This is a genomic window from Nonomuraea bangladeshensis, from assembly GCF_039529455.1.
Taxonomy (GTDB): domain Bacteria; phylum Actinomycetota; class Actinomycetes; order Streptosporangiales; family Streptosporangiaceae; genus Nonomuraea; species Nonomuraea bangladeshensis.
On sequence record NZ_BAAAMV010000005.1, the window covers coordinates 218964 to 328196 of the forward strand.

Sequence of the window (109233 nt, forward strand, 5' to 3'; positions counted from 1 at the left end):
CCCGGTCCCGGTAGTGGGCGAGCTCGGGGAAGTCCGTGCTGACCACCGGCAGGCCCAAGGCCAGGTACTCCTTCAGCTTGATCGGGTTGGCGTGCCTGATCCACGCGTTGTCCTGCCACGGCATGATCGCCACGTCGAAGCCGGACGCGTACGCCGGGATGCGCTCGTAGGGCACGAAGCCGAACCAGCGCACGTTGGGATGGGCGGTCAGCCGCTCCATCGGCGCGGTGGCGTCGCCGATGAGCACGAGCGAGGCCTGCGGCAGCTCGGCCGCCAGGCGTTCGAGCAGCCCGACGTCCACGACGAACTCGTCCAGAGCGCCGAAGAACCCCACGCGCGGCCCCGGCACGGCGGCGAGGTCGGGAGGCGGCTCCGCGACCCGGGTGAAGTGGTCGGCGTCCACGCCGTGGTCGAGGAAGCACGCCCGCTCGCCCGTCAGCTCGCGCTCCTCGGTCATCAGCGTGCGGCTCGCGTAGAGGACCCGGTCGGCGCGGGCCAGCAGCTCGTTCTCCATCGCCCCGATGACGGCGGCGTCCGCCTCGGGGAAGGCCGAGTGCCGGTCGGAGCGGTTGTAGAGCAGCGCGTGCCGGGGCATCGGGCGCACCACGTCCCAGGCCGTGGGGATGGTGACCACCATCACGGGGCGGTGCAGGCCGAGCGCCAGGCACACCGCCCGCACCTGGGCGCGTACGAGCAGGGCGTTGACCCGGCGCAGGACCGGCGAGCCGTAGAACGGCAGCGGCAGCGGCGACATCACGTGGAAGCCGGGGAACGGCTGCCGCAGGAACTTCGCCACGCTGCGCAGCTTGCGCAGGACGCGGCGGGTGACGTGGGTGGTGGTGCCCGGCGCGGGCATGCGCATGCCGATGCTGTTGACCACCAGCACCTTGCGCCGGCCGGCGAGGGCGCGCATGAGCTGGAAGTCGGAGTGCGCCCGGTTGTGGTACCACCAGTCCTGGGCGGCGAAGCAGACGTACCCGGGCGGGTCGGCGGTCCTCGGCGGGTCGGCCGCGTCCGGCTGCTCGGTCGCGCCCGGCTGCTCTGGCCAGCGCGGCAGGCGGACGAGGGCGCGCAGGGCCGCCCGGTGCTTGGCGCCGCCCGCACCGTGCCGGGTGAGCGCCCGGATCGCCTCGTTGAGCAGCACCGCGCCGCGCATGGCGAGGGCGCGGGCCCGGCCGTGCCGCTCGCGGTGCAGCCGGACCCGGTTGGCGGTGGCGAGCGCCCAGAGACTGCTGGAGGTGCCCTGCTCGCCGCCCAGGTGCACGGCGTGCGCCCGCGGCTCGTAGCGGACGGCGAAGCCGTGCTCGCCGGCCCGCAGCATGTACTCGGTCTCCTCGGAGTAGAGGAAGTAGCGCTCCTCCAGCGGCCCGAGCGCGTCCAGGCAGGCGCGGGAGACGAGCCAGGCCGCGCCGGTCGCCCAGTCGGCGGTGCCCGGCCGCTCGTACGCGCCCGCCGCCACGACCAGCTCCCCGAGCGCCGGGACCCGGCCGGCCCGGTGGCCGCCGAGCAGCGCCTCGCCGAGCGCGCGCAGCACGGTGGGTCTCCTGCGCAGCGAGAAGTGGACCGTCCCGTCCTCGGCGGTGAGCCGGGGCACCGCGATCCCGGTGCCGGGCACGGTCAGTGCCTCGCGCAGCGCGGTGATCGCGCCGGGGGCGAGGCGGATGTCCGGGTTGAGCACGAGCACGTCGCAGCCGGACGCGGCGGCGATCCCCGCGTTCACGCCGCCGGCGAAGCCCGCGTTCCGGCCGGTCGGGACCACCTCGACGGCGGGCAGGGCGGCGCGGGCCGCCGCGACCGTGCCGTCGGCCGAGTCGTTGTCCACGACCAGCACCCGGGCGTCTCCCGCGCCGGCGTCCTGGAGCGAGCGCAGGCAGTCGCCGACGACGCGCTCGCTGAAGTACGTGACGATGACGATCGCCAGCATGCTCACCTTCCCAGGAGACGGAGACGGGCGCGGAGCGCGCCGGTCAGCAGGCGCACGGCGAAGGGGGCGTCGTGGAGCAGGTAGCGCCGGAGCAGGCGGCGCGGTTCGAGCGCGAGCCGGTGCAGCCACTCGCCGCCCGCGCGCTGCAGGGCCTCGGGGGCGCGGCTGAACTGGCCGGCGGCCATCGCGATGCCCGCGCCGCAGCCCAGGAACCAGGCGGCGGGCAGCTCGGGCCGCAGCTCCGTGATCAGCCGCTCCTGCTTGGGGAAGCCGAGTCCGACGAGCACGAGGCCGGGCCCGGCCTCCCTGACGCGCTCGACGACCGCGCTCCGGGCGGCGGGGTCGGCGTCGAACCCGTACGGCGGCGAGTGCGTGCCCGCGATCCGCAGCGCCGGGTAACGTTCCAACAGGGCCCGCGCGGCGGCCTCCGGCACTCCTTCGTCGCCGCCGAGCAGGTAGACGGGCCGGCCGTCGCGGGCGGCTCGCCCGGCGAGTGTGTGCACGAGCGAGGCGCCGGTCACCCGCTCAGGGATCCGGGTGCCGGCCAGCCGGCCCGCCCACACGACCGGCATGCCGTCGGCGACGACCAGCTCCGCGCGGGCGACGAGGGCGGCGAGCGCCGGGTCGCGGGTGGCGGCGCGGACGATGTCCACGTTCGCGGTGACGATCGCGCCGCCCCGGCCTGCGGCCCACTCGCGGGAGACGTGGTCGGCCACTCCGGTCTCGGTGACGGCCATGACGTGCACGGCTCCCACGCGCACGCGCGCGGGAGGACCGGCCGTGGTGAAGGGGTCCGTGAAGGGGTCTGCCGGAATGTCCTCGCTCCTTCGCCCTGGCCCAGCCCAGCCCAGCCCGACCTTTCGCCCGAATCATCGGCATTACGGAGAAATCCGTTACGTGTGGGTCTGGCAGTAAGTGTGGGCCCGCCAGCAGGATGAGGGGCATGAGAGTGGAGCGCGGCGCCCTCGACGGCGTCCTTCTCTTCGTCCCGACGCCGCACCACGACGACCGGGGGTTCTTCACCCGGACGTTCGACGCGGAGATCGCCGGGAAACACGGTCTCGACCCCGCCGCCTTCATCCAGGACAGCCAGTCGCGCTCGCGGCTCGGCACGGTCCGCGCCCTGCACGGGCGGGTGGGGCGCGGCGAGGCCAAGCTCGTCAGGTGCGCCCGCGGCGCGATCCACGACGTGCTGGTGGACGCCCGGCCCGGCTCACCGACGTACGGCAGGAGCATGAGCGTGCGCCTCGACGACGAGGACTTCGCCTGCCTGTACGTGCCGCGCGGCTTCCTGCACGGCTTCCAGGCGCTCACCGAGCAGGCCGACGTCTGCTACCGCATCGACAGGGAGCACGACCCGGCCGAGGACGTCTCGGTCCGCTACGACGACCCGGACCTGGCCGTCGCCTGGCCGCTGCCGGTGACCGCGATCAGCGCGCGGGACCTGGCGGCGGGGTCGTGGCGGGAGGCGCAGGCGCGGCTGCTCGGCTGAGCCGGGCCTCGCGGGCGAGCGCGCCGGCCGAGCCGACCAGCAGGAACGACAGCCCGGTGATCACCGCGTACGAGCGCAGGTCGAAGGTCGCGGCCCCGATGAGCGGCACCACCAGGCAGGCGGCCAGCGTCAGCCCGAGGTCGCGGTCGGCGGGGTCGGTGAGCAGCCGGCGGGCGCGCAGCGCCGACCAGATCCCGGCCAGGAAGAGCCCGGCGAAGGCCAGCACGCCGATGATCCCGGTCTCGACCGTGGTGAGGATGTACTGGTTGTCGAAGACCAGGTACTTGGGGGCGTACCAGGTGCCGAGGCCGCGGCCCAGCCACGGGTGGCGGGAGATCTCGGTGGCCGCGGCGGCGTAGTCCATGGTCCGCCAGCGCAGGCTGGAGTCGGTGGACAGGCCCGTGAACAGGTCCAGGATCGCGCCGAGCACCCCCGGCACGACCACCTTGACCGCGCCCAGGAAGACCACCATCGCCCCGAGCGCGAGCAGCCGCCGCCGGCGCGGCCAGCCGACCAGCAGCACCGCCGCCGCCCCCGCCACGCCGACGAAGGCCGAGCGCGACACCGAGAACACCATCCCGGCCGCGATCAGCCCCGCGCACAGCCACCAGCGCAGGTGCGGCTGGCGGCGTTCGAGCGCCTGGAAGGCGAAGTGCAGCGCGATCGGCAGGATCATCGCGCACACGACCGCGAACTCGATCGGATGCCCGGTGGTCGCCGCCACCCTGCTCAGCCCGTTGCGCTCCACGACGAACAGCTCCTCCTGCGTGAAGCGCAGGCCGGGCAGCACCATGTACGGGGTCGGGTCGAACCTCAGCAGGAACTGCGCCGCGCCGATCACGCCGAGCACCGCGCCCATAACCGCGACGGATTTCAGGACCAGGTCGAGCCGGGCCCGGCCGCGTACGCCGTCCACGACGAGCAGCACGATCCCGATCATCGCGAACGCGCTCACCAGCATGTGGTCGGCGAGGTCGAGCTCGTCCCTCGGCAGGTTGCCGGCGGCGGCGTAGGCGTAGGTGGCGATCAGCGAGGAGGCGTAGACGAACACCGCGCTGCGGACGAGGGTGCGGCCCTTGGCCGCGCCGAGCGTGGTGGTGAGCTGCGCGCAGAACCACCACACCAGCGCGAACAGCCCCACGGCCTCGGCCGGCGTGATGGCGAACGAGAGCCCGCGGAACACCAGCCGGGCCGGGACGATCATCAGGATGACCACGAAGACGACGCCCAGCGTGGCCCCGTCGGCCGGGTGCGGCCGGGGCAGCCCTGCCACGGGCTCCGTCCTGGTGAGGGCGATCGCCTTCACGGGCGCAGCGCCAGCGGCTCGGCGCGCTCTGCCGGCTCGACGGGACCCGGCCCGGCCCGCCTGCGGCGTCGCGCCGCGGCGAGGCTCTCCATCGCGTAGCCGGCGGTCAGCGCGGCGAACAGGCCGAGCGCCAGCACCGCCACGGCCGTGCGGCTCTTGCCGCCGCGCTGCTCCTGCGGCTCGGTGGGCGGCACCATCGGCGTGAGCTGGATGTAGGTGCTCACGGGCGCGCCCAGCACGGCCTGGCGGGCGGCGAGCTCGCTCCGCGCCTGCTCGACCAGCCGGGAGACCAGCGTGTGCGCGGTCTCGGCGGACGGCGACCTGGCGTTGATGATCACGAACGGTCCGCTGGCCAGCAGCTCGGGGTTGGGGCTGCCGTTGTGGACGACGTACGTGGTCTCGCCGCCGGGCGGCGCCCCCAGCCGGGCGGCGGTCTCCGGGGCGCTCAGCGCCTGGAGCAGGATCGAGGCCGCGACGTTGAGCGAGCCGTTGTAGTTGAGCAGCGGGTTCGTACGGGGGTTCGGGTAGGCGGGATCGTTTGGAACGCTCCCGCCGGTCACGGGGATGGTGAGCACGAGGACCGCGCCCGACTGATAGATGGTCGGGACGGTGCGGTAGACGGCGAACGAGCCGCCGAGGGCCAGCAGCAACGCCGGTACGGTGACGTACCAGCGCCGGAACACGACCAGGACCGTCCCCCAGAAGTCCAAGGCGTTTTCCCTCCTGAACCGGATGAAACCCTCGATACGGACATCGGCGTCGGGCGTATCCGGTGTTACTGGAAAATCCGTAACGAGATCACCTTATTTCACGATGTCACACCCGGGGCATTTCACGCCATTTCCGTAGGGTGGGGAGCATCGATGCCGATTTCCGACTTCACCTTCAAACGTGACAATCTCCTTCCGCTGGCGGACAGCCTGCGGGAGTCGTTCCTCAAGGCCAGTCCCTTCCGGCACGTGGTGATCGACGACTTCCTGCCTCCCGAGGCGCTGGAGCCGGTGCTCGCCGAGTTCCCCGAGCCGCGCGACGTCGAGTGGCAGCGCTTCGACAACGCCCGCGAGATCAAGCTCGCCCTCGCCGACACCGAGAAGATGGGGCCGGCCACCCGGCACCTGCTGTCGGAGTTCAACGGGCAGGTGTTCGTCGACTTCCTCGAACGGCTCACCGGCATCGAGCACCTGGTGTCCGACCCGCACTACGACGGCGGCGGCCTGCACCAGATCAGGCCGGGCGGTTACCTGAAGGTGCACGTCGACTTCAACCGGCACCGCAGGCTCAACCTCGACCGCCGGCTCAACGGCCTGCTCTACCTCAACAAGGACTGGGAGGAGTCCTACGGCGGGCACCTGCAGCTCTGGAACAAGGACATGACCCGCTGCGAGCACAAAATCCTGCCGGTGTTCAACCGTTTCGTGGTCTTCGCCACCACCGACGACGCCAACCACGGCCATCCCGAGCCGCTGACCTGCCCGGAGGACCGGGCCCGGCGCTCGATGGCGCTCTACTACTACACGAACGGGCGGCCGGAGGACGAGACGCTGGACGAGCACGACACCCAGTTCAAGCAGCGGCCGGGCGAGGAGTGGAAGAGCAGCTTCCGCCAGGTTGCCAGGCGGTGGGTGCCGCCCGCGCTGGCCGACCTGGTCGGGCCGCGCAAGTAGGGCTCAGCGGTCGCCGCCGCCGCCGCTGATGACGTCGATGGGACCGGTCTCGGCGTCATCGACGGCCGGGTCGTGCGGGGTCCGGCCGTTCAGGCTGCCGGTCTTCTGGAAGGTCCCGTTCTCCTTGTTCTCCCCGTTCTCCCTGTTCTCCTGAGCAGGGGGTTCGGGGGCGAGGCGGGCGGGCAGGCGCAGTTTCCCGCGCACGGCCGCGTAGGCCGCGCCGAAGCCCGCCACCAGGCCGAGCAGCGCGCCGCCGACCGCCCCTTGGAGCTTGGGCGCGAGATCCGCGTCGGGCCCGAGCCGCACCACGTCGTCGAGCTGGACGAACGTGACGGGGTGCGCCTTGAGCTCGTTCTGCCGGTCCTCCAGCTCCTCGCGGAGCCGTTCCTGTGCCGCCGCCAGCACCTTCGTCACCTCGGCCCTGGAGGCGGCCTCGACCTCGACGTAGACGAACGGGCCGGTGGTGCCGACGCCGAGCAGGGTCGGGTTCGTGCGCCCGTCGTCGATGGTGAGCTCGACCGGGCCGTCCTCGGGGGCGCCGACGGACCTGAAGACGTCGGGCGAGTTCATGGCCAGGATGAGGATGCTGGCGGTGGTCCTGAGGTCGTCGGAGAACTGCAGCAGCGGGTTGGTCTGGGCCAGCGGCTTGGTCCGGTCGATCGAGCCGCCGCCCGACGGGGTCACCAGGACCATGGAGGCGCTGGCGACGTACCGCTCGGGCAGGACGAGATATCCCGTGACGGCCAGCGCCGCGGTGAGGACGGCCACCGGTACGGCGACGAACTTGTTGCGGGCAAGACCCAGAATGGCCGTCCAAAATTCCATATATCCCCAGCCCGATTTGCAGCGCAACGGGACGTCGTTCATCCCCCCAGAAATACCGTTCCAATCAGGACATCGCGCCTTTCGACTTGCTTGTTACGTAAGCCGGGCAGATCGCGATATATCCGAGTGGGCATGGACGGGGGCGGGACGCGGCTCGGCGGGCTGGACGGGATTCGCGGCCTCGCCGCGCTCTTCGTGGTCCTGCACCACTGCTGGCTGCTGTCCTTCCCCGGCTTCCCCGCCGACACCGGGCCCGGCTGGGCGGGCTGGCTGCTCTACGGCCACTTCGCCGTCGTCGTCTTCATCGCCCTGTCGGGCTTCTCGCTCGCGGTCTCCCCCGCCCGCTCCGGCTGGCGGCTCGGCGGCCTGCGCCGCTTCGCCCGCCGCCGTGCCTGGCGCATCCTGCCGCCGTACTGGGCGGCGCTGCTGTTCAGCCTGGCGGTCGCCTGGCTGCTGGTGCCGCAGCCCGGCCAGCCCGTCCCGACCGCGAAGACGGTCGTCGTGTACGGGCTGCTGCTCCAGGACGTGATCGGCTCGCCCAGCCCCAACGGCGCCCTCTGGTCGATCGCCGTCGAGGCGCAGCTCTACTTCGTCTTCCCGCTCCTGCTGCTCCTGGTGCGGCGGCTCGGCGCGTGGGCGATGGCGGGCGTGGTCGCCGTCGTGGTGGTGGCGGTGGGGGTGCTGGCCGCGTACGTGCCGGCTGTGGGGCTGCTCATGCGGCTGACCCCGCAGTTCGCGGTGCTGTTCGCGGCGGGCGTGCTGGCGGCCGGCGTGCTCCGGGCGCGGACCCGGCTCCCGCTGCACTGGGCGGCGGCCGGGGCGGCGCTCCCTGTGCTCGTCCTCATCGTGGTCCAGGGCTCGGAGTGGACGGTCGCCAGGTTCTTCTGGGTGGACCTCGCGCTCGCGCCCGCCGCCGGGCTGCTGCTCGCCGCGGTCGCCCTGGGGCGGCCCCGGCCCCTGGTGCGCCTGCTCGACACGCGGCCGGTGCGCACGCTCGGCTCCTTCTCCTACAGCCTCTATCTGGTCCACGCGCCGATCGTGGTCGCCGTGAACCACTTCCTCGTGGCCCCGCTGCTGGAGCCGGGCACGGGCCGGCTGCTCGCGCTGCTGGCGGTGGCCGCGCCGGCGTCGGTGCTGTTCGCGTGGGGCTTCGCCGCGGCGTTCGAGCTGCCGTTCCAGCGCTACCGCAGCGCGGCCGCGTTGCGCGCCCGATTCACGGGGAGGACGCGCACGCCCGCTACCGGCCCGCCCCCAGCAGCCGGGTCGTCGCCATGAGCTTGCGGCCCCTGCGCACGGCCGTCACCCCGTGCCTGCGCAGGTACATCCCGGCCACCAGCGCCCGCCCCCTCCGCCGCTGCGCGGGCGTCAGCCCGACCTCGCCGAGGGCCCGCAACAGCTCCCTGCACTGCAGCAGCAGGGCCACGCGGACCTGCCAGGCGGGCACCCCGAGCTTGCGCGCGATGTCGCCCTGCTGCTGGACCTCCCACTCCCGCCCGGCCAGGATCTCGGGCACGTGGCCCCACGGCCCGGCGAGGGCCATGCGGGCCGCGTAGATCTCGTCCTCGCGCAGCATGGCCCGGCCCCGGTCCACCCGCATGATCCGGTCGCGGCGCATGAGGGCGTAGAGGGGGTCCATGACGAGAGGGTCCTCGTTGAGCACGCGCAGGCACTCGGCGAAGCGGTCCACCGGGTCGTCGGCGAGGTAGCCGGTGCCGGTGTAGGGGGCGGTCCTGGTCGAGCCGTCCGGGCACGCGTACGCCTGCTGCGTGGTGACCAGCAGCAGGCGCTCGTCGGCGGCGAAGACCTCCAGGCAGCGGGAGACGTACGTGGGGGCCAGCCAGTTGTCGTCGCCCGCCCACCGGTAGAACTCGCCCCGCGCCCGCCTGATGGCGTCGGCGAAGTTGGGGAACTGCCCGATGTTCTCCGGCTGCCGGTGGTAGACCACGCGGGGGTCGCTCGCGGCCCAGTCGCGGCAGATCTCCTCGGTGCGGTCGGTCGAGGCGTTGTCGCAGACGACCAGCTCAAGGTTCTGGTGGTCCTGGGCGAGCACCGAGCGGATCGTCCCCTCGATGCGGGCGGCCCCGTTGTAGACGGGGAGCCCCACGGAGACCAGCGAGTCGGCGAAGGACATTCAAGCGCTCCTAGTGACGAGTTTCCTCAGCGCGGCGCCCGGCACCACGACCAGCACGAAGACCAGCAGCCCCGCTCCGCCCGCCACGCCGAGCTGCACGAGCGCGTGCCCGCCCCGGGTGACGCCCTCCAGCACGGCCATGACCGTCCCCGCCGCGACCGCACCCAGGGCCGGGCGCACCAGGCCGGGCAGCACGGGCGCGAGCCGCACCCCCACGCGGTGCAGGACGAACACCGCCATCGGCACCGCGACCAGCACCGCGACCAGGGCGTGCGAGACGGCCGCGCCCCGGATCCCGCCGAGGTGCGCCCCGGCGAGCAGGGCCGGCAGCAGGACGACCGCCCAGCCGAGGTTGAGCCAGACGGTGGTCCTGGTCGCGCCGAGCCCGGTCAGGATGTCCACCGCCAGGTACGAGATGAGCATCCGCACCACCATCAGGACCGCCAGCCAGCGCAGCACCCCGGCCGAGAAGTCCCACCGCTCGCCGTACAGGAACGTGATGAGCGGATGCGCGAGGAAGGCCATCACCAGCGCGGGCGGCAGCACGAACGCCACCATCACCGGCACCGACCTGCGCACCCCCTCCGACAGCGCCGCCGGGTCCTCCGACAGACGGGAGAAGCTGGGCAGCGACACGTAGCGGAGCGCGGTGCCGATGATCCCCGGCACCCAGCTCGACACGTTGAATGCCAGCAGGTAGTAGCCGAGCTGCTCGGCCCCGAGCACGTTGCCGACGATGACGTAGTCGGCGTTCATGAGCAGGGCCTCCAGCCCGAACCCGATCGCCGAAGGGATGCCGATCCGCAGCAGCTTGCCGGCGGTCGCGCGGTCCCAGCCGACCCTGATCGGCAGCCAGCCCCAGAAGAAGATGAGCACGCCGGTGACCAGCGAGGCGGTGACCTGGCCCCAGGCGAAGGCGTACGCGCCCGCGCCGGCGAAGGCCAGGCTGACCGCCACCGCCGCGTTCGCCACGAAGCCGATCATGATGGCGAGCGTGAGCCGGTCCTGCTGGAAGCGCACCAGGAGGGTGGCGCTGCGCACGGCGGTGAACGCCTCGATGAGGACGACCGCGGTGAGCAGGCGCACCACGCCGGTGGCCTCCTCGTTGCCGGACAGCCGCGCGAAGACCGGCGCGAACAGCCAGAACCCGCCGTAGGCCAGGGTGGTGACGGCGAAGTTGAGCACGCTGGCGGTGGGCGCGATGTCCTCCACGCGCCCCCGCCAGTGGATGATCGCCGCCTGGATGCCGATGTCCTTGACGTGCATGACGATCTGCGTCGCCGCCAGCGCCACCGCGTAGACGCCGAAGTCGTCGGCGGCGAGCAGCCGGGCCAGCACCAGCCCCATGGCGAAGGAGCCGGCCCGGGTCACCAGGCTGCCGAGTACGGTCCAGCGCAGCCCGCGGCCCGCCCGGACGCCTACCTCCTCGACACGTTCCGTCTCCTCCATGCGTTCCTTTCCTGTGCGGTCACACCCGTTCGAGCCAGATCTCCCGCCAGAACGGCACGAACTCGCGCGGGCAGTTGAGGCTGTGCAGGCCCTGGCAGACCACGTTCTCCAGCGTCACGCAGGGCGTCTTCATGGCGAGCAGCTCGCCGGTGCGCTCGTCGACGCAGCGCTCCACCACCGTCTGGACGCGGGTGACGGTGCCGCAGTAGCGGGCCATCTCCTCCTCGAAGCCGAGGCCGCGGTTCTCCATGCGCTCGTTGAGCGTGGCCATGATCTCGTCCTTGGACCGGACGCGGACCAGCTCGCCGGGCTTCAGGTCGAGCGTCGCCGTCGGCGTCCGGCCGCGCAGGGCGGGCTTGAGGAAGCCCCAGCGGCGTCCTTCCTTCAGCCGCAGCCGCGGGGGCAGCACCCGCGTGCTGACCGCCTGGATCCGGTTGAAGCCGCCGATCAGCAGGGCGTGCAGGGTGCGGAGCAGGCCGGCATTGCCGGTGCGCACGTCGGCGACGTACTGGCCCATGCTGCGCACCGGCAGGCAGGCAGGCGCGGCCCGCAGCAGCTCGGTGGCCTGGCAGGAGTAGTGGTCGGGCCGGTCCGGCTTGCGGGTGCCCACCTCCAGCAGGGGCAGCAGGCGCGGGTCCGCGGCGTTCCGCGCGGGCGTCTCGCCGACCCGTCTGATCCAGGCGTCCTTCCAGTACATCGAGCAGTTCGTCTGGCAGCCGCCGTGGGCCGAGCCGTCGCAGCGCGCCCCGGTCAGGTGCACGGCCCGCTCCATCCGGCGCAGCCCGGTCCTGGTCTGGGTGTCGCACAGCTTGTGCGCGACCTTGTGCACGGTGAGGCGCCTACCGCAGTAGGCCGCCATCTCCGGCATGAAAGGCAGGCCGTCGAGCTCGCCGCGCTCGTCCAGGGTGGCGCGGATCTCGGCCTCGCTCCGCACTTCCACCACGTCACCGACCTTGAGGTCCATCAGGCCTTCTCCTTCAGCAATCCGGCGTCCAGCAGTGAGTCGGCCGCCGCCTTCACGGCGGCGAACGGCAGTCCGGAACGATCGGCGATGTCGAGCAGGCCATGCTCCCCGTCTGACAGGTTCAACACCCATAACATCGCCATCTGGGCCTGTTTCGTGTCACTCCGGCCGCCCAGAGATCCGTAGAGCCCGCGGCGGCCGAGCTGCGGCTCGCCGTACGGGCTGAGGTTGACGTACGTGCGCTCGTGCTCCAGCACCTCGACGACCCGCGTGAGGGCGTCGAGGGTGTCCTCCATGGCCTGCGGAGTCACGAAATCCGGGTTGTCCCCCGAGGTGTGATATTCCGGGTATCCCGCGTACGGCGTCCTGGTCAGGCTGCCGAACGGCAGGTCGAAGCCCGGCGAGCAGAACTGGCGCTCGTCGTAGCCGTACGGGGAGAACTCCAGCACCTCGTGCGGCCGACCGCGCAGCACGTGCGTGACCGCCCGGTCGATGAGCGCGTCGCCCCGCCGGCTCCGCTTGTACGTCAGCGCCCCCGGATCCCCCGCGCAGGCCAGCGTCAGCCCGGCCGCCACGCGGTGCAGGCGCGACCGGTTGCGCGCCAGCCAGGTGATCGCCCCGATCGTGCCGGGCGCGAACAGGAACCGGTAGGTGTAGCGGGGCTCGCGCAGCCGCAGCGCGAGCGCCACGGCCACCGCGATGCCCGCCAGGTTGTCGTTGGCGAGCGACGGGTGGCACACGTGGCAGGAGATCATCACCTCCTCGGGGAGCCGGCCGGGGACGACGTACTCGCCGTAGGTCAGCGCCCCGGGCGCGAGGGTCGAGTCGATGCGCACCTCGAAGGGGCCGTCCTCGTCGCGCAACCGGTCGAGGGCGTCCTGGCTGAGGCAGAAGCCCCACGTCTCGGCGTAGTAGCTGGTCCGGTACGGCACCAGCCCCGGCTGCTCGGGCAGCGTGTGCAGCCGCGGGCGCAGCTCGGCCAGCGAGTACGTCCCCGACACCGGCACGCTGTAGCCCACGACGTGCAGGTTCGACTCCCGGAAGTCGATCACTCGCCGCCCGGAGGCGTCCTTGACGTAGGCGTCGCGGATGTTCCACTCCTTCGGCACCGTCCAGTCCAGGACCTCGCTCCCGGTCGGCATCTCCCGGACGGCCAGCGGCAGGCGCTCGCCGATGATCGCCAGGGTGCTCCTGACGCCGTCGCCCGTGATGCTGCGGCACAGGGGGTAGAGCCGGCGGACGAGCTCGTGCATCTCCTCGCCGGTCACGGCCGGAGCCCGGCGTCGATCGTGCCCGCCGCGCGCCGGTCCGACAGCCGGGCCAGCCGGGTGTAGCGCCGCTCGAAGTCGTGCTTGGTGAGCCCGTACGTCCGGTACGCCGTCACCAGCTCCTCCGCCCCGGCCTTGACCGACCAGCCGGCCTCGTAGCCGGGCAGCGCCCGCCGGATGCGCGAGAAGTCCACCCGGTAGGAGCGCGGGTCGCCGCCGCTCTCGCCGGTGATCGTCAGCTCCGCGCCCGGCACCGCCGCCGCCACCTCGTCGGCGATCTGCCTGACGGTCACGTTGTTGGCCTCGGTGCCCACGTTGAACGCGCGGGCGTGCACGGCCTCGCGCGGCGCCTCGATCGCCCGCAGGAACGCCTCGGCGATGTCGCGGGCGTGCACCAGGGGCCGCCACGGCGTGCCGTCGGAAAGCACCCGCACCTCACCGGTCAGCACCGCGTGCCCGGCCAGGTTGTTGAGCACGATGTCGGCCCGCAGCCGGGGCGAGAACCCGAACGCGGTGGCGTTGCGCATGAACACCGGCGAGAAGTCGTCGTCGGCCAGCTCCGCGAGGTCGTCCTCCACCCGGACCTTCGACTCGGCGTACGGCGTCACCGGCCGCAGCGGCGCGTCCTCGTCCACCAGCGCGTCCCCGCCCGAGGCGCCGTAGACCGAGCAGGTGGAGGCGTAGACGAACCTGCGCACCCCCGCCTCGCGCGCCAGCCGGGCCAGCCGGACCGAGGCGTGGTGGTTGATGTCGTAGGTCAGGTCGGGCGCGAGCGAGCCGAGCGGGTCGTTCGACAGCGCCGCCAGGTGCGCGACGGCGTCGATGCCGGTCAGCGCCTCGGCGGGGACGTCCCGCAGGTCCACGGCGTGTCCCGGGGGGTCGGCGGGAGCCGGCCCGAGCAGGCAGTCGGCGAACAGGCCGGAGTCGAGGCCGATCACCTCGTGCCCCGCCTCGGCCAGCACCGGGGCCAGCACGCTGCCCAGGTAGCCCTGGTGGCCGGTCAACAGAATCCGCAAGATCAGCCTCCGGAGGCCAGGTCGATGACGATCTTGTTGGTGTGGAACGCCTCGGCGTACCTGGCGCCGCACTCGACGCCGCGGACGCGGGCCAGGCCGAGGAAGGTCTCCCGGTCGTACCAGGGGCGGTGCCGCTGGGAGGGGTAGTGCTGCTGGAGCAGCCGCACTTTCGCCTCGGCCGTCTCCGGGTCGAGCGGCTGGTAGACGGAGGGGCGGCCGAGGTCGCCGTCCCACTTCACGATCTCGTAGCCGAGCGCGAGGCAGCCCCGCCAGACGGTCGGCACGAGCTCGGCGAGGCCGCGGTGGTCCTGGTGGGCGTCGCCCCGCCAGGGGGCGAGGATCAGGCCGGGCGCGGTGCGGGCGCGCAGGTCCTCCAGGGCGTTCTTGGCCTCGTCCCAGTGGGCGGGCAGCCGGCCGTCGGGCAGCTTGAGCACCGTGACGGCGAGGTCGGCCCCCGGGCAGAACGCCGCCAGCGCGGCCCGCTCCTCGTCCTCCCGCCCGGTGCCGCCGCCGGACAGCACCAGCGCGTCCACCCGCAACCCGGGGCGGCCGGCGCAGAGCGTGAGCAGGGTGCCGCCCGCGCCGATCGCGAGGTCGTCGCAGTGCGCGCCGAGCGCCACGACCGCGTCGAGCCCGGCCGGGCGCAGGCCCGTCATCTCTCCCACAGCGCCCACGGGCGTTCGCCCCTCGCCCAGGCGCTGTCCAGCTCCAGGCGCTGGTTCACGGTGTCGCTCGGCCGCCAGTAGCCCCGGTGCGGGTACGCGATCAGCCGCCCCCGCTTGGCCAGCTCGGCGCAGGCGTCCGCGACCAGGTCGCCGTCGCGTGGAAGGTGCTCGAAGACCTCCTGGCGCAGCACGAAGAAGCCGCCGTTGACCCAGAGCGGCAGCTCGGCCACCGGCGTGATGGCCCCGACCTGCCCGCTCTCGCCGACGTCCACGACGTGGAAGGTGTTGGTGGGCGGCACGACCATCATCGACGCCCCGGCGTCGGCGGCGGCGAAGCGGGCGATGATGTCCGGCAGCGGGGCGTCGGTGAGCACGTCCGCGTAGTTGGCGAGGAACATCTCGTCGTCGCCCAGGAACGGGCGCACCCGGCGCAGCCGCTCGCCGATGGTGGCGTCGAGACCGGTGTCGATCAGCGAGATCCGCCAGTCGGAGATGTCGGTCGACAGCAGCTCGACCCGCCCGTCCCGCAGCACGAAGTCGTTCGAGCCGGTCTCCTGATAAGTCAGGAAGAAGTCCTTGATGTGCTGGGCCCCATGGCCGAGGCACAGGATGAACTCCTTGTGCCCGAAGTGCGCGTAGTAGCGCATCACGTGCCAGACGAGCGGGCGCGGGCCGACGAGCTGCATCGGCTTCGGCATGGTGCCCCCGGGTAAGTCGCTGCGCATGCGGGTGCCGCGCCCGCCGCAGAACAGCACGACCTTCATCCCACGACCTCCAGGCTCGGGATGGGGAAGACCAGCCGGCCGCCCCACTCGCGGACGTACGAGAGCTGCTCGACCAGCTCCTCGCGCAGGTTCCACGGCAGCACCAGCACGTAGTCCGGCCGGTCGGCGGCGATGCGCTCCGGCGGGTGGACCGGGATGCGCGAGCCGGGCGTGAACCTGCCGTGCTTGTACGGGTTGCGGTCCACCGTGTACGCCAGCAGGTCCGGCCGGACCCCGCAGTAGTTGAGCAGCGTGTTGCCCTTGCCCGGAGCGCCGTAGCCGACCACCGTCTTCCCCGCGTCGGCGGCGTCGATGAGGAAGCGCAGCAGGTCGCGCCGGACCTTGGCCACGCGGGCGGCGAAGTCGGCGTACCCGGACAGCTCGTGCAGCCCGGCCGCCTTCTCCCTGGCGAGCACGTCCACCACCCGCTGCGACACGGGCGCCTCCTCGGGCTGCGCCCACAGCCTGATCGAGCCGCCGTGCGTCGGCAGCAGCTCCACGTCCACCAGGTGCAGCCCGCCGCTCGCCAGGGCACGCTGGGCGGAGGCGACCGTGTAGTACTGGAAGTGCTCGTGGTAGATCGTGTCGAACTGGTTGAGCTCCACCAGCGTCAGCAGGTGCTGCACCTCGATCGAGACCCGGCCGCCGTCGGCCACCAGCGCCCGCAGCCCCTCCGTGAAGCCGGCCACGTCGGGGACGTGCGCGTAGACGTTGTTGGCCACCACCAGGTCGGCCGGCCCGTGCCCGGCCCGCACCTGCCGCCCGGTCTCGGGGGTGAGGAAGCCGGTGAGCGTCGGCACGCCCTTCTCCGTGGCGGCCCGGCCGACGTTGGCCGACGGCTCGATGCCGAGGCAGCGCACGCCCCGCTCGACCACGTGCTGGAGCAGGTAGCCGTCGTTGCTGGCCACCTCCACCACGAAGTCGCCCGGCTGGAGCCCGGCACCCTCGACGAAGCGGCGCGCGTGCTCCACCCAGGAGGTCGAGTAGGAGGAGAAGTAGGCGTACTCGGTGAACGTCTCCTCCGGCGTGATCAGCGGCGGGAGCTGGGCCAGCCAGCAGCTCGTGCAGACCCGCAGGTGCAGCGGGTACGTCGGCTCCGGCGCGGCGAGCCGGTCGGCGGTGAGGAACAGCTCGCACGGCGGGGTCGCGCCGAGGTCCACCACCCCCGCGAGCTCGTCCGCGCCGCACAGACGGCAGGTCGTCACCTCGGTCGTCATCTGAAGATCCCTCCCAGGGCTCGTGCGCCGGAGCGGTGGTCTGGCATGCTGCGTTCGTGGATCAGCTCTCGATCGAAGGCTCGTGGCTCTTCACCCCTCGCGTGCACGCCGACCCGCGCGGCGCCTTCCTGGAGGCGTTCAAGGCCGCGGAGCTGCCGCACCCGCTCGGCGTGGCCCAGGTCAACTGCTCCGTCTCGCGCGCCGGCGTGCTGCGCGGGGTGCACTTCGCGGACGTGCCGCCGGGCCAGGCCAAATACGTCACCTGCGTGTCCGGCGCCGTCCTCGACGTGGTCGTGGACCTGCGCGCCGGCTCCCCCACCTTCGGCCGCTGGGAGTCGGCGGTGCTGGACGACGAGACGCGCCGGGCGATGCTCGTCGCCGAAGGGCTGGGGCACGCGTTCATGGCGCTCAGCGAGCAGGCCACGGTCGTCTACCTGTGCTCGGCGACCTACAACCCGGCCGGGGAGCACGGGGTCAACCCGCTCGACCCGGACCTCGGCATCGAGTGGCCGGCGGGGCTGGAGCCGGTGCTGTCGGAGCAGGACGCCGCGGCGCCGTCCCTCGCCGAGGCGCTGGCGGCCGGGCTGCTCCCCGACTACGGCGCCTGCCGGGAGTTCTACGCCACGTTGCACTGACGGCTCCCCACCAGCACCGGCCAGGCGGCGTGCAGCGCCTCGCGCCAGTGGCGGATCGGCTCGCCCCTGCGGCAGGCGAGCACGCTGTTGGCCGGGCGGCGGGCGGGCCTCGGGAAGTCGGCGGTCGGCACCGGGCGCACCCGCTCGGGGTCCGCGCCGAGCAGCGCGAAGATCTCTCTGGCGAAGCCGTGCCAGCTCGTCTCGCCCGCGCTGGTCGCGTGGTAGACGCCGGGCGGCATGTCCGCGCGGGCCAGCCGGACGAGGCTCACCGCCAGGTCGGCGGCCCACGTCGGCTGGCCGCGCTGGTCGTCCACGACGTCCACGCAGGGCCGCTCCCCGGCCAGGCGGATCATCGTGCGGACGAAGTTGGTGCCGCGCGCGCCGTAGAGCCAGGCGGTGCGGACGACGTACTGGCCGTGGTCCAGGGCGGCGCGCTCGCCCGCCAGCTTCGTGCGGCCGTAGGCGTTGAGCGGGCCCGTCGGGTCGTCCTCCCCGTAGGGCCCCGCCGCCGCCCCGTCGAAGACGTAGTCGGTCGACACCTGCAGCAGCCGCGCGCCGGCTCCCTCGCACGCCTCGGCCAGCCAGCGCACCGCGTGGCCGTTGACCGCCAGCGCCTCGGCCTCGTGGGTCTCGGCGTCGTCCACGGCGGTCCAGCCCGCGCAGTTGATCACGGCGCCGGGCCGGTAGGCGGCCACGAACTCGCGCACCGCGCGCCGGTCGCGCACGTCCAGCTCGGCGCGGCCGAGCGCGAGCACCGGTTCGCCGGTGCTGGTCAGCCGGTCGAGGACGTCGGCGGCCAGCATGCCGCCCGCACCCGTGATCAGCCATCTCATCGGTCCCACCAGTCCCGGTGCTCGGCGTACCAGCGGACGGTGTCCTTGAGCCCCTGCTCGAACGGGACCTCGGGACGGTAGCCGAGCGCCCGCAGCTTGCGGTCGTCCAGCGAGTACCTGCGGTCGTGGCCCTTGCGGTCGGCCACCTGCTCGACCAGGTTCCAGCCACGGCCGCACGCCTCCAGCAGGCGGCCGGTCAGCTCCCTGTTGGTCAGCTCGGCCGTGCCCGCGATGTGGTAGACCTCGCCGGGCGCGCCCTTCTCGGCCACCAGGCGGATGCCGGCGCAGTGGTCGCTCACGTGGATCCAGTCCCGTACGTTGCCGCCGTCGCCGTAGAGCGGCACCTTCTCGCCGCGCAGCAGCCGCGTCACGAACAGCGGGATGATCTTCTCCGGGTACTGGCGGGGGCCGTAGTTGTTGCCGCAGCGGGTGATCGAGACGTCCATCCCGTACGTGACCGCGTACGCGTGCGCGACGAGGTCGCCGGCCGCCTTCGAGGCCGCGTACGGCGAGCGCGGCCGGACCGGCGCCGACTCGTCCCACGAGCCGACGTCGATGGAGCCGTAGACCTCGTCGGTGGACACCTGCACCACCTTCGGCACCCCGGCCTCCAGGCACGCCTGGAGCAGCGTCTGGGTGCCGAGCGCGTTGGTGCGCATGAACTCGGCCGCGCCCGCGATCGAGCGGTCCACGTGGGACTCGGCGGCGAAGTTGACCACCAGGTCGTGGCCGGGCACGACCCGCGCGAGCAGGCCGGCGTCGCAGATGTCGCCGTGGACGAACTCGTGCCTGACGCCCTCGAGATTGGCCCGGTCGCCGGCGTAGGTGAGCTTGTCGAGGACGGTGACGTCCATGGCGTGGAGGCTTCGGGCGAAGTGCGAGCCGATGAACCCCGCACCCCCCGTCACCAGGACTCTGGTCATGTGGAGATCTGTACCTTGCTGTGATCGCCGAGCACCAGACGGTGAGCTCGGGGCGTGTTGGGCGCGGGGGTGACCTCGGCGTCGTGGCCGATGAGCGAGAACTCCACGCGGCCCACCCCCGAGATCGAGGCGCGGGGCATGACGATGGAGTAGGCGATCTCGGCGTCGGCGAGCACGCAGTCGGCCCCGAGCGAGGTGGAGGGGCCGACGTAGCTGTCGCGGACGCGGGCGCGCTCGCCGATGATCGCCGGGCCGACCACGCGGGAGCGCTCGACCGTCGCGCCGCGCTCGACGACGACCCGGCCGACCAGCTCGCTGGCCGCGTCCACATAGCCGTCCACGCGCGGCTCGACCGACTCCAGGACCAGCCGGTTGACCTCCAGCATGTCGGTGACGTTGCCGGTGTCCTTCCAGTAGCCGGAGATCACCGAGGAGTCCACCCGCAGCCCGGCCTCGATGAGCCACTGGATGGCGTCGGTGATCTCCAGCTCGCCCCGCCAGGACGGCTTCAGCTCGGCCACGGCCGCGTGCACCGCCGGGCTGAACAGGTAGACGCCCACCAGCGCGAGGTCGCTCTTCGGCCGCTCGGGTTTCTCCTCCAGCCCGATCACCCGGCCAGCGGCGTCCAGCTCGGCCACGCCGAACTGGCGGGGGTCGCCGACCCGGGTGAGCATGATCTGGGCGGACGGCCGCTCCCGCGCGAAGCGCTCCACCAGGCCGTTGATGCCGCCCACCACGAAGTTGTCGCCCAGGTACATCACGAAGTCGTCGTCGCCGAGGTAGTCGCGGGCGATCAGCACGCCGTGCGCCAGCCCGAGCGGCGCCTCCTGCCGCAGGTACGTCACCTCCAGCCCGAACGCCGACCCGTCGCCCACGGCCGCCTCGATCTCGGCGTAGGTGTCGCCGACCACCAGCCCCGCCTCGGTGATCCCGGCGGCCGCGATGGCCTCCAGGCCGTAGAAGAGCACCGGTTTGTTGGCGACCGGCACGAGCTGCTTGGCCGAGGTGTGCGTGATCGGCCGAAGCCGTGTGCCCGACCCCCCGGCGAGCACGAGTGCTTTCACCGCTAGTACGCCCCTTCTCCACGGGTGACGACGGACCAGGTCTTCCACAGGATCTGCAGGTCGAGGATGAGCGACCAGTTCTCGACATAACGCAGGTCGAGCCGTACGGACTCCTCCCACGTCAGGTCGGAACGGCCGCTGACCTGCCAGAGCCCGGTCATACCCGGCTTGACGACGAGGCGGCGGCGCACGTCGGTGCCGTACTCGGCGACCTCGCGCGGCAGCGGCGGGCGCGGGCCGACGAGCGACATCTCGCCGCGCAGGACATTGAGGAGCTGGGGCAGCTCGTCGAGGGAGTATTTCCGGAGAAAGGCCCCCACGGCGGTGATCCTTGGATCGTTCCGCATCTTGAACAGCACTCCGTCGAAGTCGTTCGCGCCGAGCAGCGTGTCCTTCAGCCGCTCGGCGTCCACGACCATCGTCCGGAACTTCACCAGGCGGAACTCCGCGCCGCCCTTGCCCACCCGCGTCTGGTGGAAGAACGCCGGGCCGGGGCTGGTGAGGCGGATCAGCAGCGCGATGCCGAGCAGCGGCAGGGCGAGCAGCAGCAGCGCGAGCGCCGCCACCAGCCGGTCGAAGACGGTCTTGACGAGCTGCTTGGTGCCGTCGAACTCGGGGTGCTCCACGTGCAGCAGCGGCATCCCCGCGACCGGCCTGATGCTGATGCGCGGCCCCGCCACGTCGAGCAGCGCCGGCGCGACGAACAGGTCGGTACGCGCGGTCTCCAGGCTCCACGCGAGCCGGCGCAGCGCCGCGCCGTCCAGCTCAGGGCAGGCCAGCACGGCCACGGCGTCGGCGCGCTCCCGCTCGGCCACCCGCGCCACGTCCCCGAACGTGCCGAGCACCGGCACGCCGTCGAGGTCGGCGTCGAGGTCGTGGTCGGGCGGCAGGCAGGCGCCCACGACCCGCATGCCGTGGTACGGCTGCCGCCTGAACTGGATGACCAGATCGATGATCGACTCGCGGTGCCCGACCGCGATGACCTGGCGCATGTAGTCGCCGACGGCCCGCTTGCGGTGCAGGCGTTTGCGCATGCGGAAGCGGAAGCCCAGCGTGGCGGCGAGGGCCAGCGGCAGCATCGCCATCACGAAGCTGCGGGCGATCACGGTCTGCGTGGCGTAGGCCATGATGGCGACGGTGGCCATCAGCCCGACGCCGCCGTTGAAGACGGACTTGAACTCCTCGGTGCCCTCGCCGTTGGCGCGCTGGCGGTAGGCGCCGCCCATCGCGAGCGCGAGGGGCCAGCCGGCGACCAGGCCGAACCCGAGCAGATACTCCACCCAGGGGACGAACGCCCCGCCCAGCAGCCGTGCGCCCAGCACGCAGACGCAGGCGAGCAGCGCGCACGTCGTGTCCCCGTACAGCAGCAGCCGCAGGTACGCCCGGGTCCAGATGCTGGACGCGCGGCGTGGCGCGGCTTTGAGGAGCACGACAGCGGACTCCCCGGTCCCCACCCTCATAACACCACCCTGTGAACTTCGTGCTCCCTGATAACCCGACGCACCAATCACCACATGGGTTGACAAAACCCCCTCTTAAGGGCGGCGGCCCCCACTAAAGATTAAAGATCGGCTCCGACATGGGGAATGGCATCAAACGTCCACAATCGGACGTTTGATGGGGACGCCGAGGGGTTGACGGAACGCTCCATTTGGTGCAGCGGTCCACAAGAGGGATTTAGGAGGTTTACGGCGACATTTCGACAGATGGCCGGTTTAGCGAACGCGCTAGTCGTATTCGAGGTCGGGCAGCGCCGACGGCGGATCCGGGCTGCGCCACACCACCACGACGCCGTCGTGCGCGGAGTCGGCCGCGAGCGTCAGCCGGTCGAGGTCGAAATCCGGCAAATAACGCAGGCGGGCAAGAAACGTCGCATCCGTGGCGGAGCGGGGCACGACACAACCTTCGCCGTCGCGATCGAGCAAAACGAAAAGGACGTCCTCACCGGGCTCGGTGACGACACGAACCTCGACGACGTCCTCCCACGCGAGGGCCTCGACGCTCCCGTCCGCGTAGTGACGGGTGACGCCCTCTTCCGTGACATACACGTAAGAGTCCGGCATCGGATTGCCGTGCATGGCCGCGATTCTTGCGAGTTCCATGGCCGTCCCGCAAGGGTTCGCGCGCATTGGCGCATGGAGCGATTTCCCGGCGTCAGGCGCCGCCGCCCCAGGAGTGGCTGAGGTGCGCGGCCACCGCCGCCCTCGCCTCCTCGGCGGTGCCGCCGGCGATGGCGTCCAGCAGGGCTTGGTGCTCGCGGACGAGCACGTCCCGGTCCTCGTACACCTCGCGCAGGCGGACCAGCCCGAGCCGGGTCTCGGCCGCCAGCACGCCGTAGAGCCGTTCGAGCCGCGGGCTGCCGACGGCCTCGATCAGCGCCTCGTGCAGCGCCATGTGCTCGGCCACGCTCTCCGACCAGAGCGCCTCGGCGGGCAGCGCCGCCATGCGCCGCAGCGCGGCCTCCGCCGCGGGCACCCGCCGGCCGGCCATCGCCCGCGCCATCAGGTCCTCCAGCGGGCGGCGTACGTACATGAGGTCGTCGAGGTCCGCGAGCGTCACCTCGGGGACGTAGGCGCTGCGGTTGCGCTCCCGCCTGAGCAGCCCCTCGTGCACCAGGACGGCCAGCGCCTCGCGGACGGTGGGCCGCGCGACCCCGTAGGAGGCGGCCAGCTCCTGCTCGGGGAGCGGGGTGCCGGGCGCGATCTCACCCGAGAGCACCCTGCTGCGCAGGGCGTCGGCGAGCGCCCCCACGGTGGAGACGGGTTTGAGGGGCATCGTCACGCCTGCGACTCTAACGCTCCCCCACGCCTGGGGCTCCCACTTCCGCCGGTACGCGGACCTCGGGCCGCGCCGCCCTCTCGGGGATCGCCACCGCGGCCAGGCTGAACGCGAGCAGCACGAGCCCGGCGACCGACACCGGCGCGAGGCGCTCGCCGAGCACCACCACCCCGAGCAGCGCGGCCACGGCGGGCTCGGCGAGGGCGAGTGTGGCCGCCGTGGCGACCGGCGTGCTGCGCAGCCCCCGCCCGTACAGGAAGTAGGACAGCGCCGTCGTCCCCAGGCCCAGGTAGAGCACCGCGAGCAGGCCGCGCGGCTCCCAGCCGACGCCGCCGTGGACGACGAGCACCGGCAGCATGATGAGCGCCGCGCCGCCGAACATGACGCCCATGACCGCGTTCGACTCGCCGCCGTCGCCGATGGCGCGGGCCGCCATGACCGCGTAGAAGGCGTAGAGCAGGCCGCCGAGCAGCGCGAACAGCACCCCGGACACCACCTGTCCGGAGGCCGGCCCGCCCGCCGAGACTCCTCCGCCCACTATCAGGGCCGCGCAGCCGCAGATCGCCGCGGCCGTGGCCGTCGCCCAGCGGCGGCTCGGCCGCCGCCTGTGCAGCAGCCAGGACAGCAGCCCCGTGAAGACGGGCCCGCTGCCGATCGCCACCACGGTGCCGATCGCGACGCCCGTCCGCGCCACGGCGGCGAAGAAACAGAGCTGGTACGCCGCCACCGCCACGGCCCCGAGCAGCAGCCCCGGGCTCAGCACCCGCCGCATCCCGGACCCGGCCATCAGCGCCAGGGCCGCGCCGCCGACGACGAGCCTGGCGGCGGCGAGCGCGACGCTGTCGGCCGAGACGAGCAGGCCCGCGGTGCCCGCCGTCCCCCAGAGCACGGCGGCGGCGACCACGGCGAAAGGTCCGTTCCTCATGTCCTACATTGTCAGACAATCAGACAATGAAGTCCAATGAATCATGGGACGGGGTTCAGGCGATCTCCTCCAGCAGCCGGTCGATCGTGCGGTTCGCGGCCTCGGCGACGTCGCCCGCGTAGTCGTCGAGCGCGTCGAGCGCGGCCCCGATGTCGGGCAGGGTCTTACGCGGCAGGTCGAGCAGCGTCTCGCTGTCGGCGGTCATCGAGCCGTCGGCGGTGATCGAGCCCTGGACGTGGAAGACGTCGCCGCCGGCTGCGATGGAGACCTCGAAGCGCACCTCGCGGCCGTCGGGCAGCACGAAGGCGATGCCGACGCGGACGCCGGCCGGCGGGAAGAAGGTGGAGATGTGCTCGTGCCGGACGAAGGGGTGCCGTAAGTCGGCGAAGATCTCCACCGTCCGGCTCAGCGCCGCCAGGAGGCCGGCCGCGGCCAGACTCTCGCTGTCCACCAGAAAAGGGTAGATCAGCGCCCCTTCCCCCGCGACCGACGGAGATCACCCGGACTGCACCCGTTGCCCGATGGGGTGGGTCGCCAGGAAGTCGGCCACCATCTGCTGGGACGCGGTCAGGCACCACGCCTCGGTCACGAGCTCGAACAGCTCGTCGGCGTCGATGCGGTCGAGATGCACGACCACCCATCCGAAGCGCCCCGCGGTGAACTGCACCTCGAACACCTCGGGCCGTTCGGCCACCAGCGCGAGCTGCTCCTCGACGGTGGCCTTGAGCCCGACCGTCTCGGTCTTCTCCCACAGGTAGCCGAAGCCCTTGTCGCGCACCTTGACGCCGATCCACTCGCCGCCGTGGCTCAACTTGACCCCGGGCAGCTCGTCCAGCATCTGCAGGAACTCATCGACGCTCACAGCCATGCCGCCTGTCTACCAGAGCCCGCCGACAACTCCGGTGGCCGGTGAACCTGGGCGGCTCAACCGGGCCTCAACAGGCCCTCAACATGATCGCTCCTACCTTCCTCTCGTGATCTCACGGGCCTTCCGAAGGAAAGGAGAACAACGGATGCGATCCCTCAAGACGCTGGTGGTGGCGATCCTGACCACCATCGGGATTCTCGCGGTCCCGGCCCTCGCCCAGGCCGCCCCGGCCGGTCCCGCCCTGCGCGGCGCAGCGGCGCAGTCGACGTTCGGGCACACCGCCGCCTCGGTGGAGACCGTCGCCCTGACGGCGGCCGTCCAGGGCAAGCCCAACCCTTGCAAGAGGTTCAAGAGCAACTTGAAGAAGTGGCTGATCTGCCAGGGCATCATGAAGGCCGGCGGCATGTGGCTGTGGAACCAGCTCGAAAAGATCGCGAAGAAGGGCTGGAACCACTTCAGGAACCACCCGACGGTCAAGAGGTACGTCGGCAAGCACGCACGGGGTCTCTATTGCATGCTCACGCTGAAGTGCTGACAGTCGACCGAGCGGGTCCACCTGAGTGACCCGCCCCGCGGGACGGTGGCCCCGTCGAGAGGGTTTCCCCGCCTGCCTCCCCGACCCGCGCAGGGTCGGGGAGGCACTCCACGTTGTCGGAGTCCGGCGGGCGAGATCGGGTGCCGGCGCCGCACCTGCTGACCAGCGCGATCAGGTCGGAAAAGGTTCACTCGTAATATCGGACCTCGATGACATTGCCGTCGGGGTCGGCGAAATAAATCGTCTCGGGCGCGATTCCGCGCGCGCCGAACGAGTTCGTTCCGGTCCCGGTGACCTCGACCTCGTTCTGTTTGAGCCGCACCTGGAGCGCGTCGAAATCATCGCGATTCACGGCCAGGCAGAAGTGGTTGAGCGGGTGCCCCGCCGTGCCCCGCACCCCGGTGCCCTCGTCCACGCCCCTGGCGCTCTCGTACGGCATGAGGTCGAGGATCGTCTCGGACGCGACCCGGACGCTCGGGAACCCCGCCCTGCCTTCTCGGAACTCCTCGGCCCGGACCCCGGGCAATCCGACCACCCGCTCGTAGAAGCGCAGCGAGGCGGCCGGGTCGGCGACCCAGCAGACGAGATGGTCCAGGCGTGCCTCCATGAATGAACCTCCTTGCTCCCAATATCGTCTTCCTTATTCACCCTGTCCACCTGCGCGGCGTGAAAATGGCGGCTTAACACGGCGTTCACGGGAATGACGAAGAAAATTGCCACGGAAGCCGCCCGATGAAGCAATTACCGGCGGCCGTGAACACACGTCGATATGTCCTGACCAATATGGCCGCCTATTTCCAGCCAGATGTGGCTTTCGAAAGTTTCGGTCGGGCGGCGGTCGTCCCCTGCCTGCCCGCTGACCTCAGTATGGACGAGGAAACTTTCATCTACCAGCCCCGGAACCGGCCAGGCCGGCCTCGTGTGTTCCGAAATATTTCAGACAATAATTGACACATTTCGTACCGCTTCGCACACTGACCGTCGGTCCACCCGGAAGGAGAGCACGGTGGCCATCTCTTCGGGTCGCGCCAGGCTCCGCGCGGCGGTCGCCGGCACGTCCCTCGCCGCCGCGGGGTTGAGGACGAGGGCGCCGGCTGCGCGATGCCCAGCCTCCCCGACGCGGGCTCCCTGCCTGCCGTCTCCCGGCTTCCCAATCCGTTCAGCAACACCGGCGCCTCGGCCATGACCGGCTGGACGGTCACCTTCATCCTGCCCGCCGGCCGCACCCTGACCGGCTCGTGGAACGGCGCCGTCACCGTCTCCGGCCGGACCGTTACGGTGCGGAACGCCGCCCACAACGGCGCCCTCGCCCCGGGGCCGCCACCACGTTCGGCTTCCAGGCCACCCGGCCGAACGGCGACACCGCCCATCCCTCCGGCTACACCTGCTCCTGACCCCCGCCTGCCCTGTCACCGGGAATGCCAAGGCTTCTCCCGGTGATAGAGCAAGCATGACGACTATCGCTTTCATCGGCAGCGGACACATCGGCGGCACCGTCGCCCGGCTCGCCGTCGCGGCCGGATACGACGTGGTGCTCAGCAATTCACGCGGCCCCGAGACGTTGGGCGACCTCGTCGGGGAGCTCGGCCCGAAGGCGCGGGCGGCCACGGCGGCCGAGGCCGCGGCGGCCGGCGACCTGGTGGTGGTGAGCATCCCGCTGAAGGCGTACCGCGAGGTGCCGGTGGAGCCGCTCGCCGGCAAGACCGTCCTCGACACCAACAACTACTATCCGGAGCGCGACGGGCACTTCCCCGAGCTCGACGACGACTCGACCACGTCGAGCGAGCTGCTCCAGCGGCACCTGCCGGAGTCGCGGGTGGTCAAGGTCTTCAACAACATCTTCTTCCGGCACCTCGGGGCGCTGGCCCGGCCCGCCGGGGCCGCCGACCGCAGTGCCCTGGCGATCGCCGGCGACGACGCGGCGGCGAAGGAGGAGGCGGCCGCGTTCCTCGACGCGATCGGCTACGACGCCGTGGACGCGGGGGCCCTGGCGGAGGGGCGGCGGTTCCAGCCGGGCACCCCCGTCTACGGCGGCCCGTACGCGGGTGACGCTGCCGACTTCTGGGAGTCGCCCGGCGTGCCGGCCTCCGCCGAGACCATCCGATCCGGCCTCGCCGCCGCCGGCCGCTGAGGCCCCGGCAGCCCGTACGATGGCGCGATGACCATTCAGGTGATCGTTCTCAACGGCGGCTCCAGCTCGGGCAAGACCACGATCGCGCGGTCCCTTCAGACGGTCCTGCCGGACCCGTGGCTCTTCTTCTCGGTCGACACCATGGTCGAGGCGCTGCCCCCCGCCCTGCGGGACTCCGACGCGGGCGTCTCTTTCGCCCCCGACGGCAGCGTGGTCGTCGGACCGGAGTTCAAGATCATCGACGGCGCGTGGACGGCGGGCATCGCCGCGATGGCCCGCGCGGGCGCCCGGGTCGTCGTGGACGACGTGTTCATCGGCGGCCCGGACTCCCAGGAGCGGTGGCGGCAGGCCCTCGCCGGGCTCGGCGTGCTGTGGGTCGGCGTACGCTGCGACCCCGCGGTCGCCGCGGCCCGCGAGGCGGCCCGCGGCGACCGCCCTGCGGGCATGGCCGCGTCCCAGGCGACGACGGTCCACGAGGGCGTGTCGTACGACCTGGAGATCGACACCTCCCAGACGGACCCGCTGGACTGCGCCCGAGTCGTCGCCGCCCACCTCGCGTGACCTGGCAGGACCTGCTCAGAGCTGCTGGGTGAGGTTGATCAGGTTGCCGTCCGGATCGGTGATGTGGGCGACCCGGTGGCCCCACGGCATGTCGTTGGCCGGCCCCCGCACCTTCCCTCCGGCCGGCTCGACCAGCGGCAGCAGCTTGTCGACGTCGGGCACGAACACCGCCACGATGACCCGGCCCGGCGGAACCTCGACCCCCGGCATGTAGGCGAGCAGCCCCAGGCGGACGTCGCCGAAGCGGAGCTCCACGGAGAACGGCCCGTCGTCGCCCGGCACCCGCATGTGCTCCTCCGCGCCGAACAACTCGACGTAGAAGGACTTCGACCGCTCAAGGTCGGCGGTGCACAGGATGGGCTGGATGGCGTACGTGCTCGGCTGAGTACTCATGCCCTCTTAGACCGACTTCCGCCCCGAAAATCATCGCTCCGCCCGTCTTTCGAAGACCACTCAACCTCACCCCCGAGGGATCGCGGTCCTGCACGAACTGAGCGCGAGCACCCCCATCGCCACAACCCCCGCGCCGCCCTCTTGGAGGATCAGGTGCCACCATTGCGACGAAGGTAGGGCCCGAAAGTCGAGCCGGTGCACGGCAGACGCATTCCTGTCCCACTCAAAGCATCCACGATGTTTCCGGCAGCGACTTCGCTCAGCTTTCCGTCCTGAACCGCACAGGCAAGAAGCCATACGGTGCCGTGGACCTCCAGTCCATGCGCCCGCCCCACGGCCACGGCTCCCCGATTGTCGGTGATGGCGGTCCCCCCATGCAGTTCGGTCGCGGAGAACACGCTGGCCTCCCCCAGATCGCGCTCCGAAGATCCGATCCGCTGCACCCACTTGGCAAAACACTTGATCTCTTCCAGAGAATCGAGCCTTGCCAGCCCTAGCCAGTCCGCGTCGAGCACGGCCTGCAGAAGCGGATACGCCTCCACTCCCGCTCGTATCTCTTCCCGCACAACGTGCGTGGTCAAGCACGCGGTGCCGACCAGAAGATCACGCAGTACGTCCAAGCGCTCCGCGCGAGCGAAATGATTCAGGCACATGGCGTCGAACACCAAGAGGGGGTCCGGCTCAGCGCTGCTCACAGGTCGAGGTCCCCATCATCACGCGCCGGCAGATCGGCGGCCACGATCTGGCCTCGCATGAGTTCGACCGCCCGAGACTCCGTGATGAGCGATCTCTTGTAGCACTCCATCACCGCGTGCGCGAAGCGCGGAGGCACCCGAACCGTTTCCAGGTCGGGTTGAGGCGTCCATCCCACCGCTTCCATCAGTTCCCCGCGTGTCGGGTTTCGCCGGCGTAGCTCTCTGGCGGCGCTCCTGTCGATGACTTCGGCTACGACGGCTTGCCGCACCGTCAATGACCAGGAGGTCCTGAAACGCGCGGCCAAGATCACCAAATCCTCGCGCTTCGCCCTCTCACCCGAGGCAGCAACGCTGCGCACTGCCGCGGCCGGAAGAAGAAGCTCCGCGGCGAACGCATCGATGATCGCTTCTCTTTCGTCACGAGAAACATGGATGCCTATGTCCGTGGAGTACTCGTCCCCGACGACCAGATGCCCCAGCTCGTGAGCCGCGGTCGCGCGCCGGCGGCCAGGATCGCCATGCCTGCTGACGACCGCCACGGCGAGATCGTCCTCGATGAGAGAGGCGCCTTCACCGGGCACCTCGACCACCGCGACCAGTTGCCCGAGCCGTTCGCAGACACCCATGAGCGAATCGATGGGCTCGTTGCCGTGACCGAGGCGCTCGCGTACCCAGGCGGCGGCGCGCCTGGCGCCCAGCGTGTCCCGGACGTCCTCCGGGCAGCGTTCGATCGGAGGAGGATCGAACACTCCCAGCTCGACGAGCTGCCGGATATCGGCCAGCCACGCCGAGAGAGCCACTTCCAGCCGATGAGATTGGCGCGTCGCATCCGTCACGGTGTCGTCGGTCAGCTCTGCTCGGCGAGATACCACCGATGGCGGCGAATCGAGGAAATATCCCAGAGGCACCTGAAGAACCGCTGACAGCTTGGCGAGTTCGAGCGCGTCGACACGGCGAATGCCTCGCTCGATCTTCGCAATCATGGTCCGGTCGAGCTTCAGCGCCGACGCCAGCTCCTCCTGGGACATGTCGGCAGCCATACGGCATTCCCGCACCCGCTCACCGATGTCCAGCCACTCGCCCGGATCCTTCATAGTGCGATAATCGCACGAGCACCAGGAGCAGGCGAGGCGGAAAGCCGAATCTTGACCATTGTCACGGTGACCGCCTTCCGTCCCCTTGCCATGCCTACGCCCCTGCATGGGACATTCGGTCTGCGAGTCCACCACCATCTGATCTCGCGCCCATCCGAGAGCAGCTGCCGGTATCGCGCTCGTCGATGCCATCTGGAGCACCAGCGAATATGATCCTGGCCGTCCGAGGGTCTCGCGGTCCCTGGACCAGCCCTCCTCCATCTCTTCGCCTGCGCAGTGACCTCGGGCGCCATGCCCTTGGTGGCGGTGGGGGCGGCTGAACGGCGAGGATTGTGATCAGAAACCGTCTCACTCGGCTGGTTCCATCGCCTCGACGAGGACGGGCGCGTCCTGGAACGAAGACGAGAGGGAGTCTTTCGTGACGGAGCTGATCAAGAGCCTGGTGGACGCCATCGAGACCGATCTCGGGTGGTGCCTCGTGGCAGACCTGGCCGCTCTGCACGGACAGGACCAGGCTCCGTGGGATGGCGCCTGGAAGTCGACGGCGACCATTCCAGGGGCCGCAATTGGCCGTGATGGCCTGGTGCTGGAGACGGTGCGGCGTACCCCGGCGTACATCCGCTTCGAACTGTGGACCGGCGAGCCTCCTTTGCCGGAACCGGTCTGGGAAGACGCGTGGACCGGGGAGATCTATCTGCGGTCAGGCAGGATCACCCTTCAGGACTACTACGAGGAAGGCTACGAACAGCAGGTTTTCGACCTGGGGCGACCCGACTCCGTGTGGGCGGCTCGCGTGCAACACAAGCGTCTGGACAACGACAGGGAGCCGGATTTTCCTCGCGACCTGTACCAGGTGGACATTTACCGACTTCAATTCTGGCGACACTTCCGACTTACCGGTGACGCAGGTAGCGCCCGCCCAGCACCCCGTACCAGATCATGACCGGCAGGTGGAGTGCGTACCCGAGCTGCTCCAGAGCCACCGGCGGCCCGCCCGTCCCGGTCGTCCACGGAAGGACGGCCGCGGCCGCGCCCGAGAGCGCGGCGGCCGCACCGGCGACGCGGAGCCCGGCCGGCATCGGGAGGCCGGCCGCCGCCGCGGCGGTCGCGGCGACCCACAGCAGTCCGGCCAGGTTGACCGCCCATTTGGCGGTGAGCAGCACCGCCCAGGCCACGGTGGCGACCGCCGGGGCGGTGGGGCGGGCGGCCAGCTGGGTCAGCGCCAGGTTCCCCGCGTCGTGAAGCAGACCGGCCAGCCCGGCGGCGGCCAGCAGCCCGCCGGCCAGCGTCACCAGGTGCGGTTCCGGTGCCCGGGCGGAGCGGGCGGACATCACGAGCCCGGCCGCGGTCAGCGCCAGCCAGCCCAGTACGTCGAAGGCCAGCTCGGTCAGGTGCAGCCCGGGCTGCTCGCCCACGGCGGCCAGCGCGGCGCCGGGGTCGGCCGAATTCAGGGTCAACCCCGATGGCACCACGATGGCCGCACCGGCGATCATGGCCACCAACGAGGTCAACAGCAGGACACCGGTGAGCCGGTTCCGAGGGTTCGCATCGGTCATGGACGGTGACGGTAGGACCTTGCCGCAGGGACAAAGTCAACCTGCCGCGGAGAGGAGCCAGGGATGTGGCGGATCGGGCAACTGGCGCGCATGGTCGGCGTGTCCGAACGAACCCTGCGCCACTACGACAAGATCGGACTCCTGCCGCCCGCCGCCGTAGACCGATCCACCGGCTACCGCCGCTATGGCGTGGCCGAGCTGTCGCGATTGGAACGCATCCGCGGCCTGCAGCGCCTCGGCCTGCCGTTACGCCAGATCGCCGACCTGCTGGACGCGCCCGAGACGCAGCTGCGACAGGCCCTGGCCGAGATCGTGACGAGCATCAGGCACGACATCGCCGCCCTCACCGCCGCCGCGGCTCATGCCGAGGACCGCCTGACCACCCCGATGTCGATCCTGCCCCAGGAAACCACGCTGGGCTCACGCCGCCTGCGCGTACGCCGCGTGCGTCTCGACCACCCGTCCGAGCTGGCCGCGCTGTGCCCGGCGCCGCCGGCGACCCTGCTGACCTGGCTGCGCGGGGAGCCGACCGGCGGGTTCACGGCGGCGGTGAGCACCGATCGCGATGGCGGCGAGCAGCTCACCCTGCCCGCGCGCGCCGCCGTACGGGCCGTCGTCCCGCCCTCGACGGACGTGGTCCGGGCCGGGCGGGACCTGTTCGGCTGGCTGCGCCGCCACCACCTCGCCATCACCGGCCCTACGGTGGAAGAACACCTCGTCGACGCCGACGGCGCCCACGCCGTGGTCCTTGAGGTATCCGTACGCCGGCCCTCGCCGTCCTGAGCGCTCTGGCCCAAGCGCCTCCTCGACGGATCCGTGCTCAGTCAGCACCCGGGCGGACGATCATCAGGACGACGACGGCGGGCCAGAGCAGGTTGTAGATCCCGGCGAGCATGGACAGCCTGCGCAGAGACCCGGCGTCGCCCGGCTCGGCCAGCGCGGCCCGCTGCCGGGGGTAGATCTGCAAGGCGAGCAGACCGCCCGCGGCGGCGGTCAGGAGCATGGAGACATTGACCCAGATCTCGCCCATCCGCCCCTGGACCAGGGCCAGCACGACGCCGACGACGGGTACGACGATGCCGAAGAGGCTGTAGCCGCGGGTGATGCGGTGCATCGCCAGAGCCACGGCCCGATTGCGGTCCGGCTCGACCTGAGGCGACGCGGCCTCAGGTACGCCTCCGGCGGGAACTCCGGCCGCGATGGGCGCGTAACGGGGGAACAGGCTGGCCGCGACGGCCGAACCTCCGACGAACACGATGCCCGCCAGCACGTGCACCGACAACAAAAGCGCTTCCACAGGCTCTCCTCCCCGACCTTCAGGCAGCCTGAAGCCTACCGCATCCTTCAGTCTCCTTGAAGGTCGTGCGGGCAGCCTCGGGCCAGGCCTGGATGCGGGGCGGGCCGCGACCGGCCCAGGAATCAGGTGGGGTCGCCGCCGGAGAAGGCGGCGCGGACGGCGTCGGCGATCTGCCGCTGGATCGGGTCCGCGTCCGGGCCGAACAGCCGCTCGTCGACGCCGCTCACCGCCTCCTTCGCCGCGTTGAGGAGCCGCGCGCCCTCCGGCGTCACCTCGATCGCGGACGCCGAGCCGGCCCGGGCGGTGTTGTCGCGCACCAGCCCGGCCCCGGCCAGCGTCTTGACGGCCGCGTGAACGCTCTGAACCGTGGTCCCGGACATGCGCGCCAGATCGCTGAACGAGACGCCCGGCACACCGGCGATGTGTCCGAGCAGCCCCAGCCTGCTCACCGTGAGGTCGAGCGGGGAGAGGGCGGCATTGAGCTCGGTCTCGATCCGGCGGGCCAGCGTGAGCAGGATGATGGAGGGGCTGGTCACGGGCGCGTCGGGACGGTCGTCGGTCACCTGCCCAGTCTCCCGTACGCCCGCCCCACCCTGCGAGCTCCGGGAAGGCCCACGAGTCCTCGGGACTCGACAAGTGCGGCTGGAGTACCGACGAACGCCACTTACTCGGGACCGGTCACCACGGGCTCATCCCGGTGCGCAGGTAGTAGGTAACGACGCTCAGGATGCGTTCCCGCTCGCGGTCGCCGTTGTCCTCGCGGAGATGGGTCTCTCCGGCGGCCTCGACGGTCTCTCGCGCGACCTCGGCGAGGTCGGCGCCGGGCCGCAGCGCGTAGATCAGCGCCTGCACGGCCCGTTCCTTCAGCAGCAGGCGGCCGTGCTCGGTGTCGTGCCCCGGAGTCGCACCGGGAACGCCGCGAGCTTCGGAGCGGTACCGGTCGCGCAGGCGGAAGAGGCGAGTGCGGGTCTCCTGGGCCGTGTCGCCTCGGTCGCCGGCGGCGATGAAGCGCATAGCCTCCTCGATCGACGGGCCCTCCAGGCCGGTGGTGACGACGGCCAGTTCGGCGGCGAGAAGGATGATCTCCGGCAGCCTGGCGGGCGTCGGGTCGGCGGCGATCGCCCCGATGCGCGGATCGCGGTCGGCGACGGCCCGCATGTCCGCGTCCAGCAGGTCCGCGGGCGTCACGGGGCGGGGCGGCAGCGGGTGCAACTGGACGCACAGGTGTTCCCGCCGCAGCCAGGAGCCGTCCACGCGCGCTCCGGACAGTTCCTCCCCGACGGCCAGCGCCGCGCCGAACCAGTGCCGCCGCCACTGCTCCTCCGACACCGGGAGCCCGGCCAGCCAGTCACGGCCGGACGCGGGGGCGACGCCTGCCAGGTCGGCGGGCTCGAAGGTGGCGACCAGCTCGCCCCGGACCACGTACGTGACGCTCGCCAGGCCGTTCACGGTCCACCCCACGCTGTACGCCTCGCCGCCGGCCGCCAGGTCGCGCAGCGTCCGCAGGCTCATGCCCCGCGCGTTGAAGAGTTCCATGACGACCGTCCACGCTCCGTGCCGAGCGGCCAGCATGATGCCGTCGGCGTCCTCGGCCAGGTCGTCGTAGGCTTCGCCTTCGGCGTCCGCCCAGGTGGCGGGGTGGGCGGTGGCCGGGTCGCCGCCGAAACCACGTACCAGGCCGGCGAACGCCTCGTCGGACGTACCGGTTCCGATCCAGGTCAGGCAGCCGTGATCGGGGAACTGGTGCTGGGCGCGTTCGTAGGCGCTGAGTGAAACGTCCATGGTGGCTTCCGGTTCGGGGAGACTGCGAAGATCTTGCACTCCAACCATCTGACGTGACGGAGTTGCATGTCATGAGCACCGGGAAGCCTGCGGGCTCTGAGGTGTATCGCTACTACCAGCGCTTACTCAAGGATCATTGGCTGGGAACGGGCATTTGCTGGACCGTTGTCGTTCCTGACGACGGAAAGCCGCTCACACTCACCGAGATTGGCGACCGGGTGAGTGGCGGCGCAAGTCACGAGGTCCATGAGGTGTCCCGCTTTGAGGACGACTACTCCGACGAAGGTGCCTGGGCTGTGCTGGTGGGCCAGTCCGGCTCGGTGACCGAGTTGTTCGAATACAACGGGTTTCACGGGGTTCATCCTCCGGTACTGTCGCGTCTCAGCGCCGGTGCCCGCGCTTACAGCGTCTACTGGAACGTGAACGCCAACAACCGCATCGGCTTCGCCGTCGACGGAGAGATGCTGCTCACGGTCGATGCCATGTACCCGGAGGAGTGGGTGCACGAGGCGAATCTCGCACGTTGGCCAGAGCTGGCGGTCATGGCGCCACACTTCAGGTGGAGGAGGGGCAAGAGCTGGAGAGCGGCATCACTGGCGACGGTGGAGCTCACCACGGGGGCCAGGTTGAGCTTGGAGTGGCTTGAGCAGGAGCGTCCGTATCTCGCTGCGGTGGACTGAGAAGCGGCGGCTGCGCAGCCCAGCCACGAGACCCCGGGGCAGGCCTGACGGACGCAGGCTCCGCGCACAGGGGTCTCCGAGAGGTCATCGAGGTGCGGTCAGGAGGCGGGAGCCGGTGGCCGTCAGGCCGACCGCCTGCAGGGCGGCGCCCGCGACCTCGAACCACTCGCTGCCCACCACCAGTCCGGTCAGGTGGAGCGGAGGCCAGGCGAGGACCGCGGCGGCCGTCCAGAGCGGGACCCTGCGGCTGCGGAGGAGGACCAGGCCGAGCAGCAGCGTCCCGACCAGGTTGCCGAGCACGAAGAGGAGGAACACCCACAGGGTCGAGGCGTCGCTCTGGCTGTTGTCGAGGACGATCGCGTAGTCCTGGACGGGGCCGCCGTGCTCGGCCATGGCGACGTCGGTGATCCCGCTGAGGGCGATCCCGAAGTAGCAGATGTATCCACCGGCCGTCAGCACCGTACCGATGAAAGCGAGTCCCGGGCTCCGGTCCGCCACGAGCCGCTTGACGCCGAGAGCCGCCGGGACCATGAGCATGCTCGCCAGCATCGCGGCGACGGTGGCGAGGCGGTACAGGCCGGGGTGGGCCGCGGCCAGGGCCGGCGCCTCCGCGCCGCTGCTGTCGCTCCCCCCGGACCGGCGACCCTCTTGCGTCGCTCAGCGCGCGGGAGCGCGAGGTGCTGGCGCTGATGGCGGAGGGCCGTACGAACGTCGGCATCGCCCGGCGCCTCTGGCTGACCGACCGGACGGTGGAGACCCATGTCAGCTCGATCCTCGCCAAGCTCGGCCTGGCGAACTCGGAGGAGGACCACCGCCGCGTCCTGGCCGTCCTCCTCTACCTCAACCGCCCCTGAACGCGTACTATCGTGACTGCTATGGAAAACCTCCCCTCGCCCAGGGACCCTCAGCCGTCACACCTCCGCGCCTCGGACAACAACCGGGAGCAGATCGCCGCCGTGCTCGGCGAAGCCATGAGCACCGGCCAGCTGAGCCACGAGGAGTACTCCGAACGCCTGGACAAGGTCTACCTGGCCAAGACCGTGGGAGAGCTCCAGCTCCTCACCCATGACCTCCAGGCCGACCAGCGCCACCCGGTGGCCCCCAGCCTGGTCTCCAACCCGCCGGCCACGGAGTCCGCGCCCGAGAACGTCATCGCCGTCTTCGGCGGCAGCGAGCGCAAGGGCCGCTGGCGGGTACGGCGCCGGACCACCGGGCTGGCCCTCTTCGGTGGCGTGCGGCTCGACCTGACCGATGCCGAGTTCGAGGCGAGGGAGGTCGAGATCAGGATCAACGCGATCTTCGGAGGGGCCGAGATCATCGTGCCCGAGGGGATGGAGGTGCGCAGCGAGGGCATCGGGATCTTCGGCGGCTTCGACGTACACGGCAGCGCGGACGTCGATCCGTCGGCGCCGGTGCTGGTGGTGAAGGGCCTGGCACTGTTCGGCGGGGTGAGCGGCAAGCCACGCCACCGGCGCAAGCGCTGATCAGCCCGCCCGCCAGAGGGCGGCGTGGGAGACCTCGAAGGCGTCCTTCTCCTCCGAGGTCACCGAACCCACGGCGTAGACCTGGCTCGTACCGGGCCGCCGGGCCAGAGAGCTGACCTTCGCCGCGTACCCGGCCGGCGCGGGCACCCGGTGCCGGGTCCAGCGCCCGTCGGACAGATGCCAGAGCAGGTCGCCGCGGCCGAGCACCCACAGGCCGCCCCTGCCGTCGGGCTCCGCCTGGCCGAACCTGGCCATCCGCCCAGCAGGACGCCCCGCGGTCGACCCCAGCGGGCCCCAGTGGCAGGTCCACGACCTCCCGTCCCAGTGCAGGGCCACCGGGCGGCCCCTTTCCAGTGGCTCGCCCTCGTCGTCGTACTCGTGCTCCATCAGCCACGAGACCCCGCCCACGGCCCAGACGTCATCGGGACCGATCACGGCGACGTCCCGGAGCACGCTGCCCGACACCTCGTGGTCCGGCGTCTCGAGCACGGGCACCCCGATCAGGCGCCACCCCGCCTGCTCCCAGCGCATCGCCACCGGCTGCCCGCTGTGCTCCCCGGTCACCGCCCAGACCTGCTCGCCCTCCGCGCCGAGCGCGCCCGCCCGCGCGGGCAGCTGATGGCGGTGCCATTCCCGCCCCGTCCACAGCAGCCCCACCTGCCCGTTCACCGCCCACGTACGGTCCGCTCCGAGGGATCGCGCGGAGGTGTAGGCCCACCCGATCGCATCGGCCGCCGGCTTCGCCAGCGCCTCCGAACGCCACCGGCCGCCCTCGTACGTGCCGATGAACCCGACCGTGTCCGCCCCCTTCCTGTCACTGGACTGACCGAACACCCAGGCTCGATCCGCCGAGGCCGCGGCGAGCGCCACGATCGACTGCCCACCACGACGGGGAAGGGAAGGAACCTCGAACGCCTGCCACGCGCCGCCATCCCGACGACGCACCCCTCCGCGCTCCTTGTCCCCCCAGAAGGTGGTCCAGAGCGCACCGTCCGCGGCCACGGCGAGCAGGCCCATGGATCCACGGGCCCGATCGACCCAGAGCGTACGCCACGCCGTCGCGACCTCGGACGCACGCAGATCATCGCGCCCCTCCGGCGGCAACGCGCACCTCGCCGGCCGAGCCGGCAACGCCTGAAGCTCCGCAACCCCGACCGGACGCGGCGAGATCACGTCGCCGACGCGGTCAGGCGAGTGCGTACGCCCGACAGGGCCCGCATCGGGACTCCACGCACAACCGGCGGCTACGACCACCACCAGCACGGCCAGCACCCGACCCGCCGCTCTCATGCCGGGAGTCTCGCACGCCGAAGCTTTTGCCGGCCACGTCTGCTGTCACCGCAGCTCTAGTGACTACCAGCCCTGATGCAGATCGTTCGGCCTCCGATTCCACCACCATCGGTCCCCGTTCCCCTCTGCGAGGGCCGCCAGTACCGCGCAAGCTCAGCGGTACGGATCATTTGGCGATCGTCGGGAGTGAGACTCCCGGCCAGAGCCTCCGCCTCACTCTCACTACGCGCGCTGTGAGGCGCGGTCATCAGGCTCAGGCTACGGGAGCACGCGGGTTGATCCGCACCTCCAGATCGGCGTCCAGAGCCTTGGCCAGTCGCTCGAGGACCGGCAGCGTTCCGCAAAGCCCTCCCGGGGGAGAACAACGATGGATGAACTCGACGCACTCCGGCAGATGCGGACGACGCTGGCCCAGGAGGAGGCCCCGGACCAGCTCGCCCTGCGTGCCAACTGGCGCTCTGATCCTCCCCGACGTTCCCGCCGCAGCTTCAGAGTTCCGATGATGAGCATGATGGCGACGACCGCACTGGTCGCGGCGACCCTGGCCACCATCTCTCTGACGTCGGACCGGGACCAGCCGGTCCGTTTCGGCGAGAACGGAAGCCCTCAGGCCCCGGGCAACGCCCTGCTGGTGGCCGCCGCCAACGTTCAGGAAGGGCCGACCGGCAAGTACTGGCACACCACCCGTATCGCCGGGAAGATCTACGCGGTCGGCGAGAACGCGGCGGACCACTACAAGGTCGAGTCGAGGATGCAGTACGACGACTGGACCGATCAGCGCGGCAAGTCATGCTTCGCCGTCCAGGACTTGCCTGCCCGCCCGTGGACCGCCCGCGACAGGCAGAAATGGCGGAAAGCGGGAGCTCCCATGAAGGTGCAGGTGGCGACCGCGGACGGGCCGGGCACCCTGTTCTTCGAAACTCCGAAAAGCAGGCAACCGTGCCGCAGGGTGGACGATCGACGATTCTTCGGCATGACACCGCAACAGCTGGCCGCGCTGCCGACCCAGCCCGAACAGTTGGAGAACGCGCTGCTGGATCTCAAAGGCAATTGGGAGGCGTACGCTCCGGTCGTCACGAGGCAGCCGATGCGGGCCCTGCACGGTGAGAAGCGCGTCCGAGCGCTGAGTGATGTGGCCGGCACCTTGCTGGCCGAGGCGCTCGTCCCGCCGGCGGTACGGGCGGCCGCGTTCCGGATGCTCGCCACCCTGCCCGGCGTCAAGGTCGAGAGCAGGACGACCGACCCGTTGGGCCGTCCTGGAGTGGTGATTGCCCTGCCGTTGGAGACGACCGTCCCCCTCGGCCTCTTCACCGCACCCAAGCAGCTCGGTACCTACCGACGCCAGTGGATCATCGACCCTGACAACGGAACACTGCTGGCCATGCGCGATCTCGTGGCGACGCCGCCGCACGGCTCCCGCGATCTCCCCCCGGGAGACGACGGCAAGCCCCGCCGCCTGACGACCGAGAGTCAGCCAGACCGTTTTCACGAGCCCGGCGAGGTGTCGGAGTACGAAACTTATGAGGTCGCCGAATGGACCGACGAGGCGCCGAGCTGAAATATCCGGAGGTCTCACAGTCCGCAGCTCGCTCAGGCCTTGCGGAGCCCGGCGAACTGCAGGCCGGTGAAGCCCGCCACCACTGCCGCCTGGACGACCACGAAGGCCGTGCCCAGACCGGTCAGCGGGAACCATCCGGCGATCAGCATCTCCGCGCTGGCCGCCACCCAGGCCACGTTGACCACCATCACCGCGATCACCGCCGCCCTGTTCACCACCGGACGCGCCGCAAGGTGGAGGAGGGTCGCGGCGAAGGCGACCAGGAACGCGCCGGCCGGCACGAGGAACGCGGCGGGCAGGCCGAACATCGAGCCGAAGATCGCTGCGACCGCCAGGAAGACGAGGCCGTTGGCGCCCGACCCGATGGCGTCCTGCTTGAGCGCGAACCGCAGCAGCTTGGCCCCGGTGTCGGAGTCGGCGGCAGTAGTGGGCGCGGTGGCGTGAGCGGCCATGATCAGATCCTTTCGTGCGGGACGCTGTCGTCCCTGTGCCGACGAAATTACGCAGGCCGACGCCGCGCCGAATCTGTCATCGTGACGGTAGTGTCCGGTCACGCTCCCCCGCTCGCACTGCCAGGCCGGAGCTATGTCCGCGTTCCGCTAGATTTCGGCCATGCTGTACGGGCGGGCTGCGGAGCAGGCTCAGGTGGATCGGCTGCTGGCGAACGCGCGTTCCGGGCGCAGTAGCGCATTGGTGGTACGCGGCCAGCCGGGCATCGGGAAGACCGCGTTGCTCGGCCACCTGACGGAGCGGGCCGCAGGGGTGCGGGTGCTCCACGGGGTCGGCATCGAGTCCGAGGCGGAGCTGCCGTACGCCGCCCTGCATCTGCTCCTGCGTTCCGAGCTTCACCGGATCGACGTGCTGCCCGAGGCACAGGCGGCGGCGCTGCAGGGCGCGCTGGGGCTGGGGGCGGCGGCTCCGGAGAACCGGTTCCTCGTCGGGCTGGCCGTGCTCAGCCTGCTGGCCGAGGTCGCGGGCGACGGGGCGCTGCTCTGCCTGGTCGACGATGCGCAGTGGTTCGATCGGGCGTCCATCGACGCGCTGGTGTTCGTGGCGCGGCGGCTGGACGCGGAAGGCATCGCGCTGGTGTTCGCGGGCAGGGAGGAGTTCCACCCACAGGGGCTGCCCGAGCTGTGGCTGGACGGTGTGGACCGCGACGCCGCCGTCGCGCTGCTGGCCGAGTCGGCCAGGGATCTGGCGCCGCAGGTGCGTGACCGCGTCCTGGACGAGGCGGGCGGCAATCCCCTCGCGCTCATCGAGCTGCCGTCCACGCTCACCTCGGAGCAGCGGGCCGGGCAGCTGAACCCGTTCACCACCCTTCCGGTCGCCAACCGGGTGCAGCAGGCCTTCCAGCAGCAGATCAGGGCGCTGCCCGACAGGGCTCAGGCCCTGCTCGCGGTGCTCGCGGCCGACGACACAGGTGATCTCGGCATCGTGCTGCGCGCCGCGGAGTCCTTCTCCGCCGGGGTGGCGGACCTGGAAGCGGCCGAGCAGGCCAAGCTGGTCACGGTGAACGGGGCCGTGGTGGCCTTCAGGCACCCGCTCATCAGGGCCGCCGCCTACCAGAACCTGCCGTTGACGTCGCGGCTGGCCGTACGGCGTGCGCTCGCCGAGGTGCTCGACGGCGGCGAGCACGCCGACCGCAGGGCCTGGCATCTGGCCGCGGCGACGACCACGCCTGACGAGGACGTGGCGCGCGAGCTTGAGCTGGCCGCGGAGCGGGCGCGCACCCGTTCCGGCTTCGCGGCCATGGCCGCGGCCTACGAGCGGGCCGCCGAACTCACCCCCGACACCGCCAAGCGGTCGGTACGGCTGGCCGCCGCGGCCGTGGCGGCCAGCGACGCGGGCCAGCCGACCCGCGCGGGCTCGCTGGCCGACCGGGCCAGCGAGGAGATCCAGGACCCGCTGGCCCTCGCTCACCTGATCCAGGTGCGCGCCCATCGGGAGTTCGAGCAGGGCAGCCAGGCCGCGGCCGGCGAGCTCATCATCGCCGGCGCGGAGCGGGTCGCCAGGCTGGACGCCGAGCGCGCGGCCTACCTGATCGTGGAGGCGGTGCGCTGCGGATGGTACGCCGGTGACCCGGGCCTGGCGGAGCAGGCGGCAGGACTGCTCAGGGCCCTGCCCAAGATCGGCTCTCCGCTGGTGAGCGGCGCGCTCGGGCTGGCCGCGCTGGTCAACGGCGACCTGAAGGATGCGGTCACGCTCATGCAGGAGCTGGTGCTCGCTCCGGATCTGTCCGCGCTCCAGGTGCCAGGCATGCTCTTCATGGCCCAGCTGTGCGCGCCCGTCGGGCGCTACGGTCAGGGCGAGGCCGCCGCGGCGCGCGTCGAGGCCGAGTGCAGGGCCCACGACATGGGCGGCTGGCTGACCACCGCCGTGGAGACCCGGCTGCAGGCGCAGATGCTGCTCGGCAGGTATCGCGAGGCGGCGACCAGGCTTGAGGAGATCATCCCCGTGACCGGCGACCTGGGGCAGCGGAACGGAGCGGTCGCGCTCACCGCGCTGCTCGCCCTGGCGCGCGGCGAGCTGGGCGACGAGCAGGGTTGCCGGACGGCGGCCGCGGCCGTCTTCGAACAGGCGGAAATGCGCGGGCTCCGCACGGCCGAGGCGGTCGCGGTGGCCGGGCTCGGGCGGCTGGAGCTCGCGCTGGGCCGTCCGAAGGCGTCGCTGGAGCTCCTGGAGAGGATTTCGGCCGCCAACGCGCCGGTGTCCGTCTTCGTCGCCCCTGACCGGATCGAGGCCGCCGTCAAGGCCAGGGAGCCCGAGCGGGCGCGCGAGCCCCTGGCGTACTACCTGAACTGGGCGGCCGGCGTCGGCGTGCCGTCCGCCGACGCGGTCGTCCTGCGCTGCCGCGCCCTCGTCGAGAATGACGAGGACCTGTACGAGGAGGCCCTGCGGGCGCACGAGCAGGGCGAGCAACCACACGAGCAGGCCCGCACCCGGCTGCTCTACGGCGAGTGGCTACGGCGGGCGCGCAAGCGGGCCGCCGCCCGCGCCCAGCTGCGCGCCGCCCTGGAGACCTTCGACCGGCTCGGCATGATGCTGTGGGCCGAGCGCGCCCGCGCCGAGCTACGCGCCACCGGCGACGTCCCCGCGGCCCCGCGTCAGGCGGACGATCCGCTCAGCGTCCTCACCACGCAGGAGAGGCAGGTGGTACGGCTGGCCGCCGCGGGCGCGTCCAACCGCGACATCGCGGCCCAGCTGTACCTCAGCCCACGCACCGTCGGCTACCACCTCTACAAGGCCTTCCCCAAGCTGGGGATCTCCTCGCGGGCGGAGCTGGCCGCGATCGCTACCTGAGCCTGCCGTACAGCTCGGTGATCTTGGCTTCGTCGGCGACGAGCGGCAGCTGGTCGAAGGTCAGGGCCCACTCGTTCGAGATGTCACCGTTGTCGCCGACCCGCTCGATGATGCCGAAGCTGACCGCGTCGGTCTGGCCCTTGGGCAGGAGCGTGCCGTGCCATTCCAAGTACGTCGCGCCGTCGACCTTGACGGCCTGGCCCGGCTGCAGCCGGACATCGCTGACCTGGTCGAAGAACCTCTTCAGGTAGGCGAGCTTGCCCTGCCTGGTGCGCAGCGTGCCGCCGTTCAGGCCAGGGGCGGACAGCGGCGCGCCGGTGAGCCGTTCCACCAGTGCCTCCGCGTTCTCGCCGTTCCATGCCTCGGCACGGGCGACGAGCTCATCGGGGCCGAGGACCGGCTTACGGCCCTGGTCGGGGGTGCTGCCGTCGGCGACGCCGGCGAACAGGTCGGGCAACCCGGGGTCGAGCGGCTTGAACCAGGTGTGCCGGTCGTAGTAGCGACGGCCCTGGTCGACCTTGCCACCGTCGGTCAGCTGGACCCGGTAGACCGCAGGGTAGGTGACCTCGTGTCCCTTGATCGTGGCCTCGTTGTGCGCTTCGAACATGACGGCGGGACCGTTCACGGCGATGCGCGTGCCGCGGAAGCGGAAGTCGGGGACCAGGCTGAGCGATCCGCTCATCGACTTTCTGATGGCCTCCTCACCTTGGATCAGCGGCGCGCTCGCCTTCGCCGGCTCCCACAGCGTCGCGTCCTTGGCCCAGATCTCGGCGTAGGCATCCACCCGGTCGGGGGTGGTGACCTTGCCGAACGTGATCTGCCGCTTGATGAAAGTGCAGGCGTTGGGCGAGACCCAGCCGCTGATGGAGGTGACCTCCGACCGCGCCTCCGCGCAGCCCACCGTTCTGTCCCAGCCTCCCCCGGTCGCCTGCGCCGGCCCCGTGATCGTGCAGAGCGCCAGCACCGCCCCGACTGCGAGGCCCACCCCCGCAACCCGCGTTCCCTTCATGACCTGCCCCTTTCGATGTTCTTTCAGGTGCCACCGAAATTAGGCCGATCCTCTTCACGGCAAATCTGTCAACATGACGGTAGTCAGACGCACGGCACCAGGTAGGTCATGGAAGCGCCATCGAGTCCGACTGTCTTCGCCCTCACGGAAGCCGGTCCTCGCGCGCCATCCCGACCGTGGAGATCAGTCGGTCTGCGAGCCAATACGACCTCCCACCAGCCGGATTCGGCTGAGACGGTGTTCCTCCAGGGAACGCCGGTACTTGAAGTCCAGGCCGTAGGCCTCATCCGCGGTGACCCATGACACCGACACCCCTGCCTGTAACGCGCGCTCCACCGCGTACTCGCGCAGGTCGAGGCATGGCCATCAGCGGTGCAGCCGCGCTGCGAGTCCGTCGAGGACGATGTCGAGGTGCCGCGCGAACCGTGCGTGGCGGTCATCGGGCAGGCGACCCACGGCTTTGATCAGGTCGGCCCCCTCGCCCAGCCAAGCATCGCGACCGGCGGCTGAGTATCGACCTGGGGAAGCCTCGTCCGACTGCACTCGCTCCTGTTCCTCGATGACGAACCCGACGACGAACGCGGTGACCACATCGATGGCATCGTCGGCATCGACGAGGGTGAATCCGGCCGCCACGAAGCGCGCGAGCCAGGTTTCCTTTGCTTTCACCACGTCCGGGTCCGACAAGCGCGTGCCGCTGAAGATGCGAGCCCCGTCCCGATGGCGCAGGTATTCCATGCGCAGGATGCGGCCGTAGTCGGCGAGGTTGGCCCGCCAGCCGGCGCCGGGCGGGATCTCCGACAACGCGTCCGTCACGCGGCGCATCACGAACGTGCTCATCTCGTCGAGCAGTTCCTGTTTGTTGCGGACGTGCCAGTACAGCGCGGGTGCTTGCACATCGAGCCGCGCAGCGAGCGCACGGACAGTGAGTGCGTCCATGCCCTTCTCGTCGAGCAGCTCGAGCGCTGCCGCCACGATCCGCTCCTTGTTGATGCCCTTTGCCACGGTTGACACCTTAACAAAGTTCAGGCACGCTTGCTCCAGGCGAGTTGAACTTAGTTAAGGAACTGCGGCCATGCGGCTCCCGGAGGTGACGGAGCGGCTGCCTGCCAAGCGTTATGAGCCTCGCCTCCGTCATCGGAACAACCAGCCAGATCAGGAAGAGGGGAACACCATGCAGAAGCGTGCGTTGGTCGTCGGTCTGGGAATCGCGGGAATGTCCGCGGCGATCGGGCTGCGCCGAGCGGGATGGACGCCCGTGATCATCGAGCGGGCCGCCGAGCGTCGAACTGGGGGCTACTTCATCTTCCTGTTCCCGGAGGGCCGACAGGCCGCTGCCGACCTGGGCATCGCCGACCACCTGCACACCCGCAACCCGGCATGGAAGGAGGGCGGGAACACTTGGGCGCTGGATCGTCGCGGCAATCCGAAGCCGGAACTGGGGTTCCTGGACCAGCCTGGTCCGGCGGCGGTGTTACGTGGCGACATCGAGGCCGCGCTGTGGCAGAGCATCACCGACGATGGTGTTGAGGACCCGGTCGAGGTGCGGTTCGCCACCACCCCGATCGAGATCATCCAGAGCGGCGACGGAGTACAGGTCCTGCTCGAAGACGCCGGTTCCGGCGCGCAGCACCGCGAGACGTTCGATCTTGTCGTCGGAGCGGACGGGCTGCGCTCGACCGTGCGCCGGATGGTGTTCGGCCCGGACGAGGATTACCTGACGGATTGGAACGCGATCGTGTGCGCCTTCCAACTCAAGGAGCACGTGCCCTCGTTCGCTCCGACCGACACCGTCGTCGTCCCGCGCGCCGGGCGCGCGGCGTGGGTGTTCGGGTTCGCTGATCACGCGCCCACGACGCTGCTGACGTACCGGACCGATGACATCCAGAAGCAGTTCAGCGGGCCGCGGATCGAGCAGCTACGGTCGGTCTACTCGGGAATGGACGACCCGGTGGTGCGCCACATCCTGGACTCCCTGGAGGATGCCCCCGACGTCCTGTTCGACTCGGTTCACCAGGTGAAGATGCCGCGGTGGAGTTCGGGCCGGGTGGTCCTGCTCGGTGACGCGGCGTGGTGCCTGACCACCTACTCGGGTATGGGCGCTTCGGCCTCGCTGTGTGGCGGCGCTGCTCTCGGCAAGGCCGTGCAGGAGCACCCCGACGATCTCGACGACGCTCTGAACGCGTGGGAGACCGGGCTTCGTCCGTTCATCACCGAGCAGCAGCGCACCGCGAAAATCAAGCAGCAGAGGTTCGTCCCTTCGAGCAAGCCGGCAGCGGCGTTGCGCGCGCTCGTCCTCGGTGTTGCCCGCAGGATCGTTCACCGGCGGCTCGTCGCCGAGTCGTCTGAACGTCCGGCTCCGGTCGTGTCCGGCACGGCTCGGTGACGACATCCACTGCGGGAGGCCGGTCCCGGAGAGGCAGCCACGGCGACGGCTGATGTTCCGCATCCTCACGTTGATCGCAGTAGTCGCATTTCATCTGCGTGCTGGCTGGGCGGGTTCTGGCCGTGGGCGTCGACGACGCCTTGCCGGCGAAGAAGTCCGGTCAGCAGCCAGTTGTCCGGCCAGCGACCGAGGCTTCCTGATCGGGGAACAGCCGTCACTCGTCGGCGGGCCCTGCGATGGCCCATCGGATCGCTACCCGTTGCGGCCGTCAGCCGCTGACCCGAAGGAACCTTCGTGATCACCAAGTCCATCGCCCGCGGATTCGGCTTTGCCGTGCTGACCGCCACCGGCGGCGCCGGCCTACTCAACGCCCTGATCGCGCTCGCCGCGCAGGCTCTCGGTGCGGACTCTGCTGTCGTTCCAGGTCTGACCCCACCTGCCTACCTTTCGTTGACCCTGATCGGCGTCATCCTGGGTGCTACGGGATGGACGATCGTGCGCCGCTTCGCCGAAGACCCCGCCAGGATGCTGTCCTGGCTGGTGCCGCTGGTCATGGTCATCTCACTGATCCCCGATGTGCTGATCGCGCTGTCCCTGGATTCGGTCGGCGGCATCGCCTTGGGCCTCATGCATTTCGCAGTCCTCTTCGTCGCTCTTGCGACCTTCCGGCGCTTCCTGCCCCTGCCCGAGACCCGGTGACGTCGGCTCCCCGCAACCTACGTGATGAACAAGAGGACACCATGCTTCACTACGCCGTTTCTGCCTTCTCCGTAGCGCCCCGGGAAGCGATTTGGGCGCTACTTGTCGATGCCGAGTCGTGGCCGAGGTGGTCGTCACTGGGCGACCTGGATCGAGAGCGCTCGGCAGACCTCGATCCGGCCGGCCGTGATCAGGTGGGAGCGGTTCGCGCATTCCGCAAGGGCAAGAACGTCAGCCGGGAGCAGATCACGGAACTGCAGGAGCCGGCCTTGTTCGCCTACGAGGCAGAGTTCCTGCCGATCATCCGTGACTACCGGGCCCGGGTCGAACTGAAGCCCACCGACAGTGGGACTCTCATCCATTGGCAGGGTCAGTACACCACGTCGTGGTGGTCGCGCTGGTTCGCGCAGCGCTTCTTGCAGCGCCTCGTACAGCGGTTGGCCGACGACCTCGCCGCGCACGCCGGCCAGCAGAACAGCCGTACGTGACGACAGCGATCGTGGAGAGCGGAGAGTCGCTGACGCTGCTCTTCGAAGGCATCGCGCCTCCCTCGATCTGCACGGCGGGCTGCCGGGCGCCTGATCCGGCTGCGCCGGCGATCAGCACGACCGGGCAGCTCGCCGCCCCAGGCGGTTGAGTGATCACAGGTGCCAGCCGAGCAAGTTCCAGTGCTGGCAGAACCAGAGGAGGGCCAGCAGCCCCGCCAGTACGACCACCTGATGGCCGCGGGCCAGGACGCCCGCGCGCCGCCAAGCCCTCACGGTCATGGCGACCGCGGCGACGGTGAGGGCGAGGACCAGCAGCGGCAGCGCCAGGAGGACCTGGACGTTGGTCGGCACGCCGTACAGGATGCTCGTGTCGCCGGTCAGAACCAGCGTGAACAGCACCACGAACACCAGCCCGGCCGCGGCGGCGAGCCCAGTCAAAACACGCCCAGCGCGCCAGACCCGCGAAACGGAACGCTTCCTGGCCGGACGGACCACGGCGGCCACCGGCAGGCCGAGCACGGCGGTCAGTGCGGTGACGGCGAACAGCAGGACGATGACGGCATTGACCGGCGGGGTGTCCCACCAGGGGACGCGCTGGTAGGCGGGGCCGTCCGTGGCCACGTACGCGACACCGCTCCCGCCGGTCATCAGCGCCAGCCGCTGCGTGCCGCCGTTCTGCTGATAGAGCCCAGGCCCCAGCGGGCTCCACGTCGAGCCTCCGAAGATGAGCTTCCCGCCTTCCACCCGCAGCCGGGTGGAACTGGTCAGGGCGACCACCTTCTCGATGCTGGACTCCGCGGACCTGGTGAGCTTGTAGAAGCCTTCGACAGGCACGACGGGAGCACCGCCGTCGGGCACGGCGCGCTCCCCAGGCAGGAAACGGTCGAAGAAGGCAGTAATGATCTTGGTCATGGCGTCGGCCCCGCCGAGACTGTTCGTGGAGACGAACAGGCCGAGGCCGGCGTCGGGCACCAGCAGCAACGCGCTCTGGAAGCCCTCCCAGCCGCCGTCGTGCATGAGCACGCGATGCCCGTTGAGTGTCTGCTCCTTGAACCCGTGGGCGTACCCGTCGATGCGCGGATCGGCAGCGAACGTCCGCCTGTGCATGAGCCGGGCCGTCGGCTCGTCGAGGATGCGCCGGTCGCCGAAGCGTCCGTCCAGCAGGTGAGCGATCATGAAGTGGGCCATGTCGTTCGCGGTGGCACTGATCGACCCGTCGGGGGCGAGGTTGTCGAAGACGAACGGCTTGCGCCGATACGCCCCGTCCTCGTAGTCGTAGCTGCGCGCCAGATCCGCGGCCAAGTGGGCGGGAACCGGCTCGGCGGCCGTGCTGTGCCGCATCGCGAGCGGGTCGAGGATGTGGTCGCGCACGTACTCGTCATACGGCTGCCCGCTCACCCGCGCCACGATGTGTCCGGCCAGCGCCGCCCCATAGTTCGAGTACGCCGACACCTCGCCGGGCGGACGCACCCGCGCGGGCATGTTGTCGGCGAGATAGTCCGCCAAGGGCGGCACGTCGTCCTTGCTCCGCGACCCCACGCCGATCGTGCGGTCCTCGAACCCGGCCGTGTGGTCCATCAGGTCCTGCAGCGTGATCGGCCGGGGGTAGGTCGCGGGGATCCGGAACGCGGTGAGGTAGCGGTTCAGGTCCGCCTTCAGGTCCAGCTTGCCCCGCTGAACCTGCTGCATCACCGCGGTCCAGGTGAACAGCTTGGTGATCGAGGCGATCCGGACCATCGAGGTGGCCGGGTCGAAGGGCCTGCGGTTCTCGACGTCGGCCAGCCCGTACCCCTTGCTGAAGAGCAGCTTCCCGCCGCCCACCACCGAGACGACCGCGCCCGGCACGTGGTCGGCCGCCAGCCCGTCCGCCACCGCGGCGTCGAAGAAGGCGGCCAGAGCGCGTTCGTCCGGAATCTCGGCAGCTGCCGCGGCGGGACGCGGCACGAGGATCATCAGCGCCGCGCACACCGCGACGAGCATCGAACGGAAGACATACACGGGCGGCTCCTGACCTTGTCGGGGCCATCCACGATGCGGCCGGCGAGGGCGCGGCCGCATCGCCATCGCGGCCATGGGCGTCTCCGACGAAAGTCGGAGACGCCCGGCGTCCAGCGCCGACGCCGGGATGAGGTGGTGCGCCGCCGCCCTGGCTACGCTGGACCGATGCTGTCGTTACGCGCGGCGCTGCGGCGGATGTCCGCGCTCGGGCCACACGCGATCAACGCGGCCTCCGTGGCGCTCTGCCTGTTCCTCACCGTCCTGGCGGTCAAGACGCCGTGGGCGCCGCTGCCGCGACCCGTCATCGCTGTCGCCGGGCTGGCGGGCACGGGTGCGATCTGGTTCCGGGGCCGCTGGCCGGTGGCGGTGGCCGTCGCCGGGGCGGGCGCGTACGTGCTGTCGGGCAATCCGGGGCCGCTGCTGATCAGCCTGTTCTCCGGCGCGGGCAGGCGTTTCCCGGCGCTGGCGGCGATCGGCATGGCGGGGTTCCTGGCCCAGCAGTGGGTGGACGGCGGCCGGTTGGGCACGGACGCGCTGATCTCGGCGGCGACCGCGACCGGGGTCACGCTGGCGGCAGGGGCGTACGCCACCACCCGCCGCGAGCTGACCCGATCGCTGCGCGAGCGCGCCGAACGCGCCGAGGCCGAGCAGCGTCTGCGCAACGAACAGGCGAGGTCCGCCGAGCGCGGCCGGATCGCCCGGGAGATGCACGACGTGCTCGCGCACAAGGTCACGCTCATCTCGCTGCATGCCGGCGGCCTCGAGGTGAACGCGAGCGCAGGGCCGGAGCGCATCGAGCGGGAGGCGGCGCTGATCAGGGTCAGCGCGCAGGAGGCCCTCGAAGAGCTGCGCAAGATCCTTGGCGTGCTGCGCGCCGGGCCCGACGATGACGACGACGGCTTCCCCGACCTGCGGCGGCTGGTGGACTCCTGGCGATCGGCCGGCGGGACCGTCACCCTGCACGGCGACATCGGCACGTGGCCATCGGAAACGGCCAGAGCCGCGCATCGCCTCGTCCAGGAGGGCCTGACCAATGCGCACAAGCACGCCCACGGGGCCCCGGTCACGGTCACGGCGACCGGGAGCAGGGAAGACGGCGTCACGATCACGGTCACCAACGGACCATCGCTCCAGCCGAGTCTGGAGACCGGCGCCGGGGTCGGCCTGGTGGGCCTGGCGGAGCGCTTCCGGCTGATCGGCGGAACGGTGCGCGGCGGGCCGGACGATGCGGGAGGCTGGCGTCTGGAGGGCCGGCTGCCGTGGCACGCCACGGACGCATTCCCGAGGGAATCACATGATCAGGACACTGCTGGTTGACGATGAGCCGCTGATCCGCGCGGGACTGCGGTTCATCATCGAGTCCGCACCCGACGTGGAGGTCGTGGGCGAGGCCGAGGACGGCAACCAGGCCGTCGACGCGGTCCGCCGCCTGGGGCCCGACGTCGTCCTGATGGACGTCAGGATGCCCCGGTACGACGGCCTCGCCGCCACCGGGGCCATCCGCCGGCTCGCCCGGACACCCGCGGTGATCATCCTCTCCACGTTAGACAGCGACGAGCACGTCTTCACCGCCCTGGAGGCGGGAGCCTGCGGGTTCCTGCTCAAGGACACCTCGCCGCACGACCTGATCCAGGCCATCCGTCTCGCGCACGGCGGCGACTCGATGCTGTCCCCGCGGATCACTCGGCGGCTGATCCACCGGCTCACCACCGACCAACCCATCCGGCGCCGCCGTGACGCGCTCGCCCGGCTGGAGACCCTGACCGGACGCGAGCGCGAGGTGCTCGTCGAGGTCGGGCTCGGCCACTCCAACACCGAGATCGCAGCCCGCCTGAACATGAGCGAGGCCACGGTCAAGAGCCACATCTCCCACCTGTTCGTCAAGCTCGCCGTCACGAACCGCGTACAAGTGGCCATCGCCGCCTACCGCGCCGGCCTGGTCGACTGACCACTCCGATGCCGCAGTAGCCGTCCTCACAACCAGGAACTGGCCGTGAAGACAAGGGAGACCACCAGGACGACCGCTCCAACGATCAGGAACAGCACGCTGTGAAGCACGCCACTGCCGACCGCCCCGTCCAGACGGACACGCTGGGGTCGCTCAGGGTCGTAGACCACCATGACTTGCTGGCCCACGCGAACCGGCGACGGGTTGAAGCCCAGGTCCGACTCGGTCTCCACCACGAAGCCCTGCAACGTCCGGAACCGCAGTGTGGGGTAGTACACGCGGTGGCCGCCGGACCGGCGCAGTCTCACGACGACGCCCGGCACCCGCGTCCCGTGCCGCCGCAGCCACTGCCCAACGGTGATGACACGGACGCTCGTCCCGATGAACACCGCTCCGAACACGATTCCGAACAATGGCACGATGCTCATGTCCACTGCCTCCCCATCTCGTTCGAGGGCCTGCACCGCCGAAGCCCGACCCGGTCGATCACCTGCCGGTGACAGCGTCACCGGAAGTCATCAGAAGGAGCGATGGGATCGCGGCAGCTTGCCGGACGCCTTGTGGTCCTTGCGATTCCCCGGCATGGACCGCACCGGTGCTCTCATGTCCCGGCGCATCACGCTTCTCCGTGACGGCCCGGTGTGTTTCACGGCAGTAGGATTCCGGGCCACGATTGCAAACGGCTTGGATCTTGCTGCAGGATGCACGACCGCTTCGCGGCGGCGGGACGCGCGCCGCCTTCGCCGAGTGGCTCGCCGTACAGAGGTCTACGCCTCTGCACCGGCCCGTGGCTCGACATCCGGGTGGCGGATGTGGAACTGTCCGACGGCAGGCATCTGGACCACCGGCTGATCCGCCGCCGGACTGTAGGAACCGAATGAAGTCCGGGCAGCGGGACGGCTCGTCCCCATGGCTGGGCACGAGCCGTACAGCGAAAGATGCGGAGCTACTCCTCGGCCGGGATCAGGCCCGTCTGGCAGGCGCCCCACTCGAATGGGTCACCTAGTTTGCCGTCGGTGCCCCCGATCCCGCAGTACCCGTTCCTGCCTCAGAGCCATGGCCGACGGCAGCGCTTTGCTGGTGTAGCGAGAAACCGCCGTCAGAAAGGCTGCATCTGATCGATCACCTTCGTCGAGATCTCCACGATCACCTCGACCTTGGTCAAGTCGGCTCTGACGTCATCGGCACTGAAACGGGGGGAGCCCAGGCGCGGGTACTCTGCTTCGTTCCGTCGCCGCCGCATCCGGTCGAAAGACCGCAGACTCTGCCCCAGCGGTGGATCAAGCTGTGCACTGACCGCCTCATACACGGCGATGTGCCCGCCTCGGCTACTGGCCCGAAGACCTTGGTTCTCCAGCACCGCGCACAGAGCCTTGCGAGCCGCGTCGTAGAGCAGTTGGTAGGCGCCGATCGGATCCGATTCCATTGCAAGGCGAGCCGTCGCCATGTGTTTGCGGGCCTGAGTCAGCAGTTCCTCCGCCTGTGCGCGGCTCGCCGCCACTTTTTCGATCTCACCACGGCCGAGCATGCCTTCAAGGGCAGCGCGCCCCTGCTCCCATCTCACCGGCTCTCCCTCTTCTCAATCTTGAGTCGGACAAGCGGCCGAGATCTGACCGTTTCCAGGAAGGGGTCGCCGGCAGATGCCTCCCAGTCGTCGCGGCTGAGCCGACGTATGTTCACCTCTCTGCCGAGTTGCCGCTCCGCGGCCCTGGCGGCCTCGTAAAGATCGTCCTCATCGGCGGCTCCGACAACCAGGACGTCCACATCCTTCGGTACTCTTCCCGGCTCGCCCGAGTAGCGCGCGGCCCAGGAGCCGTAGATGTACGCCTCCTCAACAGCAGCGATTTCGGAGAGCCGCTCACCGAGCACCGCCACCGGGCCATACGTCAAGGCGAGCAGCTCGGTCAGCGGGCGGGCCACGACCACGTCGGTGTCCGCCTGGACCATCCGCAGGTTGCCGATCCTGCGCTCGATGAGCAAACCCGCAGCAGCGAGACGATCGACTTCGCGAGTCACCGTAGGGGCCGAGACGCCGAACCTCTTCGCCAGCTCAATTAGGGGGTACTCCTCACCTGGGTGCAGAAAGAGCCAGGCCAGGAGCTCCCCCTGAAATGGAGAGCGCAGCAGCGGAAGCAAGACGGATGGCGGCTGTTTCATAACCTGAAACATAGCTTGCAGCTTACGCAAGTCCCAGCGTCCGCGCGCCGGAATCGACATCCGCGTCCGCGTGCCGCGCGAACGGTCTCAGCGGAGTTCAGATGCGGGTTCCAAACTCCATCTGGCAGACATCCGTGGACGGGTCACCCAGCTTGACGTTGGTGCCCCCGATCCCGCAGTACCCATTGGGCACTTTGTACAGGTACTGCTGGCGGTAGCGCTTCGCTTCAGGCAACAGATGCACGACCTAATGAGCCTTGGACCGGTACTCAGCCCACCTGTCGACCGCCTCTTGAAGGTCAAGAGCGGCAACGGCCTCACGCGCCATCCCGGCCGTGAAGATCAACCGGTCCGCGAGCCAATCCGGAACCGGTTCTCTAGGAGGTGCGTTCTCCACCCTCATGTGATCGGCCAGCCTGCCAAGGCGTTCGATCACCTGACCGAGCTGGATGATCTCGGGACGGCCTGCACCCACCTCGCGGACCCTCGCCGTCGCCTCCGCGTACACCTCCGCGTCGGCACGCTCACCGACAGCCCACACCTCGCAGATCTCCACTGACTTGTCCTCAGTGACGCGATAGACGACACGCCAGGTGTTGCGACCGACAACCAGTTTCCGGAAGCTGGTCAGCTCCCCGCCGAGTGGGTAACCAGCTTCAGGATTGTCCACCAGGAGGAGGATCTTCTTGAGCACTTTGGGTACCGCGTCCGGGCCAATGCGCCGGAGGTCGTCGACTGCCGGCGCCGTGAAGACGACGTCCGACACGGTTCACTCATCGTCCGGGAGGGCGGACAGCGACTCTCGAGTATGCCCGAAAGCGGCAAGCACCTCGTCGAACGAGACCCGCTCTCCCGTATCCGTGACCGACCGAGCAAGCACCAGCGCCAGATCACGAAGATCAGCCGCCGCCTCCTCCAACTCATTGAGCCGGCGAATGCTCACCACCGCCGCCACTGGCTGATGCCGACGGGTGACCACCAGATCGGTCCCCTGTTCCGCATCAGCCACCAGGCGGGCAACGCCCCGCTGGGCCGCCTCTGTGACGCTCAGTTCAGTGGCGTCGTGCAGAACAGTCATGCATCAACTGTACAGGTTTCTGTTCAGAACCGCAGCGGTCTCGGCGGAGCATCGGTTCATGCCTCGCCGGAGGTCAGGCCGACCGGGCAGGCCACGCCCGTGCCGCCGATCCCGCAGTACCCATTAGGCACTTTGTACAGGTACTGCTGGTGATAATCCTCCGCGTAGTAGAACGGCCCGGCCTCGGCCAGTTCGGTGGTGATGTCGCCGTAGCCGGCCTCCCTCAGCACCCCCTGGTACGCCTCCCGCGAAGCCTCCGCCGCCTTGCGCTGCTCCGGCGAGTGGTAGTAGATGGCCGAGCGGTACTGGGTGCCGACGTCGTTGCCCTGGCGCATGCCCTGCGTGGGGTCGTGGGCCTCCCAGAAGACCTTGAGGAGCTCCTCGTACGAGATCCGGGCGGGGTCGAAGACCACGCGGACGGCCTCGGTGTGGCCGGTGAGGCCGGAGCAGACCTCCTCGTACGTCGGGTTGGGGGTGTAGCCGCCCTGGTAGCCGACGGCCGTGGTGACGACGCCCGGGGTCTGCCAGAACTTGCGCTCGGCGCCCCAGAAGCAGCCCAGGCCGAAGTCGGCCACCTCCAGCTCCTCGGGGTACGGCGGGGCCAGCGGAGCGTCCAGGACCGCGTGGCGCGGCGCCACGGGCATCCGCTCCGGGCGGCCCGGCAGGGCGTCCTCCGGCCGGACCATCGATGTCTTGTTGCCGCCGAACAGCCAGCCCATAGCACTACCTCCAGCTCGCCTTCTCGGGTCAGCCTACCTGGGCCGCCGCGGCGGACCCGGTGGGCTTCACCTCTCGCAACGCTTTAGGAGATCTACACATTTCCGCTTAGAGGGTGAAATTTGTGGTTAAGGGTGGTAAGCGGCGAAGATGGGATTCATGCCTGACTCTCGGCGCGGTGTGCTGTTCGGGATCGCCGCCTACACCATGTGGGGCCTCTTCCCCCTCTACTGGCCTCTCCTCAAGCCCTCCGGCGCCGTGGAGATCCTCGCCCACCGGATGGTGTGGTCACTCGTGTCCGTGCTCGCGGTGCTCGCCGTCCGCCGCCACTGGTCCTGGTTCAAGGAGCTGGCCAGGCAGCCGCGCAAGCTCGCCCTGCTCACGCTGGCCGCCATCACGGTCACGATCAACTGGGGCACCTACATCTACGCCGTCAACAGCGGCCACGTCGTGGAGACCGCGCTCGGCTACTTCATCAACCCCCTGGTCAGCGTGCTGTTCGGGGTGGTGCTGCTGCGCGAGCGGCTGCGTCCGCTGCAGTGGACGGCGGTCGGGTTCGGGGCGCTGGCGGTGGTGGTGCTGACCTTCGACTACGGCCGGCTGCCGTGGGTGGCGCTGGTGCTGGCCGTCAGCTTCGGCATCTACGGGCTGGTGAAGAAGAAGGCGAACGTCGAGGCGACCGAGAGCCTGGCGATCGAGACGCTGGTGCTGCTGCTGCCCGCGCTCGGCTACCTGGTCTTCCTCCAGGCGAGCGGGGAGTCGACGTTCCCCGGTCAGGGGTGGGGGCACGCGGCGCTGCTGGTCGGCGCCGGGCTCATCACGGCGGTGCCGCTGCTCTGCTTCGGCGTGGCGGCGATCAGGGTGCCGCTCAGCACGATCGGGCTGCTGCAGTACATCGCGCCGATCCTGCAGTTCGCGTGCGGGGTGCTGATCGCCAAGGAGGTCATGCCGTCCAGCCGATGGATCGGGTTCTCGATCGTGTGGCTGGCCCTGGCGATCTTCACGTACGACAGCCTCAGGACGGCCCGCCAGACCGCCCGGGTACGCAGGAACGCGGCCTCAGCCGGAACGCCGGACCACGTAGTCGCACAGAGCTAGGAACGCCTCGCGGGCCGGGATGTCCGGCAGACCGGAGATGTCGTCCCGCGCCCGGTCCACCCACGCCTCCAGCTCGGCCCGCGACCGCGCCATGGCGGGGTCGGCGCGCAGCAGCTCCAGAGCCTCCTCGACGTCCTCCTCGGCCACGGGGCCCGACAGCAGCGCGGTCAGGCGCGGGGAGTCGCCGGCGGCCAGCGCGTAGAGGACGGGCAGGGTCCTGATGCCCTCGCGCAGGTCGGTGCCCGGCGTCTTGCCCGACTGCGCGCCGGAGGAGGCCACGTCGAGCAGGTCGTCGCCGAGCTGCCAGGCCACGCCGATCGCCTCGCAGGCGCGGCTCAGGCGCTCCTCCACGTCCGCGGGGGCGCCGGACAGCAGCGCGCCGAACCGGCCGGAGGCGGCGATGAGGGAGCCGGTCTTGTCGGCCAGCACGTTGAGGTAGTGCGCGATCGGGTCCTCGCCGTCGCGCGGGCCCACGGTCTCGCGGATCTGGCCGCGTACGAGGCGGGAGAACGTCTGGGCCTGGATGCGGATCAGCTCGGGGCCGAGGTCCGCGAGCAGGTCGCTGGCCTGGGCGAAAAGGTAGTCGCCGGTCAGGATGGCCACGGTGTTGTCCCACCGGGCGTTCGCGGACGGCGAGCCCCGGCGCACCGGGGCCTCGTCCATGACGTCGTCGTGGTAGAGCGAGCCGAGGTGGGTCAGCTCGATGACCACCGCGCCGGGCACGACACCCGGCGCGGACGGATCGCCGAACTGGGCGGCCAGCAACACCATCAGCGTGCGGAACCGCTTGCCGCCCGCCTCGATGAGGTGCTTGGACGCCTCCGTGACGAAGGCGTCCTCGCTCTCCACCGACGAGCGCAGGAGCTTCTCGACCGCGGCCAGTCCGTTGGCCACGTCCTGCGCCAACCGCTCGTCCTCAATGGGAAGGTCAACCACGGGTGGCGCAGACATAGAGATTCCCCTTATCTAATGAACAGGCTGCTAGCAGCGTCGTTGGCGATACCGAGCACGGACTCCGGGTAGAGCCCCACTCCTACGGTAACCAGCAGCGAAACCGCGATGACCGCCACGGTCCCCGTACTGGGCACGGCGATCGCCGGGCCGTCGGCGGCGGGCTCGCTGAAGAACATCAGCACGATCACGCGGACGTAGAAGAACGCGGCCACCGCGGAGGCGATCACGCCCACCACGACCAGGCCGGCCATCCAGCCGCCGATCGGGTCGCCGGGCTGCGTGCCACTGTCGAGGGCGGCCGCGAACACGGCGTACTTGCCGAAGAATCCGCTGGTCAGCGGGATGCCCGCGAAGGCCAGCAGGAAGAAGGCGAACGTGCCGGCGAGCACCGGGGCGCGCTTGCCGAGACCGGCCCAGCGCGACAGGTGACCGGCCTCGCCGCCCGGGTCGCGGATCAGCGTGACGACCGCGAACGCGCCGACCGTGGTGACGCCGTAGACCGCGAGGTAGAACAGGATCGCCTTGAGGGAGACCGCGTTCTGCTCGGCGGTGCCGAAGGTCGCCATCACGCCGACGAGCAGGAAGCCCGCGTGCGCGACCGACGAGTACGCCAGCATCCGCTTGATCTCGGTCTGCGTGATCGCCAGCACGGAGCCGACGATCATGGTCAGCGCCGCGATGACCCAGATGACCGGACGCCAGTCCCAGTCGAGGTTGCCGAGGCCGACCCAGAACACCCGCAGCACCGCGCCCACGGCCGCGATCAGCGTGCCGGAGGCCATGAGGGCGGTGATCGGGGTCGGGGCGCCCTGGTAGACGTCCGGCTTCCAGGCCTGGAACGGCGCCGCGCCGATCTTGAAGAGCAGGCCCACGCCGAGCATGGAGAGCCCGATCAGCAGCAGCGGGTCCAGCCCGGTCCCGGCCGACAGCGCCTGGTTGATGCCGGGCAGCGAGACGGTGCCCGCGAACCCGTAGATCATGGCGGTGCCGTACAGGAAGAACGCCGAGGAGAACGCGCCGAGCAGGAAGTACTTCATCGACGCCTCCTGCGACAGCAGGCGGCGCCGGCGGGCCAGGCCGCACAGCAGGTAGAGCGGCAGCGACATGACCTCAAGGGCCACGAACATCATCAGCAGGTCGTGCGCGGCCGGGAACAGCAGCATGCCGCCGACCGCGAACAGCACCAGCGGGTAGACCTCGGTGTGGCCGGAGCCGTTGTCGACGGACTCGGCCGCCTCCTCGTCGGAGCTGCCCGGCACGCTCGCCGCCGAGGCGACGAAGTGTCCCTCGTCGTTGATGAGCAGCACGCACACGAACGACAGGACGAGGATGACGCCCCAGAGGAACAGCGACGGGCCGTCCACGGCCAGCGCCCCCATGGCGGAGGGGGCGGTGGACACCTGGCCGCGCAGCACCTGCACCAGCACCAGCGCGAACGCGCCGGCCAGGCTCAGCAGGGTGAGCGGCACGTGGATGGACTTGCGCAGGTAGCGCGGCGCGAACGCCTCGACGAGCACGCCGATGATGGCCGCGCCGAACACGATCAGCAGCGGCGCCAGGGTGCCGTACTCGATCGTGGGTGCGTCAATGGCGGGGTTCACTGACCTGTCCCCTTCTCAGCGATGGTGGAGACCGGCACCTGCACGTTGGTCAGCGTCTGGTGCACGGACGGGTTGATCACGTCGAGCAGCGGCTTCGGGAAGAAGCCGAACCCGATGATCAGCGCGACGAGCGGGGCCAGGACCCAGATCTCGCGGGCGTTGAGGTCCTTGAACGCCTTGACCGGCTCGGCCGTCGGACCGTTGATGGTCCGCTGCACCATCCACAGGATGTAGACGGCGGCGAGGATGACGGCGACCGCCGAGATCACCGCGGCGGCGTTCAGGGCGCCGGAGCCGTGGGCCTGGCTCTCGTACGTCCCGATCATGACCATGAACTCGCTGACAAAGGACGACAGGCCCGGCAGCGAGAGCCCGGCCAGACCGGCGACCAGGAAGAAGCCGGCCAGCACCGGGGCCACCCGCTGAACGCCGCCGTAGTCGCTGATGAACGGCGAGCCGCGGCGCGCGATGAGGAAGCCCGCCGCCAGGAACAGCGCGCCGGTGGCGAAGCCGTGGTTGACCATGTAGAGGGCGGCGCCGGACGACGCCGTCAGCGACATGGCGAACACGCCCAGCACGATGAAGCCGAAGTGCGAGATCGACGTGTACGCGATGAGGCGCTTCATGTCGGTCTGCCCGATGGCGACGATCGCGCCGTAGATGATGCTGATGACCGCCAGCACCACGATCGGCATCGTGAACGCCTTGGCGGCGTCGGGGAACAGCTCCAGGCAGAAGCGCAGCATGCCGAACGTGCCGACCTTGTCCAGCACGCCGACCAGCAGCACCGCGGCGCCGGCCGGGGCCTGGGCCGCCGCGTCGGGCAGCCAGGTGTGCACCGGCCACAGCGGCGCCTTGATGGCGAAGGCGATGAAGAAGCCGCCGAACAGCCACTTCTGCATCGTCGGGTCCTGGATGGCCCCGACGAGCTCCGGGAACATGAACGTGGACTTGCCGGCCACGACGTAGAGCCCGATCACCGCGACCAGCATGAGCAGGCCGCCGAAGAGCGAGTACAGCAGGAACTTCACGGCCGCGTAGGACCGCTGGGCGCCGCCGTACGACCCGATCATGAAGTACATCGGGATGAGCATGGCCTCGAAGAACACGTAGAAGAGGAAGATGTCGGTCGCCGCGAAGACGCCGATCATCATCGTCTCCAGCACCAGCAGCAGCGAGAAGTACGTCTTCACCGACCGCTTGGGCGTGACGAGCGTGCCGTCGGCGGTCTTCACGCCGTCGGCGTCGTGCCAGGAGGCCAGCACCACGATCGGCACCAGCACCGCCGACAGCGCGATGAGCACGAGTGCCACGCCGTCGACGCCGACCCCGAACTTCACGCCGAAGCTCGGGATCCAGTTGTAGGCGGCGGTGAACTGGAAGCGGTCGCCGTCGGGGTCGAACCCGGCCGCCATGACGCCCGTGAGCACCAGCACCGCAAGCGAGACCAGCAGCGTGACCTGCTTGGCCAGCTTGTCGCTGCCCTTGGGAAGCAGGGCCACCACGATGGCGCCCACCACGGGCACCGCCATGAGTATCGGAAGCCAGGGTGACATCAGATGGTCCCAACGAGGAGCAGGGCGCCGGTCAGCAGGGCGGCACCGATGAAGATGGACAACGCGTACGTCCTGGCGAAGCCCGTCTGGATCCGCCGGAGGCGGCCCGAACTGCCGCCGATGCCGGCGGCCAGGCCGTTGACCAGGCCGTCGATGCCGCGGTTGTCGAAGAACACCGCGAGGCGGGTCAGCCACTGGCCGGGGCGCATGAACAGCGACTCGTTGAGCGCGTCGCCGTAGAGGTCACGGCGGGCGAACGTGGTGAGGAACGAGCCGCGCGGCTGCACGGCGGGCACCTCGGCCCGGCCGTAGCGCATCCAGGCGAAGACCGCGCCGACCGCGACGAGCGCGAGCGTGACCAGACCCGGGGTGGTGAACGGGTTGAAGTGCGGCGCGTCGGCCGTCGAGCCGCCCACTGCCGGGATCAGGAAGTTGTACAGCGTCCCGCCCAGCACCAGCCACGCACCGAGGCCCAGTGCGCCCAGCGACAGCACCATGAGCGGCACCGTCATGACGAGCGGCGACTCGTGCGGGTGGGCGTCGTCCGCCCACCGCTTCTGCCCGAAGAAGGTCATGAAGACCATCCGGGACATGTAGAAGCCGGTGATGCCCGCGCCGAGCACGGCCAGCCAGCCGAGGACCGGCGAGTGGTGCACCGCGGTCTCGATGATGCCGTCCTTGGTGAAGTAGCCGGACAGCAGCGGGAAGCCGATGATCGCGAGGTAGCCGATGAAGAACGTGATGAACGTGATCGGCATGAACTTCCGCAGCCCGCCGTACTTCCGCATGTTCACCTCGTCGTTCATGCCGTGCATGACCGAGCCGGCGCCGAGGAAGAGGTCGGCCTTGAAGAAGCCGTGCGTGATGAGGTGGCCGATGGCGAAGGCGTAGCCCGCCGGGCCGAGGCCCGCGCCGAGCATCATGTAGCCGATCTGCGACATGGTCGAGCCGGCCAGGCCCTTCTTGATGTCGTCCTTCGCGCAACCGATGATGGCGCCGGCGAGCAGCGTGGCCGCGCCGACGATGGTGACGGCCAGCGCCGCCCCCGAGCCCTCGGGGAAGAAGAACGCGCCGGAGCGGACCACCAGGTAGACGCCCGCGGTGACCATGGTCGCGGCGTGGATGAGGGCCGAGACCGGGGTCGGGCCCTCCATCGCGTCGAGGAGCCAGGACTGCAGCGGGAGCTGGGCGGACTTGCCGCACGCGCCGAGGAGCAGCAGCAGGCCGATGGCGAGCATGACGCCGTCGGAGGCGCCGGTCTCGCCGATCTTGGCGCCGAGGTCCTTGAAGGCGAGCGTGCCGAACGTCGTCCAGATGACGAACATGCCGACCAGCAGGCCGAAGTCACCGACGCGGTTGACGACGAACGCCTTCTTCGCCGCGACCGCCGCCGACGGCTTGAACTGCCAGAAGCCGATGAGCAGGTAGGACGCCAGGCCGACGCCCTCCCAGCCGATGAACAGCCCGACGTAGTTGTCGGCCAGCACCAGCAGGAGCATCGCCGAGACGAACAGGTTGAGGTAGGCGAAGAACCTGCGCCGGTGCTCGTCGTGCGCCATGTAGCCGATCGAGTAGATGTGGATCAGCGAGCCCACACCGGTGATCAGCAGCGCGAAGCTGATCGACAGCGGGTCGATCAGCAGCCCCATCTTCAGGTCGAGGTTGGGGATGAACTCGTACAGCTCGACCGCCCGGCGCCGCTCGCTCGCACCGAACCCGATCAGCTCGAAGAACGCCAGCACCGCCACGACGAACGAGGCGAGGGACATGGCCACGCCCAGCAGATGGCCCCAGCGGTTGGTGAGCTTGTTGAACGCCAGCAGGATGAACGCCCCGACCAGCGGGAAGGCGATCATCAGCCAGGCGTTGCCGATCACGCCGCCGGTGTGCTGGGTGATCTGAGCGATTTCAGACTCCACCAGTCACCTCTTAGTACTTCAGCAGGTTGGCGTCGTCGACGGACGCGGACCTGCGGGTTCGGAAGATCGTCACGATGATGGCCAGGCCGACGACGACCTCGGCCGCGGCCACCACCATCACGAAGAACGCGATGATCTGGCCTTCCAGGTTGCCGACCTGCCTGGAGAAGGTGACGAAGGCGAGGTTGCAGGCGTTGAGCATCAGCTCGACGCACATGAACACCACGATCGCGTTGCGCCTGATCAGCACGCCCATGGCGCCGATGGCGAACAGCAGGCCGGACAGGACGAGGTAGTGCGTGGTCACTTGGTCACCTCACTGCCGTGCTCGGTCGCGTCCTGCTCGGCCTCCGTGGGCGCCTCGTCCTGCTCGGCCGTGTGCTTGATGGCCTCGGCGAGCCGGGGATCGGCGGGAAGGCGGTCGTGCTCGACGTCGTAGCGGGCGATGTAGCGGTTGACGGAGGCCTCGGCCACCGACCCGTCGGGCAGCAGCGCCGGCATGTCGATGGCGTTGTTCCTGGCGTAGGTGCCCGGCCCCGGCAGCGGGGACGGACGGTCGCCCTGGAAGCGGGCCCTGGACAGGTCCTTCTGCGTCGGCTTCTCGAACAGCCGCTCGCGGTGCGTGAGCACCATCGCGGCCAGCGCCGCGGTGATGAGCAGCGCGGAGGTGATCTCGAAGGCGAAGACGTACTTCGTGAACAGCGCGAGCGCGATCGAGCGGATGTAGCCGCTCCCGCCGGCGGTGGCCTGCTGGAGGCCGGCCGCCGGGGCGAAGACCGCGTTGCCGACGGCCACGACGATCAGCGTGCCGAAGCCGAGCGCCGCGATGACCGCCCAGAAGCGCTGCCCCTTGAGCGTCTCGACGAAGGAGTCGGAGGAGTCGACGCCGACGAGCATGAGCACGAACAGGAACAGCATCATGATCGCGCCGGTGTAGACGATGATCTGCACCGCGGCCAGGAACGGCGCGTCCTGCACCGCGTACAGGACCGCGAGGCTGAGCATCACCGTGCCGAGCATCAGCGCGGAGTAGACGGCCTTCCGGTTGAAGACCATGCCGAGTGCCGCACCGACCGAGACGACGGCGAGCACCCAGAACGTGATGGTCTCACCCATTGGTCCGCCCCAGCCGGTAGTAGTCCTCTTCGGTCTCACCGAGCCGCATGGGGTGCGGCGGCTGCTCCATGCCCTGGGTCAGCGGCGCGAGCAACATCTCCTTGGTGTAGATGAGGCTCTCGCGGCTGCTGTCGGCGAGCTCGTACTCGTTGGTCATGGTGAGCGCGCGGGTCGGGCAGGCCTCGATGCAGAGACCGCACAGGATGCACCGCAGATAGTTGATCTGGTAGGTGCGCCCGTAGCGCTCGCCGGGCGAGAAGCGCTCCTCGTCGGTGTTGTCCGCGCCCTCGACGTAGATCGCGTCGGCGGGACACGCCCAGGCGCACAGCTCGCACCCGACGCACTTCTCCAGCCCGTCCGGCCAGCGGTTGAGCTGGTGACGCCCGTGGAAGCGCGGCGCCGTCGGCTTCTTGACCTCCGGGTAGTTGGTCGTGACGGGCTTCTTGAACATCGTGTGGAAGGTGACCCCGAAGCCCTTGACGGGGTTCAGCCAATCAGTTAGTCCCACTGGGAATCTCCTTGTGCTGCACCCCGTGGTAGTGCGGCAGATCGAGCGGCGGCACCGGGAAGCCACCTGCCGCGGGCTCGTTGGACAGTTGCTCGAACTCGGCGTCGACCTCGGCCTTCCTGGCCTCCTTGCGCCGCTGGTTGACGGTGTCGAACCGCATCCAGATGGCCAGCGCGCCGACCACGATGACCGCGCCCAGCGCGACCCCGATCATCCTGTTGTCCTCGTTGACCACGATGTTGCGGACCGCGGCCACCAGGAGGATCCAGGCCAGGTTGACCGGGATGAGCACCTTCCAGCCCAGCGACATGAGCTGGTCGTAGCGCACGCGGGGCAGCGAGGCGCGCACCCACACGATGAAGCAGAAGGTCAGCACGAACTTGATGAAGAACCACAGCGCCGGCATCCAGCCCGTGTGCGCCCACTCCCACTCCATCGGCAGCGGGGCCCGCCAGCCGCCGAGGAACAGCGTCACGGCGATGGCGGACGCGGTGAAGGTGTGGAGGTACTCGCCCATCATGATGAGCGCGAACTTCAGCGACGAGGAGTATTCGGTCTGGAAGCCGCCGACCAGCTCGCCCTCGCCCTCGGGCAGGTCGAACGGGATGCGGGCCGCCTCGCCGAACATGCAGACCACGTAGATGAGGAACGACGGGATCAGCAGCACCGCGTACCAGGTCTCGGCCTGCGCCTTGACGATCTCCGAGGTGGACAGCGTGCCCGCGAAGATGAACACCGCCACGAACGACAGGCCCATCGCGATCTCGTACGAGACCACCTGGGCCGCCGAGCGCAGACCGCCGAGCAGCGCGTAAGGCGAGCGCGACGACCAGCCGGCCAGCACCACGCCGTAGACCGACACCGCGCCCATGGCCAGCATGAACAGCACCGCCACCGGCAGGTCGACGAGCTGCAGCGGCGTCTGGACGCCGAACAGGTTGACCATCGGCGCGAACGGCACGATCGAGAAGGCCAGGAACGCCGGGATCACCATGATGACCGGGGCCAGCAGGTAGAGCACCTTGTCCACGGTCCGCGGGAACAGGTCCTCCTTCAGGCCCATCTTCAGTCCGTCGGCGACGGACTGAAGGAGGCCGAACTTCCCGGCCCGGTTGGGGCCGTAGCGGTGCTGCATCCTGGCGATCAGCTTGCGCTCGAACCAGACGCCGAACAGGATGCCCAGCATCAGGAAGACGAACAGCATCACGGCCTTGATGATGGTGATCCACAGCGGGTCCTTGCCGAAGTCGGCGAGGGTGGGATCGGCCGCGAGAACGTGGGTCATGAGGCGCTCCCGATGGTGACGATGTCGCCGGCCACCGCGCGCAGGTCACGGGTGACCGAGCAGCCGCCGGAGTTCGCCGGCACCCAGACCACGCGGTCCGGCAGGTCGGCGACGCGCACGGGGAGGGTGACGTCGCCGCCCACCACCAGCTTGTCGCCGTCCGCGACGCCCAGCTCGGCGGCCGTGCTCGCGGAGACCAGTGCTTCGGCGGGGCGGGCGGTGCCCGCCAGGTAAGGCTCGCCGTCCTGCAGCCTGCCCTCGTCGAGCAGCAGGTGCCAGGTCGCCAGCAGCGCCTGGCCGGCCGCGGGGGCCGCCTGGGCGCGGGTGGCGAGCTGCGGCGCGGGCACCCGGCTGCCACGCCAGGAGCCGAGGATGGCCAGCTCGCGCCGGACCGCCTTGGCGTCCGGCAGGCCGAGGTGCACGTCCATGCGGTCGGCCAGGTTGGCGATCACGGCGAGGTCGCTCTGCAGGCCGGGGACCTTGAGGGGCGCGTCGAAGCTGCGGCCGCGGCCCTCCCAGTTGACGAACGTGCCGCTCTTCTCCTGGACGGCGGCGACCGGCAGGACCACGTCGGCGCGGTCGGTGACGGCGCTGGCGCGGATCTCCAGGCTGACGATGAACGGGGTGTTCTCCAGCGCGTCGAGCGCCGCCGCCGGGTCGGCCAGGTCGTACGGGTCCACACCCGCCACGACCAGCGCGTCCAGCTCGCCGTCGCGGGCGGCGGCGAGGATGCCGGCCGTGTCGCGGCCCGGCGTGGCGGGCAGCGAGGCGACGTTCCACACCCGGGCCACCTCGGCCCTGGCGCTCTCGTCCTCGACCGGGCGGCCGATCGGCAGCAGGTTGGGCAGCGCGCCGGCCTCGAGCGCGCCGCGCTCACCGGCCCGCCGCGGCACCCAGGCGAGCCGGGCGCCGCTGGCGCCCGCCAGCCGGACCAGCGCCGACAGCGCGCCCGGCGTGGTGGCCAGGCGCTCGCCGGCCAGCACGATCGTGCCCTCGGGCAGCCGCCCGACCAGCTCGCCGATGGCGTCGGCCTCGGCGCCCGGCGCGGTCTGGACGAGCACGCCGCCCATCTTGACCAGGCCAGGAGTGGCGAACGGGGCGATCGAGGAGACCTTGAGGCCCTTCTTCAGCGCCGCCTTGCGCAGGCGCAGGAAGACGATCGGCGACTCCTCCTCGGGCTCGAACCCGACGAGCAGCACGTGCGGGGCGTTCTCGAGGTCGGCGTAGCTGATCTCGATGCCCTTGCCGGCGACCGCGTGGGCCAGGAACTGCGCCTCCTCGGCGGAGTGCGGCCTGGCGCGGAAGTCGACGTCGTTGCTCGCGAGGGCGAGCCGGGCGAACTTGGCGTAGGCGTAGGAGTCCTCGACCGTGACCCGGCCGCCGACCAGCACGCCGGCCTTGCCGCGGGCCTTGGCGAGGCCCTGCGCGGCGACCGTCAGCGCCTCCGGCCACGAGGCGGGCACGAGCACGCCCTCCTCGTTGCGGACCAGCGGCGTCTTGAGCCGGTCGGGCTGCGTGGCGTAGCTGAACGCCCAGCGGCCCTTGTCGCAGTTCCACTCCTCGTTGACCTGGGGGTCGTTGCCCGCCAGGCGGCGGGTGACGCGGCCGCGCCGGTGGTCGGTGCGCAGGCTGCACCCGGAGGCGCAGTGCTCGCACGCGCTCGGCGTGGACACCAGGTCGAACGGGCGGGCCCGGAACCGGTAGGCGGCGCCGGTGAGCGCGCCCACCGGGCAGATCTGCACGGTGTTGCCCGAGAAGTAGGAGTTGAACGGCTTGCCGTCGGCCGTGCGCACCTGCTCCTTGGCCCCGCGCTCGAAGAACTCGATGAGCGGGTCGCCGGCGATCTGGTCGGAGAAGCGGATGCAGCGCGCGCACTGGACGCAGCGCTCGCGGTCCAGCAGCACCTGCGTGGACAGCGGCAGCGGCTTGGGGAAGGTCCGCTTCTGCTCCTGGAAGCGGGACTCGCCGCGGCCGTTGGACATGGCCTGGTTCTGCAGGGGGCACTCGCCGCCCTTGTCGCAGACCGGGCAGTCCAGCGGGTGGTTGAGCAGCAGGAACTCCATCGCCGCGCGCTGCGCCTTCTCGGCGACCGGCGAGGTGAGCTGGGTCTGCACGACCATGCCCTCGGCGACCTCGATCGCGCACGACGGCTGCGGCTTGGGGAAGCCGCGGCCGTTGCCCGCGTCGGGGATGTCGACCAGGCACTGGCGGCAGTTGGCCGCCGGGTCGAGGAGCGGGTGGTCACAGAACCTCGGGATCTGGATGCCCAGCAGCTCGGCGGCCCTGATGATCAGAGTGCCCTTGGGGACACTGACCTGGAACCCGTCGATGGTCAGGGTCACCAGGTTCGTTTCGGTCTCTACGACGGTCACTGCTCACCCCAGAGAGTGGACTTCTTCGGGTCGAACGGGCAACCGCCGATCTCGAAGTGCTTGAGGTACTCCTCGCGGAAGTACTTCACCGAGGAGTGGATCGGGCTGGTCGCGCCGTCGCCGAGGGCGCAGAACGAACGGCCCAGGATGTTGTCCGCGATGTCGGTGATCGTGGTCAGGTCCTCCTCGGTGCCCTGGCCCTTCTCCAGGCGCTTCAGCACCTGCTTGAGCCAGTAGGTGCCCTCGCGGCACGGCGTGCACTTGCCGCACGACTCGTGCGCGTAGAACTCCGTCCACCGCAGCACGGTGCGGACCACGCAGGTCGTCTCGTCGAAGATCTGCAGGGCCCGGGTGCCGAGCATCGAGCCCTTCGCGCCGACCCCTTCGAAGTCGAGCGGGACGTCGAGGTGCTCGTCGGTGAAGATCGGCGTGGAGGAGCCGCCGGGCGTCCAGAACTTGATCTGGTGCCCGGCCCTGATGCCGCCCGCCATGTCGAGCAGCTCGCGCAGCGTGATGCCGAGCGGGGCCTCGTACTGGCCGGGCCTGGTCACGTGGCCGCTGAGCGAGAAGATGCCGAAGCCCTTGGACTTCTCGGTGCCCATGCCGGCGAACCACTCGGCGCCGTTGGCGATGATCGAGGGAACAGACGCGATCGACTCGACGTTGTTGACCACGGTAGGCGAGGCGTAGAGGCCCGCCACGGCGGGGAACGGGGGCTTGAGCCGAGGTTGACCTCTGAAGCCCTCCAGCGAGTCCAGCAGCGCCGTCTCCTCGCCGCAGATGTACGCGCCGGCGCCGCTGTGCACGACCAGCTCCAGGTCGAAGCCGGAGCCGAAGATGTCGGTGCCGAGGTAGCCCTTCTCGTACGCCTCCCGCACGGCCGCGTGCAGCCGCCGGATGACGTGCAGCACCTCGCCCCGCACGTAGATGAAGGCGTGGCTGGCCCGGATCGCGTACGAGGTGATGATGATCCCCTCGACCAGCGCGTGCGGGTTGGCCATCATGAGCGGGATGTCCTTGCAGGTGCCCGGCTCCGACTCGTCGGCGTTGACGACGAGGTAGTGCGGCTTGCCGTCGCCCTGCGGGATGAAGCCCCACTTCATGCCGGTGGGGAAGCCCGCGCCGCCGCGGCCGCGCAGGCCGGAGTCCTTGACGGCCTGGATGACGGCGTCGGGGTCCATGCCGAGCGCCTTCTTGGCCGCCGCGTACTCGCCGTAGGCGTCGAGGGTGTAGGAGTCGGGACGGTCCCAGTTAGCGGTCAGGACCGGGGTCAGCGTGGTCGTCATGCCTCCGGGGCCTTCCATCCTTTGGCCTTGGCCACCTTCAGGCCCTCAAGGGAGGGGCCGGCGGCCGACGGGCCCTCGCCCGCCAGGTCGTCGGGCAGGCCCGCGAGCACCCGCGAGGCCTCCTTGAAGGTGCACAGCTTCTTCGGGCCGCGCGTGGGCGCCACGTCCTTGCCAGCGCGCAGGTCGTCCACGAGCTGCTTGGCCGACTCGGGCGTCTGGTTGTCGAAGAACTCCCAGTTGACCATCATCACGGGCGCGAAGTCGCAGGCGGCGTTGCACTCCAGCCGCTCCAGGGAGACCTTGCCGTCGCCGGTGGTCTCCTCGTGACCCACGCCGACGTGCTCGGAGAGCTGCTCCCAGATCTCGTCGCCGCCCATGACCGCGCACAGCGCGTTGATGCACACGCCGACGTGGTAGTCGCCCGCGGGCTTGCGCTTGTACATGGTGTAGAAGGTCGCGACGCCCGTGACCTCGGCCTTGCTGATGCCGAGCATCTCGGCGCAGAACTCCTGGCCGTCGTCGGAGACGTAGCCGTCCTCCGACTGCACGAGGTGGAGCAGCGGCAGCAGGGCCGACCGCGTCTTCGGGTAGCGGCCGATGATCTCCTTGGCGTCTCGTTCGAGACGCTCGCGGATTTCCGGCGAGTACGTCACCGGTCCACACCTCCCATGACGGGGTCGATAGAAGCCACCGCGGCGATCACGTCGGCGACCTGGCCGCCCTCCGCCATCGCGGGGAAGCTCTGCAGGTTGCAGAAGGACGGCTCGCGGAAGTGCACGCGGTAGGGGCGGGTGCCGCCGTCGCTCACCACGTGGGCGCCGAGCTCGCCCTTGGGCGACTCGATGCTGGCGTACGCCTGCCCGGCCGGCACCCGGAAGCCCTCGGTGACCAGCTTGAAGTGGTGGATGAGCGCCTCCATCGAGGTGCCCATGATGTGGGCGATGTGGTCGGGCGAGTTGCCGAACCCGTCGGGGCCGAGCGCGAGCTGCGCCGGCCAGCCGATCTTCTTGTCCTCGATCATCACGGGCTGGCCCTTGAGCTCGGGACCGGCGATCCGGTCGAGCGCCTGCTCGATGATCTTGAGGGACTCCTCCATCTCCTTCATGCGGACGAGGTAGCGCGAGTAGACGTCGCAGCCGCGCTCGGTGGCGACCTCGAACTCGTACGTCTCGTAACCGCAGTAGGGCTGCGACTTGCGCAGGTCCCACGGGAGGCCGGCGGCCCGCAGGATGGGCCCGGTGACGCCGAGCGCCATGCAGCCGGTCAGGTCGAGGTAGGCCACGTCCTTGGTGCGGCGCACGTAGACGGGGTTCTCGTCGAGGAGCTTGCGGATGTCCTTGATCCGCTTGGGCATCTCCTTCAGGAACTCGCCGACCTTGTCCACCGCGCCGGCCGGCAGGTCCACGCTGACGCCGCCGGGGCGGACGTAGGCGTGGTTCATGCGCAGACCGGTGATGTACTCGAACAGGTCCATGACCATCTCGCGGTCACGGTAGCCGAACAGGAACGGCGTGGTCGCGCCGAGCTCCATGCCGAACGTGCCCATCGCCACCAGGTGCGAGGCGATGCGGTTGAGCTCCATCATCATCACGCGGATGGCCTGCGCCCGCGGCGGGATGCGGTCGGTGATGCCGAGCAGCTTCTCGACGCCCAGGCAGTAGGCGGTCTCGTTGAAGATCGGCGAGAGGTAGTCCATGCGGGTGACGAACGTGGTGCCCTGCGTCCACGTCCGGTATTCCATGTTCTTCTCGATGCCGGTGTGCAGGTAGCCGATGACGCCGCGCGCCTCGGTCACCGTCTCGCCGTCGAGCGTGAGGACCAGGCGGAGCACCCCGTGCGTGGACGGGTGCTGCGGGCCCATGTTGACGACCAGCCGCTCTTCCTCGGAGTCGCGGACGCCGGTGACCACCTGGTCCCAGTCGGCTCCGTTGACCGAGTAGACCTTGCCCTCTGTCGCCTCGTCGTAGGACGTGCTCACGAGTAGTACCTCCTCCGGTCCGGCGCGGGGATGGTGGCGCCGCGGTATTCCACCGGGATGCCGCCCAGCGGATAGTCCTTGCGCTGCGGGTGGCCGTCCCAGTCGTCCGGCATCATGATCCGGGTGAGCCCGGGGTGGCCGTCGAAGACGATGCCGAAGAAGTCGTACGTCTCCCGCTCGTGCCAGTCGTGACCAGGGTAAACGCTGACCGTGGATGGAATGTGCGGGTCGGCGTCCGGGCAGGCGACCTCAAGCCGCACCCGCCTGTTGTGGGTGATCGAGCACAGGTGGTAGACGGCGTGCAGCTCCTCGCCCGCGAGGTGCGGGTAGTGGACGCCGGAGACGCCGAGCGACAGCTCGAAGCGGAGCGTCGGCTCGTCGCGCATCTTCCTGCACACCTCGACGATGCGCTCGCGCTTGACGTGCAGGGTCAGCTCGCCGCGGTCGACGACCACGCGCTCGATCGCGTCGTCGAGCGCCAGGGCGTCGACGACCTCGTCGAAGTAGCCGCCGTACGGGCGGGGCGTGGACAGCTGCGGCGCCCGGCGCACGACGAGGCCGCCGTAGCCGGAGGTGTCACCGGAGTCCTGGGCGCCGAACATGCCGCGCCGGGCGACCGGCGGCTCCTGGGCCGCCGGCACCTCGGGCACCTGCGCGTCGGGGACCTCGGGGAGGTTGTCGGGCGAGGTCACTTCGCTGCCCCCTGGTCGATCACCGGCAGCGTACGCAGCGCCCGCAGTTCGAGCTCGTCGATCTGCTTGGCGCGGTGCGCGCCGAACTTCATGTTCTGGATCTTGTCGTGCAGCTTGACGATGGCGTCGATGAGCATCTCGGGCCGCGGCGGGCAGCCGGGCAGGTAGATGTCGACCGGCACGACGTGGTCGACGCCCTGGACGATCGCGTAGTTGTTGAACATGCCGCCGCTGGAGGCGCACACGCCCATCGCGATGACCCACTTGGGCTCGGCCATCTGGTCGTAGATCTGGCGCAGCACCGGCGCCATCTTCTGCGAGACGCGGCCGGCGACGATCATGAGGTCGGCCTGCCGGGGAGACGCCGAAGCGCGCTCCATGCCGAAGCGCGCCAGGTCGTAGTGGGGGCCACCGGTGGCCATCAGCTCGATGGCGCAACAGGCGAGGCCGAAGGTGGCCGGCCACACGGAGTTCTTGCGCGCCCATCCGGCGGCCGCCTCGACGGTGCTGAGGATGAAGCCGCTGGGGAGTTTCTCTTCAAGTCCCATTTTCAGTCCCAGTCCAGACCCTTGCGGCGCCACACGTACGCGTAGGCGACGAGCACGGTGACGATGAACAGGAGCATCTCCACCAGGGCGAACAGCCCGAGCCCTGGCATGATCACTCCGCCCGCGTCGTTCCGCAGCGGCGCGAAGGAGACCGCCCACGGGTAGAGGAAGATGATCTCGATGTCGAACACGATGAAGAGCATCGCGGTGACCATGTACTTGAGCGGGAACCGTCCGCCACCGACGGGCTGGGGCGTCGGCTCGATGCCGCATTCATAGGCGTCAAGCTTGGCGCGGTTCCAGCGCTTGGGGCCGGTGAAGGGAGCGATGGCGACCGAGAAGATCGCGAAGCCCCCCGCGAGAACGGCGAGCACCAGGATGGGCACGTAAAGGTCCATCGCTACGCCTCCTCTGGAGTCGCCGCGCGCGCGGGCGCGCAGCAGGATCTGTTGATTGCGGGATTCATGCTGGTGGGGCGACCTTCGAGAGAGCGTTGATGATCTGGTCTGACGCATCGCCTCGCCGGTCGGTGAGATTACCAAGGAGTTTGATGGCGAAGCGCATCAGCCTCGGGTGAGGCAGTCCGTGCCTGGTCCCGAAGCTCATAACTCCCGGCTTCCCGATCGCCTCGACGAACCATCGGCCGAGCGTGAAGTATCCGCCGTAGGCGTCCTTCAGCGTCTGAGGATAGGTGCGCAGCGTGCGCTCCTGCTGCGCGGGGGTGGTGCCCTTGAGCGACTTGGCGATGACCTCGGCGGCGATCTCGCCGGTCTCCATCGCGTAGGCGATGCCCTCGCCGTTGAACGGGTTGATCGACCCGCCCGAGTCGCCCACGAGCAGCAGGCCGCGCGTGTAGTGGGGCTGCCGGTTGAAGGCCATCGGGAGCGCGGCGCCGCGGATCGGGGCCGTCATGTTCTCCTCGGTGAACTCCCAGTCCGCCGGCATGGCCTTGCACCAGCGGCGCAGCAGGTCGCGGTAGTCGATGTTCTTGAACTGGGCGCTGGTGTTGAGCAGCCCGAGCCCGACGTTCGCGGTGCCGTCGCCGACGCCGAAGATCCAGCCGTAGCCGGGCAGCAGCGTGTCCTCGTCCCAGAGCTCCAGCCAGATCTCCAGGTAGTCGTCGTCGTGACGGGGGCTCTGGAAGTAGGTGCGCACGGCCACGCCCATCGGGCGGTCGTCGCGCTTGTGCAGGCCCATCCCGAGCGCGAGCCGGGTGCTGTTGCCGTCGGCGGCGACGACCACGCGGCTGCGGAAGACGCGCCCGTCCTTGGTGCGCACGCCGACGATGTGGCCGCTGCGGTCGTCGAGCACGGGCTCGGTGACGGTGACGCCCTCCATCAGGCGTACGCCGTTCTTGACCGCGTTGGCGGCGACGATCTCGTCGAAGTCCTGCCGGGTGCGGACGAGGCCGAAGTCGGGGAAGCGTTCGAGCTGCGGCCAGTCGAGCTCGAAGCGGTGGCCGCCGCCGACGACGCGCAGGCCCTTGTTCCTGATCCAGCCGGGGGCGTCGATGTCGACGCCCATGTTCAGCAACTGCTTGACCGCCCTGGGGGTCAGGCCGTCGCCGCAGACCTTCTCGCGCGGGAACCTGGTCTTCTCCAGGAGCAGCACGTCGAGACCGGCCTGAGCGAGGTAAAAGGCGGTTGCGGAACCGGCGGGACCGGCGCCGACGACGATGACGTCGGCGTCAGCCTGTGTGGCTGGTGGCACGGTCACTGGACTGTCCTGTCCTACACACGCGAAGGCTCGGGGTATGGCGCCTTCGTTCCTTTGTGAACCCCTTCACAAACTTGTCGGCCCGCAGTCTACTGCTTTTCGGGTACATAGTGGCAGTCGGGGACCCGTTCTGTGATCCTCGGGGTTGGCGTGTCACGCGTGACCGGCGAGGCATGGACGGGGACGAAATCCATCGACCGCACTATTCCTGAAAATTTCGTGTCAGCCGGCCCGTCAGACCGCCTTGAAAGCCCGGTGCATCGCCACGATCCCCATCGTCAGATTGCGCCAGGCCACCCGCTCCCAGCCGGCCCTGCCGATGACGCCCGCGAGGGTGGGCTGGTCGGGCCAGGCGCGGATCGACTCGGCGAGATATTCGTAGGAGTCGTCGTTGGAGCCGACGACCTTGGCCACCCTGGGCAGCAGCCGCATGAGATATTCGCGGTAGACCAGGTCGAACGCCGGCACGGTGACGTGCGAGAACTCCAGGATCACCAGCCGGCCGCCCGGCCTCGTCACCCGGAGCATCTCGCGCAGCGCCTGCTCGGTGTCGTGGACGTTGCGCAGAGCCACCGAGATCGTCACCGCGTCGAAGGCGTCGTCGGCGAACGGCAGCCGCATCGCGTCGCCCGCGATGAACGGCACCCCCTTGCCGCTCAGCGCGTTGCCGCCGTGCCGGCGCACGCCGGTGCTCAGCATGCCGAACGAGAAGTCGCAGGCGATGGCGCGGGCGCCGAGCCTGGTGAAGGTGTCGGTGGAGGTGCCGGTGCCCGCGCCCAGGTCGAGCACGACCTCGCCGGGACCGGCGTCCACGGCGGCGGCCACCGCCTTGCGCCAGAGCCTCACCTGCCCGAGGGAGATCACGTCGTTGACGAGGTCGTAGCGCCGGGCGGTGCGATCGAACATCGCGGCGACCTCGTCCGGCTGCTTGTCCAACTGAGCGCGCGTCATGCGGGAAAGCTTATGGCTTTCGGGACAATCAACGGATAGTGACGCTCTCATTACTCTGGGTCTGCTAGTTGTTGAGGAATGTTTGCCCGCGTCGCCCTTGCGGCGATCATCGCTTCGGCCACGGCCGCCCACGGTCCTGTCGCACAGGACCGCGTGGTGTCGGCCGACCCGGTCGATCACACCCCTCATGTCCTGGACGGCATCGTCAACGCCATCGCCGTCGTCGGCCGCACGGTCGTCGTCGGCGGCTCCTTCAGCGAGGTGAGCGACGCCGCGCGCAAAGTGGTCGTGGCGCGCGACAACCTGTTCGCCTTCGACCTGCCGACCGGCCGCATCCTGGCGGCCTTCGCCCCGATGGTCCCCGGCCCCGTGTACGGCCTCGCGGCCGGCGACGACGGCACCGTCTACGTCGGCGGCGAGTTCTGGAGCGTCAACAACGCCCGCGCCCGCGGCCTCGCCCAGGTCCGGCTCTCCGACGGCGCCGTGGTGCCCGGCTTCGCGCCCGCTCTCGTCGGCGGCTCGGTGAGCACCCTCGCCCGGCAGGGCGGCAGCCTCTACGTCGGCGGCGACTTCACCGGCCCGCGTCAGGCGCTGGCCCGGCTCGACGCCGCCACGGGCGCCGCCGACCCCGGCTTCGCCATCAGGCCGGGCGGGCCGCTGACGCCGAAGGTGAAGGTGCACGCGCTCGCGCTCGCCCGTGGCCGGCTGCTGGTGGACGGCTCGTTCACCACGCTCGACGGTCAGTCACGGCCGCAGCTCGGGCTGATCGACGTGACCGGCCCGGTGGCCAGGGTCGCGCCGTGGCGGACCGCCGCCTACGCGCAGAAGTGCGCGGAGACGTTCCCGTCGTACGTGCGCGGCCTCGACTTCTCCCCCGACGGCAGCTATTTCGTGGTGGTCACCACGGGCGGCCCGAGGGGCGGGATCTGCGACACGGCGGCCCGTTTCGAGACCTTCGCCAAGGGCTCGGCCATCCGTCCCACCTGGGTCAACGCGACCGGCGGCGACTCGCTCTACGCGGTCGCGGTGACGGGGGCCGCGGTGTACGTGGGCGGGCACCAGCGCTGGCTGAACAATCCGCAGGGACGCGACTCGGCCGGCCCCGGCGCGGTCGCGCGGCCGGGCATCGGCGCCATTCATCCGAGCACTGGAATGGCGCTCGGCTGGAATCCCACCCGGGAGCGCGGCATCGGCGTGAAGGCGTTTTCCGCGCAACCCACCGGACTACTTGTCGGTAGCGACACAACGAGACTCGGACGGGAGTACCATGCCCGGATTGGCATGTTCCCCCTGCCCTAGTCGTCCTGCGGCTTCGGCTGGTCGAGCCTGTCGCTGATTCGCGCGCTCATGGCGTCACGCTGCTTGGACAGCAGGACATAGCTGGCCACTCCGCTGATCAAGAACGACGCCACGAGGAGTGCCAGCGGGTTTCTCAGACCGACCAGCGCCAAGAGGCCGAGCGTGACGAGGAACAGCAGGATGCGGGAGGCGGTGTAAACGACAACGGGATGCACGCCTTCGAGGTTACTCGGGCTTGTCCCCCGGTCGCTCTTCGCATCGGGCGCGAGCGCTGCTACTGTTCCCAGTTAGGGAGTTTCGTAAAGAAACACCCACGAGAGCCCCAAAGAGGCTCTATCATATAACAATCGGGCAGTCAGCTGATAACAACCCGTGATCTTCTCCGAAAACCACGGATAAATCAGGCTTCGCTCGACACACTGGTTACCTGTCCGCCCGCTGGCAGGAAGCGGGATGCGAGGGGGAGAGATTGGTGGAGAGTAGCAGCGAGCGTCTGCTGACCCCAGGAGAGGTTGCCGCCCTCTTCCGGGTAGACCCAAAGACGGTTACGCGCTGGGCTGCGGCAGGCCGCATCAGCAGTATCCGCACCCCCGGAGGGCACCGGCGCTTCCGCGAGTCGGAAGTGCACGCCCTTCTCCGAGGCGAGGACGTTCTCACGGCCGACAGGCCGGCGGGGGAGTCCCCGCGCGTCTGACGTTCCGTCACGACGGTGATCCTGTGATCCTGCAGGGTCACCGCCCGCGGGACCTCTCGAGGTTCGCGTGCTTCCCGGCCCACTTCCGTACGGCAAGCACGGGGCGGCGCCAACCGCCGACCGTGGCTGGCGCCTGTCCGGCGGCCCCGCACACGCGGCCTCGGCTCAGCCGTCGTCCTGCTGCGCCTTGAACGCGAGGAACTCGCGCTCCAGGTCGTCGTTCTCCTCCCGCCAGCGCTCCCGGCGCGTCTCCAGCTCCTCCTCCGTCAGCGACTCGGCCAGCCACCGCTCGTAGTCCGGATCGCCGGGCCGCAGCTCCGCGTAGGCGTTGCCGATCAGCCGCCCGTCCTCGCTGGCCAGGCTCTGCGGCACGCGCACGGTGCCGTCCGCGAGCCGGATGACGTACATGAGCGAGTCTCCTAGATTCCGTAGCGCCGGTTGAAGAACAGCATGACGTCGAGCGCCATCCGCGTGTCACCCCCGAGCATGTCGACCAGCGCCGGACGCTGCCGGGAGGCGATGGCGGCGAAGGCGTCGGCGAAGAACTCCTTGCGGCCGAGCCCGCCGCCCTGCCGGTGGAAGGCGGAGGCCAGGATCGGACGGGCCTTCTCGTAGAGGCCGACGAACTCCGGCGAGTCCGACACCCAGGCCCCGTAGGCGGAGTCGACGTCGTCGATGGCGTGGCCGACCTCGTGCATCATCACGTCGGGGGTCGGCGAGGGGCGGTCACCGACGACGATCTTGCGGTCGCCGTACGCGCCGGCGCAGATGTCCCAGGTGGCCCGGCCCGAGGGCAGCGGGGCGCCGCGTAAATAGCCCATGTCGTCGAGGTCGGGGACGCCGCCGGGGCCGACGTAGATGCCCTCCAGGCCGGCCGCCAGCTTCTCCTTGAGCCGGTCGGGCAGCCGGGCCAGGCTCTCGACGGCCCGGACGACGTCGGGCGGCGGCGGGCCGAGCCGGGCGTCCCACTGGCGGTGCAGGATCGACTCCAGCTTCCCGCAGTGGCGCAGGCCGTCGCCCAGCGACGGGGCGTCGGGGCGGTGCGGTCGGGCGCGCGGCGGGCGGTCGTCGAGCTCGAAGTCGTCCCAGGTGTAGCGGGGGCGTTCGACGACGGCGGCGGACAGCCGCTCGTGGCGCTCATGGTGCTCATGGAGGGCGAAGCCGTCCGGGCTCCGCTGGTCGGCGCCTGGCCAGGAGCGGCGTTCCGGCCGCTCAGCGCCCGGCCTGCGGCTTCGCGTCGCGTCCTCGGGCTTCCTGGCCTCGGCGCGGGCCTCCGGGGCCTCTCCGGGCCTCTCACGCGCGCCGGACCAGAAGGAACGGTCCGCGCCGCTCGGCGCCTCGGCCTTACGGGAGAAGAGGTACGACCCCCGCCGCCACCAGCGGCCGCGGCGATGCCGGCCCTTGTCCTGAGAAAAGGCCATCGCACCCCTCAACGAGTGAGGAACCCCGTGGGTTCCACGGTTTTCTGCTCCCACCGTACGACGGGGATCTTCTGCTAGTCACCCGAAATGGGACATCGGGAAGCACGAGCACGTCGCAGATGGCTTACAGTTCGGGCATGGCAGGTGTTCTCATCGGACTGGCGCTGCTGGCCTTCTGGCTCTTCTCGCTCTTCGACGTCGTCACTACCCCGGAAGACGAGGTCAGGAACGTACCAAAAACCATGTGGATCATGGTGGTCGTGCTGATCCCGCTGGTCGGCGGGCTCATCTGGATGGCGCGCGGCCGCCCGCGGGTCGAGCGGCAGGTCTGGTCGGTCTCCCCCGGTCCCGGCATGCCGAAGGGTCCCGACGACGACCCCGACTTCCTGCGCGACCTCGACCGGCGCATGCGCGGCGGCGACGAGCAGCACTGAGCGGCCCCGGCTCGACGAGCCGGGGCCGGCCCCGGCTCAGACGTCGGCGTAGCTGTGCATCCCGCCGACGAAGATGTTGACGCCGATCAGGTTGAACAGCAGGCAGCCGAACGCCACGAGCTGCACGATCGTGGCGGCCTTCCCCCTCCAGCCGGCCGTCACGCGGGCGTGCAGGTAGGCCGCGTAGGCCACCCACGTGATGAACGACCAGACCTCCTTGGGGTCCCAGCCCCAGTAGCGGCCCCACGCGCGGTCGGCCCACAGCGCGCCCGCGATCACCGCGAACGTCCACAGCGGGAAGGCGAACACGATCGCCCGGTGCGCCACCCGCTCCAGGTCCTCGCGGGAGGGCAGGCGCGACATCCCGTCGCCGCGCACCAGGTAGAGCACACCCGCGACGCCCGCCAGCGCGAACAGCCCGCTCGCGATGATCGCCGCCGTGACGTGGATGGCGATCCAGTACGAGTTCAGCGCCGGCACCACGGGCCCCGCGGCGGTGTAGAAGATCTTGACCGCCGCGCCCAGCCCGAGCGTGGCCGTGACCATGACGAACGCGCCGAGGAAGCGCACGTTGTGGCGGAGCTGGGTGAGCAGGAACGCCGTGACGGCGGCGAAGCAGAGCGCCACGACGAACTCGTACATGTTGCCCCAGGGCCAGCGACCGACGGCGAGGCCGCGGGTCGCGATGGCGACCAGGTTGGCGGCCCAGCCGAGCCAGGCCAGCGCCAGCCCGGCCGTCCCGGCCCGGGCCGCCAGCCGCGACGGCGGGGCGCCCTCGGGCGCCACGGGCTCTGGAACCGCGCCCTCGACCTGGTCGGCGCCGGCGCCGACCGTGACCGTCTGCCTGACGGGCCGGGCGGCCCTCGCCGCGGTCTTCTTGCCCGCGACGTAGCGGCCGAAGGCCAGCTCCGTCGCGAAGGCGATCATCGCGAGGACGTAGAGCAGGACCGCGGCGACGACGGTCAGGTCGCTCAGCTCGGCGAGTTGCTCAGCGGACATCTTTCTCTCCTGCTGATAGAACCTTGACGATGTCGGCGAACTCCTCGGCGAAGCCCGCCGCGGAGCCCTCGGTGCGGGTGAGGCCCCCGACCTCGACCGTTTCGCCCTTGACCCGGACGAACACCCGCCGCCGCCTGATCAGCAGCGACGCGGCGATGGACACGACCGCGAGACCGGAGAACAGCAGCGCGGGCAGCCGTCCCGGGTCGTAGGCGACCTGCAGCGTCATCCACTGCTTGACGCCGGTGAACTCCAGCTTGCCCGCGCCTTCCGGCAGCTCGACCGACTGCCCGACCGCGAGCGGCTTGGGCACCGCGGTGCCCATCAGCAGCGGCTTGAGCTTCTTCAGCGTCTCCGGCGGGGCCAGCTCGTAGACCGACTGCGGCTGCCCGTTGCGCAGCCCGAGGTCGCCGGAGAACGCCCCGAGCAGCTGCACCTCGGGGTTGAGCTCGCCGGGGAAGGCGGAGGCGTGGGTGCCGTCGGTGAGCGGCACGCTGGTCGGCAGGAACCGCAGCAGGAAGCCGAGCTGCGACGGCTGCGCGTCGGGGGCCTTGACCACGCAGCCCGAGGTCATCGTGGCCTTGTCCTCGATCAGGCAGGGCACAGGACCCTCGAAGGCGACCTGCCCCTTGCCGTCGGTCACCCGGAAGACCGGCGCGTAGCCGTTGCCGATGAGGTAGGTCTGCGTGCCGTCGACCTCCAGCGGCGTGTTGACCTTGAGTTCGACGTCGCGGGCGGGCGCGTCCGGCGTGTCGTTGACCGTGAGGTGGGCGGTGTAGTCGAGCGCCTGCCCCCGCTTCTCGCCGGCCACCTGGTAGGAGACGTTGAAGTCGTCGAGCCGCAGCGTGAACGGCGCCAGCGACTCGGCCGACACCTGGTTGCCCGGCATGAACCGGTCGTAGGCGGCCACGGTGTTGGCGAAGCCGTCGCCCTCGACGACGAGCACGTTGCCGCGGTAGCCGAAGAGCGAGCCGACCCCGATCGCGAACAGGATGCCGAGCAGCGCGACGTGGAAGAACAGGTTGCCGGTCTCGCGCAGGTAGCCCTTCTCCGCCGAGATCCAGCCGTCGCCGGTGACCACGCGGAAGCGCAGCCCGCGCAGCCGACTGGCGGCCTCGTCCAGGCTCGGCCCGCCCTCGATGACGGCCGCGTGCGGCAGCTTGGTGACGTTCTTCGGCGCGGCGGGCGGCTTGCGACGCAGCTCGCGCACGTAGGTCAGGGTGCGCGGGATGATGCAGCCGATGAGCGAGGTGAACAGCAGCAGGTAGACCGCGGCGAACCAGGTGGAGGAGAAGACCTCGAAGAGCTGGAGGCGGTCGTACCACTCGGCCAGGGCGGGGCTCTCGTCGTAGAGCCTGGCGACCTTGTCGGGGTCGACGCCGCGCTGCGGGATCAGCGAGCCGGGCACCGAGCCGAGCGCCAGCAGGAACAGCAGGATGAGCGCGGTCTTCATCGAGGTGAGCGTGCGCCACGCCCACCGCAGCCAGCCCACCGGGCCGAGCCCGGCCTGCTTGGGCGACCGCTCGCGCTCCAGCTCCCGCACGCTCATCAGATCACCGGCTCGAACGCGCCGATCACACCCTGCATGGCCGCGATCATCTCCCCCCACAGACCGGTCACCAGCAGCACGCCGACGGCCACCATCATCCCGCCGCCGATCCTGGTGATCAGGCGCGAGTGCTTGCGGATGGCACGGAACGTGCGCAGAGCCCTGCTGTAGGCCAGCGCCGCCGCCACGAACGGCAGCCCGAGGCCGAGCGCGTACGCGACGGCCAGCAGGGCTCCGCGCCCGGCGCTGCCCTCGTTGAGCCCGAGCGTCAGCACCACGGCCAGCGTCGGCCCGATGCACGGCGTCCAGCCGAGCCCGAACACCACGCCGAGCAGCGGCGCCCCGGCCAGCCCCGCCGCGGGGAGCCGGTGGATCCGTACGTCGCGCATGAGCCCCGGGATGACCCCCAGGAAGGCCAGCCCGAGCACGATGGTCAGCACCCCGAGCACCCGCGTGATGATCGCGGCGTTGCCCAGCATGACCGAGCCGAGCCCGCCGAACAGCGCGCCGCTGAGCACGAACACGAGCGCGAACCCGGCCACGAACAGCGCCGCCCCGAGCACCAGCCGCCCCCGCCTGGGGTCGGCGCTCATGCCGGTGACGTACGACAGGTAGCCGGGCACCAGCGGCAGCACGCACGGCGACAGGAACGACACCACGCCCGCGAGCACCGCGATCGGCACGGCGAGCAGCAGCGAGCCCGAGGCGACGACGTCATTCATCGCGGACCTTGGTGACGGTGTCCATGAGGTCGGTGTACTTGACGGCGCCGAGCGCGCGGGCGGCGATCCGGCCCTGCTTGTCGATGATCAGCGTGGACGGGATGGCGGCGGGCGGCACCGTGCCCTGGAAGGCCAGCGCGACCTTGCCCGGCTGGTCGAAGATCGACGGGTAGCCGGTCTGCTCGGTGCGCTCGAAGGCGAGCGCGTCGGCCTGCCGGTCCTTGAAGTCGACGCCGACGAACTCGACGCCGGTGCCCTTGGTCTTGGCCGCGACCTCCTTGAGCACCGGCGCCTCGGCCCGGCAGGGCCCGCACCAGGACGCCCAGAAGTTGAGCACCACGACCTTGCCCTTGTGCGCCGCCAGCGAGGCGGTGCCGCCGTCGAGGGTCGGGCCCTCGACCGCGGGGGCGGGCTTGCGTTCGGCGGCGGCGAACACCTGCATCTTCCCGTCGCCGGCGACGAACCGGGTGTCGCCCGCCTCCGGCTGGCCGCTCTGATTGCCGGCGCACCCCGCGGCCAGCACGGCCAGCAGGGCGAGGGAGAGGGACATGGCGCGCACGGAGGAAGATCTCCTTGTACTACAACCGGTAGAGCTTGCAACTCTACCGGTGGGTCCGGGCGATCCGGACATCGGGCTCAGGCGCCCGGGACGGACGGCCCGGTGTCCAGCGACCCGGCCGGCTCGCTGTAGCCGATGCTGATGAGCCGGTCACCGTCGAAGGTGAACGTCGTGAGGCTGGCCAGCGCGCACTGCCTGCGGCGCGGGTCGTGCCAGAGCCGGCGGCCCTCGGCCGCCATCCTGATCGACCAGATCGGCAACTGGTGGCTGACGAGCACGGTCTCGTGCCCGCGCGCCGCCGCCCGCGCGTCGTCGATCATCGACTTCATCCGGCGCACGATCACCGGGTAGGGCTCGCCCCAGGACGGGCGCATCGGATTCCAGAAGTAGCGGTAGTTGCGCCAGTCGCGGAACAGCCCGACCCCTTGCGCGACGGGCCGGCCCTCCAGCAGGTTGACCGCTTCGAGCAGGCGCTCGTCCTGCCTGACCTCCAGCCCGAGCTTGGCGGCGAGGGGGGCCGCGGTCTCCAGCGCGCGCTCCAGGGGCGAGCTGTAGAGGGCGACGATGTCACGGCCGCCGACCGCCTTGGCGACCGTCTCGGCCATGAGGTGACCCGTCTCGGACAGGTGGTAGCCGGGCAGCCTGCCGTACAGGATGCCCTTCGGGTTGTGCACCTCACCGTGGCGCAGAAGGTGGACGACGGTCGTTTCAGCCATGGTGGGCACAGCCTATCCGCTCGCCTCGGGATAGGGTCCCCGGGTGAGTCCCTGGGCGCTCCTCCTCGTGCTCGTCGCCGCCTTCGCCCATGCCACCTGGAACCTGCTGAGCAAGCGCTCCTCGCAGGCGGACGGGGTGGTCTTCGTCTGGCTGGTGGCGGTGGCCGGCGCGGCGCTGTGGGCGCCGCTGTTCGCGGGATACCTGGTGGTGGCGGGCGTGCCGTCCTGGACGGACCTCGCGGTGATCTGCGGCAGCATGACCCTGCACCTGGGCTACTTCCTGCTGCTCCAGCGCGGGTACGGCACCGGCGACCTGTCCATGGTCTACCCGGTGGCGCGCGGCACGGGGCCGATGCTGGCGAGCCTGGTGGCGGTGCTGTTCCTGGGCGAGCGGCCGTCGGTCGCCAACGTGGCGGGGATCGTGCTGGTCGGCGTGGGGGTGTTCCTGCTGGGCCGGGGCGCGGGCCGCGCCGATCTGCGCTCGGTGGCGCCCGGGCTGGTCGTCGGGCTGTTCATCGCCGGGTACACGGTGTGGGACTCGCAGGTGGTGGGGCCGTTCGGGGTGGCGCCGCTGGCGCTCCTCTACCTGGGCGAGGTCGGGCGGGCGCTGGTGCTCGCGCCGGTCGTGCTGGCCACGCGGCGGGAGCTGGTCGCGCCGGTGTGGCGGGAGCACCGGTGGCGGATCGCCGGGGCGGCGGTGCTGATCTTCGTGTCGTACCTGCTGGTGCTGATCGCGTTCACGATGGCGCCGGTCACCGTGGTCGCGCCGGCGCGGGAGATCAGCGTGCTGATCGCCGTGGTGCTGGGCGGGCGGCTGCTGGCCGAGGGCGATCTCGCGCGCCGGCTGCTGGCGTCGGGGGTGATCCTGGGCGGCGTCGTGGCGATCGCCCTGAGCTAGTCGCTCACTTCACGGCCCAGGCGTTCTCCTGCTCCCTGCTGACCTCCATCAGGGTGTCGACCAGGGCCCTGATGGCCGGGCGGCGGGCCGCGTCGGCGCGCCAGACGGCGTAGATGCGGCGGGCCTGCCGCGGCCTGATCGGCACCATGGCGACGCCCTCGGGCACGTAGCGGCCGAGCCGCGGCACGATCGCGCAGCCGAGCCCGGCGGCGACCAGCGCGAGCTGGGTCGGGTACTCGTCGGCAAGGCAGGCGATCTCCGGCTCCAGCGAGGCGTTGCGCAGCGTGTACACGAGCCAGTCGTGGCACACGGTGCCGGGCGTGGAGCTGACCCAGCGCTCGCCGTGGAGGGCGGCCAGCTCGATCTCGCGCGAGCCGGCCAGCGGGTGCCCGGCGGGTATCGCCACGTCCGCGACGTCGTCCAGCAGCGTGGCCCTGGACAGGCCGTCGGGCAGCGCCATGGGCCGGTTGAGCCAGTCCTGGACGATGCCGAGGTCGAGCTCTCCCCTGGCGACGTCGCGCACGACCCGCTCGGGCTCGCGCTCGCTGAGCTGGATCCACAGGTCGGGATGGCGGCCGCGGAGCGCGACTAGGGCCTGCGGCATGAGGCCGCGGGCAGCGGTGGGGAAGGCGGCCACGTTGAGCCGGCCGACGACCTCGCCGCGCAGCGCCTCGAAGTCGGCCTCGGCGGTCTCGACCAGGGCGAGGATGCGCTCGGCGTGCTCGGCGAGCAGCCCGGCCGCGTCGGTCAGCCGCACGCCGCGGCCGTTGCGCTCCATGAGCCGGGCGCCGGTCTCGCGCTCCAGCTTGGCGATCTGCTGCGACACGGCCGAGGGGGTGACCATGAGCGCGTCCGCCGCCGCGCCGACCGAGCCGTAGACGTGCACAGCGTGCAGAGCCTTGAGGCGGTTCAGGTCCAACATGTAAGCCAGACTAAAGGGTTTAGCGTAGAAAGTCTCGCTTGTGGTTGATTGTGTAGCAGATGAAAATAGATGCATGAGAATCATCAAGTCGAAGAAGCAGCAGCCCGCCGGTCCCTCGTACCTCAAGGAGCTCGCCGAGCAGGCTCGCGAGCAGCGCATCCGCTACCAGAAGCCCGCCCGCTGAGCGCCGCCCCGCGCTACCGCGCCGTCGCGGCCGCCTCGGCGGCGGCGGGCAGCGCCGCGACGATCCGCTCGATGGCCTCGTCGTCGTGCGCGGCCGACAGGAACCACGCCTCGTACGCCGACGGCGGCAGGTAGACCCCCTGGTCCAGCATCGCGTGGAAGAACGCGGTGAACGCACTGGTGTCCTGGGTCTTCGCCTCGGCGAAGTTCGTCACCTCGGCATCGGTGAAGAAGATCGAGAACAGGCTGCCGGCCCGCTGGAGCCGGTGCGGCACCCCGGCCTTGCCCAGCGCCTGCGCGGCGGCGTCGCCCACCGCGAGCGCCGCGGCGTCCACCCGCGCGTACGCCGCCTCGTCCAGCGCCCGCAGCGTCGCCAGACCGGCGGCGCAGGCCAGCGGGTTGCCCGACAGCGTGCCCGCCTGGTAGACCGGCCCCTCCGGCGCGAGGTAGGCCATCACCTCGGCCCGGCCGCCGAACGCCGCCGCCGGCAGCCCGCCCCCCATCACCTTGCCGAACGTCATCAGGTCGGCCTCGACCGGGTCGAGGCCGTACCAGCCGGCCGCCGAGACGCGGAAGCCGGTCAGCACCTCGTCCACGATGAGCAGCGCCCCGTGGGCCGTGCACAGCTCGCGCAGCCGCTGGTTGAAGCCGTCGCGCGGCGGCACCACGCCCATGTTGGCCGGGCACGCCTCGGTGATCACGCACGCGATGTCGGCCTGGGCGAACGCCTCCTCGACGGCCGCCACGTCGTTGTACGGGAGCACGATCGTGTCCGCCGCCGACGCCCCGGTGACGCCCGGCGTGTCCGGCAGCCCGAAGGTCACCACGCCCGACCCGGCCGAGGCCAGCAGCGCGTCCACGTGCCCGTGGTAGCACCCGGCGAACTTGATCACCTTGGACCGCCCGGTGAAGCCGCGCGCCAGCCGTACCGCGCTCATCGTGGCCTCGGTGCCCGAGCTGACCAGCCGCACCTTCTCCACCGGCGCCACCCGGGAGACGATCTCCTCGGCCAGCTCGACCTCGCCTGGCGTGGCGGTGCCGTACGAGAAGCCGTGCGCGACCGCCTCGGAGACCGCCTCGACGACCGCCGGGTGGCGGTGGCCGAGGATCATCGGCCCCCAGGAGCACACCAGATCGACGTAGCGGTTGCCGTCGACGTCGGTGATGTAGGGGCCCTGGCCGGCGGCCATGAAGCGCGGGGTGCCGCCGACCGCGCCGAACGCGCGCACCGGCGAGTTGACGCCCCCCGGCACGACCTGGCGGGCGCGGGCGAACAGGTCCTCGGATGTCTCTATGCGGCTCACCCGACCAGGTTAGTCGGGCCAGGGGCCGCCCCAGGGCGAGGGGCCGCTCAGTCGGCGAGCCACTCCAGGATGCGCAGCGGGTCGGGCAGCGGCCGCCCGTCCGGGGGCCGCAGCCAGGAGACCTGCCGGCCGAACGGCAGGTGCGAGGGCGGCGCGAGCACGTAGCTGTCGCGGCAGTGCCAGCGCAGGCCCGGCGTGTCGTCGATGGCGGCCGGGTCGCAGTCGAGGTGGCAGGACCACCACTCGTCCTCGTCCTCGGGGTTGCCGCGGGTGGCCACGTAGAACAAGACCCGGTCGCCTTGGGCGGCGACCGGGCCGGAGTGGGCACTTGCCTCGTCGATCCTGGTGAGCGCCGTGAGGCCGACGGCGAGCGGTACGTCGAAGACGTCGAAGACGCGGCCGGTGGGCAGGATCACACCCGCCTCGGGCTCGGCCTGCCACCAGCGGGACAGCTGCGCGGGGTCGGTGGTGGCGAGCAGCGGCCAGGCCGGGGAGAGCGGATGGGCGCCCGGGTCGGGACAGCCGAGCCGGTCGCACGAGCACGCCCGCGGCCCCGCGGGCAGCGGATAGGCGCCCGGCACCACGGGCCAGCCCATCGCGGCGTAGTCGAGCACGGTCGCGATGCGCGACGGCCGCGCCCGCTTTTTGGTACGCCGAGCCAGAGGTACCCCCACCATTGGTGTCTCCCGTCGAATCCCGCGCCTGAAGAGGTCCCGGCTCCGGGCGGGCGTTCGCTCACGCGGGACACACCAGCACTTGTCATCGCACTCTAACGCACAGGCCTCACGAGTTGACGGGAAACCCCTTGGTTAGAGCGTCCGTGCCACCTCGGTGGCCCAGTAGGTCAGGATCAGGTCGGCGCCGGCCCGCTTGATGGCGACCAGCGACTCCATGATCGTCCGTTCGCGGTCCACCCAGCCGTTGGCCGCGGCCGCCTCGACCATCGCGTACTCGCCGCTCACCTGGTAGGCGGCGACCGGCACGTCCACCTCGCGGCGGACGGCGGCGATGATGTCGAGGTAGGCCAGGGCGGGCTTGACCATGACGGCGTCCGCGCCCTCGGCCAGGTCGAGCCGGACCTCGCGCAGCGCCTCCTCCAGCGGCCCCGTGGGGTCCTGCTGGTGGGTGGCGCGGTCGCCGAACTGCGGCGCGCACTCGGCGGCGTCGCGGAACGGGCCGTAGAAGGCGGAGGCGTACTTCGCCGAGTAGGCGAGGATCGGCACGCCCGCGTGGCCGGCGCCGTCGAGCGCGGCGCGGATGGCGGCCACCTGGCCGTCCATCATGCCGCTCGGCGCGATCATCTGCGCGCCCGCGTCGGCCTGGGCCACCGCGACGGAGGCGTAGCGCTCCAGCGTGGCGTCGTTGTCGACGTCGCCCGACGGGGTCAGGATGCCGCAGTGCCCGTGGTCGGTGAACTCGTCGAGGCAGGTGTCGGCCATGACCACGAGCGCGTCGCCGACCTCGGCGCTCACCTCGCGCAGCGCCTTCTGGAGCACGCCGTCGGGGTCGTCGGCGGCCGAGCCGCGCGCGTCCTTGACCGCCGGGATGCCGAACAGGATCAGCCCGCCCAGGCCCGCCTCGGCCGCCTCATGGGCCGCCTTGCGCAGCGAGTCGGAGGTGTGCTGGAACACGCCCGGCATCGACACCACCGGCTGCGGCTCGGCGATGCCCTCCTTGACGAACACCGGCAGGATCAGGTCGGCGGGGTCGATCCTGGTGCCCGCCACCATCCGCCGCAGCGCGGGAGTGCCGCGCAGCCTGCGGGGACGCGCCACGGGGAAGCGTGCGCTCATCTGGCTCTCCTTCTCGCGCCACGACGGTTCTGCGAGGGCCTGCGGGGCGTGTCGCCCGCGGCCAGCGCAGCCTGGCGCTGCTTGGCTCCGTACTCGGCCACGGCGGCGGCCAGCGCGGAGGCGGATGGCTTGTCGGCCATGACGTCCACCCGGAGCCCGAACTCCTCGGCGGTCTTGGCCGTCTGCGGCCCGATGACCGCGATCACGGTGACGTTGTGCGGCTTGCCGGCGATGCCCACGAGGTTGCGCACCGTGGAGGAGGAGGTGAAGAGCACGGCGTCGAAGCCGCCGCCCTTGATCGCCTCGCGGATCGGCGCGGGCGGCGGCGCGGCCCGCACGGTGCGGTAGGCCGTGACGTCGTCGCACTCCCAGCCCAGCTCGGTCAGCCCGGCCACCAGCGTGTCGGTCGAGATGTCGGCGCGCGGCAGCAGCACCCGGTTGATCGGGTCGAGCATCGAGTCGTACGGCGGCCACTCGGCCACCAGCCCCTCGGACGACTGCTCGCCCGAGGGCAGCAGGTCGGGCTTGACGCCGAACTCGACCAGGGCGCGCGAGGTCGCCTCGCCGACCGCGGCCACCTTGAGCCCGGCGAAGGCGCGGGCGTCGAGGCCGTATTCCTCGAACTTCTCGCGCACGGCCTTGACGGCGTTGGCGCTGGTGAAGGCCACCCACTCGTAGCGGCCGGTGACCAGGCCCTTGATGGCGCGGTCCATCTGCTGCGGGGTGCGCGGCGGCTCGACCGAGATGGTCGGCACCTCCTCGGGCACCGCGCCGTAGGAGACGAGCTGCTCCGACAGGCTCCGCGACTGCTCCTTGGTGCGGGGCACCAGCACCCGCCAGCCGAACAGCGGCTTGGTCTCGAACCACGACAGCTTCTCGCGCAGCCCCACGGCCTCGCCGACGACGATCAGCGCGGGCTCGGTGAACCCGGCGTGCTTGAGGTCGGCCTGCAGCCGCCCGAGCGAGGACACGACGGTGTACTGCTCGGTGGTGGTGCCGCCGCTGCTGACCGCGACGGGCGTCGTGTCGGGCTTGCCGCCCGCGATGAGCGCCTTGCCGATGGACACGGCCTCGCCGATGCCGTTGTAGATGACCAGCGTGCCGGGGCAGGCGGCGTGGGAGGACCAGTCCTGCTCCTGCGCGGCGTCCACGACGCGGAACTCGGGCACGGCCGTCGCCGGCGGGATGCCCGCGTAGGTGAGCACGGCGGTCGCGGGCGGGACGCCGGGCACGACCTCGAAGTCCACCTCCGCCGCGGCGCAGGCCGCGGCCTCCTCGGTGATCGAGGAGAACAGCATGGGGTCGCCGGGGCACAGGCGCACCACGAGCCCGCCGTCCTTGGCGCGCTTGACGAGACCCGTCAGCGCGTCGTCGGCCTCGACGACCTGCACGCCCTCGCGGGCATGACGCAGCAGCGCGCGGTGCGCCTCCTCGCCGAGCACCACGACGTCGGCCTTGCCGAGCAGCTCGGCGCCGCGGAGCGTGAGCAGGTTGGGGTCGCCGGGGCCCGCGCCCACGAAGGCGACGAGACCGGAGGTTGGACTATCGGAGCTCAATGGGAATGCTCCCCCATCAATCTGTCGGCCCCTTCGGCGATCATCTCGGCCGCGAGGCGGCGGCCCAGGCTGACAGCCTCCGAAGGAGAGCCGGCGGCGGACTTGCGGACCGCCTCGCGGCCGTCGAGCGCGACGACCGTGGCGGTCAGGTTCAGAGTGTGCCCGTCATCGACCGCGTACGCACCCACGGGCGCGGCGCAGCCCGCCTCCAGCGCGGACAGTACGGCGCGCTCGGCGGCCACCGCGGAGCGGGTGCGCGGGTCGTCGAGCACGCCGAGGAAGGCGACGAGCTCGGTCAGGTCGGCGCGGCACTCGACCGCGAGCGCGCCCTGGCCGGGGGCCGGCAGCAGCTCCTCGATCTCGAAGATCTGGGCGATCTCGGCGCCGCGGCCGAGCCGGTCGAGCCCGGCCGTGGCCAGCACGACCGCGTCGAGCTCGCCGGAGGTGACCTTGGCGATGCGCGTGTCGGCGTTGCCGCGGATCGGGACGTATTCGAGGTCGGGGCGGAGCGCGCTCAGCATGGCGACGCGGCGCGGCGAGCCGGTGCCGACGCGCGCCCCGGCCGGCAGGTCGGCGAACTTGGCGTGCGCGATCAGCGCGTCGCGGTGGTCGTGGCGCGCCGGGAGCGCGGCCAGGACGAAGCGCGGGTCCTGCTTGGTGGGCAGGTCCTTCAGCGAGTGCACGGCGAAGTCGATCTCGCCGTCGAGCAGCTTGTCGCGCAGCGCGCTGACGAACACGCCGGTGCCGCCGAGCTGCGCGAGATGCGCCTTGGTGACGTCGCCGAACGTGGTCACCCCGACGAGCTCGATCGCGCGGCCGGTGCGCTCGGTGTAGGCGTCTGCCACCATCTGGGACTGGGCGGTCGCCAGCTGACTGCGGCGCGTGCCCAGCCGGAGGGGTTCGGGCGTCACAGCTCCACCTCTCTCACGGCCTCGGGCATCTTCGGGTCCAGGTTGAACAGCTCACGCAGCGCCTCCGCATAATGATCGCCTCCCGGGCAGGTCGCCAGCTGCTTGACACGCACAGTCGGCTCGTGGAGCAGCTTGTCCACGACGCGCTGCACGGTCATCGCGACCTCGTCGCGCGCCCGGGCGTCGAGGTCGGGCACGCGCATCAGGAGCCGGCCGAGCTCGGACTCGACCACCCCCGCCGCCTTGCTGCGGAGCGCGACCACGGTCGGGGTGACCTTGGCGGCGCGCTCGGCGTCGAGGTAGGCGCGAAGCTCCTCGACGACCAGGGCGCGCACGGACGCGACCGCGTCGACCTCCCGCGAGCCGATGCCGGACTCCTGAATCGTCTCCAGGTCGACCAGCCGGACCCCCGGCACCCGGCGCACGGCCGGGTCGACGTCGTGCGGCAACGCGAGGTCCAGCAGGAACGTGGGTCCGCCCAGCATATCCGGCGTGATGATGTGCCTGCCCGCTCCGGTGCAGGTGATCACGATGTCGGCGGCGGCCAGCTCGGCCGGCATGGCGGCGAACTCGACGGCCCGGCCGCCGACGTTGGCGGCCAGCCGGGCGCCCCGCTCGTACGTGCGGTTGGCCACGACGATGTCGGTGACCCCGGCGCGCTGGAGCGTGACGGCGGCCAGCGAGCTCATGGAGCCCGCGCCGACGACCAGCGCCCGCCGGCCCGCGATCTCGCCCGCCAGCGCCAGCCCGGCCGTGACGAGGGAGGCCCCGGCCTGGTCGATGCCGGTGTCGGTGTGCGCCCGCTTGCCGACCCGCAGCGCCTGCTGCACCAGCTCGTTGAGCGTGGCGCCGACGGTGCCCTGGCGCTGGCCGAGCTTGAGCGCCTGGCGTACCTGGCCGAGGATCTGGCCCTCGCCGACCACCATCGAGTCGAGGCCGCACACCACGGAGAACAGGTGCTCGACCGCGCGCTCCTCGTAGTGCACGTAGAGGTGCGGGGTGAGCTCCTCGACCGGGACGCCCGTGTGCACGCCGAGCAGCCCGGTCACGGCCGTGAGGGCGGCGTGGAACCGGTCGACGGTGACGTAGATCTCCACCCGGTTGCAGGTCGACACCACCATGGCCTCGGCCACGGACGCGTCCCTCTGGACGTCGTGGAGGAGCTTGACCAGCCGGTCGCCGGTGAGTGAGACCCGTTCAAGCAGCGCCACCGGCGAGGTGCGGTGGCTGAGTCCGACGGCCAGGATGCTCATTGACTGTCCACCGCCATGAGTGGCCCTCCAGCTTTGCGTTGCTCGTGGAACGCGAGAATCTGCAGTTCGATGGATAGATCGACCTTACGGACGTCGACGGTGTCCGGCACGGAGAGCACGACGGGGGCGAAGTTGAGGATGCTGGTCACGCCCACGGCGATCACGCGATCGCAGACCGCCTGCGCCGCTTCCGCCGGTGTCGCCAGAACCACGATCGAGACTCCACGCCGTTTGACGACGGCTTCCAGTTCGTCGATGTGCTCAACATTCAACCCCGCTATGGTGTCGCCCACGACTTCGGGGTCGGCGTCGATCAGTGCCGCCACCCGGAAGCCGCGTGAGACGAACCCGCCGTAGTTCGCCAGCGCGCGGCCGAGGTTGCCGACGCCGACGATGGCGACCGCCCAGTCCTGCGTCAGGCCCAGCTCGCGGGAGATCTGGTAGACGAGGTACTCGACGTCATAGCCTACGCCCCTGGTGCCGTAGGAGCCGAGGTGTGACAGATCTTTGCGCAGCTTCGCGGAGTTGACCCCGGCGGCCACGGCGAGGTCCTCGGAGCTGACCGTCGCCACGCCCCGCTCCGCCATGCCGTGCAGCGCCCGCAGGTACAGCGGCAGCCGCGCGACCGTCGCCTCGGGGATGCCTCGGTCACGGGGCTGGGACGTGCTCTTCACGCGCCGGAGCTCCAGGGGACGGGCGGCGGGGAGCCGCGGGGACGGATTAGAACCGTCTTTCAGGTTAATCCCTTTGTGAACCGATGCACAAAGTAGCGGCGGTACGGTTGCCATATGCACCGCATCACCTTGCTCGGCAAGCCCGGCTGTCACTTGTGTGAGGACGCGCGGGAGGTCATCGCCCGGGTGGCCGGCGAGCTGGGCGTCCCCTGGGAGGAGATCAGCATCGACTCCTCCGAGGAGCTGAGGGAGAAATACTGGGAGATGATCCCGGTCACGCTCATCGACGGCGTGCAGCACGACTTCTGGCGGGTCGACGAGACCCGCCTGCGCGCGGCGCTCAGTACGTAGGTTCAGTACGTAGGCTCAGTACGGGACCGTGGGGAGCGGCACCACCTTCGCGGCGTTGACGTCGAGCTCGATCACGTTGGTGGCCAGCACCATCGACTGCCGCTCGGTGACGAACCGCTCGACGTGCGGCTGCCGCTGGTGGTCGCGGTAGGCGACCTCGTCGCGGTAGAGCTCGTAGACGATGCGCTGCAGCGGGGCCGACTTGACGGAGTGGCAGGCGTAGACGAGCGTGTCGGGCTCGCCGCGGCGCACGCCCTCGACCGTGGCCTCGGCCAGCCGGTCGAACGCCTCGCCCGCGCCGTCCATGATCGTGAACACGGTGAGCAGGCCGTAGATGTTCGGCGACAGGCGGCCCCCGGCGGGCTGCGGGCCGGGCTGCGGGCCCGGTTGCCGGCCCGGCTGCTGGGGACCGGACGGGGAGAACAGGTCGGCGCCGGAGAAGAGCATGCCGGTGGCCGGGCCGGCCGGGGGCGGGGTGGGCGGCATCGCGTACTCGGGGCGCTGCGGCGGCATGGCCTGCGGGCCCGAGGGGCCGCCGGGCATCGGGCCGCCGTTCATGATGTAGCCGGTCGCGGGGCCGTCCTCGGGCGGGGGCGGCGTCATGCGGGCGGCGTAGTCGACGTCGCGCTCGCCGGCGCGGTATTCGGCCACCAGGTCGCCGAGGCCGGTGGGCCGGCGGGGCGCGGCGGGCGGCAGGTCGGCGGCCGGCACGGGCTCGGGCATGGCCCGGCGCCCGCGCGGGACCGTGCGGTCGTGGTCCTCGGGCGGCATCCCGCGCCGGTCGCCGCCGTGCCTCCCGGGGGCGTCGTGGCCGTGCCGCGCGGCGGGATCGTGGCCGTGCCGTGCGGCAGGATCGTGGCCGTGCCGTGCGGCCGCGTCGTGGCCGTGGCGGGCCCGGGCGTCCTGGCCGCGTCTGGCGGGCTCGTCACGGTCGTCGAAGTCGTCTTCCTCGTCGTCGTACGGCGCCAGCGGCCGCAGCACGGTGTACCAGACCGCCGCGGCGGCCACCGCGAGCAGCGCCGTGGTGAACAGCGGGGGCACCGTGAAGCGCATCGCGCCCACCAGGGCGATCCCGGACGGCGCGATCACCAGGGAGGCGTGCAGGTTGTCGGTGTCGTACTCGTCGCCGCCCCGCCATTTGAGCGCCGCGACCACCAGCATGGCCAGCATGATCACCACGGCGACGACGTGCACGCCGATCAGCAGGTAGCCGGGGAAGATGCCCCAGAGCGTCGGCCCCGCGGGCAGTTTCTTGCCCGTCACCTCGGACTTCAGCGGGTCGAAGATCATGATGGCGCCGGTGACGATCGTCAGCGCGATGCCCATCAGCCACGCGAGGAAGCGCGGCGGCACCCGCTCGGCGAGGAGCTGGATCATGCCGACGGCCAGCCACAGCGGCGCGAGCAGCGACCCCGTCACCTGGTAGATCCGGAACGTCACCGCCCCGAACCCGATCAGGCCGCCGATGCCGACCGCCGCCAGCGACAGGCACAGCGCCCCGGCCGCGACGGCCCAGCCGATCAGCCAGCCTTCGGGCTCGTCGCGCAGCCGTTTGATCAGGGCGCCTGTCGCGAAGGCGGCGAGGAGCGCACCGGCGAACCCGAGGACAGCAACGAGGATCTCCATGGTGACTCCAATGCTGCCGGACGATGCCTCCCAGCCGGTAGCCGAAGAGGGAACAGGTCGATCCTCACGGTATCCGGCGGTTACACCAAGTCATGCAAGTAGCTTGTGGATTGTGGAATTTCCGGTTGATTTCTAGAGTGTTCGAGCACGCCGCACCCCTTACCCCTAGGGATACCGGATGCCTGACTCGTCACCGTTCGCCGGGCTGCTGGTGCCAGCGCTCGCTGCGCCTGCCCGGACGGGCGAGTTCGCCGTGCGCGAAGAAGCGCCGGAACCCGAGGTGGACGCAGCCGCCGACGTGGACGTACGGGACCTCGTCCTGGACGCCAAGAACGGCTGCACGGAGTCGTTTGGCACGCTCTACGACCGCTATGTGGACCTCGTCTACCGCTACATCTACTTCCGGGTCGGCTCTCACCAGCTCGCCGAGGACCTGACCAGCGAGACCTTCCTGCGGGCGCTGCGCAGGATCGCCGACTTCACCTGGCAGGGCCGCGATTTCGGCGCCTGGCTCGTGACCATCGCCCGAAACCTGGTAACGGATCACTTCAAATCGGGGCGATATCGGCTGGAAATCCCTACCGGGGAGATCATCGACGTTCCGCTCGACGGCTCGCACATCCCGGAGAACGCCGTGGTCACGGCCATCATCAACGACCGGGTGCTGCGGGCCGTACGAGAGCTCAATCCCGAACAGCAGGAAGTGGTCGTCCTGCGTTTCCTGCACGGACTCTCGCTCGCGGAAACCGCGTTGATCATGGGGAAGAAGAGTGGAGCGATCAAAGCGCTGCAGTTCCGGGCCATCCGCGCGCTGGCCCGAGCGCTCAAGCACGACCTGGCGTAACCTCCACCATCCACCCGTCGTTAGGCAGGTGTCACGGCCAGACGGGAGCGACTGTCATGCGTAGGGCGCGCAGGCGGCGGGAGCGCGTGCTCGAACACCTCACGGAGCTGCGGAGCCTGCCCATAGGCGGGGCCCCGGAGCCGGCCTTCCGCGCGCGGCTGCGCGCCGAGCTGCTCTCCCGGCACCTGGCCGAGCAGTCGCCCCACCCGTTCCCGTCCGTCGCCGCCACTGACCTGTCCCCGCTCCCCTCCTCCCCGGGCCGGCACGCGCGGCCCCGCACCTCCAGGCGGCGGGCGCGCAGGCGGCCGATGCTGTCCCACCTGGCCTCGTTCGGGCTGGCGGCGGGGATGATGGTCTCGGCGTTCGCGACGTACCAGTCGGTGCCCGGCGACTCGCTCTACCCGCTCAAGCGGGCCGCGGAGAGCACCCTCGTCCGGCTCAGCGCCGACGACGCCGAACGCGGCGAGCGCGAGCTGGACTCCGCCAAGACCCGCGCCAAGGAGGTCGCCAGCCTGCTCGGCTCCGCCGACGACGGCCCGCTGGTCAGCGAGACGCTGAAGGACATGGAGGACTCCACCCGCTCGGGCATCAGCCGCCTCGAACGGGCCGAGCCGCGCTCGCCGAAGATCAAGAAATTCGCACGGGACCAGAAAGAGATGGTCAGCCCCATGCTTCCGCAGCTCAACGGCGACCAGCAGGCCCAGGCGGAGGGCTATCTGCACTACATCGAAGGTCTGGTCGCGCCACAGTAGGTAGCTAAGCTGAGGCCCATGCGGCTTTTTGGACGACGACACCAGATCGAGCCCGAAGCTGCCGGCGAGGCGGCGGCCCGGGCGGCGGTCACCGTCGCGCCGGCCCAGCCGGTCGAGCCCGACCTGGAGGCGGCGGCCTTCTTCGACGTGGACAACACGATGATGCGCGGCGCCTCCATCTACCACTTCGCGAGGGGCCTCGCCACGCGCGGCATGTTCACCACCTCCGACCTGTTCAAGTTCGCGGTGGGCCAGGCGGTCTTCCGGCTGCGCGGCAGCGAGAACCCCGAGCACATCGCGGTGGCGAGGGAGACGGCGCTGGCGTTCGTGGCCGGCACCAAGGTCGACGACGTCGTCCGCCTCGGCGAGGAGATCTACGACGAGGTGATGGCCGACCGCATCTGGAGCGGCACCCGCGCGCTCGCCCAGTCCCACCTCGACGCCGGCCAGCGGGTCTGGCTGGTCACCGCCACGCCCGTCGAGCTGGCCAGGGTCATCGCGCAGCGGCTCGGGCTGACCGGCGCGCTCGGCACCGTCGCCGAGACCGGCAACGGCATCTACACCGGCCGGCTGGTCGGCGACCTGCTGCACGGCCCCGCCAAGGCCGAGGCCGTGCGGGCGCTGGCCCGGCGCGAGGGCCTCGACCTCACCCGTTGCACCGCCTACAGCGACTCCGCCAACGACCTGCCGATGTTGTCGCTGGTCGGCCACGCGGTGGCCATCAACCCCGACAGCGAGCTGCGCGAGCACGCGAGGAAGCACGACTGGCCCATCAAGGACTTCCGCACGGGCCGCAAGGCCACGCTGAAGGCCCTGCCGATCGCGGCGGGCGTCGGGGCGATCGCGGGCGGCGTCGCGGCCGGCATGGCGCTGCGCCGCCTCTACCGCCGCGTCTGACCCGCCGCCCGCTCCCCCCGTCACTTCAGCGACTCGAACAGCTCGCGGGCCTGGCGCTGCCGCCACTCGACCCGGTTCCGGTCGAGCTTGGCGGGCCGCACCGGCACGACGGTCATGCTGATCTTCGCCTCCGTCAGCTGCCCCGCCAGCGCGGCCATCTCCTCCACGCCGAGATCGGTACGCACGGACTTGCGCACCTCGGTCAGCACGGCCTTGAGCCGGTCGTTGTCCAGGGCCGCGCTCTGGGCCTTCTTCGCCATCACGCGCAGGAGCTGCGCCTGCCGCTTGATGCGGCCGAGGTCCGAACCGTCTTCCTGGGCCCGCGAGCGCATCCACCCCAGCGCCGCCTCGCCGTCCAGCGTGACCTTGCCGGCCGGCAGCTTGAGCTTCGCCCGCGGGTCGACCACCGGGCGGCTCAGGGTGAGCTGCACGCCCCCGAGCGCGTCCACCACGCCCTTGAACCCGGTGAAGTCCACCTCGATCGTGTGCTTGAAGGTGAGCCCCGTCAGCTTCTGCAGGGTCTGGCGCAGGCAGGTCAGGCCGCCCGGCCGGTCGTACGTGGAGTTGATCATCCCGACGTGGGCCGGCTCGCCCGCGCAGCCCTGGATCCGTACCAGCGAGTCGCGGGGGACGCTGACCGCCGTCACCGCTCCCCTGTCCTCGGGCACGTGCAGGATGATGATGCTGTCCGCGCGCCGCCCGCCGCCGTCCGGCTGACGGGCGCGCCAGGGCCCGTACGCCGCGTTCTCGCCCTCGACGCTGTCGGAGCCGACCAGCAGGATGTTCATGGCGCCGCTGACGTCCACGTCCCGCGCTCCGGCGGGGGGCACCGCGACCGGCCGTTCGTGGGCCAGCAGCAGCGTCGGCACCACGACCGCGGCGGCCGTGGCGACGGCCACGAGACCGGCGGTCCACCAGGTGGCCCACCACCGCCGGGCGGGGCGGGCCCGCAGCAGGCGCTCGCGCTGGCGGACGAGCGTCGCGGGCGGCTCGTGCTCCAGCTGCGCGCCGAAGTCGCGGAGCAGCTTCAGGTCGTCCATCGTCACTCCTCCTCCGCCATCGGGTTGGTGTCGCCGAGCGCGGCCCGTACCTTCCGCCTGCCCCTGTTGAGGCGGGAGCGCACGGTGCCGACGGGGATGCCGAGCGCCTGCGCGACCTCCTCGTACGTCAGATCGCCCCAGGCGATGAGCAGCAGCACGTCGCGGTCCTTGGCGGACAGGGACGCGAGGGCGCCGGCCAGCTCGCCGCGCACCGCCTGGGCGCTGACCCCGGCGGCCACCCGGTCGGCGGGCGACTCGATCATGTGCTCGACCGGCGCGCGCAGCAGCGCGCGGTAGCGGGCGGCCTCGCTGCGGTGGTGCCGGGAGATGAGCTTGGTGAGGATGCCGAACAGCCAGGGACGGGCGTCCGGATAGGCCAGGTCGTAGCTCCTCCTGCGGGAGAAGGCGACCAGGAAGGTCTCGCCGACGAGATCCTCCGCGGGCTCGGGACCGAGCCGTTTGGAGACGTAGCGGTAGAGCATGCCGGCGTAGCGGTCGAACAGCTCGGCGAACGCCTCGGGTTCGGTCCATGAGGCGTTCACGAGCTCCGCGTCCGCGCCTCGGGTGGCGGGTTGCAGGATCATCTCCGCCCTTCTCTGGGGGAACGGTCGGAGATGTATCGCCACAACGGGCCGCCGGGGTTCACGGCGGGCGCGCGGTCAGAGGAACGGCGGGAAGGCGTGCCCGCGGCGCAGCCGCAGCTCGTTGAGCATCTGCTGGATGACCTCGCGCACGTGGTCGGTGACGTTGAAGACGAGCATGGGGTCGTCTGCGGCCTCGGGCTCGTAGTGGTCGGTGCGGATCGGCTCGCCGAACTCGATCATCCACTTCGACGGCAGCGGCACCAGCCCGAGCGGCCCGAGCAGCGGGAAGAACGGCGTGATCGGCACGTAGGGCAGCCCGAGCAGCCGGGCCAGCGACTTCACGTCGCCGACCTTGGGGTAGATCTCCTCGGCGCCGACGATGGCCGTGGGCAGGATGGGCACCCCGGCGCGGATCGCCGAGGCCACGAAGCCGCCGCGGCCGAAGCGCTGCAGCTTGTAGCGCTCGGAGAACGGCTTGCCCACGCCCTTGAAGCCCTCGGGGAACACCCCGACCAGCTCGCCCTTGCGCAGCAGCCGGTCGGCGTCCTCCCGGCAGGCCAGGGTGTGGCCGGTCTTGCGGGCCAGGTGGCTGAGCAGCGGGAGCTGGTAGACGAGGTCGGCGCCGAGCAGCCGCAGCGGCCGGTGCACGTCGTCGTGCATGGCGACCTGGAGCATGAGCGCGTCGATCGGCAGCGTGCCCGAGTGGTTGGCGACGACCAGCGCGCCGCCCTCCTCGGGCACGTTGTGCAGCTCGACCGTCTCGACCCTGAACCAGTGGTTGTAGAGGGGCCGGACGAGCTCCAGGAAGACCTTGTCGGTCAGCTCGGCGTCGTAGCCGAACTCGTCGACCTCGTAGTCGCCGTCGATCCGCCGCCGGAGGAAGGCCAGCAGCTCGGCGAGCGGGTCGGGGTCGTCGGCCTGCTCGTAGGAGGGCGCGGCGGTGATGGGAATCACACGGCCGTCGTCGTCCTCGTGGGAGACGCTCAACTGGGCACACCTCCGAGCGGGTGCAGGCCCCGCGAGCGCAGGAAGTCGTCGAAGGCCGCCCCGGTGCTGAACTTCGGCTTCCAGCCGAGCTCGGCCTCCAGGCGGGAGGTCTCGACCGCGCGGCCGTAACACATGAGCTTGAGCTGCTCGGGTGAGTACTCGACCAGCCCGAGACGGCGCGCGGCGTTGCCGAGCGCCTCGAAGGCGGGCGTGAACAGCGGCATCGACAGCCGGCCCGCCCTGCGCACGCACTGCGACAGCAGCAGCACGCCCGCCCCGGCCACGTTGAACGTGCCGGGGTGGTCCTCCGTCGCCATCCGGCGCAGCACCTCGACCGCGTCGTCCTCGTGGACGAACTGCAGCCGCGGGTCGAAGCCGAACACGGTCGGCAGCACCGGCTGGGTGAAGTAACGCGTCAGGGGCGAGTCGACACCCGGCCCCATGAAGTTGGCGAAGCGCAGCAGTGACACGGTCACGTCGGGACGGCGGCGCGCGAAGCCCCGCACGTAGCCCTCGACCTCGCACGCGTCCTTCGCGTAACCGTGGCTGGGGCCGTCGTGCGGCTCCAGGTCCTCGGTGAAGACCGCCGGGTCCCGCGGTGACGAGCCGTAGACGGCGGTGGTGGAGCGGACCACCACCCGCCGCACGGTCGCCGACCGCTGGCAGGCGCCGAGCAGCTGCATGGTGCCGATGATGTTGTGCTCTTTCATGGCGGCCCTGCCACCGCCCCGCGAGGGAGCGCTGACCAGGCTCATGTGCACAACGGTGTCGATGTCCGCGGCCGCGATCACCTGCGCGATGTCGGGGCTGCGCAGGTCGACCCGGACGAACTCGGTCCGGCCCAGGGAGACACCGCCGTCCCGCGTCAGCGAGGGGGGCGGCACGGTGTCCACTCCGATGACCCGGTCGATGTCCGGGTCGGCGGCCAGCATGTTCGACACACGGGCGCCGATGTGGCGCGAGACCCCGGTGACGAGCACGGTGTGGGTCATCAGCGCCTCGCAGCTGCGTTGGTTACTTCTTGTTACGCCGCTGGATGCGCGTCTTCTTGAGCAGCTTGCGGTGCTTCTTCTTGGCCATCCGCTTGCGGCGCTTCTTGATCACAGAGCCCACGGGACCCCCAGGTACTGATAGCAAGTCTGAATCGGAGTGCGAGCGCACACCGGGTCACAGACTACCGGCGATCCACGGTAGATCGCCCCTCGGGGGGCGAGAGCCCCGGCCGCGCGTGGCGAGCGGCCGGGCTTCTCCCGCGACAGCACTCACGGCGTGACCATCACGTCGCTACGTCAACCTGCCTCGATGTAGGCCTCCCGCAGATAGTCGTGCACCGCCTGCTCGGGCACTCTGAACGACCGGCCTACCCTGATGGCCGGGAGCTCGCCGGAGTGTACGAGCCGGTACACCGTCATCTTGGACACCCTCATGACCGTCGCGACTTCTGCCACGGTCAGGAACTTCACCTCGCTGAGAGGTCTTTCGCCTGCACCCATCGGACGCCTCTTCCGCACGTGTTTCCGGGTTATCCCCACTGGTGCCATTGCTCACGCACGTGTACTGCCGTCAGCGTAAGGCGGGACTCCGAGTGCGCAAACCCCCTATTTTCTCTCTTGACGGAGCCGTCTGTCAGCCGAACCAGAGAAATCGCTGGTGAGCAGCGGACCGAGCACCTCGCCTGGACCTTGGAACTGTCCAAGATGCCACACATAAGAGTCGCCGGAGCCCTGTCAAAAGTTGGCAAAGGGACGGCGAGCCGCTTGGAATGCGGGCGCGAAAAGACGGTATCGAGCTGACCGAATTGAACTCACAGGGCAGATGAGACCAGAGTGACCAATCGCTCGGTGAGCGGAGCGTAAAAGCGCGGTAGCACGTTGTCGTCCAACGGCACGACCACGTCGATCTTTCCTTCGGCCTCGCCGACGAACAGGCCGGGGTCGTTGCTGTCGGCGAAGGCGACCGTCGGCACCCCCGCCTCGCCGGCCGCGCCCGCCCAGCCGTGGTCGGCGATCACCAGGTCGGGCAGGTCGCCGTCCAGCTCGTGCAGCATGTGACGCATCGGCGCGGCGTCGTGGGTGTGGACGAAGTTGCCCCGGTCGTCGAGCATCGCGACGTCCTGGAGGTAGCGGATGCGGCGCGGGCGGCCGAATCCTGAGCCCGCGTACGTCCAGCCCTCGCCGGGCGTCAGCAGCCGCGCGCCGCGCCGCTCGCAGAGCGCCGCGAGCGGCAGGTGGACCGCCAGCAGCCCGGTGGGGTGACCGGTCGCGAACAGGATGCGCGGCTCGGGCCGGGCCAGCACCGCCGCGATGCGCTCGGCCATGGCGTCGAGGGCGTCGATCGTCAGCTCGGGGTCGATGGTGTCCTGGCCCCAGCGGTGGCCGGGGTCGCCGACGACGCCCGCGGACTTGGCCATGAGCGCGAGCACGTCCCGATAGGACCACGGGTGGTCGAAGCTCAGGCCGAGGGCGTAGTAGGGGTCGCCGTTGGCCAGGGAGCTGTAGTGGTCGAGGTTGTTCTCACGGGGGGTCGCGACGTCGCCGGCGATGCGGGTCCGTACGAGGTGATCGCGGAGTTGGTCGCGGCTCAGCACAGCTTTCCTTCGCAGAACATCGGCGCCAGGGCCTGGGGTCTAGGGCATCGGGTCGAGGCCGTGCAGGGGGAACACCGCTTTGCGGGTCGCCATGACCGCACGGTCGATGGGGTCCGCTGGGTCATAACCTGCCGAGATATCACGAAATTCCGGGTTTCGGCCGTCGGTCATGGTCAGCGGGGGCGTCTCGCCGGTGCGCTCCCTGACGTACCGGCGCCATTCCTCGCTGGTCGGCGTGGCCGGGTCGATCGGATGGCCCGACGCCTCGGCGAGCAGGTGCGTCCACGCCCTCGGGACGACCTGGACCAGCTCATAGCCGCCACCGCCGACCGCGATCCACCGCCCGCCCGCCGTCTCGTGGGCCAGGCGGTGCAGGGCGGCGTAGGCGGCGCGCTGGCCGTCGACGCTCAGCATGAGGTTGGCGAGCGGGTCGAGCGCGTGGCTGTCGCAGCCGTGCTGGGTCACCAGCACCTCGGGACGGAACTCGTGCAGCAGCGGCGGCACGACCGCGTGGAAAGCCCTCAGCCAGCCCGCGTCGCCGCAGCCGGCCGGCAGCGCCACGTTGACGGCCGTGCCCTCGGCGCCGGTCTCCTCGGGGAAGCCGGTGCCGGGGAACAGCGTGCGCGGGCTCTCGTGCAGGCTGATCGTCAGCACCCGGGGGTCGTCGTAGAAGACCGTCTGGACGCCGTCGCCGTGGTGGACGTCGACGTCGACGTAACCGATGCGGCTCACCCCGCGCTCCAGCAGCCAGGCGATGGCGAGCGCGGGGTCGTTGTAGACGCAGAAGCCGCTCGCCATGGCGGGCATGGCGTGGTGGAGCCCGCCCGCGATGTTGACGGCGTGCTCGGCCGCGCCCTCCCAGATCGTACGGGCGGCGGCCAGCGACGCGCCCGCGATCAGCGCCGACGCCTCGTGCACCCCTTTGAACGCCGGGTTGTCCGTGGTGCCGAGCCCGCAGCCGAGGTCGGGCGCGCCGGAGACGGACACCCTCTTGACAGCCTCGACGTAGTCGCGCTTGTGGACCAAGGCCAGCTCGTCGTCGCTCGCCGGGTCGCAGCCGGCCAGCTCGACCCGGTCGAGCACGCCCAGGTGGCGGGCCAGCGCCATCGTCAGCTCCACCCTGACGGGCGCCAGTGGATGGGTGGGGCCGAAGTCGTAGGAGGTGAGAGCGTCGTCCCAGATCACCCGTACCGACCGGCTCATGCCAACCCCTCCACGTGCCGCCTCGCCTTGGGGCGACGTTACCGCAGCGCGGACTTCGCGTAGTAGCCCGGGTTCGGAGCGAAATGTCCGTCTGTGCCGGACATCTCATGACTTAGGGTTTTGGGCGTGCGGATGGGGCGAACGGTCAGGAGAGCCGTGCGGTTCCTGCGGCGTCCCAAGGTCTTCGACGCCGCCCTGGTGATCGTCATCTCGATTCCCGGCGTACTCGGACTGGTCTTCATGACCGAGCGGGGGGAGACCGGGGAAGCGCTGCGCATGGCGCACTACCTCGCGTGCGCCGCGCTGCTGTGGTGGCGCCGGCGCCGGCCGGTGCTCACCGTGGCCCTGATCACGGCGCTGGACGCCGCCGGCCTGGCCCTGCGCCTCGTCACGATCGCCGATCTGCCCGCGGCCGTGGCGCTCTACAGCGTGGGCCGGCACACCTCCGGCCGCGTCACCGCGCTGACCGCGCTCGCCGCCTACGCCGCCTACGCCCTGACCGGGGAGATCTTCCAGCCCGGCAAGGGCAACTGGGTGGGCTACCTGTTCGCCGTGGCGACGGCCGTGGGCGTCGGCCAGCTCGTCCGGCTGCGTGCGGAACTCAACGAGCGCGGCCGGCGCGAGGCCGCCGACGCCGCCGTACGCGAGGAGCGGCGGCGCATCGCGAGGGAGCTCCACGACATCGTGGCGCACCACATCACCGTCATCACCGCCCTCGTCGGCGGCGCGCGGGCGACGCTCCCCGCCGAGCAGGAGGTCACCAGGGACGCGCTGAAGAGCGCCGAGCAGACCGCCCGCGAGGCGATGACGGAGATGCGCCGCCTGCTCGACGTGCTCAGGGCCGACGACGTGCTACGCGACGGGGAGCTGCTCGGGGCGGCCGGCACGGGACCGGACGCCGCGACCGGCGTCGGCGCGGAACGGCTGCCCGCCCTCGTCGATGAGGCGCGCTCGGCCGGGCTGTCCACCAGCCTCACCGTGACCGGCACGCCCGTCGCGCTGCCCGCCCCCGTCGACCTCGCGGTCTACCGGATCGTCCAGGAGGCGCTGACCAACACCCGCAAGCACGCGGCCGGGGCACGGGCGGGGGTGCGGCTGGCGTACGAGCCGGAGGCGGTCGAGGTCGAGGTCGTGGACGACGGGCGCGCCACGGGCTCGGGCACGCCCGGCTTCGGGCTCGGCGGCATGGCCGAGCGGGTGGCGCTCTGCGGCGGCCGGCTCACGACCGGCCCGCACCCCGGCGGGGGCTTCCGCGTACACGCCCGCATCCCCCTGGAGACACTGTGATCCGTGTGCTGCTCGCCGACGACCACGGGCTGGTCCGTACGGGCTTCAGGCTCATGCTCGACGCCCAGCCCGACCTGTCCGTGGTGGGCGAGGCCGGCGACGGCGCGGAGGCGGTGGACCTGGCCCGGCGGCTGCGGCCGGACGTCGTGCTCATGGACCTGCACATGCCGAACCTGGACGGGGTCCGCGCCACCGAGCTGATCACGGCCGCGCTGCCGGAGGTGCGGGTGCTCGCGCTGAGCACGTTCGACCTGGACGAGAACGTGCTCGCGGCGCTGCGCGCGGGCGCGGACGGCTTCCTGCCGAAGGACGTCTCCCCCGAGGAGCTGATCGAGGGCGTGCGCGTGGTGCACCGGGGCGAGTCGGCGGTCGCGCCGCGGCTGCTGACCCGGCTGATCGGCACGTTCGTCCGCGCCTCGCGGACCCCGCCCGCGCCCGCGCGTACGGCCCGGCTCGCCGGGCTGACCGAGCGGGAGCGGGAGATCCTCGTCCTCATCGCCCGCGGCCGCTCGAACGCGGAGATCGCCGCCGGCCTCGCCGTCTCCGCCTCGACCGTCAAGAACCACGTGACGAGCCTGTTCGCCAAGCTCGGCGTACGGGACCGCGCCCAGGCCGTCATCGTCGCCTACGAGGCGGGGCTCGTCCGCCCCGGAGAGTAGGACCCTGGTCCCAGAGCCGGCCCGGCGAGACGGTCCCCGGGCAGGAAGAAACCGGCGGCCCGCGCCGCCACGCTGGGATCATGACAGCCATTAGGGCAACGAACCTGAGCAAACGCTACGGCGCCACCGCCGCGGTGGCGGAATTGTCGTTCGACGTCGAGCCCGGCCGGGTGACGGGTTTCCTGGGGCCCAACGGGGCCGGCAAGTCCACCACGATGCGGATGATCCTCGGGCTCGACCGGCCGTCCGGCGGCTCCGTGCTCGTGGACGGGCGGCCGTACGCCGAGCTGCGGCACCCGCTGCGCAAGGTGGGCGCGCTGCTCGACGCGAAGGCCGTGCACGGCGGGCGCAGCGCCCGCGACCACTTGCTGGCCATCGCCCAGAGCAACGGGCTGCCCGCGAGCCGGGTCGAGCAGGTGCTGGAGACCGTGGGGCTGCGCGAGGTCGCGAGACGCCGCGTCGGCGGCTTCTCGCTGGGCATGTCGCAGCGGCTCGGCATCGCCGCGGCGCTGCTCGGCGATCCGGAGATCCTGCTGTTCGACGAGCCCGTCAACGGGCTCGACCCGGACGGCATCCTGTGGATCCGCACGTTCATGCGCGAGCTCGCCGCCGAGGGCCGCGCGGTGTTCGTCTCCAGCCACCTCATGAGCGAGATGGCCCAGACCGCCGACCACCTCATCGTGATCGGCAAGGGGCGGCTCATCGCCGACACGAGCGTGGACGAGTTCATCGCGCGCAGCTCGCAGGGCTACGTACGGGTGCGCTCCCCCCGCCTGGCCGAGGTCGCCGACCTGCTCGGCACGGGCGAGCGGCACCCCGACCACCTGCGGGTGACCACGATGAGCACGCTGGAGATCGGCACGCTCACGGCGCGGGCCGGGATCCCGCTGGAGGAGCTGACGCACGTGCGGCCCTCGCTCGAAGCCGCGTACATGGAGCTGACCAAGGACAGTCTGGAGTACACGTCATGATCGACATCATCAGGTCGGAGTGGACCAAGCTCCGCTCGGTCCGCTCGACGCTCTGGACGCTGGCCGCCACCGCCGCCATGATGATCGGCTTCGGCGCGCTGCTCTCGTTCGCGGTCAAGGAGAACGCCGAAGGGCCCGTCGACGTGCAGAACGCGCTGATGACGAGCCTGACCGGCGCGATGTTCGCCTCGCTGTCGATCGCCGCGCTGGGCGTACTGGTGATCTCCGGCGAGTACCGCACCGGCGGCATCCGCACCTCGCTGCTGGCCGTGCCCCGGCGGCTCCACCTGCTCGCCGGCAAGGCCGTGGTCTTCACCGTCACCTCGCTGGTCGTCTGCACGCTCGCCGCCGCCGGGGCGCTCGCCGCCGGCCTGGCGATCACGCAGCCCGCCGGGGTCACGACGGGCGACCTCGTACGGTCCGCCGTCGGCGCGGGGCTCTACCTGACCGCGTGCGGGCTGTTCGGGCTGGCGCTCGGCACGCTCGTCCGGCACACGGCGGGCGCGCTCGTGACGGCCATCGCGCTGATCCTGGTGCTCCCCACGGTCGTCACCCAGTTGCCCGGCAAGTGGGGCAGGACCGTCGCGGAGTATTTCACCACCAACGCGGGCCAGCTCATCATGACCGACGGCGGAGGGCCCTCCTCGCTGAGCCCGTGGGGCGGGTTCGCCGTCTACCTGGCGTGGATCGCCGTGGCCGCGGTCGCGGCGGGCGTCCTGCTGCACCGCCGCGACGCCTGACCGCGCGGCTCCTCCGGGCGCGGGCCGGACCGAGCGGTTCCTCCGGGCGGGGGCCGGACCGCTCAGCCGCCCGCGAGCTCCCGCCCGCGGTCCCTGGCCGCCTCGATGGCGGCCAGGAACGCCGCCCGCACGCTGTGCCGCTCCAGCTCGGCGATGGCCGCGATCGTGGTGCCGCCCGGCGAGGTGACCGCCTCGCGCAGGATCACCGGGTGCTCGCCCGAGTCGCGCAGCATCACGGCCGCGCCGACGATCGACTGCGTGACCATGTCGAGCGCGGCGGCGCGCGGCATGCCGAGCAGGATGCCCGCGTCCACCATGGCCTCGACCAGGTAGAAGAAGTAGGCGGGGCCGCTGCCGGAGAGCGCGGTCGCCGCGTCCTGCTGCGACTCGGGGATGCGCAGCACCTTGCCGACCGGCTTCAGCAGGTTCTCGGTCAGCCTGAGGTGCTCCTCGCCCGCGTGCGCCCCGGCCGAGATGACGCTCATCGCCTCGTCGAACCTGATCGGCGTGTTGGACATCACCCGCACGACCGGCACGTCCACCCCGAGCCGCTGCTCCACGAACGCCGTCGTGATGCCGGCCGCGGCCGTGATCACCAGGCGGTCGGCGGGGACGTAAGGGGCGATCTCGGCCAGGAGGGTGGCCATGTCCTGCGGCTTGACGGCCAGGATCAGCGTGTCGGCCGCCTTCGCCGCCTCGGCGTTGGTGACGGTGCGCACGCCGTAGGTGTCGCGCAGCGCCTGCGCCCGCTCGGCCCTGCGGGTGGTCGCGAGGACGTCTCCCGGCTTGAACCCGGCCCGCAGCAGCCCGGACAGCAGGGCCTCGCCCATCTTGCCCGTGCCCAGAATCGCAATCATCCTGGCAGCCTACTCACCGGCGTGACATCAGCGACCGCAGGAAGAACCCCAGGTTGCGCGGGCGCTCGGCCAGGCGGCGCATGAGGTAGGCGTACCAGTCGTCCCCGTACGGCACGTAGACCCGCATCTGCGATCCCAGCCCCGCCAGCCTGGACTGCTCGGCGGGGCGGACGCCGTACAGCATCTGGTACTCGAACCCGGTGACGTCCCGGCCGTCGAGCACGGCGAGCGTGGAGGCGATCCGCAGCAGCCGGGGGTCGTGCGTGGCCACCATCGGGTACGCCGTCCCCGCCATGAGCACCTTGAGGCACCGTACGAACGAGCGGTCGATCTCGGCGGGCGACGTGTAGGCGCCCGGCGCCGTGTAGGCGCCCTTGCACAGCCGCACCCGGGCCCCGCCGAGCTTCTCGCACCGCTCCAGCGAGTCCGGCAGGTAAGCCTGCACCACCACCCCCACGTCGGGGTGGTCGCGCCGCAGCGCGGCGTGGACGGCGTGCAGCCCGTGGATCGTGTCGCGCTCCTCGGCGTCGAGCGTCACGGTGACGCCGCGTTCGGCCGCGGCCCGGCAGATGTCGGCCGCGTGCTCGTACGCGAGCCGCTCCGACAGCCGCAGCCCGAGCGCGGTGAGCTTGACCGACACGTCCGCGCCCGCGGGCAGCAGGGCGAGCAGGCCGAGGTATTCGCCGACGGCGGCGGCGGCCTGCTCCCTGTCGGTCACCTCCTCGCCCAGGTGGTCGACGGTGACGAGGAGCCCTCTGCGGGTCAGGTCGCCGACCACGGAGGCGATGTCGTCGGCGACGTAGCGCCTGACCACGTCCCTGGTCAGCGGCGAGG

The 109233-nt window shown here is 70.7% G+C and carries 119 protein-coding genes and 1 pseudogene (2 of these 120 running past the window's edge); 34 read left to right on the forward strand and 86 right to left on the reverse strand.

Translation table 11 applies throughout. The features are described 5' to 3' along the window. A protein-coding gene (locus tag ABD292_RS16845) for a glycosyltransferase (protein WP_344208192.1) crosses the window boundary here: on the reverse strand, positions 1-1924 show its 5' portion. It extends 161 nt beyond the left edge of the window; 1924 of the gene's 2085 nt are visible here — the first part of the coding sequence; the start codon lies at positions 1922-1924; its stop codon lies beyond the left edge, outside the window. Between the two features lie 2 nt (positions 1925-1926). Beyond that, complete coding sequence (locus tag ABD292_RS16850) at positions 1927-2661, reverse strand: WecB/TagA/CpsF family glycosyltransferase (RefSeq protein ID WP_344208193.1); 735 nt, start codon at positions 2659-2661, stop codon at positions 1927-1929. A gap of 206 nt (positions 2662-2867) precedes the next feature. Between ABD292_RS16850 and ABD292_RS16855 the strand changes: the two genes are divergently transcribed. Next, the gene (locus ABD292_RS16855) at positions 2868-3416 is read left to right on the forward strand and encodes a dTDP-4-dehydrorhamnose 3,5-epimerase family protein (protein WP_344208194.1); all 549 of its coding nucleotides are present in this window, start codon (positions 2868-2870) and stop codon (positions 3414-3416) included. Here ABD292_RS16855 and ABD292_RS16860 read toward each other — a convergent pair. Continuing rightward, positions 3355-4722 (reverse strand): O-antigen ligase family protein, encoded by a 1368-nt coding sequence (locus ABD292_RS16860; RefSeq protein ID WP_344208195.1) that lies wholly within the window; start codon positions 4720-4722, stop codon positions 3355-3357. The genes ABD292_RS16855 and ABD292_RS16860 overlap by 62 nt on opposite strands. Continuing rightward, on the reverse strand, positions 4719-5432 hold the full coding sequence (locus tag ABD292_RS16865) for a hypothetical protein (RefSeq protein ID WP_344208196.1): 714 nt from the start codon (positions 5430-5432) through the stop codon (positions 4719-4721). Before ABD292_RS16865 ends, ABD292_RS16860 begins: the two co-directional genes overlap by 4 nt. A 153-nt stretch (positions 5433-5585) precedes the next feature. On the opposite strand from ABD292_RS16865, the gene ABD292_RS16870 reads away from it, so the two are divergent. After that, positions 5586-6386 carry a 2OG-Fe(II) oxygenase gene (locus tag ABD292_RS16870; protein ID WP_344208197.1) on the forward strand — a complete coding sequence of 267 codons (801 nt, stop codon included), beginning with the start codon at positions 5586-5588 and terminating at the stop codon, positions 6384-6386. Between the two features lie 3 nt (positions 6387-6389). On the opposite strand, the gene ABD292_RS16875 is transcribed toward ABD292_RS16870, so the two are convergent. Then, positions 6390-7211: a GumC domain-containing protein gene (locus tag ABD292_RS16875; protein ID WP_344208198.1), complete on the reverse strand. Its 822-nt coding sequence runs from the start codon at positions 7209-7211 to the stop codon at positions 6390-6392. A gap of 132 nt (positions 7212-7343) precedes the next feature. Between ABD292_RS16875 and ABD292_RS16880 the strand changes: the two genes are divergently transcribed. Further along, on the forward strand, positions 7344-8486 hold the full coding sequence (locus ABD292_RS16880) for an acyltransferase family protein (protein ID WP_344208199.1): 1143 nt from the start codon (positions 7344-7346) through the stop codon (positions 8484-8486). On the opposite strand, the gene ABD292_RS16885 is transcribed toward ABD292_RS16880, so the two are convergent. The 8 genes from ABD292_RS16885 to ABD292_RS16920 are packed head-to-tail and all read right to left on the reverse strand — an operon-like array spanning position 8449 to position 16685. Then, complete coding sequence (locus ABD292_RS16885) at positions 8449-9342, reverse strand: glycosyltransferase family 2 protein (RefSeq protein ID WP_344208200.1); 894 nt, start codon at positions 9340-9342, stop codon at positions 8449-8451. The genes ABD292_RS16880 and ABD292_RS16885 overlap by 38 nt on opposite strands. Then, a complete protein-coding gene (locus ABD292_RS16890) occupies positions 9343-10791 on the reverse strand; it encodes an oligosaccharide flippase family protein (protein ID WP_344208202.1) in 1449 nt (482 codons plus the stop codon). A 19-nt stretch (positions 10792-10810) separates the two neighbouring features. After that, entirely contained in the window at positions 10811-11755 is a 945-nt protein-coding gene (locus ABD292_RS16895; RefSeq protein ID WP_344208203.1) for a hypothetical protein, read from the reverse strand. Beyond that, complete coding sequence (locus ABD292_RS16900; protein ID WP_344208204.1) at positions 11755-13008, reverse strand: DUF4910 domain-containing protein; 1254 nt, start codon at positions 13006-13008, stop codon at positions 11755-11757. Before ABD292_RS16900 ends, ABD292_RS16895 begins: the two co-directional genes overlap by 1 nt. A gap of 11 nt (positions 13009-13019) precedes the next feature. Further along, positions 13020-14039, reverse strand: coding sequence for an NAD-dependent epimerase/dehydratase family protein (locus ABD292_RS16905; RefSeq protein WP_344208205.1), 1020 nt, complete (start codon positions 14037-14039; stop codon positions 13020-13022). Between the two features lie 2 nt (positions 14040-14041). Next, on the reverse strand, positions 14042-14713 hold the full coding sequence (locus tag ABD292_RS16910; RefSeq protein ID WP_344208206.1) for a PIG-L deacetylase family protein: 672 nt from the start codon (positions 14711-14713) through the stop codon (positions 14042-14044). Next, positions 14692-15468 (reverse strand): sugar phosphate nucleotidyltransferase, encoded by a 777-nt coding sequence (locus ABD292_RS16915; protein WP_344208207.1) that lies wholly within the window; start codon positions 15466-15468, stop codon positions 14692-14694. The genes ABD292_RS16910 and ABD292_RS16915 overlap by 22 nt, the downstream gene beginning before the upstream one ends. Next, a complete protein-coding gene (locus ABD292_RS16920) occupies positions 15465-16685 on the reverse strand; it encodes a methyltransferase domain-containing protein (RefSeq protein WP_344208208.1) in 1221 nt (406 codons plus the stop codon). Before ABD292_RS16920 ends, ABD292_RS16915 begins: the two co-directional genes overlap by 4 nt. A gap of 56 nt (positions 16686-16741) precedes the next feature. On the opposite strand from ABD292_RS16920, the gene ABD292_RS16925 reads away from it, so the two are divergent. Continuing rightward, positions 16742-17320: a dTDP-4-dehydrorhamnose 3,5-epimerase family protein gene (locus ABD292_RS16925; protein ID WP_344208209.1), complete on the forward strand. Its 579-nt coding sequence runs from the start codon at positions 16742-16744 to the stop codon at positions 17318-17320. Here ABD292_RS16925 and rfbD read toward each other — a convergent pair. The 9 genes from rfbD to ABD292_RS16970 all read right to left on the reverse strand — a co-directional run bounded on the left by rfbD (position 17302) and on the right by ABD292_RS16970 (position 24681). Further along, positions 17302-18153: a dTDP-4-dehydrorhamnose reductase gene (gene rfbD, locus ABD292_RS16930; RefSeq protein ID WP_344208210.1), complete on the reverse strand. Its 852-nt coding sequence runs from the start codon at positions 18151-18153 to the stop codon at positions 17302-17304. The genes ABD292_RS16925 and rfbD overlap by 19 nt on opposite strands. Beyond that, positions 18150-19076 (reverse strand): dTDP-glucose 4,6-dehydratase, encoded by a 927-nt coding sequence (rfbB, locus tag ABD292_RS16935; RefSeq protein ID WP_344208211.1) that lies wholly within the window; start codon positions 19074-19076, stop codon positions 18150-18152. The genes rfbD and rfbB overlap by 4 nt, the downstream gene beginning before the upstream one ends. After that, a complete protein-coding gene (locus ABD292_RS16940) occupies positions 19073-20140 on the reverse strand; it encodes a glucose-1-phosphate thymidylyltransferase (protein ID WP_344208213.1) in 1068 nt (355 codons plus the stop codon). Before ABD292_RS16940 ends, rfbB begins: the two co-directional genes overlap by 4 nt. Before the next feature lie 2 nt (positions 20141-20142). After that, complete coding sequence (locus ABD292_RS16945; RefSeq protein WP_344208214.1) at positions 20143-21600, reverse strand: sugar transferase; 1458 nt, start codon at positions 21598-21600, stop codon at positions 20143-20145. 267 nt (positions 21601-21867) lie between these two features. After that, positions 21868-22218, reverse strand: coding sequence for a hypothetical protein (locus tag ABD292_RS16950; RefSeq protein WP_344208216.1), 351 nt, complete (start codon positions 22216-22218; stop codon positions 21868-21870). A gap of 76 nt (positions 22219-22294) precedes the next feature. After that, positions 22295-22915, reverse strand: a complete 621-nt coding sequence (locus tag ABD292_RS16955; protein ID WP_344209077.1) for a GntR family transcriptional regulator — start codon at positions 22913-22915, stop codon at positions 22295-22297. A 16-nt stretch (positions 22916-22931) separates the two neighbouring features. Continuing rightward, the gene (locus tag ABD292_RS16960; protein ID WP_344208217.1) at positions 22932-23843 is read right to left on the reverse strand and encodes a DMT family transporter; all 912 of its coding nucleotides are present in this window, start codon (positions 23841-23843) and stop codon (positions 22932-22934) included. Positions 23844-23898: 55 nt separating this feature from the next. After that, on the reverse strand, positions 23899-24294 hold the full coding sequence (locus ABD292_RS16965; protein ID WP_344208218.1) for a hypothetical protein: 396 nt from the start codon (positions 24292-24294) through the stop codon (positions 23899-23901). Between the two features lie 45 nt (positions 24295-24339). Continuing rightward, on the reverse strand, positions 24340-24681 hold the full coding sequence (locus tag ABD292_RS16970; RefSeq protein ID WP_371251551.1) for an MmcQ/YjbR family DNA-binding protein: 342 nt from the start codon (positions 24679-24681) through the stop codon (positions 24340-24342). Between the two features lie 175 nt (positions 24682-24856). Between ABD292_RS16970 and ABD292_RS16975 the strand changes: the two genes are divergently transcribed. After that, entirely contained in the window at positions 24857-25246 is a 390-nt protein-coding gene (locus ABD292_RS16975) for a hypothetical protein (RefSeq protein WP_344208220.1), read from the forward strand. A 187-nt stretch (positions 25247-25433) separates the two neighbouring features. Here the strand turns inward: ABD292_RS16975 and ABD292_RS16980 are convergent, their stop codons facing one another. Continuing rightward, positions 25434-25853: a VOC family protein gene (locus ABD292_RS16980; protein WP_344208221.1), complete on the reverse strand. Its 420-nt coding sequence runs from the start codon at positions 25851-25853 to the stop codon at positions 25434-25436. 575 nt (positions 25854-26428) lie between these two features. Between ABD292_RS16980 and ABD292_RS16985 the strand changes: the two genes are divergently transcribed. The 3 genes from ABD292_RS16985 to cpt are packed head-to-tail and all read left to right on the forward strand — an operon-like array spanning position 26429 to position 27938. Then, on the forward strand, positions 26429-26686 hold the full coding sequence (locus tag ABD292_RS16985) for a cellulose binding domain-containing protein (RefSeq protein WP_344209079.1): 258 nt from the start codon (positions 26429-26431) through the stop codon (positions 26684-26686). Positions 26687-26696: 10 nt separating this feature from the next. Beyond that, complete coding sequence (locus tag ABD292_RS16990) at positions 26697-27377, forward strand: NADPH-dependent F420 reductase (protein ID WP_344208222.1); 681 nt, start codon at positions 26697-26699, stop codon at positions 27375-27377. Positions 27378-27404: 27 nt separating this feature from the next. After that, complete coding sequence (cpt, locus tag ABD292_RS16995; RefSeq protein WP_344208223.1) at positions 27405-27938, forward strand: chloramphenicol phosphotransferase CPT; 534 nt, start codon at positions 27405-27407, stop codon at positions 27936-27938. A 15-nt stretch (positions 27939-27953) separates the two neighbouring features. Here the strand turns inward: cpt and ABD292_RS17000 are convergent, their stop codons facing one another. The 3 genes from ABD292_RS17000 to ABD292_RS17010 all read right to left on the reverse strand — a co-directional run bounded on the left by ABD292_RS17000 (position 27954) and on the right by ABD292_RS17010 (position 30120). Further along, a complete protein-coding gene (locus ABD292_RS17000) occupies positions 27954-28331 on the reverse strand; it encodes a VOC family protein (protein ID WP_344208224.1) in 378 nt (125 codons plus the stop codon). A 149-nt stretch (positions 28332-28480) separates the two neighbouring features. Next, positions 28481-29026: a PIN domain-containing protein gene (locus tag ABD292_RS17005; RefSeq protein WP_344208225.1), complete on the reverse strand. Its 546-nt coding sequence runs from the start codon at positions 29024-29026 to the stop codon at positions 28481-28483. Continuing rightward, entirely contained in the window at positions 29023-30120 is a 1098-nt protein-coding gene (locus ABD292_RS17010) for a helix-turn-helix domain-containing protein (protein WP_344208226.1), read from the reverse strand. Before ABD292_RS17010 ends, ABD292_RS17005 begins: the two co-directional genes overlap by 4 nt. Positions 30121-30538: 418 nt before the next feature. On the opposite strand from ABD292_RS17010, the gene ABD292_RS17015 reads away from it, so the two are divergent. Beyond that, positions 30539-31063: a hypothetical protein gene (locus tag ABD292_RS17015; protein ID WP_344208227.1), complete on the forward strand. Its 525-nt coding sequence runs from the start codon at positions 30539-30541 to the stop codon at positions 31061-31063. Here the strand turns inward: ABD292_RS17015 and ABD292_RS17020 are convergent. Further along, positions 31014-31676 carry a hypothetical protein gene (locus ABD292_RS17020; protein WP_344208228.1) on the reverse strand — a complete coding sequence of 221 codons (663 nt, stop codon included), beginning with the start codon at positions 31674-31676 and terminating at the stop codon, positions 31014-31016. The two genes, ABD292_RS17015 and ABD292_RS17020, sit on opposite strands and share 50 nt — an antisense overlap. Before the next feature lie 63 nt (positions 31677-31739). Between ABD292_RS17020 and ABD292_RS17025 the strand changes: the two genes are divergently transcribed. Continuing rightward, positions 31740-32459 (forward strand): MerR family transcriptional regulator, encoded by a 720-nt coding sequence (locus ABD292_RS17025; RefSeq protein WP_344208229.1) that lies wholly within the window; start codon positions 31740-31742, stop codon positions 32457-32459. A 37-nt stretch (positions 32460-32496) separates the two neighbouring features. Here ABD292_RS17025 and ABD292_RS17030 read toward each other — a convergent pair whose 3' ends face one another. From ABD292_RS17030 to ABD292_RS17040, 3 genes are all read right to left on the reverse strand, one after another. After that, the gene (locus ABD292_RS17030) at positions 32497-32973 is read right to left on the reverse strand and encodes a hypothetical protein (protein ID WP_344208230.1); all 477 of its coding nucleotides are present in this window, start codon (positions 32971-32973) and stop codon (positions 32497-32499) included. Positions 32974-33095: 122 nt separating this feature from the next. Beyond that, positions 33096-33536: a MarR family winged helix-turn-helix transcriptional regulator gene (locus tag ABD292_RS17035; protein WP_344208231.1), complete on the reverse strand. Its 441-nt coding sequence runs from the start codon at positions 33534-33536 to the stop codon at positions 33096-33098. 115 nt (positions 33537-33651) lie between these two features. Beyond that, complete coding sequence (locus ABD292_RS17040) at positions 33652-34755, reverse strand: DUF6461 domain-containing protein (RefSeq protein WP_344208232.1); 1104 nt, start codon at positions 34753-34755, stop codon at positions 33652-33654. Between the two features lie 71 nt (positions 34756-34826). Here ABD292_RS17040 and ABD292_RS17045 point away from each other — a divergent pair, with 71 nt between their 5' ends. Continuing rightward, positions 34827-35435: a DUF6461 domain-containing protein gene (locus ABD292_RS17045; protein ID WP_344208233.1), complete on the forward strand. Its 609-nt coding sequence runs from the start codon at positions 34827-34829 to the stop codon at positions 35433-35435. An 84-nt stretch (positions 35436-35519) separates the two neighbouring features. Here the strand turns inward: ABD292_RS17045 and ABD292_RS17050 are convergent, their stop codons facing one another. Beyond that, positions 35520-36032 carry a DUF4386 family protein gene (locus ABD292_RS17050; protein WP_344209080.1) on the reverse strand — a complete coding sequence of 171 codons (513 nt, stop codon included), beginning with the start codon at positions 36030-36032 and terminating at the stop codon, positions 35520-35522. 68 nt (positions 36033-36100) lie between these two features. On the opposite strand from ABD292_RS17050, the pseudogene ABD292_RS17055 reads away from it, so the two are divergent. Together ABD292_RS17055 and ABD292_RS17060 are read left to right on the forward strand one after the other, a co-directional pair. Then, a pseudogene (locus tag ABD292_RS17055) lies at positions 36101-36289 on the forward strand (response regulator transcription factor); the annotation flags it as partial. Between the two features lie 21 nt (positions 36290-36310). Beyond that, positions 36311-36919: a DUF1707 SHOCT-like domain-containing protein gene (locus tag ABD292_RS17060; protein WP_344208234.1), complete on the forward strand. Its 609-nt coding sequence runs from the start codon at positions 36311-36313 to the stop codon at positions 36917-36919. Here ABD292_RS17060 and ABD292_RS17065 read toward each other — a convergent pair whose 3' ends face one another. Beyond that, positions 36920-37864: a hypothetical protein gene (locus ABD292_RS17065; RefSeq protein WP_344208235.1), complete on the reverse strand. Its 945-nt coding sequence runs from the start codon at positions 37862-37864 to the stop codon at positions 36920-36922. It lies immediately after the preceding gene. A gap of 712 nt (positions 37865-38576) precedes the next feature. Between ABD292_RS17065 and ABD292_RS17070 the strand changes: the two genes are divergently transcribed. Then, the gene (locus ABD292_RS17070) at positions 38577-39767 is read left to right on the forward strand and encodes a CU044_5270 family protein (RefSeq protein ID WP_344208236.1); all 1191 of its coding nucleotides are present in this window, start codon (positions 38577-38579) and stop codon (positions 39765-39767) included. Between the two features lie 32 nt (positions 39768-39799). Here the strand turns inward: ABD292_RS17070 and ABD292_RS17075 are convergent, their stop codons facing one another. Then, a complete protein-coding gene (locus tag ABD292_RS17075) occupies positions 39800-40219 on the reverse strand; it encodes a hypothetical protein (protein WP_344208237.1) in 420 nt (139 codons plus the stop codon). A gap of 160 nt (positions 40220-40379) precedes the next feature. Between ABD292_RS17075 and ABD292_RS17080 the strand changes: the two genes are divergently transcribed. Further along, positions 40380-43067, forward strand: coding sequence for an ATP-binding protein (locus tag ABD292_RS17080; RefSeq protein WP_344208239.1), 2688 nt, complete (start codon positions 40380-40382; stop codon positions 43065-43067). On the opposite strand, the gene ABD292_RS17085 is transcribed toward ABD292_RS17080, so the two are convergent. Together ABD292_RS17085 and ABD292_RS17090 are read right to left on the reverse strand one after the other, a co-directional pair. Then, entirely contained in the window at positions 43060-44076 is a 1017-nt protein-coding gene (locus tag ABD292_RS17085; RefSeq protein WP_344208240.1) for a nuclear transport factor 2 family protein, read from the reverse strand. The genes ABD292_RS17080 and ABD292_RS17085 overlap by 8 nt on opposite strands. Before the next feature lie 366 nt (positions 44077-44442). Next, complete coding sequence (locus tag ABD292_RS17090; protein WP_344208241.1) at positions 44443-45081, reverse strand: TetR/AcrR family transcriptional regulator C-terminal domain-containing protein; 639 nt, start codon at positions 45079-45081, stop codon at positions 44443-44445. A 70-nt stretch (positions 45082-45151) separates the two neighbouring features. Between ABD292_RS17090 and ABD292_RS17095 the strand changes: the two genes are divergently transcribed. The 4 genes from ABD292_RS17095 (at position 45152) to ABD292_RS17110 (ending at position 47798) form a co-directional block, all read left to right on the forward strand. Beyond that, the gene (locus tag ABD292_RS17095; protein WP_344208242.1) at positions 45152-46462 is read left to right on the forward strand and encodes an FAD-dependent monooxygenase; all 1311 of its coding nucleotides are present in this window, start codon (positions 45152-45154) and stop codon (positions 46460-46462) included. A gap of 294 nt (positions 46463-46756) precedes the next feature. Next, positions 46757-47161 carry a DUF6069 family protein gene (locus ABD292_RS17100; protein ID WP_344208244.1) on the forward strand — a complete coding sequence of 135 codons (405 nt, stop codon included), beginning with the start codon at positions 46757-46759 and terminating at the stop codon, positions 47159-47161. 41 nt (positions 47162-47202) lie between these two features. Further along, a complete protein-coding gene (locus ABD292_RS17105; protein ID WP_344208246.1) occupies positions 47203-47649 on the forward strand; it encodes an SRPBCC family protein in 447 nt (148 codons plus the stop codon). Further along, positions 47646-47798, forward strand: coding sequence for a hypothetical protein (locus tag ABD292_RS17110; protein ID WP_344208248.1), 153 nt, complete (start codon positions 47646-47648; stop codon positions 47796-47798). Before ABD292_RS17105 ends, ABD292_RS17110 begins: the two co-directional genes overlap by 4 nt. A 4-nt stretch (positions 47799-47802) precedes the next feature. Here ABD292_RS17110 and ABD292_RS17115 read toward each other — a convergent pair whose 3' ends face one another. Further along, positions 47803-49647 (reverse strand): serine hydrolase domain-containing protein, encoded by a 1845-nt coding sequence (locus ABD292_RS17115; protein WP_344208250.1) that lies wholly within the window; start codon positions 49645-49647, stop codon positions 47803-47805. A 165-nt stretch (positions 49648-49812) separates the two neighbouring features. Here ABD292_RS17115 and ABD292_RS17120 point away from each other — a divergent pair, with 165 nt between their 5' ends. Together ABD292_RS17120 and ABD292_RS17125 are read left to right on the forward strand one after the other, a co-directional pair. After that, the gene (locus ABD292_RS17120; RefSeq protein ID WP_344208251.1) at positions 49813-50964 is read left to right on the forward strand and encodes a sensor histidine kinase; all 1152 of its coding nucleotides are present in this window, start codon (positions 49813-49815) and stop codon (positions 50962-50964) included. Continuing rightward, complete coding sequence (locus ABD292_RS17125) at positions 50942-51595, forward strand: response regulator (protein WP_344208252.1); 654 nt, start codon at positions 50942-50944, stop codon at positions 51593-51595. Before ABD292_RS17120 ends, ABD292_RS17125 begins: the two co-directional genes overlap by 23 nt. A gap of 26 nt (positions 51596-51621) precedes the next feature. Here the strand turns inward: ABD292_RS17125 and ABD292_RS17130 are convergent, their stop codons facing one another. The 6 genes from ABD292_RS17130 to msrA form a co-directional block, all read right to left on the reverse strand. Next, a complete protein-coding gene (locus ABD292_RS17130; protein WP_344208253.1) occupies positions 51622-52023 on the reverse strand; it encodes a DUF3592 domain-containing protein in 402 nt (133 codons plus the stop codon). 671 nt (positions 52024-52694) lie between these two features. Continuing rightward, complete coding sequence (locus ABD292_RS17135) at positions 52695-53159, reverse strand: HEPN domain-containing protein (RefSeq protein WP_344208254.1); 465 nt, start codon at positions 53157-53159, stop codon at positions 52695-52697. After that, on the reverse strand, positions 53156-53752 hold the full coding sequence (locus ABD292_RS17140) for a hypothetical protein (protein ID WP_344208255.1): 597 nt from the start codon (positions 53750-53752) through the stop codon (positions 53156-53158). Before ABD292_RS17140 ends, ABD292_RS17135 begins: the two co-directional genes overlap by 4 nt. Before the next feature lie 247 nt (positions 53753-53999). Next, positions 54000-54518, reverse strand: coding sequence for a type II toxin-antitoxin system RelE family toxin (locus ABD292_RS17145; protein ID WP_344208256.1), 519 nt, complete (start codon positions 54516-54518; stop codon positions 54000-54002). A 3-nt stretch (positions 54519-54521) separates the two neighbouring features. Beyond that, positions 54522-54830 carry a type II toxin-antitoxin system prevent-host-death family antitoxin gene (locus tag ABD292_RS17150; protein WP_344208257.1) on the reverse strand — a complete coding sequence of 103 codons (309 nt, stop codon included), beginning with the start codon at positions 54828-54830 and terminating at the stop codon, positions 54522-54524. A 56-nt stretch (positions 54831-54886) separates the two neighbouring features. Then, positions 54887-55549 carry a peptide-methionine (S)-S-oxide reductase MsrA gene (msrA, locus tag ABD292_RS17155; protein WP_344208258.1) on the reverse strand — a complete coding sequence of 221 codons (663 nt, stop codon included), beginning with the start codon at positions 55547-55549 and terminating at the stop codon, positions 54887-54889. 157 nt (positions 55550-55706) lie between these two features. On the opposite strand from msrA, the gene rarD reads away from it, so the two are divergent. Next, a complete protein-coding gene (gene rarD / locus ABD292_RS17160) occupies positions 55707-56645 on the forward strand; it encodes an EamA family transporter RarD (protein ID WP_344208259.1) in 939 nt (312 codons plus the stop codon). Here rarD and ABD292_RS17165 read toward each other — a convergent pair. The 17 genes from ABD292_RS17165 to ABD292_RS17245 form a co-directional block, all read right to left on the reverse strand. Further along, the gene (locus ABD292_RS17165; RefSeq protein ID WP_344208260.1) at positions 56607-57596 is read right to left on the reverse strand and encodes a polyprenyl synthetase family protein; all 990 of its coding nucleotides are present in this window, start codon (positions 57594-57596) and stop codon (positions 56607-56609) included. The genes rarD and ABD292_RS17165 overlap by 39 nt on opposite strands. Positions 57597-57607: 11 nt before the next feature. After that, positions 57608-59200 carry an NADH-quinone oxidoreductase subunit NuoN gene (nuoN, locus tag ABD292_RS17170; RefSeq protein WP_344208261.1) on the reverse strand — a complete coding sequence of 531 codons (1593 nt, stop codon included), beginning with the start codon at positions 59198-59200 and terminating at the stop codon, positions 57608-57610. Then, complete coding sequence (locus ABD292_RS17175; protein ID WP_344208262.1) at positions 59197-60756, reverse strand: NADH-quinone oxidoreductase subunit M; 1560 nt, start codon at positions 60754-60756, stop codon at positions 59197-59199. Before ABD292_RS17175 ends, nuoN begins: the two co-directional genes overlap by 4 nt. Next, positions 60756-62612: an NADH-quinone oxidoreductase subunit L gene (gene nuoL, locus ABD292_RS17180; protein ID WP_344209082.1), complete on the reverse strand. Its 1857-nt coding sequence runs from the start codon at positions 62610-62612 to the stop codon at positions 60756-60758. The genes ABD292_RS17175 and nuoL overlap by 1 nt, the downstream gene beginning before the upstream one ends. A gap of 73 nt (positions 62613-62685) precedes the next feature. Beyond that, entirely contained in the window at positions 62686-62982 is a 297-nt protein-coding gene (gene nuoK / locus ABD292_RS17185) for an NADH-quinone oxidoreductase subunit NuoK (RefSeq protein WP_020542667.1), read from the reverse strand. Then, positions 62979-63791: an NADH-quinone oxidoreductase subunit J gene (locus ABD292_RS17190; RefSeq protein WP_344208264.1), complete on the reverse strand. Its 813-nt coding sequence runs from the start codon at positions 63789-63791 to the stop codon at positions 62979-62981. The genes nuoK and ABD292_RS17190 overlap by 4 nt, the downstream gene beginning before the upstream one ends. Continuing rightward, a complete protein-coding gene (gene nuoI, locus ABD292_RS17195) occupies positions 63784-64299 on the reverse strand; it encodes an NADH-quinone oxidoreductase subunit NuoI (RefSeq protein ID WP_344208265.1) in 516 nt (171 codons plus the stop codon). Before nuoI ends, ABD292_RS17190 begins: the two co-directional genes overlap by 8 nt. Then, on the reverse strand, positions 64286-65584 hold the full coding sequence (gene nuoH, locus ABD292_RS17200) for an NADH-quinone oxidoreductase subunit NuoH (RefSeq protein ID WP_344208266.1): 1299 nt from the start codon (positions 65582-65584) through the stop codon (positions 64286-64288). Before nuoH ends, nuoI begins: the two co-directional genes overlap by 14 nt. Beyond that, entirely contained in the window at positions 65581-67956 is a 2376-nt protein-coding gene (locus ABD292_RS17205) for an NADH-quinone oxidoreductase subunit G (RefSeq protein ID WP_344208267.1), read from the reverse strand. Before ABD292_RS17205 ends, nuoH begins: the two co-directional genes overlap by 4 nt. Then, entirely contained in the window at positions 67953-69242 is a 1290-nt protein-coding gene (gene nuoF, locus ABD292_RS17210) for an NADH-quinone oxidoreductase subunit NuoF (protein WP_344208268.1), read from the reverse strand. Before nuoF ends, ABD292_RS17205 begins: the two co-directional genes overlap by 4 nt. Beyond that, on the reverse strand, positions 69239-69895 hold the full coding sequence (nuoE, locus tag ABD292_RS17215; RefSeq protein ID WP_344208269.1) for an NADH-quinone oxidoreductase subunit NuoE: 657 nt from the start codon (positions 69893-69895) through the stop codon (positions 69239-69241). Before nuoE ends, nuoF begins: the two co-directional genes overlap by 4 nt. Continuing rightward, positions 69892-71220 (reverse strand): NADH-quinone oxidoreductase subunit D, encoded by a 1329-nt coding sequence (locus ABD292_RS17220; protein ID WP_329586885.1) that lies wholly within the window; start codon positions 71218-71220, stop codon positions 69892-69894. The genes nuoE and ABD292_RS17220 overlap by 4 nt, the downstream gene beginning before the upstream one ends. Further along, positions 71217-71912 (reverse strand): NADH-quinone oxidoreductase subunit C, encoded by a 696-nt coding sequence (locus ABD292_RS17225; RefSeq protein WP_425565106.1) that lies wholly within the window; start codon positions 71910-71912, stop codon positions 71217-71219. Before ABD292_RS17225 ends, ABD292_RS17220 begins: the two co-directional genes overlap by 4 nt. Continuing rightward, positions 71909-72460: a NuoB/complex I 20 kDa subunit family protein gene (locus ABD292_RS17230; protein ID WP_344208270.1), complete on the reverse strand. Its 552-nt coding sequence runs from the start codon at positions 72458-72460 to the stop codon at positions 71909-71911. The genes ABD292_RS17225 and ABD292_RS17230 overlap by 4 nt, the downstream gene beginning before the upstream one ends. A 2-nt stretch (positions 72461-72462) precedes the next feature. Further along, the gene (locus tag ABD292_RS17235; protein ID WP_344208271.1) at positions 72463-72858 is read right to left on the reverse strand and encodes an NADH-quinone oxidoreductase subunit A; all 396 of its coding nucleotides are present in this window, start codon (positions 72856-72858) and stop codon (positions 72463-72465) included. Between the two features lie 64 nt (positions 72859-72922). Beyond that, entirely contained in the window at positions 72923-74176 is a 1254-nt protein-coding gene (locus ABD292_RS17240; RefSeq protein WP_344208272.1) for a geranylgeranyl reductase family protein, read from the reverse strand. A gap of 234 nt (positions 74177-74410) precedes the next feature. After that, positions 74411-75127: a demethylmenaquinone methyltransferase gene (locus tag ABD292_RS17245; protein ID WP_344208273.1), complete on the reverse strand. Its 717-nt coding sequence runs from the start codon at positions 75125-75127 to the stop codon at positions 74411-74413. Between the two features lie 156 nt (positions 75128-75283). Between ABD292_RS17245 and ABD292_RS17250 the strand changes: the two genes are divergently transcribed. Further along, complete coding sequence (locus tag ABD292_RS17250; RefSeq protein ID WP_344208274.1) at positions 75284-76426, forward strand: hypothetical protein; 1143 nt, start codon at positions 75284-75286, stop codon at positions 76424-76426. Here the strand turns inward: ABD292_RS17250 and ABD292_RS17255 are convergent. Further along, complete coding sequence (locus tag ABD292_RS17255) at positions 76423-76641, reverse strand: DUF4229 domain-containing protein (protein ID WP_344208275.1); 219 nt, start codon at positions 76639-76641, stop codon at positions 76423-76425. The two genes, ABD292_RS17250 and ABD292_RS17255, sit on opposite strands and share 4 nt — an antisense overlap. Positions 76642-76898: 257 nt before the next feature. Here ABD292_RS17255 and ABD292_RS17260 point away from each other — a divergent pair, with 257 nt between their 5' ends. Beyond that, on the forward strand, positions 76899-77120 hold the full coding sequence (locus ABD292_RS17260; protein WP_026214226.1) for a BldC family transcriptional regulator: 222 nt from the start codon (positions 76899-76901) through the stop codon (positions 77118-77120). 165 nt (positions 77121-77285) lie between these two features. Here the strand turns inward: ABD292_RS17260 and ABD292_RS17265 are convergent, their stop codons facing one another. Continuing rightward, positions 77286-77528, reverse strand: coding sequence for a hypothetical protein (locus tag ABD292_RS17265; protein WP_344208276.1), 243 nt, complete (start codon positions 77526-77528; stop codon positions 77286-77288). An 11-nt stretch (positions 77529-77539) separates the two neighbouring features. Then, positions 77540-78541 carry a hypothetical protein gene (locus ABD292_RS17270; protein ID WP_344208277.1) on the reverse strand — a complete coding sequence of 334 codons (1002 nt, stop codon included), beginning with the start codon at positions 78539-78541 and terminating at the stop codon, positions 77540-77542. Positions 78542-78678: 137 nt separating this feature from the next. On the opposite strand from ABD292_RS17270, the gene ABD292_RS17275 reads away from it, so the two are divergent. Further along, entirely contained in the window at positions 78679-78975 is a 297-nt protein-coding gene (locus ABD292_RS17275) for a PLD nuclease N-terminal domain-containing protein (protein ID WP_344208278.1), read from the forward strand. Between the two features lie 36 nt (positions 78976-79011). Here ABD292_RS17275 and ccsB read toward each other — a convergent pair whose 3' ends face one another. The 5 genes from ccsB to ABD292_RS17300 form a co-directional block, all read right to left on the reverse strand. After that, positions 79012-79974 carry a c-type cytochrome biogenesis protein CcsB gene (gene ccsB, locus ABD292_RS17280; RefSeq protein WP_344208279.1) on the reverse strand — a complete coding sequence of 321 codons (963 nt, stop codon included), beginning with the start codon at positions 79972-79974 and terminating at the stop codon, positions 79012-79014. Continuing rightward, positions 79964-81523 carry a cytochrome c biogenesis protein ResB gene (gene resB, locus ABD292_RS17285; RefSeq protein ID WP_344208280.1) on the reverse strand — a complete coding sequence of 520 codons (1560 nt, stop codon included), beginning with the start codon at positions 81521-81523 and terminating at the stop codon, positions 79964-79966. The genes ccsB and resB overlap by 11 nt, the downstream gene beginning before the upstream one ends. Then, positions 81523-82245: a cytochrome c biogenesis CcdA family protein gene (locus ABD292_RS17290; RefSeq protein WP_344208281.1), complete on the reverse strand. Its 723-nt coding sequence runs from the start codon at positions 82243-82245 to the stop codon at positions 81523-81525. The genes resB and ABD292_RS17290 overlap by 1 nt, the downstream gene beginning before the upstream one ends. Further along, the gene (locus tag ABD292_RS17295) at positions 82238-82795 is read right to left on the reverse strand and encodes a TlpA family protein disulfide reductase (RefSeq protein WP_344209087.1); all 558 of its coding nucleotides are present in this window, start codon (positions 82793-82795) and stop codon (positions 82238-82240) included. The genes ABD292_RS17290 and ABD292_RS17295 overlap by 8 nt, the downstream gene beginning before the upstream one ends. Positions 82796-82881: 86 nt before the next feature. Beyond that, positions 82882-83520 carry a histidine phosphatase family protein gene (locus ABD292_RS17300; protein ID WP_344208282.1) on the reverse strand — a complete coding sequence of 213 codons (639 nt, stop codon included), beginning with the start codon at positions 83518-83520 and terminating at the stop codon, positions 82882-82884. A gap of 43 nt (positions 83521-83563) precedes the next feature. Between ABD292_RS17300 and ABD292_RS17305 the strand changes: the two genes are divergently transcribed. Continuing rightward, on the forward strand, positions 83564-84418 hold the full coding sequence (locus tag ABD292_RS17305; RefSeq protein ID WP_344208283.1) for an EamA family transporter: 855 nt from the start codon (positions 83564-83566) through the stop codon (positions 84416-84418). Positions 84419-84422: 4 nt separating this feature from the next. Here ABD292_RS17305 and ABD292_RS17310 read toward each other — a convergent pair whose 3' ends face one another. From ABD292_RS17310 to ABD292_RS17345, 8 genes are all read right to left on the reverse strand, one after another. Further along, on the reverse strand, positions 84423-85340 hold the full coding sequence (locus ABD292_RS17310) for a LysR family transcriptional regulator (protein ID WP_344208284.1): 918 nt from the start codon (positions 85338-85340) through the stop codon (positions 84423-84425). Between the two features lie 197 nt (positions 85341-85537). Beyond that, complete coding sequence (gene hemL, locus ABD292_RS17315) at positions 85538-86818, reverse strand: glutamate-1-semialdehyde 2,1-aminomutase (RefSeq protein ID WP_371251028.1); 1281 nt, start codon at positions 86816-86818, stop codon at positions 85538-85540. A gap of 56 nt (positions 86819-86874) precedes the next feature. Beyond that, positions 86875-87504: a bifunctional DNA primase/polymerase gene (locus ABD292_RS17320; protein ID WP_344208286.1), complete on the reverse strand. Its 630-nt coding sequence runs from the start codon at positions 87502-87504 to the stop codon at positions 86875-86877. A 132-nt stretch (positions 87505-87636) separates the two neighbouring features. Further along, positions 87637-88620, reverse strand: a complete 984-nt coding sequence (hemB, locus tag ABD292_RS17325) for a porphobilinogen synthase (protein ID WP_344208287.1) — start codon at positions 88618-88620, stop codon at positions 87637-87639. After that, on the reverse strand, positions 88617-90137 hold the full coding sequence (locus ABD292_RS17330) for a bifunctional uroporphyrinogen-III C-methyltransferase/uroporphyrinogen-III synthase (protein WP_344208288.1): 1521 nt from the start codon (positions 90135-90137) through the stop codon (positions 88617-88619). The genes hemB and ABD292_RS17330 overlap by 4 nt, the downstream gene beginning before the upstream one ends. A 35-nt stretch (positions 90138-90172) precedes the next feature. Next, on the reverse strand, positions 90173-91087 hold the full coding sequence (gene hemC, locus ABD292_RS17335) for a hydroxymethylbilane synthase (protein ID WP_344208289.1): 915 nt from the start codon (positions 91085-91087) through the stop codon (positions 90173-90175). Beyond that, positions 91084-92340 (reverse strand): glutamyl-tRNA reductase, encoded by a 1257-nt coding sequence (locus tag ABD292_RS17340; protein ID WP_344208290.1) that lies wholly within the window; start codon positions 92338-92340, stop codon positions 91084-91086. The genes hemC and ABD292_RS17340 overlap by 4 nt, the downstream gene beginning before the upstream one ends. Continuing rightward, positions 92337-93014 carry a redox-sensing transcriptional repressor Rex gene (locus ABD292_RS17345; protein ID WP_329586937.1) on the reverse strand — a complete coding sequence of 226 codons (678 nt, stop codon included), beginning with the start codon at positions 93012-93014 and terminating at the stop codon, positions 92337-92339. The genes ABD292_RS17340 and ABD292_RS17345 overlap by 4 nt, the downstream gene beginning before the upstream one ends. Before the next feature lie 114 nt (positions 93015-93128). On the opposite strand from ABD292_RS17345, the gene ABD292_RS17350 reads away from it, so the two are divergent. Next, positions 93129-93365 carry a glutaredoxin family protein gene (locus tag ABD292_RS17350; protein WP_091091351.1) on the forward strand — a complete coding sequence of 79 codons (237 nt, stop codon included), beginning with the start codon at positions 93129-93131 and terminating at the stop codon, positions 93363-93365. A 15-nt stretch (positions 93366-93380) separates the two neighbouring features. Here ABD292_RS17350 and ABD292_RS17355 read toward each other — a convergent pair whose 3' ends face one another. Beyond that, positions 93381-94991, reverse strand: coding sequence for a putative quinol monooxygenase (locus tag ABD292_RS17355; RefSeq protein ID WP_344208291.1), 1611 nt, complete (start codon positions 94989-94991; stop codon positions 93381-93383). 178 nt (positions 94992-95169) lie between these two features. Between ABD292_RS17355 and ABD292_RS17360 the strand changes: the two genes are divergently transcribed. From ABD292_RS17360 to ABD292_RS17370, 3 genes are read left to right on the forward strand one after another with little or no spacing between them, the layout of a single operon-like run. Then, entirely contained in the window at positions 95170-95835 is a 666-nt protein-coding gene (locus ABD292_RS17360) for a sigma-70 family RNA polymerase sigma factor (RefSeq protein ID WP_344208292.1), read from the forward strand. A gap of 56 nt (positions 95836-95891) precedes the next feature. Beyond that, a complete protein-coding gene (locus ABD292_RS17365; protein ID WP_344208293.1) occupies positions 95892-96587 on the forward strand; it encodes a DUF5667 domain-containing protein in 696 nt (231 codons plus the stop codon). 18 nt (positions 96588-96605) lie between these two features. Then, on the forward strand, positions 96606-97484 hold the full coding sequence (locus ABD292_RS17370) for an HAD family hydrolase (RefSeq protein WP_344208294.1): 879 nt from the start codon (positions 96606-96608) through the stop codon (positions 97482-97484). Between the two features lie 20 nt (positions 97485-97504). Here the strand turns inward: ABD292_RS17370 and ABD292_RS17375 are convergent, their stop codons facing one another. The 8 genes from ABD292_RS17375 to ABD292_RS17410 form a co-directional block, all read right to left on the reverse strand. Beyond that, positions 97505-98524 (reverse strand): LCP family protein, encoded by a 1020-nt coding sequence (locus tag ABD292_RS17375; protein WP_344208295.1) that lies wholly within the window; start codon positions 98522-98524, stop codon positions 97505-97507. Between the two features lie 2 nt (positions 98525-98526). Beyond that, positions 98527-99108 carry an RNA polymerase sigma factor gene (locus ABD292_RS17380; RefSeq protein ID WP_329586954.1) on the reverse strand — a complete coding sequence of 194 codons (582 nt, stop codon included), beginning with the start codon at positions 99106-99108 and terminating at the stop codon, positions 98527-98529. Between the two features lie 75 nt (positions 99109-99183). Continuing rightward, a complete protein-coding gene (locus tag ABD292_RS17385) occupies positions 99184-100095 on the reverse strand; it encodes a lysophospholipid acyltransferase family protein (RefSeq protein WP_425565112.1) in 912 nt (303 codons plus the stop codon). Continuing rightward, positions 100092-101087 (reverse strand): NAD-dependent epimerase/dehydratase family protein, encoded by a 996-nt coding sequence (locus tag ABD292_RS17390; protein WP_344208296.1) that lies wholly within the window; start codon positions 101085-101087, stop codon positions 100092-100094. Before ABD292_RS17390 ends, ABD292_RS17385 begins: the two co-directional genes overlap by 4 nt. 22 nt (positions 101088-101109) lie before the next feature. Further along, positions 101110-101208 (reverse strand): 30S ribosomal protein bS22, encoded by a 99-nt coding sequence (locus ABD292_RS17395; RefSeq protein ID WP_018654693.1) that lies wholly within the window; start codon positions 101206-101208, stop codon positions 101110-101112. Positions 101209-101384: 176 nt separating this feature from the next. Continuing rightward, on the reverse strand, positions 101385-101588 hold the full coding sequence (locus tag ABD292_RS17400) for a helix-turn-helix domain-containing protein (protein ID WP_026214222.1): 204 nt from the start codon (positions 101586-101588) through the stop codon (positions 101385-101387). 311 nt (positions 101589-101899) lie between these two features. After that, positions 101900-102682: a phosphatase gene (locus tag ABD292_RS17405; RefSeq protein WP_344208297.1), complete on the reverse strand. Its 783-nt coding sequence runs from the start codon at positions 102680-102682 to the stop codon at positions 101900-101902. Positions 102683-102721: 39 nt separating this feature from the next. Beyond that, positions 102722-103885: an acetoin utilization protein AcuC gene (locus ABD292_RS17410; RefSeq protein WP_344208299.1), complete on the reverse strand. Its 1164-nt coding sequence runs from the start codon at positions 103883-103885 to the stop codon at positions 102722-102724. Between the two features lie 132 nt (positions 103886-104017). Between ABD292_RS17410 and ABD292_RS17415 the strand changes: the two genes are divergently transcribed. The 4 genes from ABD292_RS17415 to ABD292_RS17430 all read left to right on the forward strand — a co-directional run bounded on the left by ABD292_RS17415 (position 104018) and on the right by ABD292_RS17430 (position 107542). Beyond that, positions 104018-105172 (forward strand): sensor histidine kinase, encoded by a 1155-nt coding sequence (locus ABD292_RS17415; RefSeq protein ID WP_344209091.1) that lies wholly within the window; start codon positions 104018-104020, stop codon positions 105170-105172. Beyond that, positions 105169-105831: a response regulator gene (locus ABD292_RS17420; RefSeq protein ID WP_344208300.1), complete on the forward strand. Its 663-nt coding sequence runs from the start codon at positions 105169-105171 to the stop codon at positions 105829-105831. Before ABD292_RS17415 ends, ABD292_RS17420 begins: the two co-directional genes overlap by 4 nt. An 80-nt stretch (positions 105832-105911) precedes the next feature. Next, the gene (locus ABD292_RS17425) at positions 105912-106802 is read left to right on the forward strand and encodes an ABC transporter ATP-binding protein (protein ID WP_344208301.1); all 891 of its coding nucleotides are present in this window, start codon (positions 105912-105914) and stop codon (positions 106800-106802) included. Then, on the forward strand, positions 106799-107542 hold the full coding sequence (locus ABD292_RS17430; RefSeq protein WP_344208302.1) for an ABC transporter permease: 744 nt from the start codon (positions 106799-106801) through the stop codon (positions 107540-107542). Before ABD292_RS17425 ends, ABD292_RS17430 begins: the two co-directional genes overlap by 4 nt. A 62-nt stretch (positions 107543-107604) precedes the next feature. Here the strand turns inward: ABD292_RS17430 and proC are convergent, their stop codons facing one another. Continuing rightward, a complete protein-coding gene (proC, locus tag ABD292_RS17435) occupies positions 107605-108399 on the reverse strand; it encodes a pyrroline-5-carboxylate reductase (protein ID WP_344208303.1) in 795 nt (264 codons plus the stop codon). Positions 108400-108412: 13 nt separating this feature from the next. Then, positions 108413-109233 carry the 3' portion of a proline dehydrogenase family protein gene (locus tag ABD292_RS17440; protein ID WP_344208304.1) on the reverse strand. The gene runs 61 nt beyond the window's last position, so only the last 821 of its 882 coding nucleotides appear in the window; its start codon lies beyond the right edge, outside the window; the stop codon is at positions 108413-108415.

What these genes read in the sequence shown, in the direction of transcription:
- ABD292_RS16850 (WP_344208193.1), bottom strand. Translation starts at nt 2,661, where the DNA reads ATGGCCGTCACCGAGACCGGAGTGGCCGACCACGTCTCCCGCGAGTGG.
- ABD292_RS16855 (WP_344208194.1), top strand. Translation starts at nt 2,868, where the DNA reads ATGAGAGTGGAGCGCGGCGCCCTCGACGGCGTCCTTCTCTTCGTCCCG.
- ABD292_RS16870 (WP_344208197.1), top strand. Translation starts at nt 5,586, where the DNA reads ATGCCGATTTCCGACTTCACCTTCAAACGTGACAATCTCCTTCCGCTG.
- ABD292_RS16875 (WP_344208198.1), bottom strand. Translation starts at nt 7,211, where the DNA reads ATGGAATTTTGGACGGCCATTCTGGGTCTTGCCCGCAACAAGTTCGTC.
- ABD292_RS16880 (WP_344208199.1), top strand. Translation starts at nt 7,344, where the DNA reads ATGGACGGGGGCGGGACGCGGCTCGGCGGGCTGGACGGGATTCGCGGC.
- ABD292_RS16885 (WP_344208200.1), bottom strand. Translation starts at nt 9,342, where the DNA reads ATGTCCTTCGCCGACTCGCTGGTCTCCGTGGGGCTCCCCGTCTACAAC.
- ABD292_RS16890 (WP_344208202.1), bottom strand. Translation starts at nt 10,791, where the DNA reads ATGGAGGAGACGGAACGTGTCGAGGAGGTAGGCGTCCGGGCGGGCCGC.
- ABD292_RS16895 (WP_344208203.1), bottom strand. Translation starts at nt 11,755, where the DNA reads ATGGACCTCAAGGTCGGTGACGTGGTGGAAGTGCGGAGCGAGGCCGAG.
- ABD292_RS16900 (WP_344208204.1), bottom strand. Translation starts at nt 13,008, where the DNA reads ATGCACGAGCTCGTCCGCCGGCTCTACCCCCTGTGCCGCAGCATCACG.
- ABD292_RS16915 (WP_344208207.1), bottom strand. Translation starts at nt 15,468, where the DNA reads ATGAAGGTCGTGCTGTTCTGCGGCGGGCGCGGCACCCGCATGCGCAGC.
- ABD292_RS16920 (WP_344208208.1), bottom strand. Translation starts at nt 16,685, where the DNA reads ATGACGACCGAGGTGACGACCTGCCGTCTGTGCGGCGCGGACGAGCTC.
- rfbD (WP_344208210.1), bottom strand. Translation starts at nt 18,153, where the DNA reads ATGAGATGGCTGATCACGGGTGCGGGCGGCATGCTGGCCGCCGACGTC.
- rfbB (WP_344208211.1), bottom strand. Translation starts at nt 19,076, where the DNA reads ATGACCAGAGTCCTGGTGACGGGGGGTGCGGGGTTCATCGGCTCGCAC.
- ABD292_RS16945 (WP_344208214.1), bottom strand. Translation starts at nt 21,600, where the DNA reads ATGAGGGTGGGGACCGGGGAGTCCGCTGTCGTGCTCCTCAAAGCCGCG.
- ABD292_RS16950 (WP_344208216.1), bottom strand. Translation starts at nt 22,218, where the DNA reads ATGCACGGCAATCCGATGCCGGACTCTTACGTGTATGTCACGGAAGAG.
- ABD292_RS16955 (WP_344209077.1), bottom strand. Translation starts at nt 22,915, where the DNA reads ATGCCCCTCAAACCCGTCTCCACCGTGGGGGCGCTCGCCGACGCCCTG.
- ABD292_RS16960 (WP_344208217.1), bottom strand. Translation starts at nt 23,843, where the DNA reads ATGAGGAACGGACCTTTCGCCGTGGTCGCCGCCGCCGTGCTCTGGGGG.
- ABD292_RS16970 (WP_371251551.1), bottom strand. Translation starts at nt 24,681, where the DNA reads ATGCTGGACGAGCTGCCCGGGGTCAAGTTGAGCCACGGCGGCGAGTGG.
- ABD292_RS16975 (WP_344208220.1), top strand. Translation starts at nt 24,857, where the DNA reads ATGCGATCCCTCAAGACGCTGGTGGTGGCGATCCTGACCACCATCGGG.
- ABD292_RS16980 (WP_344208221.1), bottom strand. Translation starts at nt 25,853, where the DNA reads ATGGAGGCACGCCTGGACCATCTCGTCTGCTGGGTCGCCGACCCGGCC.
- ABD292_RS16985 (WP_344209079.1), top strand. Translation starts at nt 26,429, where the DNA reads ATGACCGGCTGGACGGTCACCTTCATCCTGCCCGCCGGCCGCACCCTG.
- ABD292_RS16990 (WP_344208222.1), top strand. Translation starts at nt 26,697, where the DNA reads ATGACGACTATCGCTTTCATCGGCAGCGGACACATCGGCGGCACCGTC.
- cpt (WP_344208223.1), top strand. Translation starts at nt 27,405, where the DNA reads ATGACCATTCAGGTGATCGTTCTCAACGGCGGCTCCAGCTCGGGCAAG.
- ABD292_RS17000 (WP_344208224.1), bottom strand. Translation starts at nt 28,331, where the DNA reads ATGAGTACTCAGCCGAGCACGTACGCCATCCAGCCCATCCTGTGCACC.
- ABD292_RS17010 (WP_344208226.1), bottom strand. Translation starts at nt 30,120, where the DNA reads ATGAAGGATCCGGGCGAGTGGCTGGACATCGGTGAGCGGGTGCGGGAA.
- ABD292_RS17020 (WP_344208228.1), bottom strand. Translation starts at nt 31,676, where the DNA reads ATGACCGATGCGAACCCTCGGAACCGGCTCACCGGTGTCCTGCTGTTG.
- ABD292_RS17025 (WP_344208229.1), top strand. Translation starts at nt 31,740, where the DNA reads ATGTGGCGGATCGGGCAACTGGCGCGCATGGTCGGCGTGTCCGAACGA.
- ABD292_RS17040 (WP_344208232.1), bottom strand. Translation starts at nt 34,755, where the DNA reads ATGGACGTTTCACTCAGCGCCTACGAACGCGCCCAGCACCAGTTCCCC.
- ABD292_RS17045 (WP_344208233.1), top strand. Translation starts at nt 34,827, where the DNA reads ATGAGCACCGGGAAGCCTGCGGGCTCTGAGGTGTATCGCTACTACCAG.
- ABD292_RS17060 (WP_344208234.1), top strand. Translation starts at nt 36,311, where the DNA reads ATGGAAAACCTCCCCTCGCCCAGGGACCCTCAGCCGTCACACCTCCGC.
- ABD292_RS17070 (WP_344208236.1), top strand. Translation starts at nt 38,577, where the DNA reads ATGGATGAACTCGACGCACTCCGGCAGATGCGGACGACGCTGGCCCAG.
- ABD292_RS17075 (WP_344208237.1), bottom strand. Translation starts at nt 40,219, where the DNA reads ATGGCCGCTCACGCCACCGCGCCCACTACTGCCGCCGACTCCGACACC.
- ABD292_RS17080 (WP_344208239.1), top strand. Translation starts at nt 40,380, where the DNA reads ATGCTGTACGGGCGGGCTGCGGAGCAGGCTCAGGTGGATCGGCTGCTG.
- ABD292_RS17085 (WP_344208240.1), bottom strand. Translation starts at nt 44,076, where the DNA reads ATGAAGGGAACGCGGGTTGCGGGGGTGGGCCTCGCAGTCGGGGCGGTG.
- ABD292_RS17095 (WP_344208242.1), top strand. Translation starts at nt 45,152, where the DNA reads ATGCGGCTCCCGGAGGTGACGGAGCGGCTGCCTGCCAAGCGTTATGAG.
- ABD292_RS17105 (WP_344208246.1), top strand. Translation starts at nt 47,203, where the DNA reads ATGCTTCACTACGCCGTTTCTGCCTTCTCCGTAGCGCCCCGGGAAGCG.
- ABD292_RS17120 (WP_344208251.1), top strand. Translation starts at nt 49,813, where the DNA reads ATGCTGTCGTTACGCGCGGCGCTGCGGCGGATGTCCGCGCTCGGGCCA.
- ABD292_RS17125 (WP_344208252.1), top strand. Translation starts at nt 50,942, where the DNA reads ATGATCAGGACACTGCTGGTTGACGATGAGCCGCTGATCCGCGCGGGA.
- ABD292_RS17130 (WP_344208253.1), bottom strand. Translation starts at nt 52,023, where the DNA reads ATGAGCATCGTGCCATTGTTCGGAATCGTGTTCGGAGCGGTGTTCATC.
- ABD292_RS17140 (WP_344208255.1), bottom strand. Translation starts at nt 53,752, where the DNA reads ATGAAACAGCCGCCATCCGTCTTGCTTCCGCTGCTGCGCTCTCCATTT.
- ABD292_RS17150 (WP_344208257.1), bottom strand. Translation starts at nt 54,830, where the DNA reads ATGACTGTTCTGCACGACGCCACTGAACTGAGCGTCACAGAGGCGGCC.
- msrA (WP_344208258.1), bottom strand. Translation starts at nt 55,549, where the DNA reads ATGGGCTGGCTGTTCGGCGGCAACAAGACATCGATGGTCCGGCCGGAG.
- rarD (WP_344208259.1), top strand. Translation starts at nt 55,707, where the DNA reads ATGCCTGACTCTCGGCGCGGTGTGCTGTTCGGGATCGCCGCCTACACC.
- ABD292_RS17165 (WP_344208260.1), bottom strand. Translation starts at nt 57,596, where the DNA reads ATGTCTGCGCCACCCGTGGTTGACCTTCCCATTGAGGACGAGCGGTTG.
- ABD292_RS17175 (WP_344208262.1), bottom strand. Translation starts at nt 60,756, where the DNA reads ATGTCACCCTGGCTTCCGATACTCATGGCGGTGCCCGTGGTGGGCGCC.
- nuoL (WP_344209082.1), bottom strand. Translation starts at nt 62,612, where the DNA reads ATGATCGCCTTCCCGCTGGTCGGGGCGTTCATCCTGCTGGCGTTCAAC.
- ABD292_RS17190 (WP_344208264.1), bottom strand. Translation starts at nt 63,791, where the DNA reads ATGGGTGAGACCATCACGTTCTGGGTGCTCGCCGTCGTCTCGGTCGGT.
- nuoH (WP_344208266.1), bottom strand. Translation starts at nt 65,584, where the DNA reads ATGACCCACGTTCTCGCGGCCGATCCCACCCTCGCCGACTTCGGCAAG.
- nuoF (WP_344208268.1), bottom strand. Translation starts at nt 69,242, where the DNA reads ATGACGACCACGCTGACCCCGGTCCTGACCGCTAACTGGGACCGTCCC.
- ABD292_RS17230 (WP_344208270.1), bottom strand. Translation starts at nt 72,460, where the DNA reads ATGGGACTTGAAGAGAAACTCCCCAGCGGCTTCATCCTCAGCACCGTC.
- ABD292_RS17235 (WP_344208271.1), bottom strand. Translation starts at nt 72,858, where the DNA reads ATGGACCTTTACGTGCCCATCCTGGTGCTCGCCGTTCTCGCGGGGGGC.
- ABD292_RS17245 (WP_344208273.1), bottom strand. Translation starts at nt 75,127, where the DNA reads ATGACGCGCGCTCAGTTGGACAAGCAGCCGGACGAGGTCGCCGCGATG.
- ABD292_RS17265 (WP_344208276.1), bottom strand. Translation starts at nt 77,528, where the DNA reads ATGTACGTCATCCGGCTCGCGGACGGCACCGTGCGCGTGCCGCAGAGC.
- ABD292_RS17270 (WP_344208277.1), bottom strand. Translation starts at nt 78,541, where the DNA reads ATGGCCTTTTCTCAGGACAAGGGCCGGCATCGCCGCGGCCGCTGGTGG.
- ABD292_RS17275 (WP_344208278.1), top strand. Translation starts at nt 78,679, where the DNA reads ATGGCAGGTGTTCTCATCGGACTGGCGCTGCTGGCCTTCTGGCTCTTC.
- ccsB (WP_344208279.1), bottom strand. Translation starts at nt 79,974, where the DNA reads ATGTCCGCTGAGCAACTCGCCGAGCTGAGCGACCTGACCGTCGTCGCC.
- resB (WP_344208280.1), bottom strand. Translation starts at nt 81,523, where the DNA reads ATGAGCGTGCGGGAGCTGGAGCGCGAGCGGTCGCCCAAGCAGGCCGGG.
- ABD292_RS17290 (WP_344208281.1), bottom strand. Translation starts at nt 82,245, where the DNA reads ATGAATGACGTCGTCGCCTCGGGCTCGCTGCTGCTCGCCGTGCCGATC.
- ABD292_RS17295 (WP_344209087.1), bottom strand. Translation starts at nt 82,795, where the DNA reads ATGTCCCTCTCCCTCGCCCTGCTGGCCGTGCTGGCCGCGGGGTGCGCC.
- ABD292_RS17300 (WP_344208282.1), bottom strand. Translation starts at nt 83,520, where the DNA reads ATGGCTGAAACGACCGTCGTCCACCTTCTGCGCCACGGTGAGGTGCAC.
- ABD292_RS17310 (WP_344208284.1), bottom strand. Translation starts at nt 85,340, where the DNA reads ATGTTGGACCTGAACCGCCTCAAGGCTCTGCACGCTGTGCACGTCTAC.
- ABD292_RS17320 (WP_344208286.1), bottom strand. Translation starts at nt 87,504, where the DNA reads ATGGTGGGGGTACCTCTGGCTCGGCGTACCAAAAAGCGGGCGCGGCCG.
- hemB (WP_344208287.1), bottom strand. Translation starts at nt 88,620, where the DNA reads ATGAGCGCACGCTTCCCCGTGGCGCGTCCCCGCAGGCTGCGCGGCACT.
- ABD292_RS17340 (WP_344208290.1), bottom strand. Translation starts at nt 92,340, where the DNA reads ATGAGCATCCTGGCCGTCGGACTCAGCCACCGCACCTCGCCGGTGGCG.
- ABD292_RS17350 (WP_091091351.1), top strand. Translation starts at nt 93,129, where the DNA reads ATGCACCGCATCACCTTGCTCGGCAAGCCCGGCTGTCACTTGTGTGAG.
- ABD292_RS17355 (WP_344208291.1), bottom strand. Translation starts at nt 94,991, where the DNA reads ATGGAGATCCTCGTTGCTGTCCTCGGGTTCGCCGGTGCGCTCCTCGCC.
- ABD292_RS17360 (WP_344208292.1), top strand. Translation starts at nt 95,170, where the DNA reads ATGCCTGACTCGTCACCGTTCGCCGGGCTGCTGGTGCCAGCGCTCGCT.
- ABD292_RS17365 (WP_344208293.1), top strand. Translation starts at nt 95,892, where the DNA reads ATGCGTAGGGCGCGCAGGCGGCGGGAGCGCGTGCTCGAACACCTCACG.
- ABD292_RS17370 (WP_344208294.1), top strand. Translation starts at nt 96,606, where the DNA reads ATGCGGCTTTTTGGACGACGACACCAGATCGAGCCCGAAGCTGCCGGC.
- ABD292_RS17375 (WP_344208295.1), bottom strand. Translation starts at nt 98,524, where the DNA reads ATGGACGACCTGAAGCTGCTCCGCGACTTCGGCGCGCAGCTGGAGCAC.
- ABD292_RS17380 (WP_329586954.1), bottom strand. Translation starts at nt 99,108, where the DNA reads ATGATCCTGCAACCCGCCACCCGAGGCGCGGACGCGGAGCTCGTGAAC.
- ABD292_RS17390 (WP_344208296.1), bottom strand. Translation starts at nt 101,087, where the DNA reads ATGACCCACACCGTGCTCGTCACCGGGGTCTCGCGCCACATCGGCGCC.
- ABD292_RS17400 (WP_026214222.1), bottom strand. Translation starts at nt 101,588, where the DNA reads ATGGGTGCAGGCGAAAGACCTCTCAGCGAGGTGAAGTTCCTGACCGTG.
- ABD292_RS17410 (WP_344208299.1), bottom strand. Translation starts at nt 103,885, where the DNA reads ATGAGCCGGTCGGTACGGGTGATCTGGGACGACGCTCTCACCTCCTAC.
- ABD292_RS17415 (WP_344209091.1), top strand. Translation starts at nt 104,018, where the DNA reads ATGGGGCGAACGGTCAGGAGAGCCGTGCGGTTCCTGCGGCGTCCCAAG.
- ABD292_RS17425 (WP_344208301.1), top strand. Translation starts at nt 105,912, where the DNA reads ATGACAGCCATTAGGGCAACGAACCTGAGCAAACGCTACGGCGCCACC.
- ABD292_RS17430 (WP_344208302.1), top strand. Translation starts at nt 106,799, where the DNA reads ATGATCGACATCATCAGGTCGGAGTGGACCAAGCTCCGCTCGGTCCGC.
- proC (WP_344208303.1), bottom strand. Translation starts at nt 108,399, where the DNA reads ATGATTGCGATTCTGGGCACGGGCAAGATGGGCGAGGCCCTGCTGTCC.